Raw genomic sequence first — 115,343 nt, 5'->3', positions numbered from 1 at the left:
CCTTTTTTGGCCCCAGCATTTTCAATTAGGATTTGCAAAGTTGCTTTCAGTAGCTTTCCCAACACCAACTCCCCGGAAATTATCTGAGAAGCTCGAAAAACGGAGCTCATATCCAAGAAATCTGCATTGAGCGAATCAGAACCCATGGTTCCTGGCGCGCTTAAATTTTGCCGGGACAAAGAGGAGCTGTTGTATTGTGAAGAAGTCCTGAAAACCTGATATTTTTTCTCCATCTCCTGGGTTTTTCTGTAAGCTCCCCATCGATAGTAGAGGTAATGGGAGGCAAGCAGGTACCCTTCGGAAGCTTTCGGCAAAGCGTTTCGGATCAGAAACTGGGCAGTCAGTTCGTTTGCCATAGCTTCGTCTCTTATAAATCCATTTTTATTGGCATGTTGGATGGATTGTTCATACAGATGCAAGGCCTCGCTGATTCTGCCTGAATGGCCGCTAAGTTCGGCCTCCATTAGTAATCGCAGGTGTTCGAAGTTTTCAGGGCAAGTTTTGGCCCATTTGGCCATTTTCTCCAGCTCTTGGTGCAAGATTAAAATTACCGACTCTTGTTCTTCCAATTCCAGATTGGAAAGCAGCATCGATCTGACTAAAAATGCGACGATCTGAAATCTCACGGATTGGGGTAATGACATCACGGATGCCATCAATTTTTCCTGTTCTTTAATATGAGGCATTGCCCCTGCAGGATCATTGTAAAATAGGTGAATTTCTGCTTTATAGATGTGGTAATTAGCGATTCCGGTCATGAAATGCCGCTCCAACATCCCGCTCACACACTCCATTTCGTCAAAATTCTCATCAGTCAATGTGAATTGACTTTTGGTCAGTCCCTGGAAGTTTTGCTGCATTTGCAGAAAGAGTGTGCCGGAATCATAGGAGTCCTGGTACTCACATTCTTTTACAATGACGAGTAGTTTTCGCTGTTCCCGGGAGGCAGTTTCCAAATCAAGGGTCGGATCCCAGATGATACAATCCTGCGCACTGTATGCCAAATACAATAAGTCACCGGATTGGTAGCCGGCTTTGATGCCTCGTTGAAACCAAGTCGTCATACTGGACCAGTGATTGCTCCAGTGATGGACAAACATGGTGTAGACATAGATGATTCTAGACCTTAGGGAAATGTCGTCGAACTTTTCAATCAGATTCACAGCCAGTTTACCGTATTTATAGCCTTCAGCGGGATCTTCAAAATACCCCGATAGGAGCATGGCATAGCCTGCATAGGCAAAGGCCGTCTCAGGACTGTTGCCGTATTTTAATGCGATATTGACAGATTTCAGCACCAGGTAGGGAAACATTCTGCCGGTCCCTGAAAGGAAAGCTGCCGGAAAAATTTCCATCAGAAGTTGACTGGCAATTTTCGCTTTTTCGTCAGTGATTTCAGGATTGTTGATGAGGTCAGCGACTTCTTTTCCCTTGAGGTTTTCAGTGACAAGCTGGACTTCCTCGGCGACATTTTTGGAGTCGGGAACTTGGATAAAATTGAACCCCAGAATGGCAAGTCCCTGATAGGCGGCTTTTATAGATTCGGGAAGTTTACCGATAGTGGCGTACTGCCGAGTTCTTACTGCCAAGACCAGCCCTTTTTCAACAGGTGTTCTTGCATTTTTGAGCATGACTTCGGTCCAGTCATCCGCATTTTTCCAATCTCCGGTCAGGTAATAGCAGCTTTGCAATTCTTCACTGAGTCTCCACATGAGCGCGTAGTCATTTTCCCAGGAATTTTCATCCAGCATTTCAAAGCTGATCTTTAGATAACCCAGTGCGGCGTCATAGGCAGAAGAATGACGGGCTTTGATTCCAGCTTCCAGATTCAGGCGGGAAAATTCCCTGCGTTCTTTGGGATCATGAATTAAAGTCCTACCCTCATTTAAGTGACCGACCACATCTACCAAGACCTCGTCGAGTTCTTTTGCAGTCGTGTGGGCAAGTATCAACCTTCCTATAGAAAGGTGTAAGGCCTGCCGCTTTTCCTTTGGAATCGTAGAATAGGCAGCCTGTTGCACGCGGTCATGTTGAAATTTGTAGATCGGATTGAGAAGATCAGAGCCAGTTTCGCTAAAGTCTTGTATTTCTTCGTTTTTCGTGGCAAATGCAACCCCTACATATTTATAGTTTTCATTCAGCGGAATGACCATGTTGGATTTGATGGCCTCATACAGTTCTGCCGCGGTAGTTTCCATACTTCCTTCACGGATTATAGAAAGGGTTTTGAGGTCGAATGTAGCACCGATACAAGCTGCCAATTGTAAGACATGTTGCGTTGATTCATTCAATCTGTGCTGACCCGAAACCAAAAAATCAATCACGCTATCACTGTTTTCAACATTTTTTACGGCATTCAGATCCCAATCCCATGCTCCTTTATTCAGATTGAAAACGATGACTCCCCGTTCATGCAAGTCCTTCAACAATTCGATAGTGAAAAATGGATTTCCACCAGTCTTTTCATACAATACAGCACTGAGGGATTCAGATCTTGAATGGTCGCAAAGTAAGGTGTCCATGATGATCTGATCTACGGCCTCTTGCGTTAGCGGCTGAAGTGGAAGCATTCCCACGTTTCGCTTTTTCTTGATTTCTTCCAAAGTCAAAATCAAGGGATGGGTGGCATCTACGGCGTTGTCGCGATAGGCACCGATCAACAACAAGTGACTTTGTTCTTGGGCGGTGACCAATCTGTTGATCAGGTTGAGAGTAGGGATGTCACTCCACTGCAGGTCATCAAGAAAAATAACCAAGGGGTGATCTGCTGTAGCAAAAACTTTAACGAAGTTCAGAAAGAGTATCAAAAACCGGTTTTGGGTTTCTGCCGGAGAAAGTTCCTGTACCTGGGCCTGTTTTCCGATGATCAGTTCCAATTCGGGAATCAAATCCACTATCAGTTGTCCGTTGGTATCGAGTGCGGAGGATATTTTTGTGTTCCATTCGTCCAGTCGTTCTTTGGGTTCGCCCAACAATTGCCGGATCAAATCCCGAAATGCACTTGCTATCGCGATATAAGCGGCATTTTGTCGAAACTGATCAAACTTTCCGTGAATGAGGTATCCTCTTTTTTTGGCAATGGACCGACCTAATTCTTGGACCAATACAGATTTTCCGACGCCTGAGTAGCCTGACACCAAACAGAATTCCACTGAACCTGAGCTGGTATTTTCAAAGAAAGTCTCCAGCTTTTGAAGCTCTTGAGCTCTTCCATAGAGGCGTTGAGGAATTTGAAAAAGCTGGGAAACATCCGAAAGGCCCAGCGAAAAAGCATCCGGATTTACCCCGTTTTGGAAGTTTTCACGCGCTTTTTCCAAGTCCAATACCAGTCCAAAACTGCTTTGGTAACGGTCTTCGGCATTTTTTGCCATCAGTTTTTCGATGATGGCTGATACCATTTTTGGAATGGTGCCATCAATGCTTACAGGCGCGGGAGCTTGCTTGCTGATGTGGCAGTGAACCCACTCCAAGGCATCTTTGGCATTGAATGGAAGCTTGCCTGTGAGAAGTTGAAAGAAAGAAATGCCGAGCGTATAGTAATCTGTCCGGTAATCAATGTCGCGGTTCATTCTTCCGGTTTGTTCCGGTGCCATGTAGGGAAGTGAGCCTTCGATATTGTTTAGAAAAGCAACATCCTGATGCTCTCTGGAAAGCTCAGATGAAGCACTGAAATCAATCAGCCGAAAATCGGCGGAGTGGGGATCGATCAGAATATTTCGCGGGACGAGATCTTTATGAACAATCCCTTTTTCGTGCATATTGCCCAGAGACTTAACCAGAGGAATAGCAAGTGTAAAAAATTGGTCAAGGGGTAAAATTTGACCTGGAAAGGCTGCACTATGTTCTTCGAGAGAGATTCCAAACCGTTCCATTTCAATGGCCGATTTGCCATTTCCGAAATTGACCAAAGCGTTTACCGCAATGATCCCTTCTCCCTGCAGTTTGGTGATGATTTGATATTCTCTACGAAGACTGGATAAGTGTTCTTTTTTGGGATATTGGTCAAGTAAAGTTTTTAAGACTACCTGAACGCCGTCTTTTTTTCTGGAGGCGAGGTACAAAATATGGGGAAAGGATTCTTTGATAATTTCCTCCACGACATATCCTGGGATATCTTCAGTCAGTGGTATATCGTGGAGGTTTTTCACAAATCAAATATTGAAAAATTGTGCAATAGTTTTGTGATATTCTTCTTGTGCTTCGTGCTTCAGTGGATACCCATGTCCGCATAATGCATGTTTGTACTGGACTTTTTTCAATCGTTCAAAATCTTCAGGTTTTGGCTGGCTTTCATGAAGCCAAGCAAGTCCAAGTCCGGCTTTTTTGAAGAAATTCATTTTTTCCATGGTAGGTACAGTTTCCTCATCAAAAAACTGATCCGGTTCCACCCAGTTTTGAAGCGAATCGCAGGCAATCATGATTCCGCCTTCACGATCGAGCCGGAGGATACCTTCGGGTCTGGCTACAGTTTTGAATTCAAATAAGGTGCAGTCACCGAAAGGCATTTCTCCGCCTTCCCGGAGTTCCTTGTCGACAGTCAATCCCTCCTGAACTCGCATGCCAGGCATTGCCCAAAATTTAGCCTTGTAGCGATCCACATAAAACGGATCATCCACTCCGTGCATATCACCGATCCTTACCACATTGATTACCTTACCCAGACGATCGAGCTCGGCCAGGGCTTCATCTTTCAGTCGGACAGAGTTGATGATCGTAAGGTTTCCGTTTTCCCTAACTACGGTCATATTGCGGCTGAATTGCCACATTGAACCAAAGAATTCATTTTTCATCGTCCCGGTAACGAAAAATACATCTTTAAAAACCTCCTGAATTGGGCCATGGGGCATGGCCTCTTGATAGTTTTTCATGTTATTGTTTGGTTGGGTTAAAGTTGTTTGGTTTTTCTTAAATATCTTTAAATGTACAAGTTAAGCAGGATCATATAGATACCTCCCTGCATAGTTGAATTCTTTATTATACTCATTCAAATAGGCATTTAGGTAGTGTTGGACGGGTTTCGAAATTCGGCCCAATTTGACTTCTTCCAAGGTTTCAGTCCCGGTGCTGGTATCATGTCGCTTCAGGTGAAAAAGCGTCATGTCTTTGCCTCCAAATAGCCCTTCAATCACTTTCAATTTTGGCCGGGCTTTGCTCATGTCGAAAACTGCTCCCAGCAGCGCAGTAAGGTGCTTGTATTGGGCCAAAGTTTCCGAAGTATAAATCGGGAAATTTCCAGCAGGAGCTTCAAATACAGGATACACGATTTCAGGTAAAAGCGAGTGGGAGCTAAGGTTGTAAATATAAGATTCACTAAGTTCTGCGGCCCTTGCCCCTTTCAACAGGATGTTTAAATACCTGCGGGTGGGAAGACAAGAGTTATCCAGGTAATCCGGCATGCCGATATAGGCAAATGCTTTTACTATGCCAGAGGCGGTCTCCAATTGTACCTCAACGCGGTCATAGGCTACCCCGAATGATTCCATAGCATCCATCGAAGCAAGCTGATCATCGTGGCACAAATGAACCACACCTTCGACTAGGTCATCCTCATTACTGGAGCGTGCTATATTTCCCATTCCTCCCTCGTGCCGAAACCAATGCTGGACATTAAATGTAAGTTTCCAGCCTCTAAGGATTGCTTTTTGGGAATGGATTGGATCCACTCCTTTTGCTCTCAGAGAAATCAGATTCATATTTGACCCGTATCCGAAATAGTAGAACATTCCTATTGATTGAAATTGTACGCTTTGTCTTCCTGATCCATGATTCTTTGGAAATCGGGATTATCAGTCCAGAATACGTTCAGGGATTCGAGAATTTCCTCTGATCTTCCGTTGAAGTTTTCCGTCATTCTTGCCTGCCATCCGGTTGCAATTAAGTCCTGCATTAAAATCTCCCTTTTTTCATCGGAATAGGGCTTATTGGTATAATAAAGGTATTGACTGGGGTGGTTGGCGATTAGGAATGGAGTGATGGTGTCATCATCGTAGAGTTTGAGCTTCAGTACAGAAAGTGTCTTGGGTTTTTCGGGAATCTGATCCGGAAACAATTTTTGTAGCAAATCATGTACTGGTGACCCACAAGCGACAACCGGCTGAGTGTGATACCCATCGGAGGTAAGGCGCGCCTGAAGCATCTTTTTGACATATGGTGCGAAAGTGTCATTAAAAGGTTCGATTCCCTGCATGTCACCTCCGGGAGCTCCAATTGGAACACAGTCCACAATGCTTTCAAATTTGGGAAAATCGGCTGGGTTCAAATCGTTGTATCCCAATAAGTTTTCCCAGCGTCGGTTGGTTGGTGAAAAAATATAATCTGAGTAGATAAATGCTTCAATAGGAGGAAAATGCAGCATTTGTACCGATTTGACTTTAGCCAAAGAAAGTCCCCAAGGCAGCATGAATTGCATTCCCTTGCCCGTGGTTTTTATTACCTGATCGAGCTTTTCCTGATTTTGTTGGAGGATCTCCAAGGCAAGTGTTCCGGCCTCGATGAAGTCAGGAATGCATTGGCGATACTGACTTAGGTCATGATGAGGGCTGGAGATTTTGAGGTTGTAGCTATCCCCGATTTTCCAGACCTTGGCCCAGGCCCCAAATAAGCCATCTCGTTGGAGCGTTTGGTTGATGAAATGCCCGATGTAAGTCTCCAGAGAAGTCATTCCATCGGCTGATTTTTCGGGAGTAAATGAAAAAAGCTGGGAAAGAAATTCTTCACTAAAATTTAATCCGATGTCGATTGTATTTTCCATCTATTGAGAATAAAAGTAATGTTTGGAACTAAATTGAATTACGTTTTTGCCTTTAATTGGCGGTAAGAAAAAATTAAATCGTATTTGAATGTTTGGTGGAATAATATAGGATTTTTTCCAGAATAATTTACTTAATTTAAGCAGTATTTAATACAATTTTGATTTGTGTACCGAAAGTAATTTCGAGCTTCTTTTCACATTTTTCATAAAAAGCCATTCACATGAGCACTTTCCTTATCAGCAGATGTAAATCAGACAGCAAATACCAAGTCTGGAGTTTCAACACCGAAAAACAGGAGTTTTTTCGTTCCGTTTCGATTTCCAAAGATGCCGAGTATAATCCTACACTCAAATTCGCTCCGTTAGGAGGATATGTATTGGAATGGGGCCCCGGTATGGATGCGGTAAATGGAAAAAATTACCCCTATAAGCTTTTTGAATTTGATCCGACTTCCCCAGATCCACTCAATGGCAAGGCAATCCAACAGGGAGTTTGGTCCTCCAAGAAATTTTGGGGCTACCGTGCTCACTATTCCGATAATCCAAGTGAGCAAAATGAGTTACCCCTCATTTCAATGGGTAATTTCATGTTATTTTTCATTGGTGGAAAAGGAAGAGGCACCTACATGCTATATAACTTTGATCCCAATTTCGCCAATCCCAATACGACGGATCCTATTCCTTCAACTTACACGCCCCAAGGCGGCTTCCCGACGATACAGCAAGGGCATGAATTGGTCTGTATGAATAACTATGTCATTGACAGGCATGGTGATGGGACCAATGTCAGAATTTGGAGTTTTGACCCCCAAAATACTGTCCCGCTTTCCATTCCGGAAGTCTGGAGCGGAAAGTGGAATGGGATTGACTCCCGGCATCAATTAGTTCCGGTAGGCGATAAAATCCTGACTTGGATCCCCGGAGAATCTGTTTATAAACTTTGGTCTTTTAACCCTCATTCAGAAGTTCCATTTGAGGAATTGGCTATAGGCAAACTCCCGGATGAGATCAAAAACAGTGATTCCTTAGTAGCCATCCAAAGCAAAACACAGATCGAGGCTGAAGGCGATATTCAGCCGGCGACAATGGACTACATGAGGTCCAAAATCAAGCATGTGGTTTATTACATGTTGGAGAGTAGGTCTTTTGATAATGTATGTGGGTGGCTATATGAAAAAAATCAGGCTGCCGTCAATTATATCGGTTCTGACAAGCCTTTCGAGGGAGCAAGCAGCCAGAACTTTAATATGGACGGAGAAAAGAAAGCTTTCCAGAGCAAATTTCATGATGGGCAGCTGAGCAATCAGTGGGATTTATCCGATCAAAAGCAAGACCCATTCCATGACAACTCGGATGGTTTGCAGCAAATGTTTTACAACAAATATCCGGGCTATCCTGGCAAGGCTAAGCCAGATATGGGAGGTTTTGTTCAGAATAATTCCAGTGACGATGTCATGCTCAGTTTGACGCCCGAGCAGCTTCCGATTCTCAATGGACTCGCGGAGAATTTTGCCATAAGCGATGAATGGTTTTGCTCGGTGCCCGGTGGTACCGATATCAACCGAGCGTTTGCGCACACAGGATCAGCAATGAATCGACTGGATACTTGGGAGGGAGGAAATATTTATCAAAATTGGAATCAGTATCCTCATCGTCCTTCGCTTTGGAAGGTACTTTGGAATAATGGGATCAAAGACTGGAAAATTTATAATGCCATTGAATGGACCAATCACCCATTCACTTACCACCTATATTTAGAAGGCCAAGTCCCCAGCATCGATGCCAACTCCAAGAATTATCTGGATAGCGTGGATAACTTTGTCTCTCAGGCCAAGTCAGGTTCACTCCCAAGTTTCAGCTTTTTGGAGCCGGTGTGGATTGCTCCTGTGGGGACCTCTTCTTACCATCCAGGCGCAAGCATGGTTCCGGCAGAAGTGACATTGAACACCATCTATGAAGCTATCAAGTCAGGACCTCATTGGGAGGACACCTTGTTTGTGATCACATTTTCTAAAAATGGAGGGATATACGATCATGTAGCTCCACCTTATGCGGCCAAGCCTTGGCCAAATGACTGGGCGGATGGATTTGAATTTGATATGATGGGACCAAGAGTCCCTACCATTATGGTCTCCCCGTGGATTAAGAAAAACACGGTTTTCAGGTCAGGAGGGCCAAAACCATACGACTCTACTTCATTTGCAGCGACGCTGCTTCAATGGTATGGAATTCCAAAAACCCGATGGGGGTTGGGAGACCGAATGGATCAAGCGCCTACATTCGAGGGGATATTTCAGGAAAATGAAGCTAGAAAAGATGCTCCTACACTTCAACCTCCCTATGACAAAGGATTTCCCCAAAAATGAGATTGTATCAGTTTATTTTCTCTAAAGGATGAAATTCACTGGCCATCTTAGTGCTATTCAAACTATTTCCAGTTAATTTTTCCTTAAAGAAATTTTATGAATCGCCTACAAGAAATAGCCAACTTTCTGATCATAGTAGTACTGGGTGCTATCCTATTAATCGAAGGTGCATTTATCTTGGTGCCACTAGTTTGGGGAGTTTTTTTTGCGTTTGCATTGTATCCTGTTTCATCATGGATTGAGCGCAAAAGGATACCCCGTGGATTGGCTATTTTTTCGAGTATTTTAATTGTTGGTTTGGTTTCTTTTGGGGTGTTCTATTTACTTATCAATCAAATGGTTGGTTTGATAAAGGAAATTCCTGAAATCGGTAATAATCTTGAGGAAAAGCTTGGTAGATATATCGATGAGCTCAGCCTTTTGGTTGGGAAAGACTTGGTAGATCCCGGGAATAAGTTCTCATTGCTTCCCAGTGGCAACTTCAATCAAACCATACTCGCAACTGGAAAGTCATTGACTTTGGCAGGAATTGTGCCTCTTTTTACATTCTTATTGATGTATTACAAGGATTTTTTTATCGAATTTTTAGTTCGGTTTTCATCCAAAAACAAGGAGCTCATTCTCAATTGGGCAACGGACTCAGGTCATATTATCCAGTCTTACCTCGCAGGGATCATCCGGGTGACGGGGATAGTAGCGCTAATGGCAGGGCTTTTCTTCTACCTGATGGGAATCAAGTATTTTATATTGTTTGCATTATTTATCGCGATCATGAATCTGATTCCTTACGTGGGGGTTTTCATCTCCTCCTTTTTTGTCATTCTCTATGTGTTTCTTACCACAGATTCCTTGTTTCCGCCGGTTTTGACCTTTGCTGTTCTATGGGGAATTCAACTTCTTGAAAATAATTTAATCACGCCTTTGGTAGTTGGGTCAAAGGTTAGGGTAAATGCCCTAGCTGTGATTTTAGCCATTTTACTGGGAGGTTGGCTATGGGGGATATCCGGAATGGTACTTTTCATTCCATTAGTGGGAGTTTTGAAAATTACTCTTGAAAGGAGTCAATCCCTTAATGCATTTGGGTATTTGTTGGGAGATGACATTCCGATATCAGAGGAAAAGGAGAATTTCTGGATACTGTTGCAAAAACGGATTCAAAAAAAATAAAAAAGCAGACCATTTGGTCTGCTTTTGAAATATTGTGCGGATGAAAAGATTCGAACTTTCACACCCGAAGGCGCTGCCACCTGAAAGCAGTGCGTCTACCAATTTCGCCACATCCGCATTACTCGATTGAATTACAAATAAAGTAAAACTCTGACACCTAAACTAAACGAAGACTCAATAAAATTGAGCTTTGCTTAGCTCCTTTATAAATAGCTTTGACAACCAATCACTTCCATAAATCGGTGTTTTCAATCCCAACATTCTTTGCTATAAATACAGGGTCTTTTCCGGCTTTTCGTTGTTTTTTATAATCTTCAAAAGCCATATATGCGGGTTTTCGGAGTAAAAGTATAGCTATGATATTCAACCATGCCATCATTCCAACACCGATATCTCCGAGAGTCCAAGCGATTTCTGCGGTTTTTATAGAACCATAAAATGTTGCGATAAGGATCGCTGACTGGAGTAATTTGATTGCCAATTTGGAGGATTTGTTTCGAGTTAGATAGCTCAGATTAGCCTCTGCGATAAAGTAATAAGCCATAATCGTAGTAAATGCAAAAAATAAAAGAGAGACGGCAATGAATCCTTTTCCAATACTGGGGAAGTGGGTGCCAATCGCATACTGCGTGTATTCGGGACCAAATGGAACACCAGGGAGGTTTTCTACAATAAAGCCGCCCTCAGGATTCACTACATTGAATTGTCCGGTGAATAAAATCATCAGCGCAGTAGCAGTGCATACAAATAGGGTGTCAACGTAAACGGAAAATGCCTGTACCAAGCCTTGCTTCACCGGGTGAGAGACCTCAGCAGCAGCGGCAGCATGAGGAGCGGTGCCTTGACCCGCTTCATTGGAATAGATTCCTCGCTTTACACCCCAAGCAATCGCCATCCCGAACACCCCGCTGTAAGTAGCCTCCAGATTAAATGCAGATTTGAAGATCAGGGCAAAAACAGCAGGCACTTCTGTAATATTGATAACAATGATAATAACGGCCATCAGAATATAGGTCATAGCCATAAACGGAACGACTATTTCGGCGACTTTGCTAATCCGTTTTACGCCGCCAAGGATAATCAAGCCAAGAAAAAATGTAACGACTATTCCAGTGTAAAGAACAGGGATGTCAAAAGCATTATTTGCACTTAGTGCGATACTGTTACTTTGAACCCCGGGAAGAAATAGAACGGTGCTCAGAATAGTCGCAATAGCAAAAATTACCGCGTACCATTTTATGCCTAGTCCTTTTTCGATGTAGTATGCGGGACCACCTCGGTAAAGCCCATTATTTACTTCTTTGTAGATCTGGCCAAGTGTAGATTCAATAAACGCCGAAGAAGCACCCAAAAATGCGATTACCCACATCCAGAAAATTGCCCCCGGACCACCCATGGCAATCGCTGTGGCAACTCCTGCAATATTGCCAGTGCCAACTCTACCGGAAATTGCTATCGCAAAAGCCTGAAAAGAAGAAACGCCTTTTTCAGAGGACTTTCCTCCAAAAAGCAGCCGGATCATTTCCTGGAAATAGGTGATTTGAACAAACTTGGTTGCAAAAGAAAAGTAAACTCCTGCCGCTAGACACAAAAATATCAAGGCATTACTCCAAATAATACCATTGATTGTATCAATTATCTCCTTCATGAATTAGATTATATTTTCTTTAAAGTTTTATTTTACAGAAATCAAGCTTTGAAATAGGGGCTAAGTAGCGGAAAAATTGTGAAAAACTTGATGAATGGGTTGAAAAATGAAGGGATTTGGTTTTGAATGCAGGTTATGATAGGGCATGGTGGAGGAGGGATTTTGATTATGCATTGTTGGGTTCTCTCAGCTGACATAGAAAATCACAGATATTTGGATTTTTAAATCAATAAAAGCCTCTGGATTTTCATCCAAAGGCTATTGAAACTAAGTCAGGGTGGCAGTCCCGAAAGCTTTCGGGAGAACCTAGGACCTTCCCGATCTGCATCGGGACGCGATACCGGGCTACGCCACAGCCCTCAGATTAAGCAAAAGGATGGGAAGGAAAAAAAGCATAAAAAAAGCCTCTGGATTTTCATCCAAAGGCTATTGAAATTAAGTCGGGGTGGCAGGATTCGAACCTACGACCTCCACATCCCAAATGTGGCGCGATACCGGGCTACGCTACACCCCGAAGACTTTAATTTTACTTTATTTTTCAATCAGCACTTTTGCCAATTGAGGGATTCGAACCTGAGACCTTCCCGATCGCAATCGGGACGCGATATCGGGCTACGCTATACTCTGCTTTCTGTCAATTTTTGGCTTTCTAGGTCCTTTTTTTAACGGCATGCAAACATACGGATTAAAATCTTTGCTCAAAGCAGAGGTTTGAAAAAAGATGTTTTTTTTTCAAAACCCGACGATTTTGGTCAGATGGCTTTTTTTCTCATTTTTTGAAAAAATACGTAGAATATAAGTATAAATACGTATTAATATTTATATTTATTCTCAATTTAAGTAATCTATGGACCCAAATCTGTCGGCCTATATTCTTTGTGGAGGAAAAAGCTCCCGAATGAAAACTGAAAAAGGACTTGTCCAATTTCAGGAAAAAAGCTTTGTTCAATGGATTCTTGAAGCGCTTTATCCCTTGGTTCTATGCCCTGTTTTGGTTACCAAAAATCCAGCTTATGAATCATTCCAATTGGATATGATTTCTGATAGGATCGAAGGCAAGGGGCCCTTGGGAGGAATTTATTCAGCGTTGACACATTCCTCCACCGATTTAGTACTTATTCTAAGTTGTGATATCCCGAAAATCAGCACCGATGTTCTTGCCTTTTTGCTTCGATATTCCACTAGAAATCCTGACAAAATCACCTTTCTCTCAGATGGAGCGAATGATTATCCATTGATTGGAGTTTATCCCAAAAAATGTTTAAAAGCTGTCGAAAATTCAGTTTTAAGAAATGAATTGAGACTTCGACAGTTTGTGGAAAGCCAAGCTCATCAGCGGATTTTGCTGAGCCCCAGTCATATTCAATCGGTTCAGAATATTAATACCAAAGACCAGTTACTCAGCCTATCTTAAACCTGATTACTATGAAAATCTCACCAAAAAAAACTCCTCATCTCACGCTGATCGGAGCAGGGCCGGGGGATCCCGAATTGCTCACGCTAAAGGCAGTCAAAGCCTTGCAGCAAGCTGAAGTAGTGCTTTACGATGCCTTGGTCAATGAGGATATACTTGACTTGGCCGAAAATGCGGTCAAAGTTTCGGTTGGAAAGCGAAAAGGATCCCATTCTTTCACTCAAGACGAAATCAACCAATTGATCGTCACCTATGCCTATGAATTTGGTTCTGTAGTTCGGCTAAAAGGGGGAGACCCTTTTGTGTTTGGCAGGGGAAAAGAGGAGGAAGTATTTGCCGGAAAGCATGGAGTTGAAACAACGGTAATTCCAGGGATTTCATCCTGTGTTGCCGTGCCTGCCTCGATTGGGATCCCGGTTACTTTTAGGGGGATTTCCGAAAGCTTTTGGGTGATAACAGGCACCAACAGCTCGCATGAATTGTCGGGCGATATAGCTCTGGCAGCTCAGTCTTCAGCTACAGTAATAATCTTGATGGGATTGTCGAAAATTGAGGAAATCACCAAGATTTATAAGGACTTAGGGAGATCAGATTTACCCATAGCAATCATTCAGAATGGTACCCGAAACGATCAGCGAGAAGTGATTGGCACGATTAAGTCGATCGTTAAACTTTCTGAAGAAGAAGCAATCAAAGGTCCGTCCGTTTTGGTAATCGGAGAGGTGGTGAATTTTGCCGGGGTAAAAAAAATAACGGAGGAGATTTTTGCTTGCGAGGATGAATTTATTTTCCAGAATCTTGGAGCTTTTCCATTTTAAAAGAGTATAAAGACAATTTTTGTTCAATGGTAGATATCACTCCAAACCTTTTCTCTCTTAAGGAGGCATCAGCAAAAGCGATCGTTCAAGTCAGCAATCCCGAGACGATTTCAGCGGTGGTTGAAAATCGAGTTCCAAAAGGAAACGTCTTCGAAATGGCCAAAGTAGCCGGACTTTTTGCAGTAAAAAGCACAGCTCAAATTCTTCCTAATTCGCATCCCAAACCCATCGAATTCACCGGAATTGAGTATCAGATTCAAGATTTGGAAATTCATATCCTGGTCAAAGTAAAATCCGTATGCAAGTCAGATCTTGAAATGGAAGCTCTCCATGGAGCCACAATAGTGGCTTTGACCATATATGATATGCTTAAACCGATCGATAAAGGGATCAGCATCCTGAAAATTCAATCCGAAGAAAGGACTCAAAAGATTTCGAATGTCGGAAATCAAAAAGCAATCACTACAGCTCTTGTAGTATGCTCTAATGCGATTTATAATGGCTTCAAACCGGATTCGGCCGGGCAGGAAATTTTATCAATTCTGAAGGCTCAAAACATTCATCCAAACTCCTACGAGATTATCCCGGATGATTTGCAGCAGATCCGGGAAAAAGCAAAAAGTCTATCCGCCCTAAATCAGCTGGTGATATTCTGCGGTGGAAGCGGACTTTCAAAAACTGATATCACTCCCGAGGCTTTGGAGTCATTGCTCGAAAGGAGAATTCCTGGAATTGAAGAAGCGATGCGTAGCTATGGGCAAATCAGGACGCCATATGCCATGTTTTCAAGAAGTTTAGCTGGTATGATCGGAGATTGCCTTGTAATGGCTTTACCAGGATCGACAAGGGGAGCCAAGGAATCAGTAGAGGCTATTTTCCCTGCCATACTTCATGTAATCAAAAGCATGAAAGTTCCCAATGAATAATACCTCAAGTGATTTTTGGAAGGAAAGAGGTTTTATTCCTCTTTCCAGATGTGCTTGAACAGATTTGGAGTCACAATCAGCTGAATCCAAGCCCAGTTTTGAGTTTTTGCAGGCTGAATTCCACCTTTGACACTTGCCATGCTTTCAGTCTCAAAAAATTGGGAGTAGCCAGCGTTTAGTTTGATGTTTTTTGCTAAAGTTCTGGAGTAAACCAAATCCAGTTCAGAACCTAGATATCCATTTTGATTGTCCTTTAATTGAGCATTTGAGGTGAAAAAGTGCAGATGAGCTGCAATAGTTGAATTCTCCCCGCTTGGGATCAGGATATTGGCATAAAAGTCATTCAGCCCAACACTATTCGCATGATTTCCTACATAGAAAAGATCCATTAAGCCATTGAATTTATGGTTTGTGCCATACAACGGAAAGAAGGAGTTGGACTTGGATTCCAAGATCTGGTCTGAGCCGCTAAGTGCCTCGTAGCCTAATCCTAAGGCCACTTTTCCAGGCTTGTATTTGGCTTCAAGCATGTATTGGTAAGCGAATAAATCTGTGTTTGGTGTGGATTTCCCTGTTTGAAAGTAAGCCGAACCGGTCAGGGTGATTGCTGCCAAGGGGAAAGTGAAATAGGTTCCGGTAGTTTGCCGATAATAAACACCATCAGGAAGTGATGTTTCCTCTTGTGTGAACCTTTGAAAACCATTGTTCATAAAAAGAAAACTTACCGATGCTTTATTCCATGACTTATTGGCATGGAGTAGCTGCATTACTTTATAGGAATAGAATCCATTAATGGTGTAAGCAGATCCCTGGTTTTTCTGGTTTTCCTGATTGAATGCTAAAGCTAAATCAGTTTTGAAGCCATTTTTGGAAAAAGTAAACATCGCAGCATCATGAAATCTACCCTGCATCACCCAATCCACTTCCCCCAATATTCGCTGATCGTCGTACGATAACGTCTGTCTGCCGAGTTTCATGGACCAATTTTCTGTAAAAGCATAGCTCAACCAAGCCTGGAAAAGTCCTAAAGAATTATTTTCATCGCTGATGGCAAGTTGACGGGTGTCACCCCATGTGCTTACATCCTGTACACTGAAATATACTTTCAGTTTACTGTCTTGGAAGGAGAAATTGAGCCGGGATCGCTGCGTGACAAAAGCTGCTGGTTTACCTCCTTCAGGTAGGAGGCTACCAAAACCATGACGGTATTCAAATCTGGGGCGCATATCAGCGTCTAAGGAAACTGATTGTGCTTGGGAATTGGAAATCAGAATGATCCCAAGTGCTAGGGTGTAGAATAGTTTTTTCATAAAAGGTAAAATAGGTTGAATAAAAATAAGTAAAAATACTTATATATTTTAAAAAATACTTAAAAAAATACGTATAATATTATTCCTCCCGTCTGAGAAATTTCTTTTTCAAAAAGCTGCTTTTTGGTGCTTCGCAAAGCGGGCAGTGGTAGGTTTCCGAAAGGTTTCTGAAAGGAGTCTCCGGAATAATTCCCTGGCTCAAATCTCCAAACTCAGAATCATAGACCGTCAGGCATTCCTGACATTGATACACCTCCCGACTGGTAGGGTCTTTTGGGTTGTTGGGTTTTTCAGGCTTCTTATTTTCCTGTCCCAACTGTTCAAAATAAATTTTACTCAATTCAATGAGTAATTCCGGCAGATCCGTTTTATCCACTTCTTGCACGTAAACCAAATATTCCTGCGTATTGGGGTCGAAGTTTTTGGCAAACAAGAGATTGTAGGTACTTCGGATTTTCACACTTTCCAACTGAATTGGAGGTTCGTTTTTTTCAATAATTATCGAAGTGAAATAATAGGCTTTTCTGGTGTAATCCGTAATTCCAAAAGTCAATCCATAGGTACTGATGTCATGCTTGTCGAAGTAGGAAACGAGGTATTTTTTCAGTTTTAATGCCGACTTGTTACTGACAGGTAAGTGCCAGTTTAACTCCAGCATAGAGTGGCGGACATTGATTCCGTATTTTCCCAGTAGCTTTTCCCATTCCAACTTGTATTGCTCGGCAATTCCTTTGATGATAAGGGATTTCCAGGGGGTGATAGAGATTTTTCCAATCCGACATTCTGAACACAGGTCACAGAGTGCCTTTAGAAATTCGATGTAGTATCTATTATTTCTCCAATATAATCCCAGCCAATAGCTGTCTGAACCCACTCGATTGATCCCTTCATAGTAAGGGAAAGGGTAGAAGGGGACCTCCAGTAGCTTGTCCACTGTGCGACTGTTGAGGTCTAGCGCATCATTGACCAGCTCAAAAAGGAAGTCCACCGTCTCCGGCTCTTCCTGCAAAATGTCCTCGATTGCTGCTGCAACTTTTGCCAAATCCCAACTGTAAATCAGTGCCGGGTACATCCGATTGCTTTCCCATTCAGGAAGTCTGACAAATAAGTACCAATAATCTTCATGCTCGGAGGCGATGAAATTCAGGTGTCCGGTGAATAGAGGAACAAGGCGTTGTTTGGGGTCTGTGATGTTGATTTTAAGGATAGGCAGAATTCGGAATTGCTCCAAGATGTACAGGTAGCGATCACTGGTCAGCCAAGGGGTATTAGGGAAAATGTCCGAGGAAACATAAGATGAAACAATATTTTCTGCGCCTTCTACCTCTGGGGAAATGATCTGAAATTTACCATGGGGCTCAATGGAAAAATCACCTTCTTCTTTTATAAACAAGATGTCTTGCCGAGATCCAAACGATATCGTGTCCAGTCCGGCACTTTCTGCGATTTCCAGAATTTGCTTGAGTTCAGCTGGAGAAAGTACTCCGCCTTTGACGACTACCCGGGTGAATGTACTCTTCATGCCTTAACCTTTGATTGGTTTAATATTTCTCGCACTTCAGTTTTGCAACTTCCACAACCGAGACCCGCGCCAGTTTGGGTGCAGAGGGTTGAGAAATCCGTGCATCCACCAGCAATCGCTTCCAAGATATTCCCTTCACCCACCCGGCTGCAACTGCAAACCAGTTTTCCCAGTATAGATCGGGTTTCCGATGATCCCATCAGTAGTGATTTTCGCTTTTCAGAAAGCTCGATTTTATTCTCAATCAGGCTCTTGAATTCGGCAAATTCACTTTTGTCTCCCATCAAAACCGCCCCGATCAACAAATCATCTTTGACGATGCATTTCTTGTAATACCTCCTGCTCAGATCGGTAAATACTATCTCCTCATAGCCTTCCTCGTTTTCAGGGATGATGATTTCACCGATACTGCATAGCTCCAAATCTTTAAATTTCAGAATATTCATCAGTACAGATCCGCTGTAAGTACTGCTGATGTCGCCAAGGATGAAATTGGAAAGAATGGCTGCCTGCTCCTCGGCAGCTGAGGTGATTCCAAACAGTTGGTTTTCAAACTCCGCAATCTCGCCGATGGCGAAAATGTTGGGAAAATTAGTCTGTAGATGCTTGTTTACCTTGATTCCCCGTCCGCAATTGATGCCGTTTTCTCTGGCAATTTTGATGTTGGGCTGTGTGCCGATGGCATAGACAATGGCATTGGCTTGAATGGTTTTACCACTTTTTAGGGTAATGTTCAGGATTTTTGAATTTTCATCGTCAAAAACTGTACTGACCTCATTGTCGAAATAAATATGAATGCCTCGTTCTTGAACATCCAGGGAAAGCAGTTTACTTGAAACCAAATCCAATTGACGTTCCATCAGGCGGGATGCTCGTTGGACAATGGTGACTTTTACATTCGTATGCTGAAGGGCCGCTGCCAATTCGAGTCCCAAAAGCCCACCACCAACAATGACTACGTGCTGATCCTCAGCGGGTAATTTTGTGGAATCCAGATAGTTTTTGAATTTGTCTGCGTCTTCGCGGCTGCGCATGGTGAAGCGTCCTGGGAGGTCCAGTTGGGCATCTTTTGGGATAAAAGCCCGGCTCCCTGTCGCCAAAATCAATTTGTCATAGGCATGGGCATTCCCTTGAGAATCCCATACCATCTGACGTTCAGGGTCTATTTTTTCTATTGAAAGGCCGGTTTGCAGGTTGATTTTAAGTTTTGCAAGCCCTGTCTCTTTGATTTTTTGAAGCTGCTCCCAAGTGAGTTCTTCAGTCACATACTCAGGAAGCAATACTCGGTTGTAAAAAGGATGCGGTTCCTTGGAGAAGACATGGATGGAGTCGGATTCGTTGTGTTCCCTGAAATTTTGGATAAACCGGAAGGATGCTGCTCCGGCTCCAATAACAATGATTTTTTCTTTTGGCTTCTGGTATTTGGTGACCGAAACGGTGGTGTATTTGAAATCAGGTTCTTTGGATTGCGGATCCACCCGGGTATAGGTCAGGTTATTCGCCCGATTGAGGTCGTTTTCCAGTTGTTTTCCCCAGTGCATGGGCAGAAAGACCACACCATTCCGGATGGATTTGGAAAGTTTCGCCCGAACTCTGACTACCCCGTTTTTACTTTTCACCTCCACCACATCCCCGTCCTTGACCTTGTAGATGTAGCCATCCAGCGAACTGATTTCCAACACAGGATGGGAATAGTGAGTCCGGAGTCGGGCCACCTTGCCTGTTTTGGTCATGGTATGCCACTGATCCCTAATTCTCCCTGTGGTCAAAATGAAAGGGAATTCTTGGCTGATTTTCTCAGAACTATTTTCGATCTGAGCCGGAATGTTGAAAATGGCCTTTTGGCTTGGGGTATAGAATTTTTTGTCTGCAAAAAGTCTGGTTGTGCCCGGATGACGGTATTCAGGAACAGGCCACTGAAGGCTACCCTCGGATTTTAAGCGGTCATAATTGAGGAAAGAAATATCAATATTTGTCCCTTTAGTCATGGCACAATACTCCTCGTAGATTTCTTCGGCATTGGTGAAGTTAAATCCTCTGAAGCCCATCCGCTTGGCAAAATCGCAAAGGATCTCTACATCAGGTCGGGCTTCACCGGGAGGATTGATTCCCTTTGGCAGGTAGGAGATCCGTCGCTCAGAATTGGTCATGGTGCCTTCTTTTTCCAACCAAGTGGCAGCAGGCAAAACCAAATCTGCATAAGCAACTGTATCCGATCGGTGCGAGATGTCCTGAACCACCACAAATTTGGCGTTGGCCAGCGCTTTCTCCACACTATTCAGGTTGGGAAGGCTAACCATGGGATTGGTACATATGATCCAAACTGCTTTCATTTCCCCGCTTGCCAAGGCATCAAACATTTCAGTTGCCGTATACCCAGGAGTAGGGGAGATCTGATCAACTCCCCAAAAGTCCGCCACATCCTGTCGATCTTGCGGGTTTTGGAGGTCTTTGTGGACTGCAAGAAGATTGGCCATGCCACCAACCTCCCTACCGCCCATGGCATTGGGTTGACCGGTAAGAGAGAAAGGTCCATTACCGGGTTTACCGACCCTTCCTGTCACAAGTGAAAGGTTGAGCAGGGAGAAGTTCTTGTCCGTTCCTATTGAACTTTGATTCAGTCCCATGGCCCACATACTGATAAATCCATTGGATGTACCAATCAAGTCAGCCACTTCTTTGATTTCTTCCACACTTATTCCGCAGAGTTTGGCAGACTCTTTCAGGGAGGTTTCCATTACCTGCTTGCGGTAATTTTGGAAGTTTTCGGTGTGATTTTTTACAAAATCAGCATCAATCAATCCCGTCTCGATCAGTCTTCGTCCGATGGCATTGTAGAGAATGATATCCGTGCCGGGGATGAGCTGAAGGTGGATATCTGCAAAATTGGCTGAGTCCGTTTTTCTGGGATCGACTACAATGACTTTGACATTGGGATTCTTTTCCTTGTGTTTTTCTAACCTTCGGAATAGGATAGGGTGATTCCAGGCAGGATTAGCCCCAGCAATCAAAAACACATCAGCCAGCTCAATGTCCTCATACGAAATCGGAACAGAATCTTCTCCAAAAGTCTTTTTGTATGCTACTACCGCCGAGCTCATGCATAGCCGGGAATTAGTGTCGATGTTATTCGTTCCCAAAAAGCCCTTGGTCAGCTTGTTGGCGATGTAATATTCCTCAGTCAAGCATTGGCCGGAAATGTAAAAACCGACGCTGTTGGGCCCGTATTTTCGGATGAGGGATTTAAACACTGCCGCAGCCCTGTCAAGGGCTTCATCCCAGGTGACTCGTTCCCGTGGATGAGAACGACCCCAGCGCATTTCAGGATACAGAATCCGATCCGAAATATCGTTGGCCACGTAGTGGAGATTCATCCCTTTGGAGCAGAGCATTCCGGAATTGACCGGATGATCCGGGTCGCCTTCCACTGTAACCTTGTCCTGCGAGTTTACTCCGGCGATGATTCCGCAGCCCACCCCACAGTAAGAGCAAGTAGTTTTTATTTTTTTTTGGGAATTCACAGCAAAGAATGTTGACCGGATGAGGAAATTCAAGCCACTTCCTCCAGCAGATATGCTTCCAGAGAAAGTGGTATTGTATTATTCAATGACACAATTTAATCCTCAATCCGGATTAATTCAGGAGTAAGTTGTTCCAATTCTGTTTTGGCGACTTTTTCATCCTCCAGGCTGAATCGTATGATTAAGGTAATTATTCCGGAAACAACTATCATCGCACCGATCAGCAGGTAGCCTCCAGAAACTGCTGAAGCTGCTGCTGCTGCCTGAGCTACTTTTGCGGCTTCCTCACCCAAGAGTTCATTTGCCTGGAGAGCCAGCTTCTCCGCTTCGGCGGATCGGTATCTAAGAAAAAGAGCGGTCAAAAATGCCCCGAAATTCCCTCCAGCTCCGACAATGCCCGAGATGGATCCAATGGCCTTTTTGTTAATAAAAGGAACCACGGAAAACGTAGCGCCTTCTGCCATTTGCACGGTTAGGCTGAACCCAATCAATAGCGCAATTCCCAAAATCAAACTTGTAGCCATTGAAAATAATCCCAGCATCAGCCCCTCCGCCACGATGATGGCAGCAAGAAACCATACTCTTCCTTTGAGTCCGTTGGTCTTACCGAATCTATCACCAAACCATCCTCCCAATGTTCTGGCAAAAATATTCATCAGGGCAAAAGACAATACAAGGTTACCTGCTGAGATTCGATTTAAGCCAAAGGTGTTTTGAAGGTAATCATCCATGGTGCCGTAGACGGTCAGTTCGATGCCGAAACAGGCCGCATATACCATAAACAAAACCCAAACACGGTAATCTTTGGCAGCCTCAAAAAAACCTACACTGTCTTTTTTTCCTTTTGGAATCTTTTCACCTCTTGCGATTAAATCAGAGTAATTTCCTGAAGGCGTGTCTTTGGTGAAAAAATAATAAAGGAGACCTGTCAAAAAGCAAACGATCCCGATAATTACCATCGAATACCTCCAGGCATCAGCCTCGGCAATTCCAAATGCAATTACCAGCGCAGCCAGCAGTGGCATGCCCAATCTATTGGCACCTCCGCCCAGATTCCCCCAGCCGGCAGAGGTTGCATTGGCTGTGCCGACCACATTTGGAGCAAACATCAGCGAAGTATGAACCTGTGTGATCACAAAAGAAGCTCCTATAAAACCTGTAAGAAGCCGGCAGATGTAAAACTGCATCGGAGACGTGACCAATCCGCTCATAACCACCGGAATGGAGCCCAAAATCAACAGCCAGGTGTAGCATAGCCTTGGGCCATATTTGTCGCACAGTTTCCCGATAAGTAAGCGGGAAAAAATAGTCCCCGCAACAGCCAATACAACTGAATTCCACTTTTGCTCGGGAGTAAGACCGAGATCTTTGACCACATCAGGCATGAAGGGGATTATGCCAAACCAGGCAAAGAAACAAATGAAAAACGCGAAGGAGGTGATCCAGAATGTCCGGATCGGCACACTGTTAAAATCTCCCAGATTTAAGCGTGTGGCTTTAAGTGTAGCTTGATTCTTCATAGTACTTACTTTTATTTAAAATAAAAGTAAGTAAAAATACTTATATCAAACAATTAATACGTAAAAAAATAAGTGATTAAAATTGAAAAATTTATTCTAAGCCATAAAAAATGGGTTTTTAAAAATATAATACTTAGATGATTCTTAGATCAAGTTCAATTCTTTGGATTTTTGAGTCAGTTCGATTAGATTTTTGACATTCAGTTTTTTCATCAGATTAAAGCGATGTACTTCGGCAGTCCGCTTGCTTATTTTTAGAGCTTCAGCGATTTCGCTATTCCCTTTTCCGTCGAGGATCAATTCGAGGATTTGCTTTTCCCGATTGGTGAGAAAGGAGATTTCCTCAGGTGTACTTAGTGGCTTCTTGGAAGTTTTGGATTTTCCATTGACAAAGTTGTCTATAATAATCTCTGAGATGTCACCTGAAAAATACTTGCCCCCAGCCGCAATAGTATGGAGAGCCTTGAGGAATTCTGCCTTGTTGCTTCCCTTGAGTAAGTAACCGTCTGCTCCTGATTCAATGGATTCCACCACATATTCCTCGGAGTCGTGCATGGACAAGACCAGCTTTTTGACTTTTGGAAAATCCCTTGTCACACACTTGACTACTTCGATCCCATTCATTAATGGCATTCGAATATCGACAATCAGGATATCTGGTTGTTCTTGAGCGATTATTTTTAGGGCTTCTTTTCCGTCAGAAGCTTCTGCTACGACTTTGAAATCTTCTTCATTTTCTAAAAGGGATTTGATTCCGTCACGTACGAGTTCGTGATCATCGGCAAGCACAATTCGGGTCGGGTTCATTGTTTCTAAAGTTATTACGTAGTAAAGTAAAGGGTTTTTACGTAATCCCATCTGGAAAATTTACATTTTCCTTCCTTCGAATGGTTGTTTTGTGAAGTGAGGGAGCCAATAGGTAAGTGGTGAAAAGTAAGCGGTAAGTGGCAACAAAAGCTTCAGCTTTTCTGTGTACTGATAAGAACTCAGTCCTAGTAATCCGGAATGAAGTTTTTGAAATATCACTGTAAAAAAGCCTCATTCTCTGTGGTGAAAAATCCTAGAAGTTGTAATTATTGTAAAGGAATATTCAGCGTGACCTTGGTTCCTTTTTGAGGGGAGGAATTGATGAATAGTCGACCGTTGATGTATTTGATTCGTTCCTGCATAAATGTGAGCCCCATTCCACCGTTTTTGTCAGGTTTTGGTTTGAGCAATTTTTTGTCAAAACCCTTTCCATTGTCATCGATGGTGATGCTCAGGATTTTTTCACTGTGAGAAATGGTCACCAGAATCAGGGTAGATTCTGCGTATTTGATGGCATTGTTGATGGCTTCTTGGGTGATTCGGTAGAGGTTGATTTCTACCAGAGAATCCAATCTTCGGTTGAAGTCGGACTTGTTCATCAGGATGATGTCTTTGCCGGTGAGTTTGCTCAGTTCCTGCGTCAGTTCAGTCAAAGCCGGCACGATTCCGTAATCCTTGAGCTCGGGAGGGGTGAGGTTAAAGGTGGCTGTTCGAACTCCCTTGATGATGTTTGTGGTCAGTTCTTTGAGTTTTTCGAGTTTGAGCTGCGCCTTCTCGCCTTCGCTGAGATCCACACTTTCAAGCAAATACTTCAATCCGGTCAGCATCTGACCTATCCCATCGTGAATGTCTTTGGCGATTCGATTTTGTTCGTTTTCCTGATTTTCAATGATTTGACGACTGATCGCATTTTGTTGTAGCATTTTTTCTTCAAAACTCTCCTTGGTCAGTTGGGCCACTTCCAATTGAGCTTCTTTTCGCTTGGTGATATCCAGACAGATAATGATCAGTTCGGATTTTTCTCCCGAGAAAAAGGGAATCATGGAAAAGTCGAGCCAGAGGTCTTGCCCTCCGGGTGTGGTTGCCTTCAGTTCACCCTGCCAACCTGATTTCTTGTTTTCGGAGATAATACGGTCAATGGTCAGTTGCTCATTTTCCTGTACAGTCAGCACCTCGGAAAACTTTGCATTTTGGTTGAACTTCTGAAACTTGAGCAATTTGGCAAAACGGTCGCCGATATGGGTAATGTGGCCGTCCGGAGAGATTCTGGCAAAAAGCAGAATTTGATCCATTGCCTGGCTCAATGCCCGGAGTTCGCGTACTGATTTTTCCTTGGCCTGGCTTAGGAAATCTGCGTCTTGGGCCATTTTTATTGCTTTTTTCTCCGTCTCCATCAGTTCATGGATGCTGGCTCGCATTGCTTTTGCCGAGGGCCAAAAGATGATAAAAAACTCTGCTACTAAGATCAGCAGGGTAAATAGGGTAATGATGAGCTCGAGGCGCTTAAGACTTTCGACTTTTTCCTTGGCCTCAAAGTCATAGCGATTTACGATTTCTTCCATTTTGGAAAGAAATTTCTTCGAACTGTCTAAGATTTTGGCCACTGGAAGATTGAGATGCAGCGAGTCAGAATTGGCTCTCGAAAGCTGAATCAGGGAATTGGTGTTGATGACGATTGTATCGAACGAAGCTTGAATTCCTTCAAACATTTTCATGATTTCCGGGCTGTTTCCCGGGTTAAGTCCCAGCTTTTTATCTCCAAACTGAAGTGCCAGATGAGCTGTTTCCCAAGCTGTTTTTGTTGCCAAAAGTGTGTCTTCCATTGCCTTTCGCTCAAAGTCAGCTGGGCTAAGGGATAGAATTAAGGCTTCTTTGCTGAGTTTTTGGCTAAGCATCCGCTGACGGCCTGCAACATTGACTAAGCGGCTGTCGTCTTCCTGATCGGCTAAGTACTGCCGGATCAAAATTTGGCTGGTGATCAGGGAAATGGCAATCGCTCCAAGCGCGATGAGATAGAGTCGCTTGAGCCGAGTGAAAGTGTCCTGATCGAGTGAATTGGTCTTCTCAGTCATTGGATTCGAAAAGTGCTTCCTGAATCAGGCGAAGACTTTGGGGTGAAAAATTGAGTTGTAAGGCAGCTTTATGGCCATTGTCGGACATTTTGTTCCAGGTTTTTTTAAGGATATCCTTGATCTTTTCGGATTCGTGCTTCTCGGCAAATTCCTCAAAGTAATATTCCAAAAAGACTAGGCAAACCACATCTTCCAAGATCTGCGTTTCGAAATCGGTTTTGAGTTGCTTTTTACGAATGAGGAATTTGACTTTGGAGATAATCTCTTCCTCATATCCTACCTGTGACAGGATTTCGCTTGCAAGTTCAGCATGGAATTTTTTTAGTTCTTCACGCCAAGTCAGATAGCCGGTGCGATCCATGGGATAGGCTGACCGCTGGATTTTCCACCTGGCAATATGTTGGGCACGGGCGGCAATTTTCAGGTGCTCAGCCGCGTCTGGAGCGAATTCTCCCAGTTTCTTAGTCATTCGATGGGAATAGAGCAATTCTTTGGGAAAGCCTTTGCCTTTCCATGTTTCAAGAGTTGGATCTTCGGCGTTGATTTGATCGATCAACTGGATGGCCTTTTCAAAACGGGTCATTGAAAGTGATTATTCGACAAATCCAATATAGACATTTCCCTCCTCAATTTTGACCGGATAGGTGGCTATGCTGTATTCCTCACCGTTCAGATTTGAGCCATCTTCGAGCGAAAAGGTTTTTTTATGCATGGGACAGGCCAGTTTTGGGATGCCTTCTGCATCTCCAATCAGACCTCTTGACAAGACCATTTCCATTTTATGCGGGCAAAGATTTTGGCAGGCATACCATTTTTGGGTTCGGGTAAAATGATATACTGCAATCTGCCTGGACTTATACTTGATACAGGCTCCGGCATTTTCGGGAAAGTCATGTATAAGTCCCACTTTTACCCAGGAATTTACCTCGGCTGGCTTAACGGTTTGATATAAACTTACGATCTCTTCCATGGTTTCAAGCGTTAAGGATTACCAGGGTCTGGGCATTTTTTGTTCACGAAGCGGCACAAAGACCAATTGGTCATCCGACTCCTCGGTGTTGACAAATGGCTTGAATCTTTTTAGGGTTTCAGGGTTTTCGATTGCCTCTTTCCATTCGCAGGTATATTTTTCAACCAGTCCATCCATTTCTCTTTCAAATTCTTCCGCCATTCCGAGACAGTCATCTACGACTACTTTTTTGAGGTATTCGATTCCACCTTCCAGTTTTTCAAGCCAGGTGGAGGTTCTGATCAGTGGCCCTGCAGTTCGGATGTAATAGATGAGAAAGCGGTCCAGGAATTTAATGCAGGTGTCATCGTCCAGTTGGGAGGCTAGGAGAATGGCGTGCTTCGGATTAGCTCCGCCGTTTCCGCAGACATAGAGGTTCCAGCCTCCTTCAACTGCAATCACACCGAAGTCCTTGCCTCGTGCTTCTGCGCACTCTCGAATGCAGCCTGAGACTCCGCCTTTCAGTTTGTGTGGTGAGCGGAGGCCTTTGTAGCGCTCCTCGATTCGGATCGCAAAGCTTACGCTGTCATGCATTCCAAAGCGGCACCAGGTCGATCCCACGCAGCTTTTGACAGTTCTTAATGACTTGCCATAGGCATGTCCGCTCTCAAATCCGGCATCGATGAGTTCTTTCCATATCATGGGTAATTCATTCAATTGCGCGCCGAAAAGGTCTATTCGTTGTCCTCCGGTGATCTTGGTGTAGAGGTCATATTTTTTAGCAACCTCACCCAGAACGACCAGTTTTTCTGGCGTGATTTCTCCTCCAGGCACTCTTGGAACTACGGAATAGGTGCCGTTTCGCTGGATGTTGGCGAGAAATCTATCGTTGGAATCCTGAATTGCGATTTGCTTGTTGGCAGTTTCCATAAATATGCTGGCGAAAATCGAGGCCATTACCGGCTTACAGACTTCGCAACCATGGCCTTTGCCCAATTGATCGAGCGCATCATCATAACCTGCGATGCGGTTTATTTTGACCAAATCATAAAGCTCCTGCCTTGTGTAGTGGAAGTGCTCGCAAATGGTTTCTTTGACTTCTTTCCCTAATGATTTTAAGGTTTCTTTGACAAGGTCCGCAACCATCGGTTTACAACCGCCGCAACAGGTGGAAGCTTTGGTTTGCTTGATCACTCCTTTAAGGTCTTGACATGTTCCGTTTTGGATGGCATCACAGATGGCACCTTTTGACACGGATTCACAGGAGCAGATTTGGGCAGTAGCCGGCAGATCGAGTACAGATCCCAAAAGACTTTTGGATTCGGTACCCCGCTGTCCGAGGATAAGATCTTCCGCGTTTTCGGGAAGCTTCATTTCGTTGAGATAAAGCTGAAAAAGCGTATTGTAATCCGAGGAATCACCCACAAGTATGCCTCCCAATAGCCTGATGCCATCCTTGCTGATATTGATTCTTTTATAGACTCCCCGCTGTTTGTTTTCATAGCGGATGACTACTGTGTCATCGTTTTCCAAGAATGGATCACCGAAAGATGCCACTTCCGTACCCACCAGTTTCAGTTGGGTGGACATATCGATCGAAGGACTCATGAGTTTGGTTCCGCCCATGATTTGATCCAATGCAACCCCAGCCATTTCATATCCCGGAGCGACTAGGCCGTAGATGTTTTGATTGTAAAGAGCCACTTCGCCAATGGCATATATGCCTGGAACAGAAGTTTCCATTTTATTATTGACCAGGATTCCTCCCCTTGGACCGACTGCAATCCCCGAGCTTTTGGCGACTTCATCCCGTGGCCTGATGCCTGCAGAAATGATAATCATGTCGATCGGCAGCGAGCTGCCGTCAGTGAACGCGATGGCCTCAATTTCACTTTCACCGATTATTTCTTTTGAGTTTTTGCCCAAATGAATTTTCATTCCCAGACTTTCAATCTTGGACTGGAGCAAGTCTGAAGCCGTCTGATCCAATTGTCTTGGCATTAACTTGGGTGCAAACTCGATCACATGCGTAGTCATTCCCAATTCCTTACTGGCATTAGCAGCCTCTAATCCCAAAAGTCCTCCTCCCAAAACGGCAGACTGAAATCGGCCTTTTGACTTGAGTTTATCTGCATAATTCTGAATGGCTTCCAAATCCTCGATAGTGCGGTAGATGAAAATGCCTTCTTTTTCAACTCCTTTGATAGGGGGGATGAAAGGGGAAGACCCGGTCGATAAAACCAGGTAATCGTAGTCAAAGGATTCGTCTTTGTGGCTGAAGACTTTCTTGTTTTCGGTATCTATCCAAGAGATAAGCTCAGAAGTTCTTAGCGTGATGTTATTCTCCTGATACCAGTTGAGCGGTGCCAAAAGCAAGTCATCTGGAGATTCCAGCGAGAAATATTCACTTAGGTGTACGCGGTCATAAGCGGGTCTGACTTCTTCTCCAAAGACAAGAATGTCAAACTGATTTCTGTTGGGGTGGGCGATGAGTTTTTCGCAAAACTTGTATCCCACCATTCCATTTCCGACTAAGATTATCCGTTCCATTGCTACGTATTTTAATTCAAAAGTAAGTAAATATACGTATTTAAAAAATCTAAAATCAAATTTATATTGATTTTTCTAAGTAAAAATCATAGAATACTTAGGCTCTGTGTTTAAGTCTATGTACTCTCTTGGAAACGATCAATTATAATTCTCAATAACGCTCAAACCAATCAAATTTGGCTTTGATGATGTTTTCCTTTTCATTTTTCAAGTAATCCAGAAAAGCTAAGGCAACGGGGGAGTGGTTTTTTCCTTTTAGCCAGATCAGATTCCAAACAGATTTGATTGGGAATTCTTTCACAGGGATGATCTGCAGTTGACCATTTTGTAATTCGTTTTTTATTCCGATCAAAGGCATAATCGAGCATCCCAAACCCGCAATCACCGATTGTTTTACAGCCTCATTGGAGGTGAGTTCCATCTTCTTTTTGACAGGCAGCTTATTTTCGCGAATAAATTTTTCCATAGTCTGCCGGGTTCCGGATCCCGGCTCGCGGTAGATTAAGGGTAGCTCTTCCAAGATGCTTTTGTCATAGATCTTATCATTGAATTGTTGATTGGTATTGCCGATCACGTACAATTTGTTCTGCATCAATTCAGTTTTCTCTATTTGAAGGTTTTCCGGCAACACTGAAACCAAAGAAAAATCAACCTCATTTTTTTCCAAACTCCGAATCACCTTTGATTTATTGGTCACATCCATTACCAATTCAATTCCATCATGTTCTCTTAAAAAATCTGATAAAAAATAAGGCATAACATATTTTCCGGTTGATACGACTGATATTTTGAGTCGTCCAGTCAGCAAGCCTTTATGCGCTAGCGTTTTATAATTTATTTCGTAGATCTGATTTAAAATATTTTCCGCGGTCACAGCTATTTCTCTTCCGAAATCTGTGATGAAAATTTTCCTTCCGATTATTTCAGTTAATGGAATCTCAAACTGATCCTGAAAATTTTTCAATTGAATGGATACCGCAGGTTGAGTGAGGTGTAATTCCTCAGAGGCCTTGGTTACACTTTGTGTCTGTGTGATTTTCAGAAAAATGCGCAGTTGATTTATAGTGTAATTCATAAAATTGATTTATGTGAAATATTGTAAATATAAATGAAAATTTATGACTTCCGAAAACCACTTTTGTGCCATTGTTAATCAACAAGGCAAGAATGAAGAAAATCACCATAGCAAAGGGAGATGGAATTGGTCCTGAAATCATGGATGCAACGCTAGAGATTATTTTGGCTGCAGGGGCCAACATAGCGATTGAGGAAATAGAGGTAGGAGAAAAAGTTTACCTAGCCGGAAATCCATCAGGTATCGCCAAGGAGTCTTGGGACATTATCCGTAAGAATAAAATTTTTCTAAAGGCTCCCATCACCACTCCTCAGGGTGGAGGCTACAAAAGTCTAAATGTCAGTATTCGAAAATTTTTAGGGCTTTATTCCAATGTTCGACCCTGCATGAGTTTGCATCCCTTTGTCAAAACCAAGCACCCTATCATGGACTTGGTGATCGTTCGAGAGAATGAAGAAGATTTATATGCAGGTATCGAACACCAGCAGACAGACGAGGTAGTGCAGTGTTTGAAATTAATCAGCCGGCCGGGAAGTGAAAAAATTGTGCGGTATGCTTTTGAGTTTGCGAGGCAACAAGGAAGAAAAAAAGTAACCTGTTTTACCAAGGATAATATTATGAAACAAACAGATGGCTTGTTTCATAAGGTGTTTGACGAAATCGCCAAAGAGTATCCTGAAATCGAAAACGAACATTGGATTATAGATATTGGTGCTGCTAAAATGGCAGACACTCCTGAACTCTTTGATGTGATCGTAATGCCCAATCTCTATGGGGATGTTTTGTCTGATGTGGCAGCTCAAATTACAGGTTCGGTAGGATTGGCAGGATCAGCAAATATCGGGGAGGTATGTGCAATGTTTGAAGCAATTCATGGTTCAGCTCCTTTGATTGCGGGGCAAAATATTGCCAATCCCTCCGGGTTGTTGAATGGTGCCATCATGATGCTGAATCATATCGGGGAAACCGAGGTAGCTGCAAAAGTGCAGAATGCATGGCTGAAAACCATGGAAGAGGGTATTCATACATTTGATATTTTTAATAATGAAACCAGCAAGCAAAAGGTTAGTACCAAAGAATTTGCAAAAGCAGTAATTGGAAATTTGGGAAAAAGGCCGACACTACTAAAACCTGCCAATCAGAATAACACCTCAGCACTACAATTACCAAAATATAAAAGGAAACCAGCAGCTTTAAAGGAGTTGGTTGGAGTGGATATTTTTGTGCATTGGAATGGGACTGATGCCAATGAACTGGCAAAGCGACTTCAACTTGTGGAAAGCGATGGAATCAAACTAGCCATGATCACCAACCGGGGGATAAAAGTTTGGCCCGATGGCTTCAATGAAACTTTTTGCACTGATCATTGGCGCTGCAGATTCCAACATGAATCAGGAAATAAAATCGAAAAGCAAAATATTATTGACCTCTTGGTAAATGGACTTAAACATAATATAGATACCATTAAAACTGAGAATCTTTATTCTTTTGATGGAAAGCCAGGATACTCATTGGGGCAAGGTCAATAAGTAATGCTGAAACTCATGAATCCTAAACCTGATAAAGCGGGCGAATCGATGGTAAAAAAAGCGGATATACAGAAACTTACCGAATAGGCTGTTTCAACAACTAAAACACGATCTCCAACTTTCAAATTTTCATTATTTTAAAAGTACCAAACTATGAGTAAAGCAAAGAAACTTAAACTGATTGAAGGTGAATTTCCATTCCGGGAAGCCAAAGAAATTTTATTCAACGTATTTTACACTAAGATTAATTTTCATCAAAGAAATAATTTTAGTTACAAAGAGCGATTTGGAAAAGAAGATCCAACGGCAAAAAAAAGGATTCCTGCCTTAAAAAAAGAGCTTGTTAAGTTAGAAAAGATACTAAGCGAGGCCGAAGCAAAGAACAAGAGGCTCATAATAAGCTCAGAAATAACAATAACACTGTCAAATGATTAGTGATTTGACAGTGTGTTAATCAGATCTGAAAATTGATTTTGGTTAATATTTGAATAAATCTTCATTTTTTGGACACTTCACATGCCTAAGCTAGTTTGAGGCTACCTTTATGTGCTGGAATCTGTGGCTTAAATCATCTGACAAAAGTCTGTGTCTTGTCCAAAACTTTCTTTTTATCCATCCCCGTTTGTTTTAACCGGGCACAATTTTTTTTTCGTATTGTAAAACAAAAAGAAAATCATAGGCATTGATTTAACTTGAAAAAGTCAAGCTCCCATGTTTGGATTAAATTCAATCGCCCCATTGGCATTGCTTTTTGAATAGCCATTGGTCAATTAGAATTCAGTGTATTTTTCGGAATTTATGATTTGACAATTAAAGATCAAAAGAGCAAGAAAACTCCACAAAATATTCAAATGAAGGGGGGGCAATTCCAAACCATTTCGGTGTGAATTTCATCAGGCAAATCCGAACAATCCATACTATTTGTCACAACCACTTCTTAAAAGCAGTAAAAGGTTGTGTTAGATATTTTGCAGAAAAGTCGAGATTTGTCAAACTATCTACAATTTATTCGTTTAAAAAATAACATGTCGTCTAAGAAATTAATATTCATCCTGATTTTTGGGCTTCAATCAGGTCTGGCGATTTCTCAAAGTTTATTCAGAAGGTATTTTGACAATCTTATCAATGATACCACCGATATCAGCAAGCCGCAATTTTTGGTGTACCCTACAGTGGCTTATGCACCGGAGACGAGCTGGGAATTAGGGTTGTCTTCGCTTTTGGTGTATTATGCCAAGCGTGACACAACCAATAGGCTCAGTGAAATCAGTGGATTTACCTTTTTCACGCTGCAAAGCCAATATGGTTTTTGGTTTGACCATGCGATCTATTCTGACCAAGATAAATGGTTTTTTTTGGGGAGGCTGCGATTTCAAAGTTTTCCATTGAAGTATCACGGGATCGGGATTGATTCGCCTAGGGATTACCTGGCCTTGGTAGAAGCCAATCAGATCCTGATCAAAGAGCGGGTGCTTCGGGAACTTCGCCCCAATCTTTATTTCGGTGTAGAGGCGGATTTTCAGCGGATGGCCAACGTTGATTTTATCCCATCCAGTGAAGCTTTCGATTTTCCATTGCCTGTAGGATCTGAGGGGTCGACTAATTTTGGCCTGGGGGTAGGGATGGTCTATGATGATCGGCACAACGTCCTGAATGTGCGAAACGGGCACTTTGCAGAACTGGCCTTTCTCAACTATTCCTCTGCGCTGAGTTCCTATGGATTCAAAGCTGTATTGATGGATACACGGATTTTCAGACCTGTCGGTAAAAATGGAGTATTGGCCTGGCAGGCCATCGGTCAGTTTTACTCAGGCAATGTTCCCTTTAATCATTTATCTCTCTTGGGTGGAGACAGCATGATGCGGGGGTATTATCTTGGGCGATTCAGAGATCGAAACCAATTGGCCACGCAGCTGGAATTCAGGATGCTGCCACTGCCATTGGGATTTTCCAAAAGAATCGGAGCTGCTGTATTTGCAGGATCCGGAACCGTGTTTCCTGAATTATCGCTGGAATCAATCAATAAAATGGTCTGGTCGGCAGGAGGAGGTTTACGATTTCTACTTTTCCCCAAAAAGGACATCTACACCCGATTTGATGTGGCATTTACCCGGGAAGGATCAGGGTTTTACCTGTTTATCGGGGAAGCTTTTTAAAGAATTTCCCCAGCCGTGCTATAGTTTTTGATTGGGTCCTTGAAATAGGAGCAAGGACAAGTCCAGTCTTTATATTGATTCTGGTCCAATATCTTTACCTAGACCCTGTCGACAGGAGCTTGAATTCCTTTTCGAAAGTCAATTTCTCTTAGCCTTCTTTTGATTCTACATACTTTTTGAAGTTGTCCAGTATGGCTTGCCAACCGGCTTGTTGCATTTCAATTGAATGGGTGTTTTCTGCATCAAAAGTTTCATCCACTACAGTTTCATTGCCCTTTTTAGAAAATGATATTTTCACTTCACGTCCATCTGCCATGGCGTATTCAATCGATTCATGAAGTTCAATTTTGGTGTAACTTCCTTCAAAATCGAAACCCATACTCCCGTCTTTGGCAGCCATGTGTGAAAGGAATTTTCCACCCACTTTGAGGTCGTTACTTGCATGTGTCGTATGCCAGTCGTCGGAAGCATGATTCCATTGTGTGATATGCTCAGGATCGGTCCAGAATTTCCATACTTTTTCCAAAGAGGCATCGATTGCTGCCCGCACGGTGATTTTGGTTTTCTTGGCTTTTTCCATTTTTGATGAGTTTGTATTTCAAATATACAGGGTTAATGAAAAGAATATTTACTTTGGATTATTGGCAAAAGTGAGTGCTTTATATTTTTTTGGAGTTGAACAAGTGTTTAGTTTATGCTCTATCTCTTAATGGTCGATTAAAATTTCCTGTCTATACGTTTACCAAATTGTTTCCTCTTTTAAGCTTTCGTGAAGATTGGCTACCATGTTAATTTTTAACATGCCGTAGGCTGAATGAGCCTCTAGTTTTGAGCATTAATTAACCTGCTAAAATCTATGGGATTCAAAACTTTTACACACATGTTATCTGTAATGCTGATGCTTTTCTTCAGCATTTTGCTGCCGCAAAAAGTACTTGCTCAGGCAGTCAATGCGACGATATCGGGAAAATTAACTGATTCAAAAGGTGAAATCCTGATTGGAGCCCAAATCCTCGTCAAAAATGAACTGACAGGATTTACAACTTCCACTGTGACAGGAGTAACGGGCAACTACATTATCTCCCAAATCCCACTCGGAACCAACTACTCGGTTTCCGCAACCTACATGGGATATGGATCAAAAACCTTGACTGGAATTTCCCTGAATCAGGGGGAAATCATCAAGCTGGACTTTGTATTAAGCGAAGAAGCCCAAGAACTTAATGAGGTCAGTGTCGTCGCAAATTCCATCGCCAATAGCATTGACCGCTTGGGAAGTTCGACAGCTATTTCAGCTAAGGACATGTCCACGCTACCTGTTAACGGCAGAAATTTTAATTCCTTGGTCGGTCTTTCTCCGGTTTCCAACGGAAATAGCCTGTTGGGTCAGTTGTTTTCATCGACCAACTATACCATCGACGGAATGACCAACCGTAGTCCCCTTTCCAGTGGATCGACAAACAGAGGGCCTTTTTCAATTTCTATGGAAGCTATTCGTGAATTTGAAATTTTAACCAACGACTACGATGTTGCGAATGGTAGAAATGGAGGAGGGATCATCAGTGCGGTAACCAAAACCGGAACAAATCGAATGGAAGGTTCAGCTTTCCTTTTCAACAGGGCGGACTGGTTGGCCAGCAAATATGATATCCGTGGAAACCTTAGACAAAATGAATTTGCAATTCAACAATATGGAGTAACCCTAGGTGGTCCTATCATCAAGGATAAGCTACATTATTTCATTGCTTATGATGGGCAGCGGGATGCGCAGCCTTTGTTTATTGCAGACCTCCAGACTCCGGAGGATGAAGCACGATTCAATGTTTCCCGACAGTCTTTGGATCGGTACCTACAGATAGCACGAACCAAATATGGCGTGGCAGAGTCACCTCAGACAGGAAGCTTTGACAAACTCAGGTATTCCCACACAGCTTTTGCCCGATTGGACTATCAGATCAATTCCAAGAATCTATTGACGGTCAGAAATAACTTTTCCTGGGATCTTAACAGCCAAGGAGTAAATGACAACACTTCAATCAACCTATACGAAGTGTATGGAGACCATCTCTCCAAAGCAAATAGTTTGATGGCATCGCTTCGTACTGTGCTTTCTCCAAAGCTCACCAACGAACTGAAACTCCAATACCTGTACACTTTGGATGATGGTAGACCGAGTGCTCAACTGCCGAGTGAAAATATCCCAAGAGCTATTGTACAAAACGTACAATCACAGGTGAACGACAGGGTTGTCAATACCAACATCCAATTGGGAGGACAACGCTACCTGCCAGAGCGATTTGAATCCCATGTGTATCAGTTAGTAAATAACCTCTACTATAATATGGGAAGAACCAATTTTACCTTTGGAATGGACTTGATGCTGAACAATCTTTCTTCATTAGCTACAAGTGAATTCAATGGTCGATTCTTCTTTACGGGCTTGGATAATTTTGACAACCTCCGGCCTTTCCGATACGCAAGAGAAGTTGCCTTGACCGATCCTACGGTAGAGCAGAGCATCTTTGGAGGAGGAATTTACGCACAGTCCAATTCGGACTTAGGTCGTGGAATGAGTTTGAATTTGGGATTGCGGGGGGATTACACCGCATATAAAAATGCTCCAAATTTCAACCAAACGGTTTTTGATGAGCTAGGATTAAAAACCGATGTGAAGACCAACGCATTTCAGATTCAACCTAGATTTCAATTCACTTGGGACATCAACGAGCGTCAGACCGATGTAATTCGTGTCGGAGCCGGGGTATTTGGATCTGCGCTAAACAACTATACTGACGTCAACAACCTTCAGTTTGACGGGACTAAAATCGTTGCTGTGGATATCACAGGTGCAAACGTGCCTACTCCAAACTTTATTTCCTATAGAGACAATCCCTCCACTGCTCCGGGTGTTGATTTATTGAATTTACCGGGTGTTTCTCCTGTGGCCACGATCAATATGAACAGTGAAAACCTAAAGGTTCCAACAGTATACAAGGGAAATGCGATGTATAATAAAATCATCAACAACCGACTTCGCATCGGTGTCAACTTTATAGCCTCGCTTGCCAGAAACAATTACATGTATCTGGATCGGAACATGGTGGATGAGCCGTTTTTCAGATTGGCGAATGAAGGAAACAGGGGAGTTTTTGTTCCGCTCGAAACCATCAGTATTACCAATGGCAATGCCGATTGGACTCGGGGAAGAAAGACTACTGAAATCGGCCGTGTGCTTGAATTGGTCAGTGAGGGCAGAAATAATACCTACACTGCGGTCGTAGACGGTACTTACCGCTACTTTAAGGATGGCCAGATTACAGCCAGTTACACTTGGAATGACTCAAAGGATAACACTTCCTTCAACGGAAACGTGGCAAACAGTGCCACCTTATTCCAAGCTGTAGTTGATGATCCAAGGGACCTCTCAAGAATGAGCTATTCAAACGGTCAATTCAGAAACAAAGTGGTACTTTATGGAACATTACCAACTTTTAAAGGCATCACTGTGGGTGTCCGCTACTCCGGAATCGGCGGTACTCGCTATTCTTTGATGGTTAACGGAAACGTGAACGGTGACTTCGTGAATAGCAATGATCTTGCCTTTGTTTTCGATCCGAATGCACCGGGATTGTCAGAATCAGTGGCAAATGCTATGCGTGAAGTGCTTGCTAACCCAAATAATTTGGCTTTGAGTTATATTCAAAACAGCCTGGGTAAAGTGGCGGAGAGAAACGGCGGAGAGAATGGCTACTTTGGATTTTGGGACGTGAGAATGGCTAAGAAATTTTTCTTTACCAATGTCAAGAGAACCGGTTTTGAACTTGGTGCGGATATTTTCAATGTAGCAAACATGTTCAATAAGGAATGGGGAACTTCAAAAAATCTGGGTAATCAGAACCTCATGACGCTAAGAAACTTTGATCGGCAAAACCAGCAATATGTATATCAAATCAACCCCAATGTAGGTGTTGCAAATCCGGGCGGAACTCCTTTTCAAATTCAAATCTCAGGAAGATTCTTCTTCTAATTATTTCAAATCTAAAAGTCCAGCAGCCCTTGAGTTGCTGGACTTCTTCATTGCTACAAATCAATCAGATTAATGAGAAATCACTCAAATAAAAAGTTCTTTACGCTGTTACTGGTAATGGTAATGGGATTTTCCACTCCATCCTTTTTGAATGCTCAAGAATCAAGACCTACGCAACATGTGGTCTTAATCTCCATTGACGGCTTTCGTCCCGACTTTTACCTGGAAGAAAAATGGCCTGCCCCAAATCTTCAGGAAATGGCAAAAGCAGGAGCAAGATCATTGGGTGTGACTGGCGTATTTCCTTCGGTTACCTATCCCTCTCACACCACGATCATCACGGGACGAACTCCCCTGCACCATGGGATTTATTACAATGCCCCCTTTGAACCCACCGGCCAAACCGGAAGATGGTTTTGGGAAAGCGAATTGATCAAGGTGCCTACGCTTTGGGACGCGGTCAAGGCTGCGGGGCTTAAAAGTGCCAGTTTTATCTGGCCCGTATCTGTCCATGCGCCGATAGACTACAATTTACCCGAATTTTGGAGTTTGGAGGAAGGTTTTGGCAGAATCGAACCCATGCGGGAAAAAGAGACTCCAAAGGGGCTTTTGGCCGAAATGGAGCTCAATGTGTTAGGCAAACTCAATGAGCGAACCTTTAATGGAGATTATCTAAACCGGGAGGATCGAATAGGAGAAATGGCAGGATATATCCTCGAAACCTATAAGCCGAATCTGATTACGCTTCACCTGATCGCCACTGACCATTTCCAGCATATGGAAGGCAGAGACGGACCCATGGTTCGCAAGTCACTTGCAGCTACCGACCGTGCCATCGGCAAAATCATTGAAGCAGCCGACCGTGCCGGAATTTTGGAGCAAACCACCTTTATCGTCACCGGAGATCATGGATTTGTGAATATTCACAGTTCCATCAGTCCAAACGTCTGGCTTGTTGAGGCAGGTTTGATGGAAAATCAGCCAGACCGCGGTAACTGGAAAGCGACCTTCCACACTAGTGGTGCGTCTGCATTCTTGCATTTAAAGGATAAAAATGATTTTGTAACATTAAACAAGGTAAAGTCAATCTTGGAAAATTTACCGGAAAATCAAAAGAAGCTTTTCCGTGTGGTAGATCAGGAAGAATTAATGCGGGTAGGGGCAGATCCCAATGCCGCCTTAGCTTTAGCTTCGATTCAGGGGATTTCTTTTTCTCCGTCCAGTCAAGGTTCCGTTTTGAAGCCTGCCAAAGGTGGAACCCATGGTTTTTTTCCTGATTTTGATGAGATCGAAACCGGATTTATCGCTTGGGGTGCCGGAATCAGGGAAAATGTGGAGATTCAGGAAATGAGTTTGGTAGATGTGGCCGCAGTGGTAGACTACCTTCTGAATCTGAAAATGGATTTGCCGGAAAGCACACTTTACCCGGGAATGAAGAAGTAAGTATTGGTTTGCTGAATTTCAAAAGTCCAATGGATCAAGTACTGATTCCATTGGGCTTTTTGTTGTTTAATTTGCTTCTGTTTAACGTGAATTTTTTTGGCAGGAGAACCATTCCAAAATCGCATAGTGGGGAATTAAGCGTGCCTTCCTCGGATTATCATCCCAAAAAAAATTTGATTTAACAGAAAAGAATCTATTCTAAGCCCAAAAGGTCCGTTCCGGCAGGCTGGCAGGTACCTTGCAGACTTTCGGTAATCCATTGATTGGAATTCCCGATTAAATCAAAATGACAGCTTGAAAATCCACATAAAATTTATGGTTAGCCTTCGTTGCAAAATGATTGTGCAGCAGGAGTTGGATAGAATAGGGATCCCTTATTTGTCTGTCAACCTTGGCTCCGTAGAAACGGAAAGCAGTATTCCCTGCAATCAGATGGAGGAGCTAAAGGAAAGCCTAAAACGTGTAGGTTTGGAAATTCTTGAGGATAAAAAAAATATCCTGATTGATAAAATCAAGCTCGCCATCAATGAATTGATCCAATCCGGGGAGGATGCCACAAGGGTTAATTATTCTGATTTCATCAGTGAAAAGCTTGATTACGATTATACCTACCTATCCAATATTTTTTCTGAGGTGGAAGGTATCACGATTCAACAGTACATCATCGCTCTCAAAATCGAACGGGTGAAGGAATTTCTACTGTATGATGAATTGTCTCTTACGGAGATTTCTGACAGAATGAATTACAGCAGTGTCTCCCACCTTTCCAATCAGTTTAAAAAAGTAACAGGACTGAGTCCCTCCTCTTTTTACCAGTCAAAAAAATAACAAGCTCCACCAAGCCCATTGCATTGAGAGGAATAAAGCTTGGCTGCCACAGGCAAATACTCCCTAAATAAAAGAGACAATCCCGGCTACCCGGAACTGTCTCATGTTATTGCTTAGGTTGGGTTGATCCCAACTGATCGGCAATCCTTATTTGGCCGGGGTCACATCGATGATGACGGTTCGGTTATACGCACGTTCCTCAGGAAACTTGTTTTTGAACGGAGAGACTTTTTCATCTTCTCCAAATCCGTTCACCACAAATTTCACATCAGTTCTTCCTGACTTCAACAGGCTTCTTTCCAGAATGCCTTTTACATCATTTGCCCGGGCAAGGGAAAGCCCGAGGTTGTGTGCTTCTTCTCCGATGCTGTCAGTATGACCGTTGATGGTCACTGTACCACCGGCCGGAATTTTTGGAGCGACCAATTCGGTTAGGTATTTCTCATAAGAAGCGATAGCCTTGGCATCGTTGAATTCATAGATGACACTATATCTGTTTCCTTCCACACTGGTAGGAGGAGTCCAAAGCACCATTTTTACCGGGGTTTCTTTTCTGATTGTTTGACCATCTTTAGTCCTACCCACCATGGTTACGGTATAATCGCCTTCGGCTTTCTTTCCCAAGATTGATTCGCCTGCAATACTTACTTTATCCTCAGTGTAAGGACCGAAATTTTGGATTTTCCCCTGTGCATCTTTGACTTCCAAAGTCCAAGAGCTAAAGGCCTCTTTCGCACCATCGACCTCGAAAGTGACATAACTTTCCTCCGGTGCTACCAGAGATACGGGCTTCAGTGGAGCGTCCAATCCACCTTTGAATTCCATCAGCAATTCAGGAGAGCTGCTTTCAATGGAAACACGTCGGTCACCATCGAGCAACAGATCAAGTTCGCGGGTTCCGCCTATACTTCTGGACGGAATCCTAGGCTTGGTCAACCCTTCCGTGGCGATTCTTGAAGCATCTATTCCCCAAGTATTTACCAGGTAGGATTTGACTGATTCGGACATTTTTTTACCTTCCTGAGCGCCTTTCTCCGAAGAGCCTACCAATTTGATATTCGCCGAAGGATTCTTTACCATTCGATCTCCAAGGATATTCAGCACATTGTAATACACCATCAGCTGTCGGTTAGCCCGGCCGGATAGCTCGCTTGGTGCAAATACATCCAATTGATCTGCTTTGAAATCTTTCACCTGACTTTTCCCAAGTGTCACATAACGACTTGGGATGGCAGTTGAACCTGCATCGAAGTACACATAGTTTCGGATCGGAAAAGTCTCGATGATACTGGTTGTTTCCGGATTGTTTTTAGGGGAGTTTACTGCAAACCCAAAGACAGGTTCCACAATCGGGGCAGCCGGAGGTAGCACAGCAACAGGTATTTTGCGTCCTTTTCCGAATTTCAATGCTGCACCTACCCGAAGTGTAGTCAACGTCCATGTTTCAGTAGATCTAGGATTCTGACCGAAATAAGGCTGAATAGCTACGAAGGGGGAAAGTACAGTTTGTATTTTGCTGTTTTGGGATGAAAGATGAATATCATGCCCTGCACCGATCTGCATCGAAATCAGGTTTTCACGGATATCGCTGAATTCGCCGTTCACCGCTGGGGTAGGTGCTTGATCCGGGAAATCCGGGTTGATCCCCAACTGGTAGGTAAATGCCTTGGTTCTGTTAAATGCAAAGCGTGGACCAGCATAGAGGTAAAAGTTATTCTTAAAAGGAGCAAAGCGTAGGCTTGGCTCAATTGTCAGATAACTTAAATCCGTTGACAAATCGGCTGGGCAATTACAGGGAGTGGTGATCTGGTCAAATGTGCTTTTTCGACTGTCGTATCCCGCCTGGAGCATCATTCCAAAACTAGACTCAGGGCGGTGATATTCGATGACAGGACCCAGAAACAATCCCACACCGTTACCGTGATTGAATCCCGCTGAGACTGTAAGGTTTGAATTTAGCTGCTGTGTTAGTCCTTGATTAAAATTAAAGTTTGCACCTGCCGCTGCACCAAACTTCCATGCCGGCCTGGTATACTGTTGGGCCTGTAGCGTGCTTCCTCCCATTAACAATGCCCCTAAAATCAGGGCTTTGACCGGGAGAAAATCAGGGGACCACGAAGTGCGTGATCCCTTGGTTAGATATGTTGTTGATTGCATTTTTTTTGAATTAAGGTTTCTCGATGATGTTTGTATTGGTCATGACCACTGCTCCGTTGATTACCAGCATTCTGCCCACGACTGTGGCATTGGAATTCATGGTGATCGAGGTTAAGGCCAATACATTCCCTTTGAATTTGGTGTTGTCACCAATGGTGGCAGAACTTCCGACTTGCCAGAAAATGTTTGAAGCTTGAGCTCCGCCACTTAGGATGATACTTCCGCCGGCTCCGCCAACAGTGGTAAAGCCTGAGGCTATCTGGAAGATCCATACCGCGTTGGGATCACCCTGAGCATCCAAGGTCAGATCACCTGCCTGAATCAGGAGTGTAGAATTGGATTTATAGATTCCCGGAGCGAGCGTTTTACCACCCTGATCACCCGCTACCGTAACAGGTGCCGGGGAAGTTGCTCCTTCGGCAAACAAATAAGCCTCAGTCAGGTCTTTTTTCGCTTGGATCAGCATTGCAGCTACTCCGGCAGGGGAGGCATCATCAGAAGCATAGATTGCTCCGTTTATGATAGTTGCCGGTGGAAATCCGGTTACAGATGAACGTGCACCGGGTGTGATCCCTACGTCTAGGTTTCGGATCTGGCTGAATCCTGCATTATTACTGATTCCTGTTGCTGCAAAAATCCCAAATCTTCCGGCAGTTTTAAGATCTACGAAATTGGCAGATTGCTGGGAAAGCGTTTGGAAAGTCCAAACATAATCGTTTGCCAAACCTGTACCTGCCAAATTCTGCGCACCTGTAGTGATGGTTGCGGTGTAAGTGACATTTGGCGAAAGCGGATTATTCGGCGTAAAGGATGCCGTGGTACCTGAATAGGTTACGGTTCCTGTTACGGTCGTATTTCCTTGTTTCAGTGTGAATGTAGTGCCTGTGATTGTGGCAGGATTCATTGGCTCACTGAAAGTGGCTTTGATCACTTTGTTAAGAGGAACGTTTGTCGCATTGTTAGTCGGATCGGTAGAAGTTACCGTCGGAGCCACTGCGGCAGCCGTAGTGAATGTCCAGACATAATCGTTTGCTAGGGCAGTACCTGCCGTATTCTTGGCTCCGGTTGTGATAGTAGCCGTGTAAACAAGACTTGCAGAAAGTGGACTGTTCGGTGTAAAAGATGCCGTGGTACCTGAATAGGTCACAGTTCCTGTCACGGTTGTATTTCCCTGTTTCAGTGTGAAGGTAGTTCCTGTGATTGTGGCAGGATCCATTGCCTCGCTGAAAGTGGCTTTGATCACCTTGTTAAGGGGAACGTTTGTCGCATTGTTAGCCGGATCGGTAGAAGTCACCGTCGGGGCAACTGGAATACCTGTAGTGAATGTCCATTCATAATTACTCGCCAGTGCTGTGCCAGAGGTATTTTTTGCACCTGTGGTAATAGTAGCAGTGTATTCGAGACTGGCTGAAAGCGGACTGTTCGGTGTAAAAGATGCCGTGGACCCTGAATAGGTTACGGTTCCTGTCACGGTCGTATTTCCCTGTTTCAGTGTGAACGTTGCACCAGTGATCGAAGCAGGATCCATTACTTGGCTGAAATTGGCTTTGATCACTTTGTTCAATGAAACACCGGTATCATTGTTTGCAGGATCGGTAGAGGTTACAGTTGGTGCTGTAGCAGTTTGTGATACGACAGTTGTGAAGTTCCATACATAATTAGCTGCTAAGGCTATTCCCGTGGTATTCTTGGCTCCTGTGGTAATGGTAGCCGTGTAAACTCCACCCGAGGAAAGCGGACTGTTCGGTGTGAAGGATGCAGTGGTACCGGAGTAAGTCACTGTTCCTGCCACGACCGTGTTGCCTTGTTTCAGCGTGAAGGTGGTTGCTGTGATAGAAGCCGGATCCATTGCTTGGCTGAAGGTGGCTTTGATCACCTTGTTGAAAGCTATATTTACAGCATTGTTTGTTGGATCGGTAGAAGTTACCGTTGGTGCTGCCGCAGTTTCAGATACTACCGTAGTGAAATTCCAAACATAATTATTTTCCAGAGCTGCACCAGCTGAACTTTTAACACCTGTAGTAATGGTAGCTGTGTACACAAGACCCGAAGAAAGCGGACTGCTCGGTGTGAAGGATGCAGTGGTGCCTGAATAGGTCACAGTTCCAGGTATTACAGTATTTCCTTGTTTCAACAGGAAGGTTGCCCCATTGATGGTGGCGAGATCCATGGTTTGACTGAAATTGGCTTTGATTACTTTGTCGAAAGCTACATTCACGGCATTGCTGGTCGGATCTGTTGAAATTACCAATGGTGCGACAATAGCGTCAGGCGCAGCTGTGGTGAAACTCCAGACAAAGTCACCGGTGATCGCTATACCCTGTGGGTTTTTCACTGTCTTGGAAATGGTTGCAGTGTAGGTAGTGTTTGGGATCAAAGGAATAAACGGTTTGAAGACCGCTGTCAATTCAGCGTAAGTGACTGTACCCGGCACTGGTGTCATTCCGGTTTTCAAGGTGAAAGAAGCCGTATTGATCGTTCCTCCATCCATCATTTCACTGAAAACCGCGCTGATGGACTTATTTACAGCTACACCTTTTTCTTGATCTTTCGGATCTACAGAGATTACCGATGGTGCTGCACCCGTATTAAAAGTCCAGGTATATTCGCTGGCAAGTGGAATTCCGTCGGTATTCGCAGCTTCCACAGTGATAGTACCTGTATAAGTGGTGCCTGGCAATAGGTCGGCCGAGGGAGTGAACGTTGCAGTGCTATCCATGTAAGTCACCACACCGGCGATAGCTGTAGTCCCGGATTTGATTATAAAAGAGGAGGCCTTGATTGTCTCCGGGTTCATCTTTGCACTGAATTTGGCTGTAATGGGCTTATTTAGTGCATTTCCGGTTGACATATTCGCCGGATTGGTAGCAATCACTGTCGGAGCTGAACCTGTAGTAAAAGTCCATACATAGGGTGCTTGCAGTACATTACCCAAAACATCACTCACAATGGGTTCTACCCTTCCTGTATAAGTTGTGTTAGGGGCAAGAGGAGCATTTGGAGCAAAACTCATGGTGTTGTTTGTGGCATCGTAAGTCAGCTTGCCTGGTATATCGACATCGATTCCTCCTGTTGAATTCATTACCCGTAAGCTGAATGCCTCTGCTTTGATGCTGGCTGGATTCATGGCTTCATTGAATGTCACAGCGATAATTTTATTCAATTGCACTCCCGTGGCTTTGTCGGCAGGAGAGGTGGATTCCACCTCAGGACAGATTCCGAGCATTTCGTCAAATGTATCCTGACAACTTCCGAAGATTGTCGTAATCGATAAGGCAACCAAAATGGTCTGCCAAAACCGTTTTTTTGTACTGGGTATTTTCATAATTAGTTGAATTTAAATTTTCAATTATATAGCTGGGTAATCATATTAATAGAATAAATACATCTCCTGACGGGAAACTAAATAAGTGGACTGAACTGCTTGACTAGCTAAAAATGAATTTTATAATATAAAATATGTAGCTGATAATAAAAGTGGGTAAAATACTAATCAGCGCAGTTTTTTAGACTCACGTGGAGTAAAGTTCAGGACATTTTTAGCCGAAAAAGTTATATAAAAAAATAAAAGACTTACATAATTCACTGATTTCCCTGCTGTCAATAAGTAGCGTAATTCAGGCTCGAAAATTCAATTATAGAAAGCGTTTTTGAATTCAAATTTTTTATAAAAATTGTGTAATTCCATTGCCAAATTGAATTAATAAAGACTACAAAAAAAATGTAATAAGGCTTGAATCCAGAATCTTAAATTCTTAAGGAATTTTTAATGCGCGATAATTTTTCTGATGAAAGTTGAGGGAGCTCTACTAGCGGTTTTTTCAAACCATTAAGGTCATTGAGGGCAATAAATTGAACATTGCTCCGATCGGAAAAATAATTAACACAAGGATTTTTTGGAGGATTAACTCAGTCGCAAAACGTCGACTCGCATTACTTTGGATACGGTCTGCCGTGTAAGTCCTGTCAAATCTGCCAAATCCTGAAAAGTGATCAGTTTCAGAAGTGGGTTTGTTTTTCCGCTGGAATCGGTAATCTGATCCTGAAAATAGGGGAGGATTCTTTTAATTTTTTCGGCTGCATCCAAACTTCTTACAGCGTATAGACGGTCTTCTGCACGACACCATCTTCTCACAAGTTCTTTGAAAAACCAGGCCGCAAGTTTTGGGTTATTATAAATTGTTTCTTTGAAAAAATCTGCATCGTAAGCTCGTAATTCTACTGGGGTAAGGCTTTTTGCAAACTCTGAAAATTGCCCCCCTAGACAATTTAGATTACCGAAAAAGTCCCCGGGTTTTAGAATATCATAGCAAACTTCTTCCCCTGCAGGCGAATAAGATCCAATCCTCACCGCACCGGATATGATTTCAAAAATCGGAGTGATGCGTTGTGGAGGTTGGTAAATCAAATGACCTTTTTCAAGGTGATATGATTCCATCATTTTCCCGCTTCCTTCTAGTACCTCTTCAAGCAAGTAAGTAAAAGGTCCGTGTTTCATGTGTGTATATTTTGTTTTTTAATCGCCACATGGAATCTCGCATGGTCGATAATCATCCCAGTGTGTGACTTTTTAGTCATGCCTGTCTGCCTCAGGCAGGCCTGCTTGTGACAGACAAGCTCGATTTCATGTGTTTATATTTTGTTTTTTAATCGCCACATAGCCTGTCCCGATTTTTCATCGGGAGAATCTCGCATCGTCGATAATCATCCCAGTGTGTGACTTTTTAGTCATGCCTGTCTGCCTCAGGCAGGCCTGCTTGTGGCAGACAAGCTCGATTTCATGTGTTTATATTTTGTTTTTTAATTGCCACATGGAATCTTCGCATGGATTTTAATCATCTCTCTGTGTGTCACCTCAGTGGGTATGCTCGATTTCATGTGTTCATAATTTGATTTTATTGGTCAGATAGCCTGTCCCGATCTTTCATCGGGAGAATGCCTAAATCCCCGAGCTATCGGGGCATACCCTCCACGTGAAGAATTTCTTAATGGTATTCCGACATGTGAGATTTATGAACTCGGTTTCTGCCACACATAGACCTAACCTTCGGTTGCCAGGTCCGATTTCATAGCTTTTTTCTACAAGTTCAGCGAAAAGCACAAAAAATATCGCCTTGGTTTCAAAGCTTAACAGGAAAATAATTTTGAGAGAATTTTGACTTGATTAACCAATAGTTTTAGTCATGTTTCTTTAATATTTCCTGAGAAAAGACTCTTTCAAAAAGAGGGAATCGGCTTTTCCTCGAATTTCCAAATCTACTTTTACCCCATCTTGCTGCCATTCTAACTCAATCAACCCGAAGTTTAGTTTTGCGATCAACTCTCCAACCCGATAGGAATTGGGCTCATCAGTATAAGTTTTCCAGGTGTGTGTCAAACCGCTGGAAGTTACGTCAAAGACAGGATGAGTGATGCCCGGGATTTCTGTTTTACTGATTTCGGCAATGTGTCGATCGCCACTTAGCATTATTGCGCCGTTGACTTGATAGGTTTCCAAAAGTTGCAGCAGCCGTGCGCGTTCTTTCGGGAAATTTGCCCATTTCTCAAAAGGATGCTCTTTGGATAAAATCTGAATTCCGGAGCCTATTATGGTAATTTTCGCAGTGTTGTTTTTTAGTTCTTGTTCTAACCATTTCCACTGCTCTTCCCCGAGGATCGTACCGGTTTCATTTAAAACATATTCCTTGTCCTTCTTTTCCAAGTTGTCACGAAAATACCGTGCATCGAGTAAAATAACTTTCACTTTTCTGTCACCACTTCCATAATTATAGGCCCCGTAAGCACCTTCTTTTTGTCTCAACGGACTATTTTGAGGTATTTCCAAAAAATCATACATCAAGTTGCGGCTTTCTTCTCTATAGGGATATTCTTTGCCGGCGTCATTTTTTCCGTAATCATGGTCATCCCATATTCCGATGATAGGAGTTTTAGCCTTGAGTTTTTTATAACCCAAATTGGTGTTTTGTAATTCGTATTTGGTTTTCAGCAAAGGCATGGAATCAGTATCGCCATATATATTGTCGCCAAGCCAAATCCAAAGGTCCGGACGGTGTGAGACGATAGGATCCCAGAGGGGCTGTTCGCCATATTCATGATTGCAGGAGCCGAAAGCAATGGTCTCAAGGTGAATTCCATTTCCCTCAAATGAGTTTTGTTTGGTTATAGTGGGGCTACAGCCAAGCGTTACAGCAAGCAAAAAAAGCAAAGGTGATCTGCTTAAAATTGATAGGTTTTTCATCTTTGTAGGGATGGGGTTTGCGGATTTTTGTGTGAATTCAAATTTACTCGTTCCCATCACCTGCTAATGTTAAAAATTAACATGATGCCTGAGCTTAACACAATCTTAAAACTAGTTTGGGATTTAGGTTCCAATTCAAAACTATCCTCAGACCAACTTACACTAGTTTAGACTATTGGAAAGTTTGTTGCCTGTTTGGAAGTTATGGGGAATCTTCATTCCAAGGTTTTTATTCTTAGCTTTTATTGGAAATAGCCATTTGGAGATAATAAAGCTACCTTCATGAAGTAGTTGAGATTTATTATAAAAGTACGAGATCATGGAAAAGAAAAATGCACTGAAAACAAATGAAGATCCCGTATCATCAGATAATAAAATCTTACCCGAAGCTCAATTTTCAATTGTCGCGATAGGTGCTTCTGCCGGAGGATTGGAAGCTTTGGAACAGTTTTTCAGCAATATGCCTTCAGATACAGGTTTGGCTTTTGTAGTTATTCAGCACCTTGACCCCACTCACGTGGGGATTTTACCGGAGCTGCTGCAGCGGGTTACGCAAATGAAGGTACAGCAGGCTACCGATGGGCTCTTGGTGAAGCCTGACTGCGTTTATGTCATTCCTCCCAATAAAAGCTTATCGGTCCTGAATGGACATCTTCATCTGCTGGTCCCTGTCGAATCCCGAGGTCTCCGTCTGCCCATTGATTTCTTTATGAAATCACTGGCAATTGACCGTCTTCAAAATAGTGTTGGCGTAATCCTGTCCGGCATGGGAAGCGATGGTACGCAAGGGATAAAAGCAATCAAAGAAAAGAATGGATTGGTATTGGTTCAGGACCCTATATCCGCCAAATTCGATGGGATGCCAATCAGCGCTAGGGAAGCGGTAATTGCTGATGTCATTGCTCCGGCAACTGAATTACCGGCCAGGCTGTTGGCCATCCTCAAGCAAATTCCGGAAGTGGGACCCGACAAATCGATTGATGAAAAAAGTAAAAGTCATCTTGACAAAATCATCATTTTACTACGGGAACAATCAGGCCATGATTTTTCGAATTATAAAAAAAACACCTTGCTGCGTCGAATTGAGCGTAGAAAAGGTGTACATCAGATTGACAAAATAAACTCATACGTCAGATTTCTTCAAGAGAATCCGGCAGAAGTAGAAATTCTCTTTAAAGAATTGCTCATTGGTGTGACCAGTTTCTTCAGAGATCCCGAGGTTTGGGAAAAGCTGAAGGACAGCACGCTGCCGGAGATGATCAAAGAAGCACCTAATCGGCATGTCTTTAGGGCTTGGGTGACGGCTTGTTCTACAGGGGAAGAAGCCTATTCTCTCGCGATGATTTTTAAGGAAGTGCTGGAAAAATCCCAAAATGGAAGAGGGCTATCACTTCAGATATTTGCTACAGACTTGGATAAAGATGCCATTGAAAAGGCACGGTCGGGGGTTTATCCGGAAAACATCGCTGCAGAAGTGTCCCCTGAACGACTCACCCGTTTTTTTACTGTAGAGTCAAGTGGTTATAGGATAAGTAATTCAATTCGGGAGATGGTTGTTTTTGCTCCGCAAAATATCATCAAGGATCCTCCTTTTACCAAGTTGGATATCCTGACTTGCAGGAATATGCTGATCTATATGGAGCCCGACTTACAGAAAAAACTCATCTCACTGTTTAATTACAGCCTAAATCAGGACGGGATTTTGGTTCTCGGTACGGCAGAAACTCTTGGGAGTTCTACGGAAGGCTTTAGAGAAATTGAAAATAAATTAAAAATATATAAGCGCACTTCTGCACTTTCTCCTGCTGAGTTGGCAGATTTTCCAAGTGCTTTCTTTCGCAATAGACGTTTCACATCAGAGAAAAAGCTTCCCCAAAAATCACTCGATAGCATTCAGACGGTAACCGAACAACTCTTACTGCAGCGATTTGCTCCATCGAGTGTATTGGTCAACGATAGGGGAGATATCCTATTCATCACCGGTCGCACCGGAAAGTACCTCGAACCGGCAGCCGGTAAAGCAAACATGAACATCCATGCCATGGTACGGGAAGGATTGAATCAGGAAATTTCCGATGCACTGCGAAAAGCCAATAGAGACTTATCTCCGGTATTTATCAAAAATGCTAAAGTCCAAAGTAACGGTATCGACAATTATGTGGACGTAACGGTGCAGCGACTCGATGCCCCGGAAGCGGTCAAAGGATTGACGATCATTGTGTTTTCTGAGGTGAAAAGCCCTGTAGAAAAGGCTGTAGGTAAAGGTCGTGTAGGTAAAAGTCGATCCTCACTTAAACTTAAGGAGTTGGATGAGCAACTGAGAAGAAGCCATGAGGACCTCCAAAGTACCCGGGAAGAAATGCAGACTTCTCAAGAGGAATTGAAATCAACCAATGAGGAACTCCAGTCAACCAATGAAGAATTGCAATCGACAAACGAAGAACTGACCACTTCCAAAGAAGAAATGCAAAGTATGAATGAGGAACTTCAAACGGTAAATATAGAATTGCAGAGTAAAGTAAATGACTTTGTCCGTGCCAATGATGATATGAAAAATCTACTCAACAGTACGGAGATCGCCACACTCTTTCTGGACAAAGAGTTCAATATCCGTCGCTTCACGGACAATGCCCAAAGCATCGTGAAAATCCGAAAAAGTGACATCGGTCGGCCCTTTACAGACTTGGTGACTGAGTTGGACTACCCCGAATTTGGTCAACACGTCAAAGAAGTATTGAAATCATTGAAAACTATAGAAAGTTGCATTTCGGCCAAAGATGAGCGATGGTTCAGTATACGGATTATGCCTTATCGTACACTCGAGGATAAAATCGATGGTGTAGTGATCACATTCACCGATATCACTGTTGCCAAAAGTTTGGAAATCAAGCTAAAGGAATTGAATGACAAGCTCCAAAAAGACAATAAGGGGAAAAAGTAAGAGGGATTAATAGTGACAAGTTGTTGTTTTAGCCAAAACAATTTCTACCTTAACGATAATCCTCTTCTCCTAAGTGCTTCTTTTTGCCCGTGCTTTAAACAGACGATATTATGGACTACGCTACTAAATCCGAGTTTGGTTTACTTCGTAAAAAAGCCGAAGCAATCTTAAAGAATAAAACCCAAAAGTCTAATTCAGCCCTGACTGAAGCCGAACTTTTGAGAGCGGTCCATGAGCTTGAAGTCTTTCAGATCGAATTGGAGCTTCAGAATGAAGAGCTGAAATTGGCGCGTGAGAGAGCTGAATATATCGCTCAAAAATACACCTCCCTTTACGATTTTGCACCGATCGGCTATTTCACACTTTCTGAGGAGGGTATAATACTCGATCTCAATCTCATCGGTTCCAAAATGCTGGGAAAAGAGCGAGCTGTTCTTAAGGGGAAATCCTTTGGTCGGTTTATTCCCGAAAAAGGCCTTTCCACTTTCAATCTTTTTCTTAAAAAGACTTTTAAAAGCAAAACCAAAGAAATGAGCGAAATGCTGGTCTTGGGCTGTAATGATAAATCCATCTGTGCCCAATTGACAGCTATTGTTGAAGAGGAGCATGATGACCACTGCCTTCTGACGATATTGGATATCACCGAACGCAAAAAGGCCGAGTCCGAATTGGAGGAAGTGGTCAAGCAGTTGAATCTTTTGAATTCACAGAAGGACATGTTTTTTTCGATCATTGCCCATGATTTGAAGAATCCATTTACGTCTATTATCGGACACAGCGAGTTGTTGATGATGGAAGTGCAAAGCAAAGACTATGAGGCTGTGGAGGAAATTGCAGGGGTTATCCTTAATTCTTCCAAGCGGGCAATGGACTTGCTCTTTAATTTGATGGAATGGGCAAAATCTCAGACAGGCAGGCATAGCTTCAATCCGACAAAGTTTTGTATGAAAGCCGTAGTGTCAGAAGTCTTCGCCTTGTTTGATCAAATCGCCGTGCAAAAGCACATTAAGATTAACATGGACATTTCTGAGGAAATTATAATTTCGGCTGACAGAAATATGATTGCCACTGTCATCAGGAATTTGGTTTCCAATGCGCTTAAGTTTGCCATGCCGGGAGGTGAAATTGCCGTGTATACCAAAGCGTCGGCCGATTCATTGACCATCTGTGTAAAGGACAATGGCGTAGGGATGTCCCCAGACGAGATCGAAAAATTGTTTAGCGCGGATACTCCTATTACATCTTTAGGTACAAATAATGAAAAAGGGACAGGCCTTGGATTGATTCTTTGCAAAGAGTTTGTGGAAAAACACCGAGGGAAAATCTGGGCAGAGTCCGAAAAAGGTCAAGGATCCACTTTTTATGTTTCACTGCCTAGGTGAGTAGAATTCCCAATATTTATAGGTATTCTGATGCTTTGCCTATAGATCAATCCGGGAATTTATCTTTTTTGAATAAGAGAGAAAATGAACTTGGCAATTCCCGGATTTTAATAGGATAAAGGTATTTTTGAGTATGAAGAATTCTAAAAAACTCATTTTTCTGATCGCCTTTCTTTTTCCTGTTTTGGTTTTTTCCCAGCAGGATTTCAAGCTTCATTCCCACAATGATTACCTGCGAAAACGCCCTTTTTGGGAAGCATTTGGTGCTGGTGCCGCATCCATCGAAGTGGATGTGATTTTGCAAAACGACCAATTGCTGGTCGCACATGAGGTTGCCAGCATTAAACCCGAACTGACACTTCGTTCGCTTTACTTCGAGCCAATCCAGAAAGCGGTAGAACAAGGAATGATCCAAAATTTTGATTTCCACCTCCTCGTAGATTGCAAAACAGAAGGATACAATACGCTGGATCAGGTAGTAAATGATTCGCAAGCTTTTGAAGAAATCCTTTACTCCACTCAAAATCCCGGAGGTTTGAAACTGATTATCTCAGGAAACAGGCCGAAGCCGGAGGATTACATCAAGTATCCTGAATGGGTATTTTTTGATTACCAGAGCAAAACCTTAACAGCCGACCTCCCTTGGGAAAAGATCGGGATGGTCAGTTTGAGTTTTAGACAATTTTCGAATTGGAATGGGGAAGGTAGTATGGGCGAAGCGGATAGGGAGAAGCTATTGGAGTTCATCCATTTAGTCCATTCCTTCAATAAACCGGTTCGGTTTTGGGCTTCACCTGATAGTAATTCCGCCTGGAAGGAATTCTACGAAATGGGTGTCGACTACATCAACACGGATCAGCCTATCCACGCCCAAAGCTACCTAAATGTGCTCATTGGAAAAGATGCCTCCCCAAATCCGGAAATCAAAAAAATCCAAATTAACTAGATCAGTTAGTTGAAGACAAGAATACTTGCCTTTCCAAATCAAATGTATTTATACCTCTACCGTAAGATTGTTTGGTGATATCTCTTATTTTCACTAAATACCCAATATAATTTGTAAATCAATTTTTTCCTTTATCTTTTAATATGGAGAATAGCCCAATTTCCCCTCATTTGTTTGATCTTTTGGCTGAAGCGCCCGAGAAAGAATTTGATGAGGTCACGGCACTAGCTTCCACGATCTGTCAAGTTCCTGCATCGCTGATCACTATTCTGAATACTGAAAAGCAGCTTTTCAAATCCCAACATGGCCTAGATCTCAAAGAAATTTCACTTGAGGATTCTTTTTGTAGCCATGCGCTATTAAATCCAAATCAAGTGATGATTGTCAGGGATGCTCGAGAAGATCCCCGGTTTAAGGAAAATACTTTAGTCACTCAGATAGGAGTGGTCTTTTATGCCGGAATCCCGCTGACTTCCACTTCGGGAATTCCTTTTGGGGCACTTTGTGTACTGGATTATGAGCCGAGAGAACTCTCTGCTGAAAATCTGAAGTCGCTTCAAATTCTGGCCAATCAAGTCGTGAGAATTTGTGAGCTGAAGAAAAGCAAACTTGATCTCATCCAAATAGAAAACCGCCTGGAAGAGGAGCGTAAACGACTTTGGAATATCATTGATGCCACCCAAGTAGGAACCTGGGAATGGCATATTACTTCAGACCTATTGATCTACAGCAGAGGTTGGGCAGAAATGATCGGATATACCTTGGAGGAATTGGGTACAATCAACCGGGAGACCAGAAATCAATTTGTCCATCCTGAAGATTTAACATCTTCTAATGACATTCTCTACCACTACCTCAATTCCCAAAAGGGGCTCTATGAATGTGAGGTGAGAATGAGGCACAAAAAAGGGCATTGGGTGTGGATTCTAGATCGGGGGCAGATCATGAATTGGGACGAGGCGGGTAAGCCGCTTACGATGTTTGGGACTCACACTGATATCACCGCCCAAGTCACCGCTAGTGAGCAATTGTACCTTCGAGAGAAACGATTCAAAAAGCTGATCGAAAACAGTGATGATGCGATTGCAATAATTGGATTGGACGGCAGTCCAAGCTATGTTTCGGGTTCTATTCAACGGGTTTTGGGGTATACCGAGGCGGAGGCGCTTAACTTGAACCTGAATTCTCTGGTTCATCCTGATGACTTAGAAGAGATGGGCAAACGAATGAAAATTTCGCTTGAAAACCCCGGGATTCCTGTGGAAGGCCATACCTCCCGTGTTCTTCATAAAGATGGAAGCTGGCGATACCTTTCCGCCACAATTACCAACATGCTTCACGACCCGGTTATCAATGGGATCATCGATAATTTCAAAGATGTAACAGAGGAGGTTTTGGCCAATAATAGGCTGATCCAGCGTGAAAAGCTTTTTAGGACCTTGGCGCAAGAAGGAGCGGATCTGGTTTGTATTTTGGATTTGGAGGGGAATTATCACTACCTAAGCCCAAACTATCCTTCCTATCTTGGATTGTCTGTCGAAGAGCTATTGGGCAAAAATTCTTTTGAATTCATTCATCCCGATGATCTCCCCGGGATTATCGCTGAGTTTTCCACAATAGTGGAAGCAAAGCAGATCAAATCCTTCCCATATCGATTCAAACATAAAAACGACGGTTGGCGCTGGATTCAAAGTGTAGGCACCAATCTCCTTGCTGATCCGGATATTCAGGGAATTGTAATCAATTCGGTCGATGTGACCGAAGTACTTACCGTCCAGCATCAATTGAAGGCAAGCAATGAACGCTTTGAACTGGTTTTAAGGGCAGGTTCTGAAAGTATTTGGGATTTTGATCCTCAAACCAAAAATCTCTTTTTGTCAGCCGGGTTTCGGGAAAATTTTGGAATTGAAATACGTTCTGAAGATCAAAACAATGACTTAATTAATTCATTGATTCACCCCGAAGATCGAAATCAGGTAATTCATGATTTTAGGATGATTCTTGGTCAAAAGGAAAAAGAAGTATGGACGCGTGAATTTAGGCTTCGCCAAGGCGATGGCCGATATGCCATAGTCAAAGACAAGGCAATCCTGTTGAGAGATGAGTCGGGGAATCCGGTGAGAGTAGTGGGAGCACTGAAAGATGTGACACGGGAGCATTTTGACAATAGGCTAGATCAAATCGAAAGAGAGGTAATGCAAGCAAGTATTTCCGAAAATGCCGTCGAAAGAGATTTATTTTTTAAATACCTCAGTGACTTGGAAGTACTGCTGCCGGGGATGAAGGCTTCAATTATGAGGATTGAAAATTCAAAACTGGCCAACTTTGTATCTCCTTCCCTTGACAAGAAATTGTTGAAAATACTGGAAGGGCTCCCGATTGGTGAAAATCAAGGATCTTGTGGTACTGCAGCTTTTTTAAAACAAAAAGTGATCGTAGAGGATGTATTTCAGGATAAACGATGGGAGAAGTATAGTGACTTAGCTAAGGAGTTCTCAATCGGAGCCTGCTGGTCTTTCCCGATAGTTAATTCAGAAGGAAATGTGGTAGCCACATTGGCCAATTATTTTCCACATGCCAAACCAATAGAGGAGAAAGAGCTGCAAGTACTGGAGCGAACATCCACGTTGGTGACAATCCTTGTGGCTAAGTTTGGCTATTTGGAGAAAATCAGGCTTAACAATGAGCGCTACGAATTGATCAACAAATCTACCAATGAGGCGATCTTCGACTGGGATGTCGCTCAAAATCGCTTTGCTTGGGGGGAAAGCTTTTTCAGAGTATTTGGTCATGATTTTTCTCAAAAAACATTCACCTTGGACGATTGGGTAGCGATGATGCATCCTGATGATGTGGGAGTAAAAGAGAAACAATGGCAGGAATTTTTGAAAGATTCAAGCCAGAATAAATGGACCAATGAGTTTAGAATTAAGAAATCGGACGGTTCCTATGCCTACATAGAAGAAATCGGATACATGATCCGTGACGAAAATGGTGCTCCAATTCGAATGATTGGGGTCCTGCGGGACCAAAGTGTCCTGAAAACCGAACAAATCAGCAAGGAGCTTCAGCGTGAAGTCATGGAGATTTTCAAGGGTCAGGCTAGTCTAGGAGAGCTACTGACCGAATTAATTCGCCTGCTATCCGATAAGGGAGCCTATGTCGCTGCAGAATTTTGGTTGTCAGGACTTGAAAATTCTCGATTGATTTTGGCAGCCAATCACTTGAAACTTCCAAGCCATCAAGGTTTCTATGGAGATCCAGTGATTTTGGAGCGACTTTCCCTTGGAGAGGGACTTCCAGGAAAGGTGTGGAAATCTTCAGAAAATCAATTATGGGAAGAACTGGAGAACCATAGCGAGTTTATCAGAAAGGAAGGAGCAAAAAAGTTTGGATATAGATCGGCAATTGGACTTCCCGTAATTTTCGGAGATCAGGTATTGGGTGTATTGATTTTGTTTTCGGATAAAAATCTTGGTCATGATCAAAACAGCATCCTGATTTTTAACACCCTCAAAGATTTTCTGGGTAAGGAAATCAAACGAAAACAACAGGAAGAGGAGCTTCGGCTTTTCTTTGAGAGTGCACCGGAAATATTGGCTATCGCTTCACCTAACGGCTATTTTACCAAAGTCAATCCGGCATTTTGTGAGTTGCTGGGGTATACGATGGACGAGTTAACACATGTCCCCTTTGAAAACTTTTTGCATCCCGATGACATCAAATCTACGGTTCAGGAGTTTTCGGAAACCATTTCTGCCGATCGAAAGGCGAATAATTTCACGAATAGATACCGGGCCAAGTCAGGCGATTACCGCTATATCTCCTGGAATTCTTCTGATATTTTTGGACAAGACGGCTATGTCTTTGCCTATGGGAGGGATGTGACGGAGTTTAAAAAACTTGAGAATCTACTGGACACGGCTACTAAAATGGCGAGATTGGGTGCCTGGGAAGTTGACTTTTCTAAACCCTTGCAGAGTTGGTCAAAAATCACCCAAGAAATCTTTGAGACCTCCTACGATTTTTACCCAACTTTGGAAGAGGGAATAAATTTTTATCGGGAAGATTATAGGGAGTTTATACAGGAGAAAGTACAAAATGCAATCACATTCGGCGAAAATTTTGATTTTGAAGTCCCCATCATCACAGCCAAAGGAAATGAACGCTGGGTAAGGTCAATCGGTGAAGCAGAATTTGTGGAGGGCACTTGCACCCGGATTTTTGGATCTATCCAGGACATTCACGACCGCAAGCAAGTCGAGGACCGACTCAAAAGTGTCTCGGATAATATTCCCGGTGTAATCTTCCAATATGTTTTAAGACCGGACGGGACTGATGAACTGCGGTTTGTAAGCCAAGGATCAAAACTGATTTGGGGCTTAGATCCAAGAGAATGTATTGAGGATATCAGTAAAGTCTGGTCGCAGATTATACCTGCGGGTGATTTGGAACTTGTGCAAAAGTCGATCATGGATTCGGCTACCTCTCTGGATAACTGGAGCTGTGAGTGGAGAAATCTTACTCCTGAGGGCAAAATCAGATGGCATCAGGGAATAGGGACTCCAAGACGCCAATCTGATGGGAGCATCGTGTGGGATTCCCTGATCATGGATGTCACTGACCGCAAAAATCTCGAAAACCTACTGGAGCAGTCAGCCCGGATGTCAAAAATAGGCAGCTGGGAAGTTGATCTTATTTCCAATCCGCTACAGTTGAATTGGTCCGCTACAGTCCGCGAAATCCTGGAGGTGGATTCAGCGGCTGGCTTACCGCTGGAAGAAGCCTATCAAGTCTATCTCGGAGAATCCAAAATCCGGGCGATGGCGACAATGAATGATTTGATCAATCATGGGGTAGCCTTTGACGCTGAGTTTCTGCTGATGACTTCCAAAGGAAATCAGAAATGGATTCGCTGTATAGGCCAGGCCGATACGATCAATGGTAAAGTGAATCGTGTTTACGGGAGTTTCCAGGATATTCATAAGCGAAAGATCACGGAATTAAATCTTCTTTCCCTTTTTGAGGAAAAGAACAAAATTCTGGAAAGTATTGGTGATGCGTTTTTCGCAGTAGATCGGGAGTTTACGGTAACCTATTGGAACCACATGTCCGAAAAACTCTTGAGAACTCCACGGGAAATAATTTTGGGTAAAAACCTTTGGGATGTTTTCCCCGGTGAAATAAACAAACTTTCCCATCAAAATTATTCCCTGGCTATGGAAACGGGCCAGGTGATCTATTTCGAGGATTATTATGCTCCGATCAATACTTGGTTCTCGATTTCAATTTACCCTTCGGATTCCGGACTGACCGTGTACTTCAAAGATGTGACTTTGGCCAAGCAGACTGAAGAACGAATCCGCCTTTCCAATGAAAGGTTTGAGCGGGTAGTCGAAGCCACCAATGATGCGATTTGGGACTACCAGATCGAAGAAGACAATCTATTTTGGGGGAAGGGATTCTATACTTTATTTGGATACAATCCGGAAGTGATAAACCCTGACTTTGAGTTTTTGATTAGTTGCATCCATCCTGATGACAGGCAAAGAATAAGTAGTACTATTCAGACCCTCATGGGAGATGGGAAAACCCGATCATGGAATGAAGAATACCGATTCAAAAAGGCTGATGGGACTTATGCTGTTGTAATGGATCGAGCAACTTTCATCCGGGATGAAGTCGGAACCCCCCTCCGTGCAATCGGGGCTATGATCGATATCACCGAGCGAAAAGCCTATGAGCAATCGCTGCAGGAACTAAACAGTAGTTTGGAGATTCAGGCAAAAGAACTTGCTGTTTCCAATGCTGAATTGGAACAGTTTGCCTATGTAGCCTCCCATGACCTTCAAGAACCGCTCCGCATGGTTTCCAGCTTCCTTTCACTTCTGGAAAGAAAACATAAAGATCAACTGGATGAAAAGGCCTTGCAATATATTGGTTTTGCTATAGACGGGGCAGTACGAATGCGAAGGATTATTCTTGATTTGCTGGAATATTCCCGTGTGGGGAAACAAAATTCTCGCTTGGAATGGGTCCAATTGCCAAGTGTCGTCGAGGAAATCAAGCAACTCCAGCGAAAAATAATTCAAGAAAAAAAGGCCGAAATTAAATTTGAAGGAATCGAAACCTTGTGGACATTTAAGCCTCCTCTTTTACAGATCATGCAGAACTTGATCGGGAATGCGCTCAAGTATTCTAAACAGGATGTGGCTCCAGAAATAAGTATCCTTGCCATCGACTTGCCCGGCTGCTGGCAAATATCCGTTAGTGACAATGGCTTAGGTATAAAAGAAGAATATTTTGATAAAATATTTATCCTGTTCCAGCGGCTTCATCGGAAAGAAGAATATGAAGGAACAGGAATTGGGCTGGCCATCGTAAAAAAGATCGTAGAAGGACTCGGGGGAAAAATCTGGGTTGAATCAGAATACCAAAAAGGAAGTATATTTCATTTTACTATAGCTAAACCAACTGCCTGATGGGACATGTTCATGTACTGTCAGTCGAAAAAAATGAAGGACCTTTTTTGTCCAAAAATCAACCTTTATCAAGAAATTGATTGGTCAGAATTTATCAAATACTAAAATTTGAAGATCACCTGTTTTGATTAAAAGAACCAATGAAAGTGTTATTATCGAGTATAAACTATTTTTTTCAGAAGTTTATAAGTTTTTTCCAGGTCAGACTAGTGCTGATAAAGTAAAACAATCTCTACATTGCTTAAATTATCTTTTTGAGCCCTTTATCACCCAAGCTTTTAACTTTAAAAATTATGGGGCACGCTACTGATTCTAAATTCGATATCCTCCGGAAAAAGGCTGAGGAAATTATAAAAGGGAAGACCGAAAAGTTGGATTTGGTACAAACCGAATCGGAACTTTTGCGGGCAGTCCACACGCTGGAAGTCTTTCAGATCGAATTGGAGCTACAGAATGAAGAACTGAAATTGTCTCTGGAGAGATCAGAAAATATTTCCCAAAAATACACTTCCCTGTATGATTTTGCTCCCATTGCTTATTTTACACTTTCGGAGGAGGGGGTCATTCTTAACCTTAATCTGATTGCAGCCAAAATGCTTGGAAAAGAACGCTCTTTTCTAAAAGGAAAAGCTTTTGAAAAGTTTACTCCTCAAAGTGACCTCAGTACTTTCAATGATTTTCTGGCCAAATCTTTTGACAGTAAGAAAAAAGAAGAAATCGAAATTGGGGTCGGAAGAGGTATTGGTTATTTTATTTGTGCAAAATTGACTGCAATTGTGGAGAATGGGCACGAGGAATGTTGTCTTCTTACTATCCAGGATATCACCGAGCGAAAAGCTTATGAGCAATCTATGCAAGAACTCAACCGCAACTTGGAGATTCATGCCAAAGAATTGGCTTTATCCAATTCTGAATTGGAGCGGTTTGCCTATGTAGCATCCCATGATCTTCAGGAACCACTCCGTATGGTGTCCAGTTTCCTTTCGCTGTTGGAAAGAAAATACAAAAATCAACTGGATGAAAAGGCCTTGCAATACATTGATTTTGCCGTAAAAGGTGCACTTCAGATGCGAAATATCATCCTGGATTTGCTGGAATATTCACGTGTAGGGAAGCAAAACACACAGATGGAATGGGTCAATTTGCCCTTGATCCTCGAAGAAATCAAGCAACTCCAGCGGAAAATGATCAAAGAAAAACGGGCTGAAATCACTATTGAGGGTATAGTGTCAATTTGGGTTTATCGGTCTCCAATTTTACAGATTATTCAGAATCTGATCGGGAATGCGCTTAAGTATTCTAAACCGGATGTGGCTCCAAAAATAAGTATCCTTGCCATCGACTTGCCCACCTGCTGGCAAATATCCGTTAGTGACAATGGCTTAGGTATAAAAGAAGAATATTTTGAAAAAATATTTATCTTGTTTATGCGGCTTCATCGAAAAGAAGAATATGAAGGAACAGGAATTGGGCTGGCCATCGTGAAAAAGATTGTGGAAGGACTTGGGGGAAAAATCTGGGTTGATTCAGAATACCAAAAAGGAAGTATATTTCATTTTACTATAGCTAAATCAATTACCTGATGGGACATATTCATATACTGTTAGTCGAAGACAACGAAGGTGATATTTTGTTGATGAATGAAGCCTTACTCAAGCGTCCGTCTGTTAAAAAAGTATCGGTTGCTAAAAACGGACAGGAAGGGATTGACTTTGTTAATAAAGAAAAAAACTTTCAGGATGCTGAAACGCCTGATCTGATCATTTTGGATATCAACCTTCCATTGAAAAATGGATACGAAGTGTTAAAAGCCCTGAAGGGAAGCGAGAAAACGAGAATGATCCCCATTATCGTATTTACCACATCCTCAACTGCTAAGGATGTGGACAAAAGCTATGAGGCACTTGCAAATCTGTTTGTCTCCAAGCCGAGTAATATCGAGGAAATTGAGCAGGCAGTTGATAGCCTGGAGAGCTTCTGGACAGGGCTGATTAAGCTACACTCCAACCCGGATTAATTTTAATCCGGTAAGGCTAAGCCTCCAGGATTTTTTTTGATTTTGTTTGTACTTTCTTCGTCTTGGCCAATTAGAATAAGGATTGAAGTTCGAGAAAACAAACTTTTTTCAGTCGACGATTTTCCGCAGACATTTTCTTTGACTTGCCTTTCTCTCAAGTTTAAGGATTGTCATTTGTTTTTTTATATCCTAATTGTAGCGAGTAGCTTCTGAATTCCGTCTTACCGAAAAGCGTGTTTATGGTTTCCTTTTTCAGGTTGGCTTTCGTTTTATTTCTTTGCAGTTGCACTTTGGATGATGGGCAATCAGATTCCCTTGTACCGTTCTTATATCAAGTAGAAGGTCCAGGGTATAAGTTTACTGTCGATGCACGCGCCTACCGAGAAATAGACTTCAACAGAGGAAGAGCAGCGTTTTGTGGGATTGATACAGAAATCAAAGCGATTAGCAGGCGCAGCAATATGCTTACATTGGAAATTCTGAAACCGAAAAACTGCAATGGGACGTACCAATTGCTATGGGATGGTAAATGGCAGGAATCAAATCCAAGAAGAATCCAGATTTACCTAATCAGCGAATTTCCTTCCTGTTCAGCTACAGGAGAGATGGTGCCGGAGACGATAGCGGTTGATTTGGCAAAAGCGCTCTCACCAAGTGGGCAATATGATCAAACACCCTTTTCGATTTACATTCGTGAACAATGTAATGCCAGAGATTATCACTGCGAAGGCGACTGTGATTTGGTAAATCGGAGTTGACAAGGAAATAATTAAAAGAAAATATAAAGTCTATTGAATTGGTCTGACCAGGAATTGATTGACGGTTGCAAACGTCGGTCAAAGAAGCATGAGGAATTTTTGTTCAAAAAGTACTATGGCTTTGTCATGGGGATCAGTCTGTCCTATTCCAAGAGCAGGGATTTGGCACAGGAGATCACCAATGACTCTTTTATGAAATGCTTCGATTCATTTGGCAAGATGAATCAAGTGCCTTCACTCAAGCCTTGGCTTAGGAGAATCACAGTCAACACTGCGATAGATTATTACCGGAAGGACAAGCGTCTGCAAAATCACCTCGAAGCAGACGGTGAAACCCCGGTTTACGATGAAGTATATGCCCCGGATCAGCTGGCATTTGAAGATATTCTCAAGCTTCTCCACCAGCTTCCCGAGGATCAGCAATTGGTATTCAACCTCTATGAGGTGGAAGGTTATAGTCATAGGGAAGTGGCAGAGCGTCTCGAGATCACCGAAAGCTCTTCCCGAGTTTACCTGACGCGGGCAAAATCCAGATTGCGTCAGTTGATACAACAACACATGAAAGAATATGCAGGAAGATAAATCATTTAAATGGTTGGCTGCCAAGCTGCGCAAGCAGCAGGAAGAAAACCCGCTTCCTTATGAATTGGGGGCCTGGGAGGCCTTTGAGAAAAGGCGGGCTGCCCTCAGTCCAAAAAGAACCAGATACTGGGTATCCGGTGTTGCCGCTTCACTTATCCTCTTGCTGGTGGCCGGAGGGCTTTGGCTTGGGCAGTTTTCAGATTCCGATGACGCGCAGCTTTCTGATCAGCTTGTGTTGCAGGAGAAACTGCAGTCCGCAGATGCTACTGGAAATGAAAGGCTTCCAAACCCGGATGCAATCCTTGCCGAACCCAATGAGGCGACAGTTTCAGGAGCAAAAGAAAAAGTTCTGGCAGAAAATCAGTTTTCCATATCCAGCTCTAAAAATAATACTCCGAAAGGATCAAATTCAGCAAACACCAAATCTTCCGTTTTGGGGACCGAATCGACTGTTAACTCAAGTTCTGGTTCAAAATCGAATCCTCCGGCACAGCAGCCAAATCAAAGCCAAGCCCTGATTGATCAGTCTAAAACAGTTGAAAAGGAAGTCTTGATCGCTGTAAATGAAAAAGCAGAAAATGAAACATTGAAGAATGCACAGACTCAGGTGCCGGCTTCCCCTGTGGCAGAATTGCCCAAAGAACCACTTTTGGCAAAAGAAGAAATAGCCGAGATATTGGAAACGAAAAGCACAAGGAGATTAGCATTGGGCCTTTCTCCGGGGTATGGTGCTTCGCAAAGTAAAACGCAGGCCACCAGCGGCTCAAGTTTAGGCTTGGGCGTAATGGTCGATATGGATATCGCCGGGAAACTGATGATGGGTTCGGGCCTTGCGGTCAACTACCTGAATCAGGCTAGTGAAAGTCAAAGCTATGCGCAGGTGGCGGGATTCTCCTCACCGGTCACCGAGCGAAATGAGATAGCCCAAGTGCAGGTGGATATTCCGCTTTACTTCAAATATCCGGTCACATCCAATCAATCCATTTCTGTGCAGGCAGGATTTTCAAACTTGATCACCTTCAGTCAAGGTGCAGAGCAGCAGTCCTCCTTCACCCGGCAGGTGGCAGTGTTTGATGCGAGTTCGGCCAGCGCGAATTCCTTTACCCTGAAGTCCGAATCCATCAATCAGTCCTCCGTGTTGGATGTTCCGCAAAACCGTTTCTATCCGCTAGCGACAGCCAATTTGGGAGTGAATATCCGCTTGTTTGAATCCAAAAAGACGAGCTATGCGGTCATGCCGTTTTACAATTACCCCCTGCAGGAGATTTCCGGATACGGCGAAAAACTCGGGATTTTCGGAGCCTCATTCAAGGTGACCTTTACGAGTACAGATAAGAAATAAAGTATGAGTATCCGCAAGGATGCACCTTGGGTAAAAATCGGCCCAGTAAGTTGCGGATCCTCAACTATGGTCTATAGTCCATGGTCCATAGCTTAGCAAATCTGTCCTCCAATCCAAATTTCAAAGACTATGTACAGGTTCACGGAGGCACATAAAATAAAAAAAAAGGAACTAAGCCAGCGATAAGCCACCCGAGAGCGATCTTGGGTGGTTTTTTTTTGAGGCGGACAGACCTGTCAGGTTTTAAAAACCTGACAGGTCTTGATTGAATATTGCGACAATATATGTCCGAGAAAGTTCTGTTTATCGCATAAAATACCCAGTACTGGGTATAGCGATCTTAGTTTGAAGGACTATCTTGGGAATGGGTAGAGGGGGTAAAAAAAGCGACCCGATCAGAAATCTGATCGGGCCCCTTTAGATGTTTTCACAACGGAATAATCCTTATTGTGAATTGCTTCAAAATGTTGACACTAATATAGATTTTAAACTTTCAACTTTTCAAGAAATATGAAAAAGATTTTAGGATTGGATTTGGGGAGTACATCAATAGGTTGGGCTTTGGTTTTTGAGGCAGAAAATGAACAAGAAAGATCTGAAATATTAAAACTTGGTGTCAGGGTCATTCCACTTACAACGGATGAGCAAGGCAATTTCGAAAAAGGGAAGGCTATTACTACGAATCAAGATCGAACTTCAAAACGGAGTGCAAGAAGAAATCTTCAGCGCTATAAGCTCCGAAGACAGGAACTCATGAAGACTCTTAGAGAATATGGGCTTATCAATAAAGATTCGATACTAACTGAAGATGGGCCAAACACTACTTTCCAGACTTTGGAATTAAGAGCTAGGTCAGCCGTAGAAAAAATTGAAAAAAATGAATTGGCAAGAGTCTTTATTTCTATCAATAAAAAGAGGGGCTTCAAGAGCAGTCGGAAAGCAAAAAATGAAGACGAAGGACAGCTGATTGATGGGATGAAAGTGGCAATGGAGCTGAATAGAAAAAAAATTACTCCCGGCCAATTTTCCTTAGAGAGACTTCAACAAGGGAAGAGATTTCTTCCTGATTTTTATCGATCTGATTTGCAAAATGAATTTGATAGGATTTGGGAATTTCAAAGTCAGTATTACCCTGAAATCTTATCAAATAATCTAAAGCAGCAACTAATTGGAAAGAATCAAAAAGCCGTTTGGGCTATTTGTGAAAAACCTTTCAGAATTGTTGGTACCAAAAGAAATACCTCCGGATTCGATAGAAAATTGGAGAACTTTCAATGGAGGGTAGATGCACTTCAAAAGCAATTGAGCTTAGAACAATTGATTGTTGTATTACAGGAAATAAACTCTCAAATAAATAGCTCAAGTGGCTATCTTGGAAGTATAAGTGACCGGAGCAAAGAGCTATTTTTTAATCATCAAACTGTTGGACAGTATCTATTTGAACAAATAAAAGCTGATAGACATACTCGGCTGAAAGGTCAAGTTTTTTACAGAAAAGATTATGAGGATGAATTTGATACAATTTGGAATGTCCAAAGCCAGTTTTATCCCGAGCTTAACCTTGAGCTCAAAGAAATAATAAAAGACATTATCATTTTTTATCAGCGTAGGTTAAAGTCTCAAAAAGGTCTTATTGGTATTTGTGAATTGGAGGGTAAAAAGATTGAAATGGTCGTGGATGGGAAAACAAAGATTAAACTCATTGGTCCAAAGGTCTGTCCAAAATCTTCTCCATTATTTCAAGAATTCAGGATTTGGCAGAGATTGAATGATCTTGAAGTAATCAGTAAAAAAGACCGGGCTAAAAGAAGATTAGAGCAGGAGGAGAAACAAGTCTTGTTTGAAGAGCTGACTGTAAGATATAAACTTGCCAAAGCAGAAGTTTTAAAACTCCTTTTTAAAAATCATAAAGAATTGGACTTGAATTTTGAAAAGCTTGATGGGAATCGAACTTCTTTCAAACTTTTTGAAGCATACCGGAAAATCTTAATAGCATCAGGTCATGAGGAGTATGATTTTTCAAAACTCTCTTTCTTTGAAATAAAGTCGTTAGTCTCTTCAATTTTTGAAGGGCTTGGAATATCCATAGAGATCTTGGATTTCAATTCAAATGCAGATGGTGGCGAATTGGAAAAGCAACCAATGATCCAATTGTGGCACTTGCTTTATTCTTATGATGGGGATAATTCTCCTTCAGGAAATGAAAGCTTGATCAAGAAGTTGAAAGCAAAATTCGGGTTCGATGAAGATTATGCCAGAATTCTTTCTGCTGTGACTTTTGAGGATGATTATGGAAGCTTAAGCTCAAGGGCGATCAGTAAAATTATACCTCATTTAAAAGATGGAAAGCAGTACGATGAGGCTGTACAGTGGGGTGGGTATAAAAGTCACTCCAATTCAGAAACTAGGGAGGAGAGAGCAAATAAAGTTCTCAAAACCAAGCTTGAGATACTTCCAAAGAATAGTTTGAGAAATCCGGTTGTAGAAAAAATTCTAAACCAGGGCATCAATGTGGTCAATGCAGTTATTGATGAGTATGGTAAACCCGATGAAATTAGGCTAGAACTAGCGAGAGAGTTAAAAAAGAGCGCAAAGGAGCGGGAGGAGCTAACAAAATCTATTGGCGCCGCAAGTGTTGAGCATGAAAGGATTCGTCAAATACTTGTAAGCGAGTTTGGATTAAGCTATGTCAGTCGAAATGATATAATTCGATATAAGTTATGGAAAGAGACCGATGGAATTTCTGTTTACACTGGAAAAGCGATACAAGCCACGGATCTATTTTCGAAAGAATATGACATAGAACATGTAATTCCAAAGGCGAGGTTGTTTGACGATTCATTCTCAAATAAAACTCTATGCGAGGCTTTTTTGAATAAAGAGAAAAAGGATGAAACTCCCTACGATTTTCTCTCTCGAAAATTAAGTGAGCAAGAGTTTCTTCAATACACAGTTCGTGTTGAAGAATTCTACAAGCAAGGTAAGTTTTCAAAAGGCAAATACAAGAAACTCATGATGAAGGGGAGTGAGATTCCCGATGGATTTATAGATAGAGATCTCCGAAACTCTCAATACATAGCCAAAAAGGCCAAAGAACTTTTGGAGGAAGTTTGTAGAACTGTAAATACCACAACCGGTAGCGTTACAGATAGGCTGAGGGAAGATTGGCAACTAGTTAATGTGATGCAGGAGTTGAATTGGGAAAAATACAGGAAACTGGGGCTAACATATTACGATACCAATAGAGAGGGAAAAAACCTACCTCGAATTAAAGATTGGACGAAGCGAAATGACCATCGTCACCATGCTATGGATGCCTTGACAGTTGCATTTACTAAATACAACCATGTGCAGTATCTAAATAACCTGAATGCTAGACGGGACGACAATAAAAAAATGGCACCTATAATAAAGGCTATTGAAAATAGGGAGCTTTATAGAGATGAGAATAATAAACTAAAATTTAAGCCACCGATTCCTTTGGATGATTTTAGAGCGGAAACGAAATGGCATTTAGAAAACACTTTGATTTCTTTTAAGGCTAAAAACAAAGTAGTCACGCCTCAAAAGAACAAGATCAAGGGAAGTAATAAAATTCAACAAACTTTGACTCCTAGAGGGCAGCTTCATAATGAAACTATTTATGGAAGCATCAAGAAATATAAGACAACCTTTAGTAAAATCGGGGGTAATTTTGATCAGGAAATTATTTCTAAGGTATCTAAAAAAGTCTTTCGCGAAGCACTTTTGAAGAGGCTATCCGCATTTGATAATGATCCAAAGAAAGCCTTTACTGGAAAGAATAGCTTAGAGAAAAATCCGATTTACTTGGACAATCTTCAAACCCAAAAAGTACCGGAGAAAGTGAAATTGGTGGAGGTAGAAACAGTGTATACTATCAGAAAATCGATAGATCCAAATTTGAGAGTAGAAAAAATCATTGATACCGGAGTAAAGCGAATTCTTCAGGAGCGGCTAGATCAATTTGGAGGAGATCCTAAAAAAGCCTTTGTCAATTTGGATGAAAATCCGATTTGGTTGAATAAAGAAAAAGGGATTTCAGTAAAAAATATTACAATTTCAGGAGTGAGTAATGCTGTCGCATTACATGATAAAAAAGACAAATTTGGGAATTTAATTTTGGATAAAAATGAAAAAAACCAACCCGTGGATTTTGTCAATACCAGCAATAACCATCATGTGGCCATTTACAGAGATTCCGAGGGTAAGCTGCATGAAAATGTGGTTTCATTCTTCGAGTCTTTGGCAAGAGTAAATGCAGGTCTTCCAATTATTGACAAAACCTTAAATAATTCTGATGGGTGGGAGTTCTTATTTTCAATTAAGCAGAACGAATATTTTGTTTTCCCTAATGATCAAACTGGCTTCGATCCCAAAGAATTAGATTTAACAGACCAAAATAATTTTTATTTGATTAGTCCAAACCTATTTAGAGTTCAAAAAATTGGATCCAAAGATTATGTTTTTAGGCATCATCTTGAAACTACCCTAAATGATTCAAAGGAGTTGGAGGGAATTTTATTCTATAGATTAAGGTCAACTGAACGGCTGGGGAAAATACAAAAAGTCAGAATTAATCATCTAGGTGAAATTGTCCAAGTTGGGGAATATTAATTTATGGAACTAGGCCAATCCTACCATATCTACAACCACGCCAACGGAACTGAGAATATTTTCCGAGAGGAGGATAATTATAGATTTTTCCTGCAGCAATATGTCAAATACCTCGGAGACGTGGTGGATACTTATGCTTATTGCCTGATGCCCAATCATTTTCATTTGTTGGTGGGAGTGAAGGATGATTTAAACCTGTCAGGTTTTCAAAACCTGACAGGTTTGGTGAAGCATCCTTCCAAAAATCCTGCAGTCAAAGCTTTTTCTGATTTTTTCAATTCCTACACCAAATCTTATAATAGGCGATACGTACGGAAAGGAAACTTATTTATTCGCGCTTTTAACCGGCGGCCAATTCTTAACGAACAGCAATGGCAAGAGACCTTCCTTTATATCCATCTCAATCCGGTCAAACAAGGATTTGCCAAAAATCATCAGGATTGGAAATGGTCGAGCTGGCATGCCTATAGTCAAATGGAGAAACCTTCAAACCTCGATCGTAATTATTTTCTCAATTACTTTGATGGGCCAAGTCATATCCAAGAGATGATGGAGTCCAAGAAAGAATGGCTTTTGAATAAAGAGTACGAATAGAATGATTTAGGCCAGACCTGTCAGTCCGCCTCGGCCTGACAGGTCTTTTTGTTAAAACCCTAACTATCAAATGATCAAAAGAACCTTATTTTTCGGCAATCCTGCCTACCTCAGCACCAAAAACGAGCAACTTCACATTTCTTTTCCTGAAGCAGACAAACCAGATCGAACAGTACCTATTGAAGATTTGGGTATGATAGTCTTGGAAAATCAACAAGTCACCATCACTCACGGCCTAATCTCCAAGCTCACTGAGAAAAAAGTCAGCATCGTCACCTGCAACAATCAGCACATGCCGGAAGGTTTACTTCTTCCCATGCATGGTCACTCGGAGCAAACCGAGCGGATTCGTTACCAGATTGAAGCCTCCCAACCTCTCAAAAAGAACCTTTGGCAGCAGACGGTGGCAGCCAAAATCCAAAATCAAGCGTCACATCTCAGGGAAAGAGGAGTGGATTCGCCTCGAATGAACTACCTGGCTAAAAATGTGAATTCAGGAGATACAGGTAATCACGAAGCCCAGGCAGCTGCTATCTATTGGCAAAGTCTTTTTGATATTCCAGAGTTCAATAGGCAACAGACAGGAATTCCGCCAAATAATTTATTGAATTACGGGTATGCAATTTTAAGAGCTGTGATTGCTAGAGCTTTGGTATCCTCGGGAATGTTCCCGGGATTGGGCATTTGGCATCGAAATAAATACAATGCCTATTGCTTAGCAGATGATATTATGGAGCCATACCGACCCTATGTAGATTTGGTGGTTTGTCATTTGGTAGATCATGAGGATGATCTTTCGGAATTGACTCCGGTTATGAAAAAGGAATTGTTGAGTATTCCTGCGCTTGACGTCCGTATCGATGGTCAGAAAAGTCCACTCATGGTGGCAGCCAGTCGAACAACCCATTCGCTGTTTGAATGCTTTGCAGGGATCAGCCGAAAGATCATTTATCCCGAATATGAATGAAAACTATTACTCGAGACTTAACGCCTACCGGAGTTTGTGGGTCTTAGTATTTTTTGATTTGCCGACCGAAACCAAGAAGGAGCGGTCGATAGCCAGCAAGTTTCGAAAAAATTTGCTCGATGATGGATTCGCCATGTTTCAGTTTTCGATCTACATGCGTTTTTGTGCCAGTAGGGAAAACGCCGAGGTTCATACCAAAAGAATCAGAAATATCTTGCCCGAAAAAGGGAAGATTGGGATCATGCAGATTACGGATAAGCAGTTTGGGATGATGGAGCTTTTTTATGGAAGAAAAGTTGCGGAGAAAGAAGCCCCGGCCCAACAATTGGAGTTGTTTTGAAGAAGTAGATTCAAGTTAAGACCAGTCAGGTTTTCAAAACCTGACTGGTCTTGGTTAACCCGAATTCAAATCTACTCAATTTTCCATTCTGGTAATGGAGATAAAAAACAGCATACCAGCCACTTAGCGTGGGGTATGCTGTGATTTCCACTGGAAACTAACATTTTGAAAGCAATTCACAACGTAAAGCAAGCCCGCCAATTCCAGCATCTGCTGTGATTTCCACTGGAAACTAACATTTTGAAAGCAATTCACAACTCCAGCAGCATGAAGCTGGGCCGCCCGGCCGCTGTGATTTCCACTGGAAACTAACATTTTGAAAGCAATTCACAACGGACTGACCTTTGGCGCGCAAGGAACTCTCGCTGTGATTTCCACTGGAAACTAACATTTTGAAAGCAATTCACAACTCCGGACTTTCGCGGCCCATGACATAGGAGGCTGTGATTTCCACTGGAAACTAACATTTTGAAAGCAATTCACAACTGCTCATCCATGGCCCGCACCGCCAGTCGGGCTGTGATTTCCACTGGAAACTAACATTTTGAAAGCAATTCACAACAGCTGGCAGCTGCGCAGCTGAGTGAGTTCCGCTGTGATTTCCACTGGAAACTAACATTTTGAAAGCAATTCACAACTGATGGATTCTTTTGCCTCCAATTTTGGAAGCTGTGATTTCCACTGGAAACTAACATTTTGAAAGCAATTCACAACACAGATGAGTTTCACAAGGCGGTCTTTGAGCTGTGATTTCCACTGGAAACTAACATTTTGAAAGCAATTCACAACGAATGACCGAGCAAGAGGTAAAAGAAAAATGCTGTGATTTCCACTGGAAACTAACATTTTGAAAGCAATTCACAACAGTTCGCTGGCGTAAATCGTGCGATGCATCGCTGTGATTTCCACTGGAAACTAACATTTTGAAAGCAATTCACAACGGTACAGGTCTATGACCATGACCTCAAGCAGCTGTGATTTCCACTGGAAACTAACATTTTGAAAGCAATTCACAACGAGGTCAAAACGATGGCCATCGGCTTGAATGCTGTGATTTCCACTGGAAACTAACATTTTGAAAGCAATTCACAACGGTGTAACTCCGTTGGCTAATAGCGTTCCTGCTGTGATTTCCACTGGAAACTAACATTTTGAAAGCAATTCACAACGTAGACTTTGCTCAAGAAAGTTTCGATAGCGCTGTGATTTCCACTGGAAACTAACATTTTGAAAGCAATTCACAACGCCTTGGCCTGCCATATTTCGGGCGATGCCGCTGTGATTTCCACTGGAAACTAACATTTTGAAAGCAATTCACAACGACATCGCCGACGATGTGGAGCGCCTACCAGCTGTGATTTCCACTGGAAACTAACATTTTGAAAGCAATTCACAACATGGAGAATGAGGGTTTCAGTACCTCCAAGGCTGTGATTTCCACTGGAAACTAACATTTTGAAAGCAATTCACAACTATTGGCATTCAGATATCTATAAAGATAAAGCTGTGATTTCCACTGGAAACTAACATTTTGAAAGCAATTCACAACAACCAAAACAAAAACATTATCTAACACATGCTGTGATTTCCACTGGAAACTAACATTTTGAAAGCAATTCACAACATAGTAGGGAAGCCATCCGCTCCGCTGCCTGCTGTGATTTCCACTGGAAACTAACATTTTGAAAGCAATTCACAACAGGATGTGAAAGCAGAAATCCGAAAGTCGGGCTGTGATTTCCACTGGAAACTAACATTTTGAAAGCAATTCACAACAGATAAGTTACACCCCACACAAAAGCCTGGCTGTGATTTCCACTGGAAACTAACATTTTGAAAGCAATTCACAACGACGATTGATGATGTGATCAGCGAGTTTGCGCTGTGATTTCCACTGGAAACTAACATTTTGAAAGCAATTCACAACATACAGCATTAAATATTAAATATATATTTAGCTGTGATTTCCACTGGAAACTAACATTTTGAAAGCAATTCACAACACTAATATTTGGGAAATAATCTTCGTTAGAGCTGTGATTTCCACTGGAAACTAACATTTTGAAAGCAATTCACAACTGAGCGCTGGGGATATCTCCCCACAGCGTCGCTGTGATTTCCACTGGAAACTAACATTTTGAAAGCAATTCACAACTACAACGCCGCAGGAACTACTCCGGCATCGGCTGTGATTTCCACTGGAAACTAACATTTTGAAAGCAATTCACAACTACCAAGTCCAGTTTTGGAAGGCTGACATTGCTGTGATTTCCACTGGAAACTAACATTTTGAAAGCAATTCACAACAGTAGTTTGGCTTGGAAGTTGGTGGGAGGCGCTGTGATTTCCACTGGAAACTAACATTTTGAAAGCAATTCACAACTACATTAACTCAGTTACTTTACAGTGAATTGCTGTGATTTCCACTGGAAACTAACATTTTGAAAGCAATTCACAACAATTCCAAGCTTTTTTGCGGTCAGTGCGTGGCTGTGATTTCCACTGGAAACTAACATTTTGAAAGCAATTCACAACTGCTGGATGACCGATCCCGACACACCAAGTGCTGTGATTTCCACTGGAAACTAACATTTTGAAAGCAATTCACAACATCAAGCAAGAGCGATTAAGTATAATCTCGGCTGTGATTTCCACTGGAAACTAACATTTTGAAAGCAATTCACAACACATAGCCTCCCCCAATTTTCATCCCTCTAGCTGTGATTTCCACTGGAAACTAACATTTTGAAAGCAATTCACAACAAAAGGTTCTCCCTGAAGCTGATCGGGTACGCTGTGATTTCCACTGGAAACTAACATTTTGAAAGCAATTCACAACGAGAACTTACCGATTTACGAATCTATCCTTGCTGTGATTTCCACTGGAAACTAACATTTTGAAAGCAATTCACAACATCCGCTTATCACCCTTTTACCTTTTACAGGCTGTGATTTCCACTGGAAACTAACATTTTGAAAGCAATTCTGATTATTTCACTCAAACTGACCCATGTGTTTCGCTCTAAACTGACCCACCCCTTTACCGGTGGATCTGTTGGCTAATTTAGGGATGGATTTTTATTTCTGGTGCCTGAGTGATTTTCCTTTTAATTCTATTTTTTGAGAGTTTGTAAGCAGTCTGTCCAAAATAGCATCTGCCAGTGTGGGATCGCCGATGTAATCATGCCATTGAGCCACAGGAATCTGTGAAGAGATCAGGGTCGCTTTTCGTTGATAACGGTCCTCCAGGATCTGAAGTAAGGCCATTCGGGTATCAGCATTGAGAGGCTGCAGGCCAAAGTCATCCAAGATAAGCAAATGGGTTTTTTCAATCTGGTTGAGCAGTTTGACGAAGGTACCGTCCAGTTTGGCCAATGTGATTTTTTCAATAAACCGGTTCATGTTTAGATAGCTTGTTTTATACCCATACAGGCACGCCTGGTGTCCCAGGGCGCAGGCCAAAAAGCTTTTGCCACATCCGGTGGCGCCTGTGATCAACAGGTTTTGGGCGCGTTTGACCCAGGAGCAGTCAGCCAACAGACTGATCTGTTCTGCAGAAAGGTTTCTTTCCTGAGAGCATTTGATCTCTTCCAGCTGGGCAGCATACCGGAGCTTGCTCAGCCTGAGGTGCATCTGGGTGCGTTTATGATGCTTTTGGTCGACTTCCTGCTGGACCAGCTGTGCGATGAGTTGATGAGTCTGCGGCTGGCTGTTGACCGGCAGGTCCAGGATTGCTTCGTAGCCGCTGGCCATGCCATAGAGCTTGAGATCTCGGAGTTGCTGGAGGGTAGCTTGTGTGTTCATGTATTGTTTGTTTTGGGGTTAGAAGAGTTCTTTTGGGCCTCGAATATTCTCATGGGCAGGAGTTTTGAAGGCCGATTCACCAGTAGTGTCTTTTTTGTCCATGTTGTTTTTGAGGATGTTGTCCAAGATTCCGTAATTGACCCTTGGGGCTTCACTGAGCAGGGAACAGGCTTTTTCCAGCCGGTCTTTTCCGTATTTACCGGCCAGCCGAAGCGCACCCAAGCAGGAGGTGAAGGTCTGTTCGGGAAAGACTTTGGATTCTAGAATTTTCCCGATTGCTGCCTTGGTATGGGGGCCGATGGATGCAGCTTGGGAAAGAAAATAAGCTCCATCCCATCCTTTCTGCTGGTGGATGGCCCGGTGGTTTTCCGGCATGTGTGCCGCAAGGGTGCTGTAGCCATACCTGCGTCGGTCTCTGGCGTGAAATGCAATCCGCCTGTGATCGGCATAGATCTCCACTTGGCTCTGTGTGTAGCTGATTTTAACCTGTTTGCCCACCTGATCGTAGGGAACACTGTACAGGTGGCAATCCTCGCCCAGCTGAACGTGATAGTTACGCTGCACTTTGGCCATGACGGTTTTGCGAACCTCGAAGACCGTGGAAGGCAGGGACTTCAACAGGGGCTGTTCATACTGGACAAACAGGTCGTGACGGCTGTAATTCCTTCCTTTGAAGTTGCGGCGGTTAAGCTTGTCCAATTCTTCTCTGATCTGTGCGTTGAGCTCAGCCAGACTGAAAGCCTCCAGGTTTCTGAGTTTGGCGAAGATCCGGGTATAGGACACTCTCACACTGGTTTCTGCGGTAGCTTTATCCTTGGGTTTTCTTACCCTAGTGGCCATGAAGGTGACCTTGTAGTGCAGGGAAAGCTGCTCGATCAGTTCGGTGAAGGCTGGCTCGTAGCGGTTGGCCTTTTTGACGGCAGTTTTCATGTTGTCACAGACTACACAATCAGGCATGCCTCCAAGATAACCGAACGTATTGCCCAGTGATGAGGCAAAATACTCCTGCTTTTGATCGGGAATAGCTTCGATATACAGATAGCTGCTGAACGGTAGAACGGTCACCAGAACATCACAGGGGATAATTTCTCCGGTCTGGCGGTCGATATAACCCAGCTTGTCACCCGAATAGTCCACCATCAGCTTGGCTCCGGGCTTATGGACGAACAGGGCAGAGACGTCCTTGTTGGCGATATGCTGGTTCAGATAGTGACAAAACTGGGTGTAGCCATAACCTCCTTCCGGAGGATGACTCTCGTGGTATTCTTCCCAAAGCAGCTGACGGGTGACGTGCCGTTTTTTGAGCTCTACGGCGTATTGGGGAAGTTTTTGTTGAAGATGGAGATACCTTGGATCGGCGGTGGGTGGCGTTTCTGACTCAAAAAGTAATTCGCCGAGGGCCTCATCACTCAGTTTTAAAGACTCAGAAAGCGTATAGGAACTTCGTTCGATTAGCCGAAGATAACCTCGAATGGTATTGCGGGAATAATTGGAGTGACGGACTATGGCACGAATAGATAGCCCGTTTGCTTTTTGCTGTAAAATGTTCCGGATCTGTTGCATGGTTTTGCTTTTTGCTGCCATCGTTCTTTTGAGTTAGTCGCTCAAAAGAAATAAGAAAAGATCACCGGAAGGGTGGGTCAGTTTCAACTGAAATAGGTGGGTCAGTATGCACTGAAACGCCTGGGTCAATATCGACTGAAACAGGTGGGGCAGTTTACTCCGAAATGGGTGGGTCAGTATGGGGTGAGATTATCAAATTCACAACTATATACTGCGGATAAGGCAATTCTTTATAGCTGTGATTTCCACTGGAAACTAACATTTTGAAAGCAATTCACAACGGCAAAACCTTCTACTCAGAAGATGCTCTGGCTGTGATTTCCACTGGAAACTAACATTTTGAAAGCAATTCACAACTCAGGATTCCTCCAAGCTTGGAGACATTGAGCTGTGATTTCCACTGGAAACTAACATTTTGAAAGCAATTCACAACAGAAGAATGCGAAGTATCTGTTTCGCCTGGCTGTGATTTCCACTGGAAACTAACATTTTGAAAGCAATTCACAACATAATGCAAGGTCCACTTGATTCTTTGTGGGCTGTGATTTCCACTGGAAACTAACATTTTGAAAGCAATTCACAACAGATTGGCATCAAGCTGCTCAATCTGTTTGGCTGTGATTTCCACTGGAAACTAACATTTTGAAAGCAATTCACAACAATCCCTCCAGCCAGTCTTTTGAGGCTGTTGCTGTGATTTCCACTGGAAACTAACATTTTGAAAGCAATTCACAACGCGTTAGATGCGGTGGCTGCCAGGACATCGGCTGTGATTTCCACTGGAAACTAACATTTTGAAAGCAATTCACAACGGAACCAACTGCAATTCGTTCTCATTGACCGCTGTGATTTCCACTGGAAACTAACATTTTGAAAGCAATTCACAACTCAACCCTCTCGATATTCGGCTGATCTCTTGCTGTGATTTCCACTGGAAACTAACATTTTGAAAGCAATTCACAACAGGTAGATGGTATAATTAATTGTGACGGCGGCTGTGATTTCCACTGGAAACTAACATTTTGAAAGCAATTCACAACTCCGGTGTCTTCGTGGGAGACGATGTTCAGGCTGTGATTTCCACTGGAAACTAACATTTTGAAAGCAATTCACAACCTGGATCCGGATACACATCCCTGACCTGGTGCTGTGATTTCCACTGGAAACTAACATTTTGAAAGCAATTCACAACTTTCTTGGCTTTTACTACTGCTGCATAAATGCTGTGATTTCCACTGGAAACTAACATTTTGAAAGCAATTCACAACCAGTTAGTTCCACAAAGTTTTTAACTGGCCGCTGTGATTTCCACTGGAAACTAACATTTTGAAAGCAATTCACAACGTACTTCGATGTCGAGCATCAAACCGAATTGCTGTGATTTCCACTGGAAACTAACATTTTGAAAGCAATTCACAACAGACAGATCCATTGCTTTTTGTAGATCAGCGCTGTGATTTCCACTGGAAACTAACATTTTGAAAGCAATTCACAACATGTCTTTGATGGATTTAAGCGATAATTCGGCTGTGATTTCCACTGGAAACTAACATTTTGAAAGCAATTCACAACAGAATACCAATTGAAATAGACTGGGAACGTGCTGTGATTTCCACTGGAAACTAACATTTTGAAAGCAATTCACAACTAACTAGTGGTCCATCCTTGATTTTTACAAGCTGTGATTTCCACTGGAAACTAACATTTTGAAAGCAATTCACAACAAGTCCTGGATGATAGCCGCAAAATCATTGCTGTGATTTCCACTGGAAACTAACATTTTGAAAGCAATTCACAACCCTGGTCAGCAGATTTGTAGCTGAAAAGGAGCTGTGATTTCCACTGGAAACTAACATTTTGAAAGCAATTCACAACACCGTTACTCAGTTCTTTAAATCCCTCGAAGCTGTGATTTCCACTGGAAACTAACATTTTGAAAGCAATTCACAACGATTGTACAACTTTTCAGGGTGTCTTTTCGGCTGTGATTTCCACTGGAAACTAACATTTTGAAAGCAATTCACAACAAATAATCGAAACATTGGAGAAAAGTTCTAGCTGTGATTTCCACTGGAAACTAACATTTTGAGGTAAATTAATTTTAGAACTTTTCCAAAGTTTAAAACTTTGGAAAAGTTGCGGATTAAAATCACAAAAAAAAATTCCCGAAGCTCACCCAAGCTTCGGGAAAAACAAAAAAAATAAGGCGTATTTTAAAATTCTAATAGTTGATAAAGTTGGTAATTAGCTGAATATCCAGTTTTTTACCACCTGTACTTTCGGCGCTTAGTCCTCTTAGAATCAGTGAGTACACCCGGTTTCCTTTCAGATCCAAGGTCCCGGATTGGATCAGTGTTTCGCCGGTTGCCTTGGATTTCACTTTCAGAGTGACGTTACCCGGATTCAACTCCTTAAATTCAGAAACAGACTTGAACTCAGACTCTGAAACCAGCGGAGTACTACTTCCGGACAGCTCCAAATACACTTTTTCCGTGTCAGGAGAGAGGTGAACAAAGCGTAGCTGCGCTTTTGCGGAGCTTGGTTCCTTCCAGATATCTTTTACCAAAATAGCATCGATCCCGGAAGCTTTATCTGCCACAAAAACAGAATACACCGTATCTGCTTTCAGCACAAAGCTTTTTTCCAGTAGGGAAGTAGCGGAGTTGAAGGCCGAAAAACGAAAGTTTCGGGAGCCGGGGTAAAAGGCACTGTAGGGTAAAATCTGTGTATACTCGACAGGCGTCTGATTGACCCGGTTTTGATTGGCAAAGATATCCATGGCTGGTGCCTCCGGAGCTCCCTGAAAAATGGAGACGTAGGCTGCCGGTGGCAAGCTGGGGGAGTCGAGGTTATCCAGACAGCCCGTAAGCAAAAGGGAGCTGGCAAGAATTCCTGAAGCCATCATCAATCCCTTGCGGGTGAAGGCTTTAATGTTTGAACTGATACTCATAAATGTTGGGATTAGGTTTTCAAATATGTCTCTATGACGAAGCAAGGCATATTTTCGCTTCAGGTATACCAAAAAAAAAATAACACCTACATCCTCACTTGTTCTCTTGAGGATTGTCGCTTCCATTTTTGCATCCGCTATCAGAGCGATGATGACTCGATTAAACCTATGAAGGATTGATTACTTGTGCTCTTTTTCCGTTGCAGTAAAAAGTTCACCTCAGACCTGTCTGCCGTAGCTGGGGTGCACAGAAAGTTTTTGACGCGTAGTCACCGCAGCAGCAAGTTTTAAGCGTATTAAACACATTGAAAAATTGTGTTCTTAGATTCAAATTTTTAGAATGGATAAGCGAAAGAATATGGAACTTGCCGAAAATCTACCAGACTAATGCTCGATTCGATAAACCAAATGAAAATGCAATTGAGCTCCCTTCGTCAATCGATGAATCGGGTGGAAGAGGAGTTTGCAGGCTTGCTTGCCGATATTCCTCCACATAACCGCACATCAGCAATCAATTTTTTAAAGTATCTGATTCTCCGCAAAACAGACGTTCGAGAACTTCAGATCATGCTTCATGAAAATGGACTTTCTTCTTTGGCGAGTTGTGAAAGCCATACGCAGCGGCAAATAGAAATGACACTCCAGCATTTGGGTGAGAAGTTTGAGAAACTGGACTCCTGCACGACAGATTTTGGGAGTAAAAAAATCGAAGAAAGTAGTCATCAGCTTTTTGGGCCAAAGCCGGAAAATTGGCCTGCTTCCATAATGGTGACATTTGACTCGGCATTTTTAGCAGAAAAAGATCTGATTCCGAAGCTTTTGAAAAAGGGAATGAGCACTGCACGGATCAATTGCGCACACGATGATGAATCTGTTTGGCAGGAAATGGTGGACAAAATCCGTCTGGCAAGTAAAATTACGGGCCTCCCCTGCAAAATTCACGTGGATCTCGCAGGGCCAAAAATCAGAACCAAACTGCTGACAAAAGGGAAAGACAAAGGGCGGGTAGAGATAAAAATCGGAGAGACGATTTGGCTGAGTGATTCGGCCAAAGGGTTTAAGTCCAAAGAAATTGTGATTAGCCCCAATGAATCTGGAGTAATCGCTGGTTTGAAGATTGGAGATCGGGTTTTTATCGATGACGGATTAATTCTGGGCTTGGTGCAGAAGGTTGATAAGGACAAAGCTTTGCTAAAGATTGAGCGTATTTCTTCCAAAAAACCATTTATTAAAGCTGAAAAAGGAATCAATTTTCCGGATTGTTCCCTACAGATTTCTTCGCTTACGGATTTTGATAAAAAGTGTCTTCCTTTTGTCTGTGCGAATGCGGATACAGTAGGGTTTTCTTTTGTAAGATCCAGTCGGGATATTGCTGATTTGCGGGCCGCTTTGAAGGAGATAGTGGCTGATATCCCTTTTATTATCCTCAAAATCGAAACACATGAAGCAGTCAAAAATCTGCCTTCCTTACTGTTGGAAGGAATGAAAGACGCTGATTTTGGAGTGATGATTGCGCGTGGAGACTTGGCCGTGGAGATCGGCTTTGAGCGATTGGTGGAGATTCAGGATGAGATTTTGTGGCTTTGCGAAGCGGCACATGTTCCGGTAATCTGGGCCACTCAGGTGCTGGAAAATCTGCATAAATCGGGCGTGGCTACGCGTGCTGAGGTTACTGATGCAGGCCATGCCTCAAGGGCCGAATGCATCATGATCAACAAAGGCAAACACACGCTGGAGGTCTTAAAGACACTTCGTGATATTTCTCAGCGGAGTGCTGCCCTTCGCATCAAAAACCGACTGGTATTCCGGCCTTTGAAGATCGCTGCGGATTTTTTTGGAGAGAAATTCTAAGGGGAAGAATATTTGCCACAAAGGCCCTAAGGCCCAAAGTTTTTGATAAATACACCAAGAGTTTCCCGCAGATATACGCGGAAAAAGACGCTGATCTTCGCGGATTTTCAGGAGTTCCTTTAAAGGTTTGAAACCGGCCACCTTTGCGTCCTCAATCAGAGCGACAGCGACTGGATCAAACTTCTTGGGGATTGATTAGTCCCTCTCTTTTTCCTTTGCGGTGAAAAAAGGGGTAAAAAATCACCGCAGGCGCAGAGACCGCAGAGATTATTAGCTATGCTCTCACTCGTTCTATTGAAGGTCGATTAACTACTCTCATTTTCCTTTTCGGTAAAAAAAATCATTTCATTCCTGCCCAACAGCTGGCAGGGTTTCGGAATTTTCGAGGCCAATATGGTTCCTAGTTGTTGATCTTTGTCGTGTCAGGTTTAGCTTTTGGCTTTACAATCAAGCCCTTCAGTAGCGTTTTTGCTTCATCCACTGCTTTTCCGGTAGACTGATTTACCTTTTTCTCCAGCTCCTTCTTGACGCTATCCTGGACCACTTCTGCTTTCAATTTGATCTCCTGCTTGATGCTGTCCTGGGCAGCTTGGAATTCCGCGGTAGCCTTAGCCTGCAGATTGTCCTTCTCTGAATCAAATCGGGATTTCAATGCATTGGTCAGTAAATTCTCTATGCTGTTGCCCCCCGCAAGACTGATTTTAGGCTGATTGTAGGTTCCCGATAGGTTGAGAGCAATCGGAATTAACGTCGATGTGCTTGCTTCTGTACCGGAGATGGTCGCCAAAATGGAATTTGCCTGAGCACCGAATTGTCCGGCAGGTACCTGCATATTCAACAGGTAACTGATCGATCCGTCAAAACCCGCGCTGCCCTGAATAGTAGTTTGGTAATCCCAAAGACGCAGGTCGAAGGGTTTGACTTCCATTCTTCCGTTTTCGATCACTATGGGGATCGCAATGTTTTTTAAGCTTAGTGTATTGCCGTCTTTGAGTCGTGTCAGGCTTGTGACCGCTTCCAGTATTTTACTGTCTCTGAGTGCCGCCTCAGCCACTTTCAGGATTCCTCTGACATCGATGGAAGAGAGGACAGGCATCATATTTTGACCCAACAAACCGGAGAAACTGATGTTGGTATTCACCTTTCCGGTGATGTCCCGGGCGATGGGAGCGAAAGCTTTGACAGTTTCAAGACTTTCGAAGGCTTTGGCGATGCTCAGTTCTGAAATATCCATGTTGAAGTCAAAGATCGGCGCGGCCAGATTTCTCGGGTCATAGTTCCCGGTAAGTTTTATCCGCCCATCCATGGTTTTCATTCCTGTCTCGGAAAATTGAAGTACCCCGTTTCTCAGGGTCATATTTCCTCTGACTTCTTTCAAGTTGAGTTTTTCATAAATCACCTCGTCGGCAGCCAAAGTCATGGTGAAATCGATGTTCCCTGGCAATGGGATTACCTCCATCTCCGTACTGGAAGTGTCTGCGGGAGTGCTGCTCATCCACTCATTCAGATCAAATCTGGAGCTGTTCAGGCTGAGTTGGCCTTTCAATACTCCTTTGTCGGAAAGCAGATAATCCATGTAATTGGAGAGGTAGCCGCTGGCTTCAAGCGGACTTTTTCCGAGTTGGGATTTGAATTGGGTCAGGTTGGCCCGCTGCGGGTTGAAATCTGCGTGAGATTCAAGGATTCGTACTCCCTGCGGATAATCTTTTGATTCGTAGTAAAGATTCCGGATGTCTATTGTCCCTGAAGCCAGCAATCGGTCATAGCGCTCTTTTTCCACGTCGGCATAGGAACCAGTGGTTTTGAGATCAGCTTTGATGAGTCCTTCCAGTTTGGTGTCAGTAATCGGGAAGATAGCTGTCAGCTTCTTCAAATCTACCGCACCTTCCACAGCGCCGTTCCAGTTGAGTGCTTCGAAATCGTTTAGTTTCAGATTTCCCTCGATTTCTTCTCCCTCCAGGTTAAATCCAAATGAACTGACGTCCACGAAGAAATCCCGCATGGAGCCGGTTTGATTTTGAATGGTGGCTTTGGCGTGAAGTTTTTCCAGGGGAACAGGATAATCGGTGTTTTGCACAAATCCATTTTCCAGACTCAGACGGATATCCATGCTTGGAAGGACCTTTGCAGCGGAGTCATAGCGGCCTTTTGCGCTTGCGTTGAAGTCGAGCATTCCTGCAAGTTGGGTTTTATCGATCGGGAAAATGGAAGTGAGTTCTTTCAGGTTCAGTTTTCCTGTCAATTTTCCTTCCATGTCATAGTCACGAAGATTTGCAACGAAGAAATTGCCGGATAGGGGATTGGAACCCAGATTCATGGAAAATACTGGAATGGAAACTGTCGTGTTGTCAAGGTTGGTAGTTTCATTTTTCGCCTGAAATTTCAGGTTTACATCCTTGACGGGAAGCGGTAGATCGGGATATTGAAACATACCGTCTTTGACTTCCAGTTTGATATCGAATACGGGGAAAACATTCTCTCCATAAAGGCCTTTCACAAACCCTTCAAACGCAAGCGATCCGGAGGTCTTGAGGGTGGAAAAATTTTCAGTGTAAATGCCCGGAACAAGCGAAAGAATGTTTTTGAAATCCGTCTCCCTGCTTTCAAAAGCAAGGTCCAGTGCAATTCCATCCTCAGGAAGGCCGATGACTCCGCTCAGGTCAAACAGAAAGTCATTGAGCGCAAACCGTCCCTCTGCCAGGGTAAACTTCATCTGCTCCAGATCAACTTGGAGTAGTGTCTCTCCTTTAAACTTTTTATTGCTCATGTAGTGCACTCCTCCGTAATTGACATCTGCAATCGTGGCACTCAGCTGTAATGGCAAGTCATAGACATCCAGTGCAAACAGACCGCTGCCTTTGGCCTCAATATCGGCCAAAGCCATGACTAATTTCTGAGAGCGGTCGTCGTAAATCAGATTGACCCCGCTAACTTCCAGAAGCTCTATTCCCAACTTAAAATTGCTTTCGGCTTCAGGTTCTGTTGTCGTTGACTCCTTGGTGATGTCGTAGTTGGCACGGCCATCCTCTAAAACTTTGATGTAAAGCTCCCCTCCGTTGAGATGAAGTCCGGTAAGAGTGGGGAAATCGTCGAAAAGGACAGATCTGAGATTAAAGTCCATAGTCAGTTCATCGGCATGGACCAAAGTGTCACTTTCGAAAGGCTCCAAGCCCACGATCCCGAAATCGCCTAGTCCGGCACTGACATTGGGAAAATGGCGGAAAAGGCTCAGTGAAACCTGACCAGGATCATAGTAGATTTTGGCGTTTAAGGCCTGATCGAGCTCTTTATTGACTCTTGCGATAATTTTGTCCTTGAATAAAAAAGGTATAGCCAGTGCTGCCGCTATCAAAAACACAAATACACCCAGGAGAATAAGTACCGCTTTCTTCATTTTTTTTTACCTTTTGCTTACTTCTGAACAACGAACGGAAGTCACTTTAGATTCAAATGTAGAAGAATGATGTAGGGGTTTTACCTGATTTTGCCATTCATTTAACAAAAGTTCACGCCTTGGGAAAACATGATTTTTACATTTGAACTGAAAATCGGCTGAGGGATTTTTAACTTATCACCTTGAGAAGGCGAAGTCTTTTGGGTGAGCTGAATTTTTTGAATTCAAACTGCACGCTTTTAAGCACCTGGTTTACATTTTTCGGCCGAATATTTGGTAACTGAATCTGGGAATAAAAAACTGCCTGTATGAGTCCTTAATTTCACGTCTTAAACCATTCCCTAAGATACTTTAATGATGGAATCGAATGTTATTTCCCTGTCTGAAGAAAAATTTTCCAGCCTGCTGGAATTTGATCTGGAGACATTTTATTCACTCTTTGACGGGCGGGGACTCATTTTCTTTCCTGATGGCAGTGTAGCTACCAAGCCTGAGCTTATGGAAAAATTAAAGTCACAGGAGACTGTTTTCCGAGGTGTTGAAATGCATAAAATCCTAGCAAGGTCCTATGGAAACACGACTGTGGTTCAGGGGGAAGGTTTTTTTAACATCAAACTCCAGGATGTTGAATTCAATGAGGTTTTAACTTTCATTGACGTGTGGGTGGAAAAGGAAGGGGAATGGAAGTTGGTTTCCGCTCACTTGATCAAAATGGGATGAATTGATTTTTTTTCAATCTACAACGCGTGATTTTTTACGACTTCACAGATGTTATAATTTGAATATTCCTCTCAATATCAAATTCTGATTTAAGTTTATCCGCAATTCTGCCAGTAGATCAAGAATTAACTTGAAAAGTAGCCGATAATCAAAATCACTGTACACGGCCCACATCTGTTCGCAGTGGCGCGTTCGAATGGTAATTTCGACATCCTTTATTTTGGTAGAGGCAATTCACCGGATGGGCAGATTTCCCAAAGGCTGAACCAGTAAAAAAACTGACGTATTAGAAATTTTTCAAAAATGGGAACTGATGGTTTACCTTTAAGTTATTCTAAAGCAAAGCAATACTTCGACTGTAATCGTGACCTTCTCAAAAAACGTCATGTGGCAATAAAAAACCCTAATTTGTGGTATAAAACCATTGATAAAATCAATACAAAGTTAATTTTTCAGTCAAAGATTCTTTTGCCGGATATATCAGGGAATACCCATTTGTTCATCGATGAGGGTAACTTTTACCCCCATCATAATTTATATTATATAGCAGGACAAAAGTATGAATACCTTATTGTGCTTGCTGCAATTTTGATGTCTGATTTTGTGCGAGATCAGCTTTTAGAAATTGGCAATAAAATGAATGGGGGTTATCCTCGTTGGCAAAGCCAAAATTTAAGAAAGCTTCGTGTACCGATACTTAATGCGATACCTCCTGAGGTATTTAGTGCATTGGTCAAAGCATATTATAATCGGGATTATGATATAATAAATGAATTGGTTAAAGCAGATCGGATTAGCGAGTACAGTTACAATGAAGGCCAAACGGTACTCTTTGAACCAAGTTCTGAACCTTATAGGCTTTCTTGACAAAGGAAATTCATATTTCGACAAAATAAAAAATCGCCTGGACTTCTGGTCCGGTCGATTTGATTTGGAAGATGGTCGCTGTCTTTCTGACGGACACAGTCGTGTTCTCGGCGACTAGGAAAGGAAACCGATCACATCTTCAGATTCTGCATTTCCAGTTGCGGGGCAAAAGGCTGCTCGTAGTAGCGCTTACCCGTTGCCTTGTAAAGCGAGTTGGCCAAGGCTGCAAAAACAGGAGGGAAGAAAGGTTCGCCCAGTCCGGTTGGCTCTTCGGTACTGTCCACAAAGTGCACCTCGATGGATTTGGGAGTCTCTTTCTGACGGATCATTCGGTACTTGTCAAAATTGGTCTTGTTGGGCACCCCATTTTCAAAAGCCAATTCACCGAAAAACGCATTTCCGATTCCATCCACGATCGCTCCTTCTCCCATGTTGATGGCAGCATCCGGATTGATCACGATGCCGCAATCGACAGCTGCATAGACTTTTTCTACCACCGGCTTATTGTCCTTGATCACGGTATCGACTACTTCGGCTACATAGGAATTGTGGCAGAAATAGGCCGAAACCCCGCGATGAACTCCGGCTGCAGGAGTATTCCAGTTGGATTTGTCACGAACAAGTTCCAATACCCCGGCATAGCGCTTGGCATCGTAATCATTTCGCTCTCCTACAGGATTGGTTTCCGCTCTTTTCAAGAGTTCCAACCGGAATTCGATCGGATCTTTACCCATCACTTCTGCCAACTCGTCCAAGAAACTTTGCTCCGCAGCTGCGATAAAATTGGATCGAGGTGCGCGGAATGCTCCGATGGTGATGTTGGAAGGGATATCCCAGCTTTCTGCCAGGTAATTGTCCAAGGCTCCTGCTGGAAACCGATTGGCATGCAAGGGGGATTCTGGGATTCCGCCTGCCTTTACATGGAGGGCAAGCAGGTTGTTGTTTTCATCCAAGGCCGCCCGATAAGTCGCAGAGTAAGCAGGTCGGTAAACACCGGCGGTCATGTCGTCTTCACGGGTGTAAACCATTTTTACTGGTGCCTGGATTTTTTGTGAAATCAAGGCTGCTTCAGTCATGTGGTGACTGTAGGCTCTTCGGCCAAAGCCACCTCCCATACGGGCAAGGTTGATTTGAATATTTTCTTTTGGAATACCCAAAGCCTGAACCAAGGTACCCATGATGGATTCCGGGGCTTGAGTCGGTCCATAGATTACTGCTTTATCTCCCTTGACATCTGCAAAGCAGTTCATGGGTTCCATGGTATTATGTGCCAAAAATGGAGCAGAATAGGTTTTCTCGATCACCTTAGCTGCTTTTTTGAAAGCACCCTCCGGGTCACCATCTTTACGGACTACATTACCGGGTTTAGTGATGTATTCCTTCATTCGGTCTTTGTGTGAGGAGGTATTTTCTAGACCTGCTGGCACAATGACTTTTGAATTAGGTCGGCCACCAAATCCGCCTACTTCAAAACTGGATTCAGGTGCATTTTCCCACTCTACAGCCAGTGATTTCTTTGCCTGCATCACTTCCCAAGTTGAATTGCCCACAATGGCAACGATCTCCGGGAAGGTAGTGGTGTCGAAAAAGTTTCTCCCATAATCATCTTTGAAAAGACTGATAGAAAAAACGTCCTGAATTCCAGACATTCCGCTGACTGAGGTTTTGTCAAAAGACTTCAATTTCATTCCAAAAGCAGGTGGGTGTACGATGGCCGCGTACTTCATCCCATTTACCTTGTGATCAATAGAAAAAAGTGGCTTTCCAGTTACGATTTTGCTTGCCTCTACATTTTTTTTCGAACTACCGATGATCTTAAAATCTTTCAGTTCTTTTAATTGGACTTCTTCAGGCACTTCCATTGTGGCAGCGAGAGAGGCCATCTCGCCATAATGTGCTTTTTTTCCGCTGGCTTTATGCTCTAAAATTCCGGCTGCGGTAGTGATTTCTGAAGCGGAAACCTTCCAGGTTTGTGCTGCAGCAGCAATGAGCATCGCTCTTGCTGTACCACCAGCGGTACGCAAAGGTTTCCAAGCAGACCGAACGCTATTGCTCCCTCCTGTAAATTGTCTCTCAAATCGCTCAGGATAAAAGTCTGCCTGCTCCACAAATACGTTTTTCCAATCCACATCCAACTCATCGGCAAGAATCATGGGAAGAGAGGTTTTGACGTTTTGCCCAAACTCAGGGTTTGGATTGAAAAGTGTCACCGCACCATTTTCCCCAATTTTGATGTAGCTATTCAGTTCAAACCATTCTTTGGGTAATCCCAAAGCTTCCTCGGCGGTTGGCTTACATCCAGCCAGCCAGCTAAAGCTCAGCATCATGCCTCCTCCAGCCAAAGCTGACACTTTTAAAAATGATCTTCGATCAAGTTTGGTGTTTACAGTTGTCATGTTTTTCTGGGTTTAGAGTTTCTGTGCCGCTGTTTTGATGGCAGCTTTGATTCGGGTATAGGTTCCGCATCGGCAGATATTGCCATTCATGGCATTGTCGATATCGGTATCCGATGGATTTGGATTAGCCGCCAAAAGTGCTGCGGCAGACATGATTTGTCCTGCCTGGCAATAGCCGCATTGCGGTACATCGTGCTCTAGCCAGGCTTGCTGTACCGGATGATCTCCTTTTTCTGAGAGACCCTCGATGGTGGTAATCGATGCTCCTTCGCCTGCCGAAACCGGCAATTGGCAAGATCTAACGGCGTTACCGTCCAAGTGTATGGTACAAGCACCACACTGAGCGATTCCGCAGCCAAACTTGGTGCCTACCAAATCCAAGTGGTCCCGCAAAACCCAAAGCATCGGAGTGCTGGGATCTACGTCAACCTGCTTGGAAGTTCCGTTGATGTTGAGATTGAAAATGGCCATAGGTTGTGAATTTAGATGTTGAAGTTAGGGATTTCGGAAGGTTTTACCCTTACGGAAATCAAACAGATGTATTTATAAATCAATCGGATCTGGGAAAACTATCACAGATCAAAACATAGGTTCACCCTTCCAATTGCTTCGCAAAAGGCTGATCGTAAAACCGCTTGCCAGTGGCCTGGTACAAGGCATTGGCTAAAGCGGCAAAAACCGGAGGATATCCGGGCTCACCCAAGCCTGTGGGATCGACTTGACTTTCCACAAAATGGGTTTCGATTTCCTTCGGAGCTTCTTTCATCCGAATCATGCGATACTTGTCAAAATTGTTCTTGTCCGGCACACCTTGGTTGAATTTCAATTCCCCAAACATCGCCGTGCCGATTCCGTCCACTACCGAACCCTCGCAGAGGTTCTTTGCCGAGTCGGGATTGATCAGCAATCCACAATCCACGGCACTGAAGACTTTTTCGACCTGAACCTGTCCGTTTTCCATTTTCAAATCCAGGACTTGGGCAGCGTAACTGTTGTGGCAAAAATAGGCCGAAACACCTCTGGAAACTCCTGCTTGGGGTTGTCCCCAATTGGATTTGACTTTGAGTAATTCCAGCACTCCGATAAATCGATCCGGATCGTAATCGTTGTTTTCTCCCACTGGATTTTCCTTCGCTTTTCGCAATAGCTCGAGCCTGAATTCGATCGGGTCTTTTCCCGCAGCTTCGGCCACTTCGTCTAGAAAGGACTGTTCTGCCGCAGCGATAAAGTTGGATCGTGGCGCTCGGAATGACCCGACGGTAATATTTGAAGGAATCGTCCAATCTTCAGCCCAGTAATTTTCTACTGCTCCTGCCGGAAAGCGATCCGGATAGAGTGGGGGCTCTACCAATCCTCCTGCATTTACATGAAATCCGATCAAGTTGTTGTCCTTGTCCAAGGCAGCCCGATAGGTCGCCTGATACATGGGGCGATAGATTCCGCCTGTCATGTCATCCTCCCGGGAGTAGATCAGTTTGATCGGGGCATTGACTTTTTGGGAAATGACCGCTGCCTCGATCAGCCAGTGTGAATAGGAACGGCGTCCGTAACCACCGCCCAGTCGGGTCATTTCGATCTGAATATTTTCTATGGGAATTCCGAGACGTGAAGAAAGCGCCTGTTCGGTCAGTTCGGGCTTCTGAAGCGGTCCGGCACAAGCTGCTTTTCCTTCCTGGACATGCGCAAAAAAGTTCATCGGCTCCATGCAGTTGTGTGCCAAAAAAGGTCCCCGATACGTTTGCTCGATGACTTTGGCCGCTTTGGCGAAAGCCGCTTCCGGATTTCCGTCCTTGCGGACAGTTTTAGCTTTTTTGGCTGCTTCACCCATTTTTGCCATTTGATCCTCCCAGCTTTCCAAGCCTCCGGGAATGGTTCGGTTTTCTTTTCTTCCGTTCCAATCCCGCTTTTCTTCATAGGTGGAAAATCCCTCCCATTCGACCTTGACGGCTTTTTTTGCATTCATCACTTCCCAGGTTGACTTGCCGACTATTGCGACTAAATCCGTGAAACTGGTGGTGTCAAAAAAGGTGCGTTCGTAGTCGTCCTGATGGGATTTGATCTGGAAAATGTCGGTGATCCCGGGGAGGTTTCGGGCGGCGGAGTCGTCAAAGGACTTTAGCCGCATGCCGTGAGCAGGTGGATGGATGATCATGGCGATCAGCATCCCCTCTTTTTTGTAATCGATCCCGAAAAGCGGCTTTCCGGTTATGATGTTTTTGGCTTCCACATTTTTGTGGGATTTGCCGATCAGTTTGAATTCAGAAATTTCCTTGAGCGGAACTTCCTCGGGTACGGGCAGGGTGGCTGCCAGCGAAGCCATCTCTCCAAAGTGGGCCTTTTTTCCGCTTGCTGAATGAATCAAATATCCGGGTTCGGTGGTGACTTCAGCTGCAGGAACTTGCCAAGTCTGAGCAGCCGCATGGATCAGGAGTTGGCGGGCTGTGGCACCGGCGGTTCGGAGTGCTTTCCAACCCATACGGATGGCCTGACTACCTCCGATAAACTGACGGGTAAAATTATCTGTGTCCAAAGGGGCTTGCTCCACGACTACCTTAGTCCAGTCTGCGTCAAGTTCCTCCGCCACGATCATCGGCATGGAGGACTTGACATTTTGCCCGCCTTCCGGATTGGGAGACATCAGGGTCACGAGTCCGTTTTCACCGATTTTGATGTAGCCGTTCAGTCTAAACCATTCCTTCGGTAAACCCAATTCTTCCAATTCCTTGGGTTTGCATCCACTCAGCCAGTTGAAGCTCAAGAGTAATCCTCCTCCTGCGAGGGCAGTGACTTTGAGAAACGATCGGCGATTGAGCTTTTCTACAGATTGGGTCATACAGAATATTCGTTTGGAAATAAGGGCAACTTACACTGCTTTAATTTAGTAAAGGCTGATTTTGTTTGGGTTATATAATTCAAACTGTTTGATCAACGGTTTATTCCAAATGATTTTTCAGAGAATCAATTGCTTTTTTTTCTTGAGAAAAACCTGTGAAAACCAAGCAGAATAGAAAGTATAGGAGAAGACCGGTTTTCATTTTTAACTGGTTATTGATCGACTAATGCCGACTCGGGAGTTCGGACACCAAGAAACTTAAAACTTTCGATTTCTGCCCGGATTTCTTTCAACTCGGCATCGGTGAATTTTACGTTAAGCGCTCCGATATTTTCATCCAAATGCTGTGGACTGATAGTTCCAGGAATGGGAACGATAAAGGATTTTTGAGCTAAGAGCCAAGCCAAGGAGAATTGGGCCATGGTAATTCCTTTCTTTTGAGACCAATTTCTGACTGTTCTCAAAAACGGCATGTTTTGCCCAAAGCCCTCAGCGGAAAAGAACTCAAGTTGAGAGCGACGGTCCAATCTGTCAAAGCGGCTGTACTCATTAAAACGGCCTGCAAGAAATGATCTATGCGTGGGGCCCCAGCAAACGAATCCAACTCCCAATTCTTCGCAGGTGTCAAGAATTTGGTTTTCAACCACACGTTCGGCCATATTATATTCCGACTGAAGCGCAGCAACAGGCAATACTGCATGCGCTTTTCGCAGTGTGTTGGGTGAAACTTCCGATAAACCCCAATGCTTGACTTTACCGGCAGCAATCAAGTCTTTCACTGCCCCGGCTACCTCTTCAATCGGAACATTCGGATCCAAGCGGTGCAGGTAATACAAGTCAATGGCTTCTACCCTAAGTCTTTTGAGCGAACCTTCTACCACCTTTTTTATGGATTCTGGACGGCTATTGCGGCCCATGCGCTGATTGTTTTGAATCTCAAAACCGAATTTGGAAGCAATGGTAATCTTGCCTTTGAAAGGTTCAAGCGCTTCCCCAACTAATTCCTCACTTCCATAAGGGCCATACACTTCCGCTGTATCAAAGAACGTAATGCCTTTTTCTACTGCTCTTCGGAGATGGGCGATCATTTCATCTTTGGGAGGAGTGGGATTGTAGGTTCCAGAAACCATGCTCATACAACCCAAACCGATGCCGGTTACTTCAATGGGCCCCAATTTTCGTGTCGGTAAACTGGAAGGCAGATCGGTTTTTCCCAATAATTCGGCAGCCCTTTTTTCATTGGCGCCAAATACTTTTCCTGACGTCAGTGCCAGTCCTGCTCCTGCCAAAGCTACATTTTTGAAAAAATCCCTTCTGTTGATTTCGCTATTCTTTTTCATTGATTTCTCTTTTTGAGTTGTACTGGTAAGGATTCAGATCCTCTTAAAATCCCTTTCGGGTTTGGAGTCGAGTTCGGTTTTCGAATGCTTTTTCCAACACATCGAACCGAGCTTTTCTAGGATCTGGCTTGTTGGTCACTTCCCCATCGAGGCTTATGTCAAGAATTTCCGCTTTTTGGATGTCGTATTGAGGCCATCCCGGTAGATTGTTTCCATTTGGATTTCCTGTTTTGGCAAAATTGACCCAATAGGAATTCATCAGGCTTGCTAATTCTTTTTCTGATGCCGTTGCTTCTCCCTGAGCTCCCCATCTTGCATGAATTGTGTTGAAAACAAATGAAAGCTCAGATCCATGACCTGCTCCGTATGGAGATCGTTCTCTTCCCGCTGGTGGGACATAGCCAAATTGCCAAACGTAAACCGGTTGATTTGCTCCAACAAATGTTCTTGCGGTCATCCGAGCTGGTTCGCCCCAACCCCAATCTGTGGTAAACTTGGTCAGGACTTCATTGAATTCTTTGTCGCCATTGGGGTCATAAGCGGCCTTAGCCTCAGCTTCCAATTCACCGAACTGGGCAAAAAGTTCTTCCTTAGACTTACTTGCATTGATAAAGGCCCCACCGATTTCAGCGCTGGAGCTTCCGATCATTAATGGAACTTTTGCCTGTCTGTTTGCTTTGTAGGCAGTCTCGGCAGTTTCCACCACCAGTTTACCATCGAGGATTGGGCCTGAATAGATTCTGGCTCCAGTGCTGTCATTTTCTTGGCCTCCGTCGATGATTTGCTCCACAGATAAGCCACGGAGCTTGGCGAGCGATGATGCGTCTTTTCCTTCGATCTTATGCCTTTTGGCAAAATTGATCCCGATAGTTTCCGCTGATATTGGGTATAGCTCATCAGAATTATCTTCTCTGATAGGTCTTGCCGTCAATACACCGTCACGCCCACCACCGGAGTGGCTGATCGCTTTTTGAAAGAGGCCATTTGCAGCCGGTATTGTTAAAAGAGAATGAATGGATACCCCTCCAGAAGAAAATCCAAAGATTGTTACGTTATTCGGGTCTCCCCCGAAAGCGGCAATGTTTTCCTTGACCCACTTCAGAGCAGCAATCTGATCCATATAGGCGTAACTCCCCTTAAATTCCTCCGGATGTTCTTGGCTCAAAGCCGGGTGAGCAAAATGGCCGAGTCGCCCAAGTCTGTAATTGATAGTCGTTAGGATGACACCTTGTTTGGCAAATGCATCTCCGGCGGAACCCGGTCCTGCACCGCTCCCTCCTGTGAATGCCCCTCCGTGGATCCAAACCATCACGGGCAGTTTAGAATCTTTGGTGGCTGTAGCAGGTGCCCAAACATTAAGAAAAAGGCAATCTTCAGAAACGACAGCTGTAGAACCCGGCCAGGTTCGCTGAGGACAATCCGCACAATATTTAGTAGCATCCCGAACTTCCGTCCATGGAGTTACCGGTTGCGGTGGTCTCCACCTGAATTCTCCAACTGGCGGTGCAGCAAAAGGAATTCCCTTAAAACTCGCAACATCGCCTTCGACGGCGCCACGGACCGCCCCGGATTTGGTCTGGATCACGGGGGATTGTCCATAGCTGCACAGAGCAGCCAAGATCAGTAGGGAAAAGAAGAGAAATTTTTTCATGTGAGGGTTAGGGTTAATAGTTCTTGAGATTAGATGTCCAGCTTTCTTGTGGCAAGCCATTGAATGATTTTGGGGTCGCGGTGGTCAAAAAAGGCGCTCTTATGCTGATCCAGGATGCCGATTTTCGCCATATCCTCATCACTTAGCAGGAAATCAAAGACACTGAAATTCTCCTGCATGCGGTCTTTCCTTACTGTTTTTGGGATGGCTACGATGCCTCGCTGGGTTAGCCAGCGAAGTATTACTTGAGCGATTGTTTTATTGTATTTTTCACCCATGGAGGCCAAAAGTTCATTGGTGAATAGTCCGTTTTTCCCTTCAGCAAAGGGGCCCCAAGATTCCATCTGAATTCCGTTTGCCTGCAAGAAAAGCCGTGCATTCTCTTGCTGATGAAAGGGATGGGCTTCGATTTGGTTGACAGCGGGTTTAATCTCACTGAAGACGATCAAATCCATGATCCGGTCTGGCTGGAAATTGCTCACGCCTATTGCACGAACTTTTCCTTCTCGATACAATTCTTCCAATGCTCTCCAAGATCCATGAATGTCGCCGTAAGGTTGATGGAGGAGGTAAAGGTCTAAATAATCTAGGTTCAGACGCTGAAGTGATTTCTCAAAAGCCTTTTTTGTCTTTTCGTAGCCGGTATCCTGAACCCAAAGCTTGGTGGTAACGAAAAGTTCTTCTCTTGGAATTCCAACATGCTGTATAGCATTTCCAACAGCGGTTTCATTTAGATAAGATGCTGCTGTATCGATCAAACGATACCCAGTTTGGATGGCATCGATTACGCTTCTTTCACATTCTGAATGATCTGCTATCTGAAAAACACCAAAACCTAAAAGCGGCATTTCGACTCCGTTATTTAAGATCACTTTTGGTTGTGATGAAGTTGTAGTTTCAAGTTCAGTTGCCATCTCTAGTTTTTATTCAGTACTTCCCTGTGACAATTAATAATCCTTGTTTCTCAATCTTTCATTTTACAGGAATCCTATCCTTCTTTTTTTTCTGATGTTCGGAATTGGGTTGGGTTCATTTTCGTGTGCTTTTTGAAAAAAAAATTAAAATGAGTCCCTTCACCAAAACCTAAGGCAAAGGCTATTTCGGATATATTCCACATGCTAATTGCCAATAACCGCTTTGATTCCTGTAGAATTCTATCCTTGATCATGAATGAGGTGGTTTTTCCACTAACATATTTTACTGCCCTGTTCAAATGATTCACATGAATATTTAGATGCTCTGCAAAGTCAGAAGGAGACCTGAGTTTCAATGATGATCCCTTGTCTATTATTGGAAATTGGTTCTCCAATAATTCCAAAAATGCTGAGTTGATACGTTGTGAGGCAAAGCCTAACTTTTGTTTCACTGGAAGAGTTGTCTTTTTTTAGTTCTAGTAGATTCATTTTTTGATGCCTGAGGAAAAGGGTTTCCCTGTTCATTTTATCCTTAAATGCTAGAATGATAATTTGTCTAACCAAACTCTTATTTCTTCCAGTACTTGTTTTTCTTTTTCCCCTTCCATCACATATAAGACCCCGTCCCGCTCTATACCACCCTTGGTATAATATCCTTCCAGGATGGTGCTGTTTGGACAGAGTTCTTTTACTGTTTCAAAGCTGCTTCCGATTCCATAGCCTGCATTGGTATTGAATGGGATGACAGTTTTTCCGCTCAGATCAACCTGATTGAGAAAGCTTTTCATGGGCGGAGGAAGCTGCATGCCCCATGTGGGAAAGCCCACAAATACAATCTCGTAGGATGCTACATCTGGGATTTTTGTTTTGAGCGGAGGCAAATACCCACTTTCATTTTCTCTCGCTACTTGATCGACAATGGCCCTGTAATTTTCCGGATAAGGTGTTACAAGCTTCAATTCCACCAAGTCACCCCCTACTTCCCGATGGATCATCTCCGCAACAGCCTTGGTGTTTTTGGTTCGGGAGAGGTACACAATGAGGATTCTCTCGGATTCCTCCCTAGTTTTTTCTACGCTCGCCTCTGGCTTAGTTTGGCAAGAACCAAGCAGGGAGGTAAAAAGGAAAATACTGAGGAGAAAGAATTTCATCGTGGTTATTTATGTGGATGAGCTGTTTGAATAGATTACTTATTCCCCGCCCAAGTGAGTGCCTGTCTGACGACAGTCAGGTCCTCACTCACTTGAATTTGATTTAATATTTCGGTTAGTGGAGCACTGATCAAGGCAGAGCAAACCTGACAGGTTTAGATTGTGTGTCAAGTGTTTTTATAACCATAATGAATCAAACCTGTCAGGTTTTTAAGTCTATAATTACTGCCCACCTGGAGTCATTAGGCGGGTAAAGGAAAGCGAACCCAGTTTCCAGGTTCTTCCTTTTTTGATATAGACTTCGGTGACCATAAAGGGATTGGTGACTTCATTACCACCAACTTCAGCTAAGAGTGTAATTCGGTTGAGGAGAATTGCGGTGTTATCGATGATCTCTACCGATACTTCATGGATATCGGCTTTTTTGTACCAAATGCCACCACCACGGATCACTTCCACTTCCCGATCTTTTCCCCAGGCACCTCCCATGTGCACAAAGACAGATTTGTCATCGAACAACACGGCAAGCTTGTCGGCTTCTTTGTCGGCCATCCACTGCCATTTGTCTTTGGAAAGCTGGATGATTTCCTGTTGCTCGGGAGTGGTTTGAGCAAAGGACAATTGCGTTCCGATCATGAAGAGAACAAGTCCAAGGAGTATCTTTTTCATAGTGTGTTGATTATCGGGTTGTGGATTTGATTGTTTGGTTTAAGTGCCTTGAAAAGGAAAAACCTGCCAGGTTTTATCAGGTTGATAAATTCTCAGGTCTTACCGGATTGAAACCTGGCAGGTTTCATCCGTTATTTCTGAATCTCGTGGGTATCCCGCACACTGCTGAATGTCAAGGCGAGGAGTTTCCAGACTTTGCCCTTTCTTTGATATACTTCCGTGACAGTGAACTCGGTCACAACATCATTTCCTCTGACCTCGGCTGTTAGCGTGATCCGGTTCCAAACCAGGGCTGTCTTTCCGACAAGTTCGACGGCAGTATCTTTTACATCTGCTTTTTTATACCAAATACTTCCAGTTTCGATGATTTCAAGTTCTCGGGCGGTGGACCAGGTGCCGCTCATGTGGACGAATTTGGCCTGTGGATGAAATAGTGGAGTAAGTTTCTCGATATCCTTATCCGCCATCCATTGCCATTTATCCATGGAGAGCTTTTTGACTTCCTGTAGCTCAGGAGAAAGCGGGTTAGATTGAGAAAAAGAGGAAAATGTAGAGGCCATTAGGACTAGTAAAGTGATTAGTAGAGACTTCATAGAAGTAATAAGTGAAGTTAGAATTCGATTTTATTTTAATGAGATTAGTTATTCAGGTTTTTTTCAATCAGCCAATCAGACATCAGTTCGGCTATTTCCAGATTGTTGAGGTCTGAGAACGGAAAGTGCGTGTTTCCCTTGATGCCGATTTCCGGCAAATGGACTAAGGTCACATCTCCACCATTTTCGTTGACGATTTTCGTCCAACGCTTGGCCATCTGCAAAGCTGCCCTCCATTGCTCCTGGGCAGGATTTTCCACCGGTTCGGTCGGGATATAATCCCCATAATAGATTATGATCGGGATTTGGGTCAACTTTTTAAATTCCGCCATCGGTACTCCCAAGGCTCTCAAGGTGCCTCCTACATAAGGAATCGGATCTGGCACGCTTCCTTCGGGAAAGACAAAATTGCTTCCGGGTTCGTAGGCTACAATTCCTTTGATTTTATCTGTCTTGAGCGCAGTAAGCCAACCTTGACCTCCGCTATGAGAATGAGTGACAAGGATGCCCTCTCCGATTTTTTCAAAGAGGGCTGATACTGCTGATGTATTTGCATCAAAATCAATCGGTCCCGTATCGGGAGTGATTTGCCTGAAATACTGATCTAGGGATTCGGGATCTTTTGGAAACTGAACTCCAGGATAGAATTCGCTACCGACTCCCACTCTGAATATCCCAAACCACAATTGGTCGTCTGTATTGGCAGCGATTGTCACAGGAACCGTGCTACGTCCGGCCCTTCCTCTTCTCGGCTGATCGATCAGGTAAACGGAATAATCCTTTTTCAAAAAGATGTTTTGAAATCCATCGCGTCCGTCGGGAGTGGTTTCCCAAGTTTTGGAAAACTGCCCATAGCCATGCCAAAATACCAAAGGGAATTTCTTTGCTTTCTCAGGAATCTGATAGAAAACATAGGCATGATCTCCGTGCAAGGTCTGTCCTTCTGTGGATTGATTTCCAGGATTAAAAGCACCATGTTTGATTGGATCAAAAGTACCTGAGCTGGTTTTTACTGTTCCCCCTACCGTGAAGCTTCCCTGATCTTGTATGACTATAGGCTTTCTCTGACCTAGGCTTACAAAATTTACTGCCAGGGAAATTCCTGTAAATAGTAAAATGAATTTGAGTTTTTGGGATTGCATTGAAATACTTGTTTTTCTCGTTTACAAAATTGACTCCCTTTTGACTCCTTATTCTTATACAGAGTGCAGGTTTACTTACCATATCCACTGATTAGGAGCGATTAAGAAAAAAGTGAATCGGAACTTTCTAATTTTGAATCTAAAGCAACCGAAACCATGGAAGAGATCCTGAGATTTGAGACCATCAGCCAATACAATGCCTTCAACAATCAAGAGACCCTGCATCCGCTTGTTTCGGTTATTGATTTTTCGAAAGCCAATCCTAGAAGGCTGCGGAAAACCTATTTCGGCTTTTATCTGATCATTCTGAAAGATGTGGTCTGTGGTGACCTGCGCTACGGCAAAAATACCTATGACTATCAAGAGGGAACTTTGGTATTTATAGGGCCGGGGCAGATTTTCGGTTCCAATGGAGGGGAGGAACATTACCAGCCTTCAGGTTTTGGGATTGTGTTTCATCCCGATCTGATCAAAGGGACTTCTTTGGGTCAGCGGATTTCTGATTATACGTTTTTTGGTTATCAGGTGAGTGAGGCCTTGCATATCTCCGAGCGGGAGCGCGGCCTGGTCCTGGATTGTTATTCGAAGCTTCAGTACGAACTCAGTCATGCAGTGGACAAACACAGCAAGATGCTCTTGGCGGATAATATTGAGTTGCTGCTCAATTATTGCCTTCGCTTTTATGACCGGCAATTTATTACCCGAGACCTGGCCAATCAGGGCGTTTTAGAGCGGTTTGAGCGCTTGCTGAATGAATTTTTCCTGTCCGAAAAACCACAGGAAGTGGGTTTGCCTTCGGTGACCTATTGCGCTGGAGAACTGAATCTTTCCCCGCATTATTTTGGGGATTTGGTGAAAAAAGAAACCGGAAAGACCGCTTTGGAATATATTCAGATTAAATTGATCGATGTGGCCAAGGAAAAAATCCATGACCCCCAGCTTTCCCTCAGCGAGATTGCTTATGGACTCGGATTCAAATATCCACAGCATTTCACGCGGCTGTTTAAACACCAGGTAGGCATGTCGCCAAAGGAGTATCGGGAGTCGGTAAACTGATTACGTCCTTTTTCGTTAGCTGGTGGCACTTAAGGGATTTGAAGCGTATTCTCCAGCCTTTGTGCAATGGATTCAATCCCGCTCCTTGAGCCAGGCCCCCAACTTTTCTTTTAATTGGGATACTTGAGCCTCTTCCATGGGTTTTTCCCAAAAGTCAATGATCATCCCATATTCTTTTGATTTTTCCCGTTCTACCTTACTCAGAGAAGAAGTGACCATGATTACTTTGATTTCTGCCTGGGTGATTTTTTCGATCAAAATCTCCAAAAATTCCCAACCGTTGATTTTTGGCATGTTGATATCCAAAAAAATTAAAAATTTGGCAGTATTCGCATCCAGGGGCAGAATGAATTCCAGGGCTTTCTCAGCATCATTGAAGGTGTTTGGGCTACTGTTTAATTTACCTTCCCTGACGATGATTTTATGAAGGAATAATACTCCGGGATCATCGTCGATTATAAGAACCTTTGGCATGAATTCTTCCATTATTTTTTCAAATTTTCTGATTTGGCGTGAGTTTCCTTCACGATTTCGTCCAGTTGTTTCAATGTTTCCAACAACTCGATTTCCAGTTGCTCTTTGCTTTTCCCCACATCCGTATAATTCGAATACATGATCAAAAGTTGATTGATCCCCATCGCTTTGGTCAGTGGGGCTCTGACCAGGTGAGACTGATTCCAGGTTATTTCTTTTAAGATCAAATTTTGATCCTCAATTTCCAGTAATGCTTCTTTTAGTTTTTCATTCGACCTGCTCAGTTCCTCGGTTCTGAGGTTAACCTTCGCTTCCAGGTTATTCTTCATTCGAATATTGAAGAAGTGTTTGACGATGAAATAGACCAGAAGCAGGATTATTATTGCTATAAAAATCTTAAAGGCTGTCGATTCAGGCAGAGATGCCGAAACCTCGATCGGAAGAGACTGAACTGTTTCCAGTTTCCCATAGCGGAGTACCTTCACTTCAAGATTATGATTCCCTGGCTTTAGACCATTGAACAGGAGTTGTCTTTGGTCCTTGATCGGGAGCCAATTTTCTGTTTTGCTGTCAATCCGATAAAAGAGCGAATATTGTGAGGGGTTTAGGAAATCAATCAGGCTAAAAGAAACCGAGAACATACTCACTCCCGGCGGGATAGTGAGTTTATTTTCTATTGGTGTTTTTTGGTCTCCGATTTGAAGTTCATCCCAAAGAAAAGTAGCGGGAACCTGCGGCGCATCGGATGAATTTGACGGATCGATTACACCGACTCCCTCCACTGTCGGAATCCAAATTTTCCCTGACAAATCTTTGATGGAAGAGGGGAAAATCAAGCCATTTGCCTCAGAATTAGGCATTCCCATGCTTTTGTTGTACAGGGTAGTGGCAATGAAAAAATCTTTGTCTGTAGTTTCCTTGAATCTCTGAAGCTCTGAATTTGAAAAATACTGGACTCCAAAATTATTGCTTATCCAAACTCCGTTTTTGCCGTCACTTGTGATGCTGTAAACGCTTTGAGATTTTAAGCCATTTGATTTTTTCAGTGATTTGAATTGGCCTTTGCTCAGGAGTATCATGCCTCCGTGGGTACCAAACCAGAGATCATCACTTTCATCCTGGTAAATGCAATAGATCACATTTTCTCCCGGGGTGAGGGGCAGAGTTTGATTTTGGATAAATTGACCGTTTTCGATTGTGAAAATTCCTTGGTTCATGGAACCGATGATGATTTTCTTGTTTTTTAATTCAAGAATGCTCGAAAAATTGGTGTTGGAGAAATTTTCAGGAAGTTTCACGGTGTGAAAGACTCCGTTTTCATCGAAATAATGCATGCCGCCATATCTGGTCAGAATCCACAGCCAATCCTTGGAGTCTTTGTAAACCGCATAGATAAAGTTGCTCTTTAGGCCATCCTCCACCGTGATTTTGTCAATGACTTTACCGGATTTGATGTCAATGACGGAAATTCCCGACTGGGTCCCTGAATAAATCTTTCCCCCGGATGAACCGATTGTGGTTATTCCGTTTTGGATCAGACCATCTTTGACTGTCAAAGACCGGATTTTACCGTCTTTTATCCGATGCAATCCATCTGATCTGGTCCCGATCCAAACGCTACTGTCGCTTCCCTGAAAAATTGCCTTGATGTTTTTTTCTTTTAGAATATCAAATTTCAGCTGATTTACTTTCGCCGGTCTTATGATGGCCAGTCCCTTTCCCAGGGTTCCCAGGTAAAGGTTTTCTTTCTCCTTGATTATTTTTCTAACAGTATAGTTTTCTAACTCCGGATAGTTAAATCGGCTCACTGTTCCATTTTCAATTAATATCAAGCCTTTTTCGAGGGATCCTGCCCAAATTCTATTTTCAGAATCAGTGGTAAGGCTACTGGGATTGATGTCCTTACCTTGATCGTATGAAATGATTTTTTTCATTTCATAATTTTCCGTCAGCTGGAACATGCCCTCATTTGGAGTGGAAATGAAAATTGAGTTGACCGTTCCAAACAACTTTAGGACTGAAAAATTTTCAGAAGAGATTAAACGGACTTTTTTGGAACGCAGGTCGAGTTCGTAAAGACCCTGATTGGTGCCTACCAGGAGTTTTGATTTTTGGAGGGGAAAAAAGCTCAGGATTTCCAGCGGGATTTCGGGCTTCCAAAAATCCAGATCGGTAAAAATATTGTTATTCCAGACATGTATTTTTCCGGCTTGCGTTCCAATCATTAATTCCCCGCTTTCATCTTCAACTACGGCCCTGATCCAGGTGTTTTCGGTTATTTCTGCGCAGTCAATTACTTTTTGGATATTTTTTTCCAACAGAGCGATGCTTCTGTCAGAAGTTGCCCAAATGCCTCTTGAACTTTTGAAAAAGGTGTAGTAAGTCTGTTCAAGCATCTCAGGGTGAGTGCTCTGGTCGAATACTTTAGGGGAAATACCGTCAAAGCGGACCAGTCCTTCCTCTGTGGCAATCCATAGATACCCCTTGTTGTCCTTTTCAAGGGCAAAAACAGCATTTTGAGGCAGGCTGTTTGAGTTGTCCCAAATCTCCATGACATAATCCTTTGGAGAACCGGCCGAATCGAGAAAAAAATCCGCTGACTGGGCTAAAACATAACTTTCCCCCGAAAACAGGGTAGCGAGTTGTGCCATGACAAAAAATAAAAGACTGAGTGAAATCTTAGGATTCAAGACTATTAGTATCGGAATAGTGGTGATTTTGGAAATTTACGGATACAAAATATGATTTTGTTTTTTTTCAAGATTTGTTCTCAGTTTATATCGAAATAGGGTTAAATGTTATGCTGAAATATAGGGTAATTTTTATTCCTCGTTCCACACTTTTGTTTAAAAATCTTATAGCCTATTTCTTAACTATATTGTGAATCTAATGCCAGATTCCTCCATTTAAAAATTAAAATACAACAAATTGTATTATGTGATATATAAATGACTTTTTGGGATATAAAACACCAAAACCTGTGTTTATTTATCGCCAATGCTGTTTTTATCATGATCATTTGTTTGAAAATATAAAGGTTCTGTCCAAATTTCATTGATTGTTTGAAAAACATAAGCTTTCATTTGAATACTGTCATTCAAAAGCCTCAAACTTTCCCGAAATTTGTCGGGAACTTCAGCCTATTAGACCCTCCACCCTTGTTTATGTATTCAAATCTTCATGTTCCAGTAAAATTTAATTTAAAGTGTAGGTTTTTGATTCTTTTTTTTGTGAGCCTAGGCGTATCTCAATCGGCATCAGCGCAGGAATCTAAAAGCAAATCCGGTGTCCACCATTTTGACGGGATCATCACTGCTACCAATAATGGGATTTCTATCATTCCATCTTTTACATTGGGCAGGCCTGCAGTTTTTTTTGACCTGAGTATAGGGGGAGAGCGTCTTTCCTTTGACCCCATGCTGCGGTTTGGAATGGATGGCAAACCATGGACTTTTGTTTTTTGGGGAAGATATAAGGTGATCAAAGACAAACGTTTTTCCCTGACATTGGGAGGACACCCCGCTTTTCTTTTTCAGGAGGTTGATATGGTGGTCCAGGGAAAACCTGACAAGATGTTGGTAGCCAACCGCTATTTAGCAGGTGAAATCACCACCAGTTATAAGCTTTCTGATCGGGTAAGTACCGGGATTTATTTTCTTAAAGGTACAGGGCTGAAAGTCTTGGGTACCAAAAACACTGATTTTCTGGCTTGGAATACTTCCGTGACCAATCTCAAGCTAGTCAATGATCTTGCCTTGAGAGTGAATTCCCAACTGTTCTTTTTGAGGACGGATGATACTTCAGGAATGTATATTAACTCCGGATTCACCTTTGAAAAAGGAGGGTTTCCGATCCAATTTCAAGGATTTTTTAACCGAAAAATTAAATCCACAGTACCTGGAGATGACTTGGTTTGGAACTTGAGTCTTCTTTATACTTTTTCCAACACCTTCTCAAAAAAATAGAGCCAAGGCGTAAACTTGTTTCTAGTTTCAATTTTCGAGGCACTGCGGAATTCGAGGTGTTGATAGATAGCAATGGTTTTATCCATCCCAAAACCCCAACTCGTATTCTTAATTATCCAAGCAAGTTTAAATTGAGTTTTTAAATTCTTCCATCTAAAAAATCATCCATTATAAGTCCAACATTCTGGACTTATTCGGCTTTATCCACGGTTACTCTTGAAACATTTATTAGAAAAGTATTTTGGAATTAATCTGACAAATTATCAGAAATGCTACTCACGGTGGTTTCTTGGTAATGCCACCGTGAATAGTGATGATTACATCTTTAGATTCTGCATTTCCAGTTGCGGGGCAAAAGGCTGCTCGTAGTAGCGTTTTCCTGTAGCTTTGTAAAGTGAATTTGCCAAGGCTGCAAAGACAGGAGGGAAGAAAGGCTCGCCCAATCCGGTTGGATCTTCGGTACTGTCCACAAAGTGTACTTCGATAGACTTTGGCGCTTCTTTTTGACGGATCATGCGGTACTTGTCGAAATTAGTCTTTGTGGGTACCCCGTTTTCAAATGCCAATTCTCCAAAAAACGCATTTCCGATTCCGTCTACTATCGCTCCTTCTCCCATATTTGTTGCCGCATCAGGATTGACTACGATTCCGCAATCCACCGCTGCATAGACTTTTTCAACTACAGGCTTTGAATCCACAATCTTGGTATCAACAATTTCCGCCACATAGGAATTGTGACAGAAATAAGCCGAAACTCCACGGTGCACATTGGCTTGAGGACTGTTCCAATTAGATTTTTCCCTAACTAATTCCAAAACCCCGGCATAGCGCTTGGGATCGTAATCGTTATTTTCTCCCACGGGATTGGTCTCAGCCCGCTTTAGTAATTCCAGTCGGAATTCGATCGGATCTTTGCCTATGACTTCTGCCAACTCATCCAAGAAACTCTGCTCAGCCGCTGCGATAAAGTTGGATCGAGGAGCACGAAATGCTCCGATGGTAATGTTCGATTCAATTTGCCAGCCTTCAGCCAAATAATTATCCACCGCGCCGGCAGGGAATCGGTTTGGTGTTATGGGTGTTTCAGGAATTCCTCCAGCTTTCACATGAAGCGCCAATAGCTTATTGTTTTCGTCCAAGGCTGCTCGATAGGTGGCAGAGTAGGCTGGGCGATATACTCCGGCGGACATATCGTCTTCTCGTGTGTAGACCATATTTATTGGAACCTGCGCTTTCTGAGATATCAAGGCTGCTTCTACCAAATGGTGGCTGTAGGCCCTTCGACCAAATCCTCCACCCATTCGGGCGAGGTTGATCTGAATGTTTTCTTTTGAGATTCCAAGCGCCTGAACCAAAGTTTCCATGATCATTTCAGGGGCTTGAGTAGCACCATAAACGGTCGCTTTATCGCCTTTCACATCTGCAAAAGCATTCATTGGCTCCATCGTATTATGTGCCAAAAAAGGTGCAGAATAGGTTCGCTCCAGTACTTTTGAAGCCTTTTTGAAGGCTCCTTCCGGGTCACCGTCTTTTCTTAGGATGTTTCCCGGTTTTGTAATGTATTCAGCCATTCTGGCTTTATGGGTATTGGTGTTTTCCAATCCTGCAGGTACTGTTACTTTTGAATTTCCCCTTGCACCGAATCCTTTCACTTCAAAATTGGATTCAGGGGCATTTTCCCACTTTACAGCCAGTGATTTCTTGGCCTGCATCACTTCCCAAGTTGAATTGCCGACGATGGCTATTACTTCAGGGAATGTTGTCGTGTCAAAAAAGTTTCGCAGATACTCTTCCGTAAAGACATTTATCGTAAAGACATCCATTATCCCTGACATTCCGCTCACAGAGCTTTTGTCAAATGACTTTAATTTCATTCCAAAAGCAGGCGGATGGACGATGGCTGCGTATTTCATGCCTTCGACTTTGTGATCAAGGGCAAAAAGTGGCTTTCCGGTTACGATTTTATTCCCGTCCACGTTCTTTTTGGAATTCCCGACAATCTTGAAATTCGAGATGTCCTTCAACGTCACTTCCGTCGGTACTTCCATAGTTGCAGCAAGAGAAGCCATTTCACCGTAATGCGCTTTTTTGCCACTTCCCTTATGCTCCAAAATACCGGCAGAGGTGGTGATTTCTGAAGCCGAAACCTTCCAATTTTGTGCTGCTGCTGCGACCAACATGGCTCTGGCAGTTGCCCCGGCAGTTCGCAGTGGAGTCCAGCCTTGTCTTATTCCCTGACTGCCTCCGGTAAACTGTCGATCATAGCGCTCAGGATAAAAATTGGCCTGTTCTACCATTACATTTTTCCAATCTGTGTCCAACTCTTCTGCCAAGATCATCGGCATGGAAGTTTTGACATTGGAGCCAAATTCAGGGTTGGGAGAAAAAAGTGTCACTGCTCCATTTTCCCCGATTTTGATATAGCTGTTCAGTTCAAACCACTCTTTTGGAAGTCCCAATGCTTCCTCGGCAGTTGGCTTACATCCGGCCAGCCAGCTAAAGCTCAGCATCATGCCTCCCCCAGCCAAAGCTGACACTTTTAAAAATGATCTTCGATCAAGTTTTGTTTTTACAGTTGTCATGTCTTTGGGGATTAAAGGTTTTGTGCCGCTGTTTTGATAGCAGCTTTGATACGGGTATAAGTTCCACATCGGCAAATATTGCCGTTCATTGCGTTATCGATATCATTGTCGGTTGGATTTGGATTTGACGCCAAAAGAGCTGCCGCAGACATAATCTGTCCTGCCTGGCAATAGCCACATTGTGGGACATCATGTTCAATCCAAGCTTGTTGAACAGGGTGATCGCCTTTTTCGGAAAGTCCTTCGATCGTAGTGATCTTAGAGTCCCCCACAGCTGAAACAGGTAACTGGCAAGATCGCATGGCGTTGCCATCCAGGTGAATGGTACAAGCACCGCATTGCGCAATGCCGCAACCAAACTTAGTCCCTACCATTTCGAGGTGGTCTCTGAGCACCCAAAGAACGGGGGTATTGGGATCTACGTCGACTTGTTGGGATTTACCGTTAATGTTGAGATTGAAATTGGCCATAGTTTATAAAATTCAGCAATTAAAGTTAGTGTTTTCCGAAAGCGAGGCCTAATGGAAATCAAACAGAATCAATCAGTTCTGAACTCGACTCTGCTCCACTGGAGTGTACCGGTCCCCATAAATGGTCAGTTTGGCGATGGTGTCAGTTAATTCTTTTAATTCAGATTCTGAAAATATAACCTCAGCAGTAGCCAAGTTTTCCATCAAATGAGCTTCTTTAGTTGTGCCAGGAATCGGTACAATAAATGGCTTCTGATGGAGCAGCCAAGCCAATGCGACTTGAGTAGGAGTAAGGCCTCTAAGTTGACCAAAGTCAATCAAGGCTTCGACTATTGGCCAATTCGCAGCCATTGCCTGAGCAGTAAATCGTGGTAGTCCGGCTCGATTGTCATTTTCCGCCATGAACTTGGTCTGACTGTTAAGCACTCCTGTTAAATATCCCCGATTTATCGGGCTGTAAGGAACAAATCCGATACCTAGCTCCTCGCATACCGACAATACTCCATCCTCTACATTTTTCCACATCAAATGATATTCACTTTGAATGGCAGTAAGTGGTTGCACGGCATGCGCCCTGCGAATAGTTTCTACATTCACTTCGCTGAGTCCAAAATTGCGAACTTTTCCTTCTTGAATCAGATCTTGGACTGTGCCGGCAACATCTTCAATTGGAACATTTGGATCTTGGCGATGCTGATAAAAAAGATCCAATACTTCTGTTCTGAGGCGTTTTAACGATTCTTCTGCGACTTTTCGGATTTGCTCAGGCCGACCGTTTAGTCCAGCCATTTGGTTATTCTGAATATTGAAACCAAACTTGGTGGATACCAAAATCTCTTTTCTGAAAGGTTGTAATGCCTCTCCCACTAAATCTTCATTGGTATAGGGTCCATATACTTCAGCTGTGTCAAAGAAGTTAACTCCAGACTCATAGGCTTTTCGAATTAATGCAATAGAAACTTTCCTTTCCGGTATTCTTCCGCGATGATAACTCATTCCCATACAACCCAATCCCAATGCGGTGACTCCAAGACTATGTTTCCCACTTCCTAACATTCGATTTTTATTAATCACAAGGCAAGAAGTAGATCCAAATGAAGAAGCATTTAAAGCCTGTGGTGTAATAAAAGCAACTCCAAGTGTTGCCCCAAGTTTTAAGAAGTTTCTTCGAGTCGGAAGAGTCTCTGAAGTATTGTTTTGAGGTGTTTTTTCAATATCCATGACTTTTGAAAGTTTGAGTTAGAACTAGGTCTTTTAGGAAATTGATCTAACGGAATTCTAATTGATAAAATAATTTGCCTTACAAAATTCTTAAATCAAAGGCTCAAAAAATAAGCTTATTCAAACAAAAGCTTATTAAAATCAAACAAAATTTAAGCGTTCCTAATAAATCTTACCGTCATATGTTATTACTTAAAAGGAGTAATTCAAGGATTTGAACTGCTGAAAACCAATTCCTATCCTCAGTTTATTTGCATTTTGGAGCCAATGAACTGATGGAATATGTTTAGAACGACCTTTGTAACTGAGGTAATTCTCCCTGCTCCTCACGCTACCATGTCTGACACAATTGATTGATCTTTTCCAGGAGAAGTTCTGAAAATGGGAATAATCCAATCTTGACAGTATTTCCGGGATTTTTTATGAACAGGCAATTGTAATCTGGTCAAATGGAAAGTCACATACCAAAAGTGAAATATTTCTGCTCTGTAGCGAGGGGAAAATTTCAATAAAGAACCTTCAACTTCAACATACTTTTGCCAGGGTCTATGGCGATACAGGTGTGGTCCACGGAGAGGGAACAGCACAAATTACGGTGGTAGGAGAGGAGTTACCTGAACAACTTCGATTCCTAGATGTCTGGGCAGACCGAGAAGGTAGCTGGAAAATCGTCTCAAGCCATCTTTATCAGGTGGTATAATTTCACTTAGGGTATTCAAGGTTGTTTTTTCGGTGATAAATGGTGTCACTCATCTTCTTCATGGATTTCAATCCAATTGTTTGAAAAACATAAGTTTTTGTTTGATTCCAATGGCAGAAAATTAAAAGACTTTTCTGACTTTTGTGCCAAAATCAAACCTATATTACCCTATGTCACTCGATGATAACTACTCAAAATCAAACCGTTATAGCTATGGTCCAAAAATCCCAAAGTTTATAAGTCTCCTATTGATTTTCGTAAGCTTAGTTCCGTTCTTCCACGCCTATGCTCAGGAGAATCCAGCGGAGCAGCCCAAAAGACATCTCAGTGGAGTCATTACAGCTACCAATAATGGTATTTCCATTATTCCGTCCTTTACATTGGGAAGACCTGCCGTGTTTTTTGACCTCAGTATGGGTGGGGAGCGATTTTCGTTTGATCCTATGCTGCGTTTCGGGATGGACGGTAAGCCATGGACTTTTGTGCTTTGGGGTAGGTATAAAGTAATCAAAGACAGTAGGTTTACCCTAACGGTAGGAGGTCATCCGGCATTTCTTTTTCAGGAAGTGAATATGATTGTCAATGGAAAATCCGAAAAAATGATGGTGGGCAACCGATACTTGGCAGGAGAAATAGCTACCAATTATAAGATTTCAGAAAAATTCAGTATGGGACTCTATTATCTACACGGTACAGGTATTCAAGTCCTAGGGGCTCGAAACTCAGATTTTTTGGCCCTAAATACTCAGATTTCCAAACTTAATCTGAGCAAGAATTTTAAGCTTCGGGTCAATCCACAGCTTTTTTTTCTAAAGGTGGATGAAAATTCCGGTTTCTATGTAAACTCCGCCTTGACGTTGAGTAAAGAGGGTTTTCCTGTGGAGATTCAGGGGTTTTTTAACCAGAAAATCAAATCCGAGGTAGCCGGGGATGACTTAGTTTGGAACATGAGTCTGCTTTATTCGTTTTCAAACACCTTTTCAAAAAAATAATTCTATGGAAAATCCCGAAACCCTTGAAGATTTTTACAAGCGGAAATTCAATTGGATCCCTGAGAATCTGAAACATGACTTGGGGCATTTCAATCTTTTTAATTTGGACCCCTACCTGGAGGGAAAGCTAAAAGCAGTTCCGTACCGTAGGAGGGATTTTTACAAATTGATGCTTTTCAGAGGGGCTAGTACGGTGCATTATGCGGACCGGGTATACGAAGTCAAAAGGCAGGCCCTTTCCTTCTCAAATCCTTTGGTGCCGTATAAGTGGGATCATTTTGGTGAAAATTCTTCAGGAATGTATTGCATTTTCAATCCTCATTTTTTTATGAATTTTGGTCAAATCGAACAATATGAGGTGTTTCAGCCTAATGGAACCCACGTTTTTGAATTGACTGATGAGGAAACCGAGAAGGTGGAAGAAATTTTCAGTCGGATGCAGAAAGAATTTGATTCTGAATACAAATACAAATACGATTCTCTCCGAAATATGGTGTTTGAGTTAATCCATTTTGGGATGAAGCTACAGCCGGCAGCGGTACAGCAGATTCAGCACGGTAATGCTTCCCTTAGAATTGCTTCCATTTTCCTCGAACTGCTTGAGCGTCAATTTCCGATCGATGAAAGCCATACTTCAATTCAACTCAGAGCAGCTTCGGATTTTGCCAATCAGCTCAATGTCCATGTCAACCATCTGAATCGCGCAATCAAAGAGATGACTGGAAAAACCACCACCCAACTCATCGGGGAGCGAATTCTTCAGGAATCAAAAGTGTTGCTAAAACACAGTTCTTGGAATGTGTCTGAGATTGCGTTTTCACTGGGGTTTAACGAAGTGACACACTTTAATAATTTCTTCAAAAAGCAGCTTGACCTAAGTCCAACACAATTTCGGAAAGGTTGAAATTTATAGGGAATGTGGTTTTGCTGCAACTTCAGGAAGCTGCAGATGGACATTTCTAAATTAATAAGTAATGCTTGTTTGCTGAATTAATTGAACAACTGAGAACCATTTGAGGAATTCAGTCATTTTCAAGTTACATTTCCATTCAATATTCCCTAACGTTAGGTTATGCTTCAAGATAAATTTGGACGTGTTCACGATTACCTGCGCATCTCGCTGACAGACCACTGCAACTTCCGTTGCAGCTACTGCATGCCAGTGGAGGAAATGGAGTGGATGCCTTCGTCCAAATTGATGAGTAAGGATGAGATTCTGAAAATGGCCGAGATTTTTGTCTCCCTTGGAGTAACCAAAATCCGTCTCACAGGAGGGGAACCTTTGGTCAGGAGGGAATTCCCTGAAATTCTTGAAGGCATAGCAAAAATGCCTGTGGAGCAAACGCTCACTACCAATGGCATCTTAATTCATAAACACATTCAAAATCTGAAAAACGCCGGCGTCCGCTCAGTCAATGTCAGTTTGGATACCCTGAATCGGGAAAAATTCAAGCAGCTCACCCGACGTGATCAGTTTGATCAGGTTTGGGAGAATATACTTTTGCTTTTACAGGAGGGTTTTCGAGTCAAAGTCAATGCAGTGGCTCTCCACGGATTTATTGAGGAAGAGATCTGTGATTTTATCCGAGTGACCGAAAAGCTCCCGCTTCACGTGAGATTCATCGAATTCATGCCCTTTGCCGGGAATCATTGGTCCAGTCAGCAAGTAGTTACAGCTACGCAAATGCTTGATTTGGCTAAAAAGGAATTTGAGGTTGTCAAGTTGGAAGACAAAAAACACGATACCGCCAAGAAATATCAGGTTCCGGGATTTGCCGGGACATTTGCCTTTATCACCACGATGAGTGCCCATTTTTGCGGGGAGTGTAATCGGATGCGATTGACAGCAGATGGCAAAATCAAAAATTGTCTTTTTGGCAAGGAGGAACTGGATCTCTTGGCAGCAATGCGAAATGGACAAGAAGTTATCCCGCTGATTCAACAATCCATTTCCAGAAAACATCAGGCATTGGGTGGACAGTTTTCATCCGACTATTTAAAAGCCGATCCAGACAAAATTGATAACCGTAGCATGATTTCCATCGGAGGATAATGAAAGAATTTGTCACTGTTTCAGAAGCTAAAAGTATTCTAAAGTCTCAGAAAATCAGGGGAGGCTCCGTCCATTTGTCACTTCAAAAAAGCCTGGGAAAGTTCACAGCTTCCCCGGTTTTAGCTCCGATGGATGTACCTTCTTTTGACAACTCTGGCATGGATGGGTATGCGATCATTTGGGACGAAAAGGGAGAGGGTAGAGAAGTAGTAGAGGTCATTCAGGCTGGTGCCAAGCCTGATTTTGTTTTGGAAAAAGGAAAAGCTGTACGAATTTTTACCGGCGCACCGGTTCCGGAGGGAGCGGATACCGTGATTCCACAGGAAGAAATTGTCAGAACAGATAAAATGATTTTTTTCAATGCTCAGAAGTTTTTCAGGGGAGCCAATGTCCGAAAAAAAGGAGCACAGTGTAAAGTAGGTTGGGAGGCTGTGCCTGCAGGGACCAAAATCACTCCCGGAACAATCGGCTTGTTGGCCTCATTGGGAATTCGGGAAGTGGCGGTTTTTCCTTCTCCCAAAGTGTCGCTGATCCTGACAGGAGATGAGATTTTGGATTTGGGGAATGAACTTCTGCCGGGTCAAATCTACAATTCAAATGGCCCTGCGTTAGAGTCCTATTTCGAAATGCTGGGGATCCATGAAGTCAAGATCTACAAGGTAAAAGACGAAGCAAGTGAAGTGACAAAAGTGATAAGTGAGGCGCTGGAAAACTCTGATTTCCTACTGCTTACGGGTGGGATTTCTGTAGGGGATTATGATTTTGTTAAGGGGAGTTTGGAGCAAAATGGAGTAGAACAATTATTCTATAAAATACGACAGCGGCCAGGAAAGCCACTTTTTGTAGGTAAAAGAGCTGAAAAGTTGATTTTCGCACTGCCCGGAAATCCAGCTTCTGTCCTTTCCTGTTTTAGCCAATATGTGAAGCCTTGTCTGCTGGAATGGATGGGCAATCCACAAGCTTGGAATGGACCAAGCTATTTGCCGATTGAAAAGGATTTTGATAAAAAAATTCCGATGACCTTTTTTCTTAAAGCAAAAATTGATTCAGGAAAAGTCCAACTTCTTCCCGGACAGGAATCGTTTAATCTGTTGCCTTTTGGGGTTGCTGATGGCTTGGTGGAAATCCCCCAAGATTCAGAGCATACCGAAGAAGGGAGTCTGGTGGCATTTTATCCTTGGTAATGGAAACTTGGGATTGGCTTTTGTATTTTTTGATGCCTATTGCAGCGTTTTTTTATGCTTCGGTAGGACACGGCGGTGCGAGCAGCTATTTGATGATTTTGGCTTTGATCGGATTTGCACCTGAGGAAATCAGACCTTCGGCTTTGATTTTGAATATGTTTGTGTCGATAATATCCTTTTTGAATTATCGAAAGTCAGGTGTTTTCCCGCTTAAATTGTTTTTATCCTTGGTTGTATTTTCGATTCCTGCGGCTTACCTAGGAGGAACTATTTTGCTGGATGCAGGGATTTACAAACGGGTTTTGGGCATATTATTACTTTTTCCGGTGATGCGGTTTGCCGGGATATTTCCCATTTCAGACAAAGAAAAAATTGACCAAAAATGGTGGATGGCGCCGATTTTGGGTGTTTTGATCGGGTTGCTTTCTGGTATGATCGGCATTGGTGGAGGAATTATTCTTTCGCCAATAATCCTAATGTTGGGGTGGGCAGGAGTGAAGGAAACAGCAGCATTGAGCGCACTGTTTATATTTCTCAATTCTGTGGCAGGCTTTCTAGGAGCTTCGGTATTCCATATCGAGCTGACAACTCAACTTTGGATTATTTTGCCCCTCACTGTTGCTGGAGGGGCATTGGGAGCCTATCTAGGTGCTAAGAAATTCAGTCCTCAACTACTGAAATATCTTTTGGCATTTGTGCTGCTGTTTGCGGCAGTGAAGTTGATTATTGGGTAAGGTTTGGTTGTTGAAATGGTTTTCTCACAGATGTCACGGATTTTCACAGATGATTTTAATCTGAGTTCATCAGTGTGATCTGTGAGCGAAAAAAAAGTCATGAATGCAATTTAAAGAAAATAGGCTTTTGCTGCGGTGAAGCAGGTGATGGGGTGGCTTTTTCACCCCGGAAAAGGTTTCTCACAGATGTCACGGATTTTCACAGATGATTTTAATCTGAGTTCATCAGTGTGATCTGTGAGCGAAAAAAAAGTCATGAATGCAATTTAAAGAAAATAGGCTTTTGCTGCGGTG

At 43.0% G+C, this 115,343-nt stretch carries 75 protein-coding genes, 2 tRNA genes and 2 CRISPR repeat arrays (1 of these 79 running past the window's edge); of the genes, 35 read left to right on the top strand and 42 right to left on the bottom strand.

Annotated elements, in window-relative coordinates; translation table 11 throughout:
* The 4 genes in view from Q8M62_RS04220 to Q8M62_RS04205 are tightly spaced (at most 60 nt apart) and all read right to left on the bottom strand, a layout consistent with a single transcriptional unit that may run on beyond the window.
* Nucleotides 1-4,148 carry the 5' portion of an AAA family ATPase gene (locus Q8M62_RS04220; RefSeq protein WP_305668031.1) on the bottom strand. The gene continues 1,273 nt to the left of window position 1, outside the view, so 4,148 of the gene's 5,421 nt are visible here — the first part of the coding sequence; the start codon lies at nucleotides 4,146-4,148; the stop codon falls past the left edge of the window.
* Between the two features lie 3 nt (nucleotides 4,149-4,151).
* Complete coding sequence (locus Q8M62_RS04215) at nucleotides 4,152-4,868, bottom strand: hypothetical protein (RefSeq protein WP_304899069.1); 717 nt, start codon at nucleotides 4,866-4,868, stop codon at nucleotides 4,152-4,154.
* A gap of 60 nt (nucleotides 4,869-4,928) precedes the next feature.
* Nucleotides 4,929-5,723 carry a gamma-glutamylcyclotransferase family protein gene (locus Q8M62_RS04210; RefSeq protein WP_304899068.1) on the bottom strand — a complete coding sequence of 265 codons (795 nt, stop codon included), beginning with the start codon at nucleotides 5,721-5,723 and terminating at the stop codon, nucleotides 4,929-4,931.
* Nucleotides 5,724-5,725: 2 nt separating this feature from the next.
* On the bottom strand, nucleotides 5,726-6,751 hold the full coding sequence (locus Q8M62_RS04205) for a hypothetical protein (RefSeq protein ID WP_304899067.1): 1,026 nt from the start codon (nucleotides 6,749-6,751) through the stop codon (nucleotides 5,726-5,728).
* Nucleotides 6,752-6,972: 221 nt separating this feature from the next.
* Between Q8M62_RS04205 and Q8M62_RS04200 the strand changes: the two genes are divergently transcribed.
* Together Q8M62_RS04200 and Q8M62_RS04195 are read left to right on the top strand one after the other, a co-directional pair.
* Nucleotides 6,973-9,117: an alkaline phosphatase family protein gene (locus Q8M62_RS04200; protein WP_305668030.1), complete on the top strand. Its 2,145-nt coding sequence runs from the start codon at nucleotides 6,973-6,975 to the stop codon at nucleotides 9,115-9,117.
* A gap of 96 nt (nucleotides 9,118-9,213) precedes the next feature.
* Complete coding sequence (locus Q8M62_RS04195; protein WP_304899065.1) at nucleotides 9,214-10,284, top strand: AI-2E family transporter; 1,071 nt, start codon at nucleotides 9,214-9,216, stop codon at nucleotides 10,282-10,284.
* Nucleotides 10,285-10,319: 35 nt separating this feature from the next.
* On the opposite strand, the gene Q8M62_RS04190 is transcribed toward Q8M62_RS04195, so the two are convergent.
* From Q8M62_RS04190 to Q8M62_RS04180, 3 genes are all read right to left on the bottom strand, one after another.
* Nucleotides 10,320-10,401, bottom strand: a tRNA-Leu gene (locus Q8M62_RS04190).
* Nucleotides 10,402-10,510: 109 nt separating this feature from the next.
* Nucleotides 10,511-11,932: a sodium:alanine symporter family protein gene (locus tag Q8M62_RS04185; RefSeq protein ID WP_304899064.1), complete on the bottom strand. Its 1,422-nt coding sequence runs from the start codon at nucleotides 11,930-11,932 to the stop codon at nucleotides 10,511-10,513.
* 440 nt (nucleotides 11,933-12,372) lie between these two features.
* Nucleotides 12,373-12,446 (bottom strand) — tRNA-Pro (locus Q8M62_RS04180).
* A gap of 333 nt (nucleotides 12,447-12,779) precedes the next feature.
* Here Q8M62_RS04180 and Q8M62_RS04175 point away from each other — a divergent pair.
* From Q8M62_RS04175 to moaCB, 3 genes are read left to right on the top strand one after another with little or no spacing between them, the layout of a single operon-like run.
* Nucleotides 12,780-13,346 carry a molybdenum cofactor guanylyltransferase gene (locus Q8M62_RS04175; RefSeq protein ID WP_304899063.1) on the top strand — a complete coding sequence of 189 codons (567 nt, stop codon included), beginning with the start codon at nucleotides 12,780-12,782 and terminating at the stop codon, nucleotides 13,344-13,346.
* Between the two features lie 11 nt (nucleotides 13,347-13,357).
* Complete coding sequence (gene cobA, locus Q8M62_RS04170; protein ID WP_304899062.1) at nucleotides 13,358-14,164, top strand: uroporphyrinogen-III C-methyltransferase; 807 nt, start codon at nucleotides 13,358-13,360, stop codon at nucleotides 14,162-14,164.
* Between the two features lie 26 nt (nucleotides 14,165-14,190).
* Nucleotides 14,191-15,090: a bifunctional molybdenum cofactor biosynthesis protein MoaC/MoaB gene (gene moaCB, locus Q8M62_RS04165; protein WP_304899061.1), complete on the top strand. Its 900-nt coding sequence runs from the start codon at nucleotides 14,191-14,193 to the stop codon at nucleotides 15,088-15,090.
* 32 nt (nucleotides 15,091-15,122) lie between these two features.
* On the opposite strand, the gene Q8M62_RS04160 is transcribed toward moaCB, so the two are convergent.
* From Q8M62_RS04160 to Q8M62_RS04115, 10 genes are all read right to left on the bottom strand, one after another.
* Nucleotides 15,123-16,400 carry an alginate export family protein gene (locus Q8M62_RS04160; RefSeq protein WP_304899060.1) on the bottom strand — a complete coding sequence of 426 codons (1,278 nt, stop codon included), beginning with the start codon at nucleotides 16,398-16,400 and terminating at the stop codon, nucleotides 15,123-15,125.
* 79 nt (nucleotides 16,401-16,479) lie between these two features.
* Nucleotides 16,480-17,922: a rubredoxin gene (locus Q8M62_RS04155; protein ID WP_304899059.1), complete on the bottom strand. Its 1,443-nt coding sequence runs from the start codon at nucleotides 17,920-17,922 to the stop codon at nucleotides 16,480-16,482.
* Nucleotides 17,919-21,443 (bottom strand): nitrate reductase, encoded by a 3,525-nt coding sequence (locus Q8M62_RS04150; RefSeq protein WP_304899058.1) that lies wholly within the window; start codon nucleotides 21,441-21,443, stop codon nucleotides 17,919-17,921. Before Q8M62_RS04150 ends, Q8M62_RS04155 begins: the two co-directional genes overlap by 4 nt.
* A gap of 95 nt (nucleotides 21,444-21,538) precedes the next feature.
* Nucleotides 21,539-22,963: an MFS transporter gene (locus tag Q8M62_RS04145; RefSeq protein WP_304899057.1), complete on the bottom strand. Its 1,425-nt coding sequence runs from the start codon at nucleotides 22,961-22,963 to the stop codon at nucleotides 21,539-21,541.
* A gap of 144 nt (nucleotides 22,964-23,107) precedes the next feature.
* A complete protein-coding gene (locus tag Q8M62_RS04140) occupies nucleotides 23,108-23,770 on the bottom strand; it encodes a response regulator transcription factor (RefSeq protein WP_304899056.1) in 663 nt (220 codons plus the stop codon).
* Nucleotides 23,771-24,036: 266 nt separating this feature from the next.
* Entirely contained in the window at nucleotides 24,037-25,842 is a 1,806-nt protein-coding gene (locus Q8M62_RS04135) for an ATP-binding protein (protein ID WP_304899055.1), read from the bottom strand.
* Entirely contained in the window at nucleotides 25,835-26,425 is a 591-nt protein-coding gene (locus Q8M62_RS04130; RefSeq protein WP_304899054.1) for a DUF4202 domain-containing protein, read from the bottom strand. The genes Q8M62_RS04135 and Q8M62_RS04130 overlap by 8 nt, the downstream gene beginning before the upstream one ends.
* Before the next feature lie 9 nt (nucleotides 26,426-26,434).
* Nucleotides 26,435-26,812, bottom strand: a complete 378-nt coding sequence (nirD, locus tag Q8M62_RS04125; RefSeq protein ID WP_304899053.1) for a nitrite reductase small subunit NirD — start codon at nucleotides 26,810-26,812, stop codon at nucleotides 26,435-26,437.
* A gap of 18 nt (nucleotides 26,813-26,830) precedes the next feature.
* Complete coding sequence (nirB, locus tag Q8M62_RS04120) at nucleotides 26,831-29,341, bottom strand: nitrite reductase large subunit NirB (protein WP_304899052.1); 2,511 nt, start codon at nucleotides 29,339-29,341, stop codon at nucleotides 26,831-26,833.
* A gap of 151 nt (nucleotides 29,342-29,492) precedes the next feature.
* Nucleotides 29,493-30,416 carry a LysR family transcriptional regulator gene (locus Q8M62_RS04115; protein WP_304899051.1) on the bottom strand — a complete coding sequence of 308 codons (924 nt, stop codon included), beginning with the start codon at nucleotides 30,414-30,416 and terminating at the stop codon, nucleotides 29,493-29,495.
* Nucleotides 30,417-30,508: 92 nt separating this feature from the next.
* Here Q8M62_RS04115 and Q8M62_RS04110 point away from each other — a divergent pair, with 92 nt between their 5' ends.
* The 3 genes from Q8M62_RS04110 to Q8M62_RS04100 all read left to right on the top strand — a co-directional run bounded on the left by Q8M62_RS04110 (nucleotide 30,509) and on the right by Q8M62_RS04100 (nucleotide 34,101).
* Nucleotides 30,509-31,945 (top strand): NADP-dependent isocitrate dehydrogenase, encoded by a 1,437-nt coding sequence (locus Q8M62_RS04110; protein WP_304899050.1) that lies wholly within the window; start codon nucleotides 30,509-30,511, stop codon nucleotides 31,943-31,945.
* Between the two features lie 153 nt (nucleotides 31,946-32,098).
* Complete coding sequence (locus Q8M62_RS04105; protein WP_304899049.1) at nucleotides 32,099-32,380, top strand: hypothetical protein; 282 nt, start codon at nucleotides 32,099-32,101, stop codon at nucleotides 32,378-32,380.
* 590 nt (nucleotides 32,381-32,970) lie between these two features.
* On the top strand, nucleotides 32,971-34,101 hold the full coding sequence (locus tag Q8M62_RS04100; RefSeq protein WP_304899048.1) for a BamA/TamA family outer membrane protein: 1,131 nt from the start codon (nucleotides 32,971-32,973) through the stop codon (nucleotides 34,099-34,101).
* Nucleotides 34,102-34,249: 148 nt separating this feature from the next.
* On the opposite strand, the gene Q8M62_RS04095 is transcribed toward Q8M62_RS04100, so the two are convergent.
* On the bottom strand, nucleotides 34,250-34,681 hold the full coding sequence (locus tag Q8M62_RS04095) for an SRPBCC family protein (protein WP_304899047.1): 432 nt from the start codon (nucleotides 34,679-34,681) through the stop codon (nucleotides 34,250-34,252).
* A 300-nt stretch (nucleotides 34,682-34,981) separates the two neighbouring features.
* Here Q8M62_RS04095 and Q8M62_RS04090 point away from each other — a divergent pair, with 300 nt between their 5' ends.
* From Q8M62_RS04090 to Q8M62_RS04080, 3 genes are all read left to right on the top strand, one after another.
* On the top strand, nucleotides 34,982-38,128 hold the full coding sequence (locus Q8M62_RS04090) for a TonB-dependent receptor (protein WP_304899046.1): 3,147 nt from the start codon (nucleotides 34,982-34,984) through the stop codon (nucleotides 38,126-38,128).
* 72 nt (nucleotides 38,129-38,200) lie between these two features.
* Nucleotides 38,201-39,571, top strand: coding sequence for an alkaline phosphatase family protein (locus Q8M62_RS04085; RefSeq protein WP_304899045.1), 1,371 nt, complete (start codon nucleotides 38,201-38,203; stop codon nucleotides 39,569-39,571).
* A gap of 315 nt (nucleotides 39,572-39,886) precedes the next feature.
* Complete coding sequence (locus tag Q8M62_RS04080; RefSeq protein ID WP_304899044.1) at nucleotides 39,887-40,399, top strand: AraC family transcriptional regulator; 513 nt, start codon at nucleotides 39,887-39,889, stop codon at nucleotides 40,397-40,399.
* 147 nt (nucleotides 40,400-40,546) lie between these two features.
* Here Q8M62_RS04080 and Q8M62_RS04075 read toward each other — a convergent pair whose 3' ends face one another.
* The 4 genes from Q8M62_RS04075 to Q8M62_RS04060 all read right to left on the bottom strand — a co-directional run bounded on the left by Q8M62_RS04075 (nucleotide 40,547) and on the right by Q8M62_RS04060 (nucleotide 48,794).
* Complete coding sequence (locus Q8M62_RS04075) at nucleotides 40,547-42,556, bottom strand: OmpA family protein (protein WP_304899043.1); 2,010 nt, start codon at nucleotides 42,554-42,556, stop codon at nucleotides 40,547-40,549.
* Nucleotides 42,557-42,566: 10 nt separating this feature from the next.
* Nucleotides 42,567-45,881 (bottom strand): Ig-like domain-containing protein, encoded by a 3,315-nt coding sequence (locus tag Q8M62_RS04070; RefSeq protein WP_304899042.1) that lies wholly within the window; start codon nucleotides 45,879-45,881, stop codon nucleotides 42,567-42,569.
* A 579-nt stretch (nucleotides 45,882-46,460) separates the two neighbouring features.
* Nucleotides 46,461-47,054, bottom strand: coding sequence for a Crp/Fnr family transcriptional regulator (locus Q8M62_RS04065; protein ID WP_304899041.1), 594 nt, complete (start codon nucleotides 47,052-47,054; stop codon nucleotides 46,461-46,463).
* 693 nt (nucleotides 47,055-47,747) lie between these two features.
* Nucleotides 47,748-48,794, bottom strand: coding sequence for an alkaline phosphatase D family protein (locus Q8M62_RS04060; protein WP_304899116.1), 1,047 nt, complete (start codon nucleotides 48,792-48,794; stop codon nucleotides 47,748-47,750).
* Nucleotides 48,795-49,113: 319 nt separating this feature from the next.
* On the opposite strand from Q8M62_RS04060, the gene Q8M62_RS04055 reads away from it, so the two are divergent.
* From Q8M62_RS04055 to cas2, 13 genes are all read left to right on the top strand, one after another.
* Nucleotides 49,114-51,735, top strand: a complete 2,622-nt coding sequence (locus Q8M62_RS04055; protein WP_304899115.1) for a chemotaxis protein CheB — start codon at nucleotides 49,114-49,116, stop codon at nucleotides 51,733-51,735.
* Nucleotides 51,736-51,845: 110 nt separating this feature from the next.
* Nucleotides 51,846-53,117: a PAS domain-containing sensor histidine kinase gene (locus tag Q8M62_RS04050; protein WP_304899114.1), complete on the top strand. Its 1,272-nt coding sequence runs from the start codon at nucleotides 51,846-51,848 to the stop codon at nucleotides 53,115-53,117.
* 133 nt (nucleotides 53,118-53,250) lie between these two features.
* The gene (locus Q8M62_RS04045) at nucleotides 53,251-54,063 is read left to right on the top strand and encodes a phosphatidylinositol-specific phospholipase C/glycerophosphodiester phosphodiesterase family protein (RefSeq protein WP_304899113.1); all 813 of its coding nucleotides are present in this window, start codon (nucleotides 53,251-53,253) and stop codon (nucleotides 54,061-54,063) included.
* A gap of 143 nt (nucleotides 54,064-54,206) precedes the next feature.
* Complete coding sequence (locus Q8M62_RS04040; protein ID WP_305668029.1) at nucleotides 54,207-60,545, top strand: PAS domain-containing protein; 6,339 nt, start codon at nucleotides 54,207-54,209, stop codon at nucleotides 60,543-60,545.
* Nucleotides 60,546-60,838: 293 nt separating this feature from the next.
* Complete coding sequence (locus Q8M62_RS04035; RefSeq protein WP_304899111.1) at nucleotides 60,839-62,128, top strand: ATP-binding protein; 1,290 nt, start codon at nucleotides 60,839-60,841, stop codon at nucleotides 62,126-62,128.
* Complete coding sequence (locus Q8M62_RS04030; protein WP_304899110.1) at nucleotides 62,128-62,562, top strand: response regulator; 435 nt, start codon at nucleotides 62,128-62,130, stop codon at nucleotides 62,560-62,562. The genes Q8M62_RS04035 and Q8M62_RS04030 overlap by 1 nt, the downstream gene beginning before the upstream one ends.
* Before the next feature lie 239 nt (nucleotides 62,563-62,801).
* The gene (locus Q8M62_RS04025) at nucleotides 62,802-63,320 is read left to right on the top strand and encodes a hypothetical protein (RefSeq protein WP_304899109.1); all 519 of its coding nucleotides are present in this window, start codon (nucleotides 62,802-62,804) and stop codon (nucleotides 63,318-63,320) included.
* A 33-nt stretch (nucleotides 63,321-63,353) separates the two neighbouring features.
* Nucleotides 63,354-63,902 (top strand): RNA polymerase sigma factor, encoded by a 549-nt coding sequence (locus tag Q8M62_RS04020; protein ID WP_304899108.1) that lies wholly within the window; start codon nucleotides 63,354-63,356, stop codon nucleotides 63,900-63,902.
* On the top strand, nucleotides 63,889-65,244 hold the full coding sequence (locus Q8M62_RS04015) for a hypothetical protein (protein ID WP_304899107.1): 1,356 nt from the start codon (nucleotides 63,889-63,891) through the stop codon (nucleotides 65,242-65,244). Before Q8M62_RS04020 ends, Q8M62_RS04015 begins: the two co-directional genes overlap by 14 nt.
* A gap of 510 nt (nucleotides 65,245-65,754) precedes the next feature.
* The gene (gene cas9 / locus Q8M62_RS04010) at nucleotides 65,755-69,879 is read left to right on the top strand and encodes a type II CRISPR RNA-guided endonuclease Cas9 (RefSeq protein ID WP_304899106.1); all 4,125 of its coding nucleotides are present in this window, start codon (nucleotides 65,755-65,757) and stop codon (nucleotides 69,877-69,879) included.
* Between the two features lie 3 nt (nucleotides 69,880-69,882).
* Nucleotides 69,883-70,473 (top strand): transposase, encoded by a 591-nt coding sequence (locus Q8M62_RS04005; RefSeq protein WP_304899105.1) that lies wholly within the window; start codon nucleotides 69,883-69,885, stop codon nucleotides 70,471-70,473.
* Nucleotides 70,474-70,543: 70 nt separating this feature from the next.
* Nucleotides 70,544-71,440 carry a type II CRISPR-associated endonuclease Cas1 gene (gene cas1 / locus Q8M62_RS04000; RefSeq protein ID WP_304899104.1) on the top strand — a complete coding sequence of 299 codons (897 nt, stop codon included), beginning with the start codon at nucleotides 70,544-70,546 and terminating at the stop codon, nucleotides 71,438-71,440.
* Complete coding sequence (gene cas2 / locus Q8M62_RS03995) at nucleotides 71,433-71,780, top strand: CRISPR-associated endonuclease Cas2 (protein ID WP_304899103.1); 348 nt, start codon at nucleotides 71,433-71,435, stop codon at nucleotides 71,778-71,780. Before cas1 ends, cas2 begins: the two co-directional genes overlap by 8 nt.
* A 137-nt stretch (nucleotides 71,781-71,917) precedes the next feature.
* A CRISPR array of direct repeats spans nucleotides 71,918-74,695; the repeat unit is 46 nt; unit sequence GCTGTGATTTCCACTGGAAACTAACATTTTGAAAGCAATTCACAAC.
* Between the two features lie 163 nt (nucleotides 74,696-74,858).
* Here the strand turns inward: cas2 and istB are convergent.
* From istB to Q8M62_RS03980, 3 genes are all read right to left on the bottom strand, one after another.
* Nucleotides 74,859-75,584: an IS21-like element helper ATPase IstB gene (gene istB, locus Q8M62_RS03990; protein WP_304900500.1), complete on the bottom strand. Its 726-nt coding sequence runs from the start codon at nucleotides 75,582-75,584 to the stop codon at nucleotides 74,859-74,861.
* Between the two features lie 18 nt (nucleotides 75,585-75,602).
* The gene (gene istA, locus Q8M62_RS03985) at nucleotides 75,603-77,168 is read right to left on the bottom strand and encodes an IS21 family transposase (RefSeq protein WP_304900499.1); all 1,566 of its coding nucleotides are present in this window, start codon (nucleotides 77,166-77,168) and stop codon (nucleotides 75,603-75,605) included.
* 213 nt (nucleotides 77,169-77,381) lie between these two features.
* Nucleotides 77,382-79,174: direct repeats of the CRISPR family, unit length 46 nt; unit sequence GCTGTGATTTCCACTGGAAACTAACATTTTGAAAGCAATTCACAAC.
* A 194-nt stretch (nucleotides 79,175-79,368) separates the two neighbouring features.
* Nucleotides 79,369-80,223: a DUF4397 domain-containing protein gene (locus Q8M62_RS03980; RefSeq protein ID WP_305668028.1), complete on the bottom strand. Its 855-nt coding sequence runs from the start codon at nucleotides 80,221-80,223 to the stop codon at nucleotides 79,369-79,371.
* A gap of 288 nt (nucleotides 80,224-80,511) precedes the next feature.
* On the opposite strand from Q8M62_RS03980, the gene Q8M62_RS03975 reads away from it, so the two are divergent.
* On the top strand, nucleotides 80,512-81,948 hold the full coding sequence (locus tag Q8M62_RS03975; protein WP_304900497.1) for a pyruvate kinase: 1,437 nt from the start codon (nucleotides 80,512-80,514) through the stop codon (nucleotides 81,946-81,948).
* 400 nt (nucleotides 81,949-82,348) lie between these two features.
* Here Q8M62_RS03975 and Q8M62_RS03970 read toward each other — a convergent pair whose 3' ends face one another.
* Complete coding sequence (locus Q8M62_RS03970; protein WP_304900496.1) at nucleotides 82,349-85,342, bottom strand: AsmA-like C-terminal region-containing protein; 2,994 nt, start codon at nucleotides 85,340-85,342, stop codon at nucleotides 82,349-82,351.
* A gap of 354 nt (nucleotides 85,343-85,696) precedes the next feature.
* Between Q8M62_RS03970 and Q8M62_RS03965 the strand changes: the two genes are divergently transcribed.
* On the top strand, nucleotides 85,697-86,062 hold the full coding sequence (locus Q8M62_RS03965) for a nuclear transport factor 2 family protein (RefSeq protein ID WP_305668027.1): 366 nt from the start codon (nucleotides 85,697-85,699) through the stop codon (nucleotides 86,060-86,062).
* A 303-nt stretch (nucleotides 86,063-86,365) separates the two neighbouring features.
* Nucleotides 86,366-86,929 (top strand): TaqI-like C-terminal specificity domain-containing protein, encoded by a 564-nt coding sequence (locus tag Q8M62_RS03960; protein WP_304900494.1) that lies wholly within the window; start codon nucleotides 86,366-86,368, stop codon nucleotides 86,927-86,929.
* 131 nt (nucleotides 86,930-87,060) lie between these two features.
* Here Q8M62_RS03960 and Q8M62_RS03955 read toward each other — a convergent pair whose 3' ends face one another.
* The 11 genes from Q8M62_RS03955 to Q8M62_RS03905 form a co-directional block, all read right to left on the bottom strand.
* Nucleotides 87,061-89,325, bottom strand: coding sequence for a xanthine dehydrogenase family protein molybdopterin-binding subunit (locus tag Q8M62_RS03955; protein WP_304900493.1), 2,265 nt, complete (start codon nucleotides 89,323-89,325; stop codon nucleotides 87,061-87,063).
* A 12-nt stretch (nucleotides 89,326-89,337) separates the two neighbouring features.
* The gene (locus Q8M62_RS03950) at nucleotides 89,338-89,796 is read right to left on the bottom strand and encodes a (2Fe-2S)-binding protein (protein WP_304900492.1); all 459 of its coding nucleotides are present in this window, start codon (nucleotides 89,794-89,796) and stop codon (nucleotides 89,338-89,340) included.
* A gap of 121 nt (nucleotides 89,797-89,917) precedes the next feature.
* A complete protein-coding gene (locus tag Q8M62_RS03945) occupies nucleotides 89,918-92,158 on the bottom strand; it encodes a xanthine dehydrogenase family protein molybdopterin-binding subunit (protein WP_304900491.1) in 2,241 nt (746 codons plus the stop codon).
* A gap of 212 nt (nucleotides 92,159-92,370) precedes the next feature.
* Complete coding sequence (locus tag Q8M62_RS03940; protein WP_304900490.1) at nucleotides 92,371-93,498, bottom strand: aldo/keto reductase; 1,128 nt, start codon at nucleotides 93,496-93,498, stop codon at nucleotides 92,371-92,373.
* 43 nt (nucleotides 93,499-93,541) lie between these two features.
* On the bottom strand, nucleotides 93,542-95,149 hold the full coding sequence (locus tag Q8M62_RS03935; protein WP_304900489.1) for a carboxylesterase/lipase family protein: 1,608 nt from the start codon (nucleotides 95,147-95,149) through the stop codon (nucleotides 93,542-93,544).
* Between the two features lie 29 nt (nucleotides 95,150-95,178).
* The gene (locus Q8M62_RS03930; protein WP_304900488.1) at nucleotides 95,179-96,063 is read right to left on the bottom strand and encodes an aldo/keto reductase; all 885 of its coding nucleotides are present in this window, start codon (nucleotides 96,061-96,063) and stop codon (nucleotides 95,179-95,181) included.
* Nucleotides 96,064-96,137: 74 nt separating this feature from the next.
* Nucleotides 96,138-96,515, bottom strand: a complete 378-nt coding sequence (locus Q8M62_RS21545; protein WP_370690545.1) for a helix-turn-helix domain-containing protein — start codon at nucleotides 96,513-96,515, stop codon at nucleotides 96,138-96,140.
* Nucleotides 96,516-96,602: 87 nt separating this feature from the next.
* The gene (locus tag Q8M62_RS03920) at nucleotides 96,603-97,214 is read right to left on the bottom strand and encodes a flavodoxin (protein WP_304900487.1); all 612 of its coding nucleotides are present in this window, start codon (nucleotides 97,212-97,214) and stop codon (nucleotides 96,603-96,605) included.
* Between the two features lie 222 nt (nucleotides 97,215-97,436).
* Nucleotides 97,437-97,883: a nuclear transport factor 2 family protein gene (locus tag Q8M62_RS03915; RefSeq protein WP_304900486.1), complete on the bottom strand. Its 447-nt coding sequence runs from the start codon at nucleotides 97,881-97,883 to the stop codon at nucleotides 97,437-97,439.
* Between the two features lie 131 nt (nucleotides 97,884-98,014).
* Nucleotides 98,015-98,476 (bottom strand): nuclear transport factor 2 family protein, encoded by a 462-nt coding sequence (locus tag Q8M62_RS03910; protein WP_304900485.1) that lies wholly within the window; start codon nucleotides 98,474-98,476, stop codon nucleotides 98,015-98,017.
* A 44-nt stretch (nucleotides 98,477-98,520) separates the two neighbouring features.
* Complete coding sequence (locus Q8M62_RS03905; RefSeq protein WP_304900484.1) at nucleotides 98,521-99,618, bottom strand: alpha/beta fold hydrolase; 1,098 nt, start codon at nucleotides 99,616-99,618, stop codon at nucleotides 98,521-98,523.
* Nucleotides 99,619-99,774: 156 nt separating this feature from the next.
* Here Q8M62_RS03905 and Q8M62_RS03900 point away from each other — a divergent pair, with 156 nt between their 5' ends.
* Complete coding sequence (locus Q8M62_RS03900) at nucleotides 99,775-100,674, top strand: AraC family transcriptional regulator (RefSeq protein WP_304900483.1); 900 nt, start codon at nucleotides 99,775-99,777, stop codon at nucleotides 100,672-100,674.
* 72 nt (nucleotides 100,675-100,746) lie between these two features.
* On the opposite strand, the gene Q8M62_RS03895 is transcribed toward Q8M62_RS03900, so the two are convergent.
* The gene (locus tag Q8M62_RS03895; RefSeq protein ID WP_304900482.1) at nucleotides 100,747-101,160 is read right to left on the bottom strand and encodes a response regulator; all 414 of its coding nucleotides are present in this window, start codon (nucleotides 101,158-101,160) and stop codon (nucleotides 100,747-100,749) included.
* Nucleotides 101,160-103,799 carry a two-component regulator propeller domain-containing protein gene (locus tag Q8M62_RS03890; protein WP_304900481.1) on the bottom strand — a complete coding sequence of 880 codons (2,640 nt, stop codon included), beginning with the start codon at nucleotides 103,797-103,799 and terminating at the stop codon, nucleotides 101,160-101,162. The genes Q8M62_RS03895 and Q8M62_RS03890 overlap by 1 nt, the downstream gene beginning before the upstream one ends.
* A gap of 564 nt (nucleotides 103,800-104,363) precedes the next feature.
* On the opposite strand from Q8M62_RS03890, the gene Q8M62_RS03885 reads away from it, so the two are divergent.
* Nucleotides 104,364-105,113, top strand: a complete 750-nt coding sequence (locus Q8M62_RS03885; protein ID WP_304900480.1) for a hypothetical protein — start codon at nucleotides 104,364-104,366, stop codon at nucleotides 105,111-105,113.
* Between the two features lie 317 nt (nucleotides 105,114-105,430).
* On the opposite strand, the gene Q8M62_RS03880 is transcribed toward Q8M62_RS03885, so the two are convergent.
* The 3 genes from Q8M62_RS03880 to Q8M62_RS03870 form a co-directional block, all read right to left on the bottom strand.
* Nucleotides 105,431-107,695, bottom strand: a complete 2,265-nt coding sequence (locus tag Q8M62_RS03880; protein WP_304900479.1) for a xanthine dehydrogenase family protein molybdopterin-binding subunit — start codon at nucleotides 107,693-107,695, stop codon at nucleotides 105,431-105,433.
* A gap of 11 nt (nucleotides 107,696-107,706) precedes the next feature.
* A complete protein-coding gene (locus tag Q8M62_RS03875; protein ID WP_304900478.1) occupies nucleotides 107,707-108,165 on the bottom strand; it encodes a (2Fe-2S)-binding protein in 459 nt (152 codons plus the stop codon).
* 72 nt (nucleotides 108,166-108,237) lie between these two features.
* Entirely contained in the window at nucleotides 108,238-109,386 is a 1,149-nt protein-coding gene (locus tag Q8M62_RS03870; protein WP_304900477.1) for an aldo/keto reductase, read from the bottom strand.
* Between the two features lie 406 nt (nucleotides 109,387-109,792).
* Here Q8M62_RS03870 and Q8M62_RS21540 point away from each other — a divergent pair, with 406 nt between their 5' ends.
* The 6 genes from Q8M62_RS21540 (at nucleotide 109,793) to Q8M62_RS03845 (ending at nucleotide 115,049) form a co-directional block, all read left to right on the top strand.
* The gene (locus tag Q8M62_RS21540; protein ID WP_370690547.1) at nucleotides 109,793-110,086 is read left to right on the top strand and encodes a nuclear transport factor 2 family protein; all 294 of its coding nucleotides are present in this window, start codon (nucleotides 109,793-109,795) and stop codon (nucleotides 110,084-110,086) included.
* A 170-nt stretch (nucleotides 110,087-110,256) separates the two neighbouring features.
* Nucleotides 110,257-111,078, top strand: coding sequence for a hypothetical protein (locus tag Q8M62_RS03865; protein WP_304900476.1), 822 nt, complete (start codon nucleotides 110,257-110,259; stop codon nucleotides 111,076-111,078).
* Between the two features lie 4 nt (nucleotides 111,079-111,082).
* Entirely contained in the window at nucleotides 111,083-111,982 is a 900-nt protein-coding gene (locus tag Q8M62_RS03860; RefSeq protein ID WP_304900475.1) for an AraC family transcriptional regulator, read from the top strand.
* 168 nt (nucleotides 111,983-112,150) lie between these two features.
* Complete coding sequence (gene moaA, locus Q8M62_RS03855; RefSeq protein WP_304900474.1) at nucleotides 112,151-113,131, top strand: GTP 3',8-cyclase MoaA; 981 nt, start codon at nucleotides 112,151-112,153, stop codon at nucleotides 113,129-113,131.
* Nucleotides 113,131-114,315: a molybdopterin molybdotransferase MoeA gene (locus Q8M62_RS03850; RefSeq protein WP_304900473.1), complete on the top strand. Its 1,185-nt coding sequence runs from the start codon at nucleotides 113,131-113,133 to the stop codon at nucleotides 114,313-114,315. The genes moaA and Q8M62_RS03850 overlap by 1 nt, the downstream gene beginning before the upstream one ends.
* The gene (locus tag Q8M62_RS03845) at nucleotides 114,315-115,049 is read left to right on the top strand and encodes a sulfite exporter TauE/SafE family protein (protein ID WP_304900472.1); all 735 of its coding nucleotides are present in this window, start codon (nucleotides 114,315-114,317) and stop codon (nucleotides 115,047-115,049) included. Before Q8M62_RS03850 ends, Q8M62_RS03845 begins: the two co-directional genes overlap by 1 nt.
* The last annotated feature ends 294 nt before the right edge of the window (nucleotides 115,050-115,343 follow it).

This window comes from Algoriphagus sp., assembly GCF_030694375.1.
Classification (GTDB): Bacteria; Bacteroidota; Bacteroidia; order Cytophagales; family Cyclobacteriaceae; genus Algoriphagus.
The sequence above is the reverse complement of the archived record's forward strand: the minus strand, read 5'-3'. Positions and strand labels throughout refer to the sequence as shown.

What these genes read in the sequence shown, in the direction of transcription:
- Q8M62_RS04215 (WP_304899069.1), bottom strand. Translation starts at nt 4,868, where the DNA reads ATGAAAAACTATCAAGAGGCCATGCCCCATGGCCCAATTCAGGAGGTT.
- Q8M62_RS04210 (WP_304899068.1), bottom strand. Translation starts at nt 5,723, where the DNA reads ATGTTCTACTATTTCGGATACGGGTCAAATATGAATCTGATTTCTCTG.
- Q8M62_RS04205 (WP_304899067.1), bottom strand. Translation starts at nt 6,751, where the DNA reads ATGGAAAATACAATCGACATCGGATTAAATTTTAGTGAAGAATTTCTT.
- Q8M62_RS04200 (WP_305668030.1), top strand. Translation starts at nt 6,973, where the DNA reads ATGAGCACTTTCCTTATCAGCAGATGTAAATCAGACAGCAAATACCAA.
- Q8M62_RS04195 (WP_304899065.1), top strand. Translation starts at nt 9,214, where the DNA reads ATGAATCGCCTACAAGAAATAGCCAACTTTCTGATCATAGTAGTACTG.
- Q8M62_RS04185 (WP_304899064.1), bottom strand. Translation starts at nt 11,932, where the DNA reads ATGAAGGAGATAATTGATACAATCAATGGTATTATTTGGAGTAATGCC.
- Q8M62_RS04175 (WP_304899063.1), top strand. Translation starts at nt 12,780, where the DNA reads ATGGACCCAAATCTGTCGGCCTATATTCTTTGTGGAGGAAAAAGCTCC.
- cobA (WP_304899062.1), top strand. Translation starts at nt 13,358, where the DNA reads ATGAAAATCTCACCAAAAAAAACTCCTCATCTCACGCTGATCGGAGCA.
- moaCB (WP_304899061.1), top strand. Translation starts at nt 14,191, where the DNA reads ATGGTAGATATCACTCCAAACCTTTTCTCTCTTAAGGAGGCATCAGCA.
- Q8M62_RS04160 (WP_304899060.1), bottom strand. Translation starts at nt 16,400, where the DNA reads ATGAAAAAACTATTCTACACCCTAGCACTTGGGATCATTCTGATTTCC.
- Q8M62_RS04155 (WP_304899059.1), bottom strand. Translation starts at nt 17,922, where the DNA reads ATGAAGAGTACATTCACCCGGGTAGTCGTCAAAGGCGGAGTACTTTCT.
- Q8M62_RS04145 (WP_304899057.1), bottom strand. Translation starts at nt 22,963, where the DNA reads ATGAAGAATCAAGCTACACTTAAAGCCACACGCTTAAATCTGGGAGAT.
- Q8M62_RS04140 (WP_304899056.1), bottom strand. Translation starts at nt 23,770, where the DNA reads ATGAACCCGACCCGAATTGTGCTTGCCGATGATCACGAACTCGTACGT.
- Q8M62_RS04135 (WP_304899055.1), bottom strand. Translation starts at nt 25,842, where the DNA reads ATGACTGAGAAGACCAATTCACTCGATCAGGACACTTTCACTCGGCTC.
- Q8M62_RS04130 (WP_304899054.1), bottom strand. Translation starts at nt 26,425, where the DNA reads ATGACCCGTTTTGAAAAGGCCATCCAGTTGATCGATCAAATCAACGCC.
- nirD (WP_304899053.1), bottom strand. Translation starts at nt 26,812, where the DNA reads ATGGAAGAGATCGTAAGTTTATATCAAACCGTTAAGCCAGCCGAGGTA.
- nirB (WP_304899052.1), bottom strand. Translation starts at nt 29,341, where the DNA reads ATGGAACGGATAATCTTAGTCGGAAATGGAATGGTGGGATACAAGTTT.
- Q8M62_RS04115 (WP_304899051.1), bottom strand. Translation starts at nt 30,416, where the DNA reads ATGAATTACACTATAAATCAACTGCGCATTTTTCTGAAAATCACACAG.
- Q8M62_RS04110 (WP_304899050.1), top strand. Translation starts at nt 30,509, where the DNA reads ATGAAGAAAATCACCATAGCAAAGGGAGATGGAATTGGTCCTGAAATC.
- Q8M62_RS04105 (WP_304899049.1), top strand. Translation starts at nt 32,099, where the DNA reads ATGAGTAAAGCAAAGAAACTTAAACTGATTGAAGGTGAATTTCCATTC.
- Q8M62_RS04100 (WP_304899048.1), top strand. Translation starts at nt 32,971, where the DNA reads ATGTCGTCTAAGAAATTAATATTCATCCTGATTTTTGGGCTTCAATCA.
- Q8M62_RS04095 (WP_304899047.1), bottom strand. Translation starts at nt 34,681, where the DNA reads ATGGAAAAAGCCAAGAAAACCAAAATCACCGTGCGGGCAGCAATCGAT.
- Q8M62_RS04090 (WP_304899046.1), top strand. Translation starts at nt 34,982, where the DNA reads ATGTTATCTGTAATGCTGATGCTTTTCTTCAGCATTTTGCTGCCGCAA.
- Q8M62_RS04085 (WP_304899045.1), top strand. Translation starts at nt 38,201, where the DNA reads ATGAGAAATCACTCAAATAAAAAGTTCTTTACGCTGTTACTGGTAATG.
- Q8M62_RS04080 (WP_304899044.1), top strand. Translation starts at nt 39,887, where the DNA reads ATGGTTAGCCTTCGTTGCAAAATGATTGTGCAGCAGGAGTTGGATAGA.
- Q8M62_RS04075 (WP_304899043.1), bottom strand. Translation starts at nt 42,556, where the DNA reads ATGCAATCAACAACATATCTAACCAAGGGATCACGCACTTCGTGGTCC.
- Q8M62_RS04070 (WP_304899042.1), bottom strand. Translation starts at nt 45,881, where the DNA reads ATGAAAATACCCAGTACAAAAAAACGGTTTTGGCAGACCATTTTGGTT.
- Q8M62_RS04065 (WP_304899041.1), bottom strand. Translation starts at nt 47,054, where the DNA reads ATGAAACACGGACCTTTTACTTACTTGCTTGAAGAGGTACTAGAAGGA.
- Q8M62_RS04060 (WP_304899116.1), bottom strand. Translation starts at nt 48,794, where the DNA reads ATGAAAAACCTATCAATTTTAAGCAGATCACCTTTGCTTTTTTTGCTT.
- Q8M62_RS04055 (WP_304899115.1), top strand. Translation starts at nt 49,114, where the DNA reads ATGGAAAAGAAAAATGCACTGAAAACAAATGAAGATCCCGTATCATCA.
- Q8M62_RS04050 (WP_304899114.1), top strand. Translation starts at nt 51,846, where the DNA reads ATGGACTACGCTACTAAATCCGAGTTTGGTTTACTTCGTAAAAAAGCC.
- Q8M62_RS04045 (WP_304899113.1), top strand. Translation starts at nt 53,251, where the DNA reads ATGAAGAATTCTAAAAAACTCATTTTTCTGATCGCCTTTCTTTTTCCT.
- Q8M62_RS04040 (WP_305668029.1), top strand. Translation starts at nt 54,207, where the DNA reads ATGGAGAATAGCCCAATTTCCCCTCATTTGTTTGATCTTTTGGCTGAA.
- Q8M62_RS04035 (WP_304899111.1), top strand. Translation starts at nt 60,839, where the DNA reads ATGGGGCACGCTACTGATTCTAAATTCGATATCCTCCGGAAAAAGGCT.
- Q8M62_RS04030 (WP_304899110.1), top strand. Translation starts at nt 62,128, where the DNA reads ATGGGACATATTCATATACTGTTAGTCGAAGACAACGAAGGTGATATT.
- Q8M62_RS04025 (WP_304899109.1), top strand. Translation starts at nt 62,802, where the DNA reads ATGGTTTCCTTTTTCAGGTTGGCTTTCGTTTTATTTCTTTGCAGTTGC.
- Q8M62_RS04015 (WP_304899107.1), top strand. Translation starts at nt 63,889, where the DNA reads ATGCAGGAAGATAAATCATTTAAATGGTTGGCTGCCAAGCTGCGCAAG.
- cas9 (WP_304899106.1), top strand. Translation starts at nt 65,755, where the DNA reads ATGAAAAAGATTTTAGGATTGGATTTGGGGAGTACATCAATAGGTTGG.
- Q8M62_RS04005 (WP_304899105.1), top strand. Translation starts at nt 69,883, where the DNA reads ATGGAACTAGGCCAATCCTACCATATCTACAACCACGCCAACGGAACT.
- cas1 (WP_304899104.1), top strand. Translation starts at nt 70,544, where the DNA reads ATGATCAAAAGAACCTTATTTTTCGGCAATCCTGCCTACCTCAGCACC.
- cas2 (WP_304899103.1), top strand. Translation starts at nt 71,433, where the DNA reads ATGAATGAAAACTATTACTCGAGACTTAACGCCTACCGGAGTTTGTGG.
- istB (WP_304900500.1), bottom strand. Translation starts at nt 75,584, where the DNA reads ATGAACACACAAGCTACCCTCCAGCAACTCCGAGATCTCAAGCTCTAT.
- istA (WP_304900499.1), bottom strand. Translation starts at nt 77,168, where the DNA reads ATGGCAGCAAAAAGCAAAACCATGCAACAGATCCGGAACATTTTACAG.
- Q8M62_RS03980 (WP_305668028.1), bottom strand. Translation starts at nt 80,223, where the DNA reads ATGGAAGCGACAATCCTCAAGAGAACAAGTGAGGATGTAGGTGTTATT.
- Q8M62_RS03975 (WP_304900497.1), top strand. Translation starts at nt 80,512, where the DNA reads ATGCAATTGAGCTCCCTTCGTCAATCGATGAATCGGGTGGAAGAGGAG.
- Q8M62_RS03970 (WP_304900496.1), bottom strand. Translation starts at nt 85,342, where the DNA reads ATGAAGAAAGCGGTACTTATTCTCCTGGGTGTATTTGTGTTTTTGATA.
- Q8M62_RS03965 (WP_305668027.1), top strand. Translation starts at nt 85,697, where the DNA reads ATGATGGAATCGAATGTTATTTCCCTGTCTGAAGAAAAATTTTCCAGC.
- Q8M62_RS03960 (WP_304900494.1), top strand. Translation starts at nt 86,366, where the DNA reads ATGGGAACTGATGGTTTACCTTTAAGTTATTCTAAAGCAAAGCAATAC.
- Q8M62_RS03955 (WP_304900493.1), bottom strand. Translation starts at nt 89,325, where the DNA reads ATGACAACTGTAAACACCAAACTTGATCGAAGATCATTTTTAAAAGTG.
- Q8M62_RS03950 (WP_304900492.1), bottom strand. Translation starts at nt 89,796, where the DNA reads ATGGCCATTTTCAATCTCAACATCAACGGAACTTCCAAGCAGGTTGAC.
- Q8M62_RS03945 (WP_304900491.1), bottom strand. Translation starts at nt 92,158, where the DNA reads ATGACCCAATCTGTAGAAAAGCTCAATCGCCGATCGTTTCTCAAAGTC.
- Q8M62_RS03940 (WP_304900490.1), bottom strand. Translation starts at nt 93,498, where the DNA reads ATGAAAAAGAATAGCGAAATCAACAGAAGGGATTTTTTCAAAAATGTA.
- Q8M62_RS03935 (WP_304900489.1), bottom strand. Translation starts at nt 95,149, where the DNA reads ATGAAAAAATTTCTCTTCTTTTCCCTACTGATCTTGGCTGCTCTGTGC.
- Q8M62_RS03930 (WP_304900488.1), bottom strand. Translation starts at nt 96,063, where the DNA reads ATGGCAACTGAACTTGAAACTACAACTTCATCACAACCAAAAGTGATC.
- Q8M62_RS03920 (WP_304900487.1), bottom strand. Translation starts at nt 97,214, where the DNA reads ATGAAATTCTTTCTCCTCAGTATTTTCCTTTTTACCTCCCTGCTTGGT.
- Q8M62_RS03915 (WP_304900486.1), bottom strand. Translation starts at nt 97,883, where the DNA reads ATGAAAAAGATACTCCTTGGACTTGTTCTCTTCATGATCGGAACGCAA.
- Q8M62_RS03910 (WP_304900485.1), bottom strand. Translation starts at nt 98,476, where the DNA reads ATGAAGTCTCTACTAATCACTTTACTAGTCCTAATGGCCTCTACATTT.
- Q8M62_RS03905 (WP_304900484.1), bottom strand. Translation starts at nt 99,618, where the DNA reads ATGCAATCCCAAAAACTCAAATTCATTTTACTATTTACAGGAATTTCC.
- Q8M62_RS03900 (WP_304900483.1), top strand. Translation starts at nt 99,775, where the DNA reads ATGGAAGAGATCCTGAGATTTGAGACCATCAGCCAATACAATGCCTTC.
- Q8M62_RS03895 (WP_304900482.1), bottom strand. Translation starts at nt 101,160, where the DNA reads ATGGAAGAATTCATGCCAAAGGTTCTTATAATCGACGATGATCCCGGA.
- Q8M62_RS03890 (WP_304900481.1), bottom strand. Translation starts at nt 103,799, where the DNA reads ATGGCACAACTCGCTACCCTGTTTTCGGGGGAAAGTTATGTTTTAGCC.
- Q8M62_RS03880 (WP_304900479.1), bottom strand. Translation starts at nt 107,695, where the DNA reads ATGACAACTGTAAAAACAAAACTTGATCGAAGATCATTTTTAAAAGTG.
- Q8M62_RS03875 (WP_304900478.1), bottom strand. Translation starts at nt 108,165, where the DNA reads ATGGCCAATTTCAATCTCAACATTAACGGTAAATCCCAACAAGTCGAC.
- Q8M62_RS03870 (WP_304900477.1), bottom strand. Translation starts at nt 109,386, where the DNA reads ATGGATATTGAAAAAACACCTCAAAACAATACTTCAGAGACTCTTCCG.
- Q8M62_RS03865 (WP_304900476.1), top strand. Translation starts at nt 110,257, where the DNA reads ATGTCACTCGATGATAACTACTCAAAATCAAACCGTTATAGCTATGGT.
- Q8M62_RS03860 (WP_304900475.1), top strand. Translation starts at nt 111,083, where the DNA reads ATGGAAAATCCCGAAACCCTTGAAGATTTTTACAAGCGGAAATTCAAT.
- moaA (WP_304900474.1), top strand. Translation starts at nt 112,151, where the DNA reads ATGCTTCAAGATAAATTTGGACGTGTTCACGATTACCTGCGCATCTCG.
- Q8M62_RS03850 (WP_304900473.1), top strand. Translation starts at nt 113,131, where the DNA reads ATGAAAGAATTTGTCACTGTTTCAGAAGCTAAAAGTATTCTAAAGTCT.
- Q8M62_RS03845 (WP_304900472.1), top strand. Translation starts at nt 114,315, where the DNA reads ATGGAAACTTGGGATTGGCTTTTGTATTTTTTGATGCCTATTGCAGCG.